The sequence below is a fragment of the Paracoccus sp. SY genome, from assembly GCF_002901215.1.
Lineage (GTDB): Bacteria > Pseudomonadota > Alphaproteobacteria > Rhodobacterales > Rhodobacteraceae > Paracoccus > Paracoccus acridae.
On sequence record NZ_NWMQ01000002.1, the window covers coordinates 111,728 to 222,482 of the forward strand.

At 66.4% G+C, this 110,755-nt stretch carries 111 protein-coding genes, 1 tRNA gene and 1 other RNA gene (2 of these 113 cut by a window edge); 49 read left to right on the plus strand and 64 right to left on the minus strand.

From position 1 onward, the window contains the following. On the plus strand, positions 1-25 hold the final stretch of the coding sequence (locus CK944_RS02350; protein WP_103171429.1) for an SOS response-associated peptidase. Its footprint begins 629 nt before the window's first position; only the last 25 of its 654 coding nucleotides appear in the window; the start codon falls outside the window, past its left edge; it ends in the stop codon at positions 23-25. 29 nt (positions 26-54) lie between these two features. Here CK944_RS02350 and CK944_RS02355 read toward each other — a convergent pair whose 3' ends face one another. Genes CK944_RS02355 through CK944_RS02365 form a run of 3 tightly spaced genes read right to left on the minus strand, consistent with a single transcriptional unit; the run spans position 55 to position 1,896 of the window. Beyond that, positions 55-495, minus strand: a complete 441-nt coding sequence (locus CK944_RS02355; RefSeq protein WP_103171430.1) for a YcgN family cysteine cluster protein — start codon at positions 493-495, stop codon at positions 55-57. Then, positions 495-1,421: a bifunctional riboflavin kinase/FAD synthetase gene (locus CK944_RS02360; protein ID WP_103171431.1), complete on the minus strand. Its 927-nt coding sequence runs from the start codon at positions 1,419-1,421 to the stop codon at positions 495-497. The genes CK944_RS02355 and CK944_RS02360 overlap by 1 nt, the downstream gene beginning before the upstream one ends. A gap of 31 nt (positions 1,422-1,452) precedes the next feature. Next, complete coding sequence (locus CK944_RS02365) at positions 1,453-1,896, minus strand: MaoC family dehydratase (protein ID WP_103171432.1); 444 nt, start codon at positions 1,894-1,896, stop codon at positions 1,453-1,455. A 128-nt stretch (positions 1,897-2,024) separates the two neighbouring features. Here CK944_RS02365 and CK944_RS02370 point away from each other — a divergent pair, with 128 nt between their 5' ends. Then, a complete protein-coding gene (locus CK944_RS02370; protein WP_103171433.1) occupies positions 2,025-2,885 on the plus strand; it encodes a class I SAM-dependent methyltransferase in 861 nt (286 codons plus the stop codon). 3 nt (positions 2,886-2,888) lie between these two features. Here CK944_RS02370 and CK944_RS02375 read toward each other — a convergent pair whose 3' ends face one another. The 3 genes from CK944_RS02375 to CK944_RS02385 all read right to left on the minus strand — a co-directional run bounded on the left by CK944_RS02375 (position 2,889) and on the right by CK944_RS02385 (position 4,822). Beyond that, positions 2,889-3,758, minus strand: coding sequence for a TIGR01459 family HAD-type hydrolase (locus CK944_RS02375; RefSeq protein ID WP_103171434.1), 870 nt, complete (start codon positions 3,756-3,758; stop codon positions 2,889-2,891). Next, a complete protein-coding gene (locus tag CK944_RS02380; RefSeq protein WP_103171689.1) occupies positions 3,758-4,675 on the minus strand; it encodes a manganese-dependent inorganic pyrophosphatase in 918 nt (305 codons plus the stop codon). The genes CK944_RS02375 and CK944_RS02380 overlap by 1 nt, the downstream gene beginning before the upstream one ends. A 72-nt stretch (positions 4,676-4,747) precedes the next feature. After that, positions 4,748-4,822, minus strand: a tRNA-Thr gene (locus CK944_RS02385). Between the two features lie 130 nt (positions 4,823-4,952). On the opposite strand from CK944_RS02385, the gene CK944_RS02390 reads away from it, so the two are divergent. Beyond that, positions 4,953-5,828 carry a hypothetical protein gene (locus tag CK944_RS02390; protein ID WP_103171435.1) on the plus strand — a complete coding sequence of 292 codons (876 nt, stop codon included), beginning with the start codon at positions 4,953-4,955 and terminating at the stop codon, positions 5,826-5,828. 105 nt (positions 5,829-5,933) lie between these two features. Here the strand turns inward: CK944_RS02390 and rpmG are convergent, their stop codons facing one another. The 3 genes from rpmG to acnA all read right to left on the minus strand — a co-directional run bounded on the left by rpmG (position 5,934) and on the right by acnA (position 9,441). Next, complete coding sequence (gene rpmG / locus CK944_RS02395; protein WP_022707377.1) at positions 5,934-6,101, minus strand: 50S ribosomal protein L33; 168 nt, start codon at positions 6,099-6,101, stop codon at positions 5,934-5,936. Positions 6,102-6,229: 128 nt separating this feature from the next. Next, positions 6,230-6,606, minus strand: an RNA gene (rnpB, locus tag CK944_RS02400) — RNase P RNA component class A. A 111-nt stretch (positions 6,607-6,717) separates the two neighbouring features. Next, on the minus strand, positions 6,718-9,441 hold the full coding sequence (gene acnA, locus CK944_RS02405; protein WP_103171436.1) for an aconitate hydratase AcnA: 2,724 nt from the start codon (positions 9,439-9,441) through the stop codon (positions 6,718-6,720). Between the two features lie 239 nt (positions 9,442-9,680). Here acnA and CK944_RS02410 point away from each other — a divergent pair, with 239 nt between their 5' ends. Both CK944_RS02410 and CK944_RS02415 read left to right on the plus strand, forming a co-directional pair. Beyond that, positions 9,681-10,685, plus strand: coding sequence for a thioredoxin family protein (locus CK944_RS02410; RefSeq protein WP_103171437.1), 1,005 nt, complete (start codon positions 9,681-9,683; stop codon positions 10,683-10,685). A gap of 80 nt (positions 10,686-10,765) precedes the next feature. After that, positions 10,766-11,374 (plus strand): inner membrane-spanning protein YciB, encoded by a 609-nt coding sequence (locus CK944_RS02415; protein WP_103171438.1) that lies wholly within the window; start codon positions 10,766-10,768, stop codon positions 11,372-11,374. A 1-nt stretch (position 11,375) separates the two neighbouring features. On the opposite strand, the gene CK944_RS02420 is transcribed toward CK944_RS02415, so the two are convergent. Then, on the minus strand, positions 11,376-12,272 hold the full coding sequence (locus tag CK944_RS02420; RefSeq protein WP_103171439.1) for an alpha/beta hydrolase: 897 nt from the start codon (positions 12,270-12,272) through the stop codon (positions 11,376-11,378). Positions 12,273-12,815: 543 nt separating this feature from the next. Here CK944_RS02420 and CK944_RS02425 point away from each other — a divergent pair. The 15 genes from CK944_RS02425 (at position 12,816) to recN (ending at position 30,702) form a co-directional block, all read left to right on the plus strand. Then, positions 12,816-15,467: a ribonuclease E/G gene (locus CK944_RS02425; RefSeq protein ID WP_103171440.1), complete on the plus strand. Its 2,652-nt coding sequence runs from the start codon at positions 12,816-12,818 to the stop codon at positions 15,465-15,467. Between the two features lie 97 nt (positions 15,468-15,564). After that, positions 15,565-16,308, plus strand: a complete 744-nt coding sequence (locus CK944_RS02430; RefSeq protein WP_103171441.1) for a cytochrome c biogenesis CcdA family protein — start codon at positions 15,565-15,567, stop codon at positions 16,306-16,308. A gap of 105 nt (positions 16,309-16,413) precedes the next feature. Continuing rightward, entirely contained in the window at positions 16,414-17,580 is a 1,167-nt protein-coding gene (ftsW, locus tag CK944_RS02435; RefSeq protein ID WP_103171442.1) for a putative lipid II flippase FtsW, read from the plus strand. Then, complete coding sequence (locus CK944_RS02440; protein WP_103171443.1) at positions 17,577-18,674, plus strand: UDP-N-acetylglucosamine--N-acetylmuramyl-(pentapeptide) pyrophosphoryl-undecaprenol N-acetylglucosamine transferase; 1,098 nt, start codon at positions 17,577-17,579, stop codon at positions 18,672-18,674. Before ftsW ends, CK944_RS02440 begins: the two co-directional genes overlap by 4 nt. Further along, positions 18,671-20,098 (plus strand): UDP-N-acetylmuramate--L-alanine ligase, encoded by a 1,428-nt coding sequence (gene murC, locus CK944_RS02445; RefSeq protein WP_103171444.1) that lies wholly within the window; start codon positions 18,671-18,673, stop codon positions 20,096-20,098. Before CK944_RS02440 ends, murC begins: the two co-directional genes overlap by 4 nt. After that, positions 20,095-20,340, plus strand: a complete 246-nt coding sequence (locus CK944_RS02450; protein ID WP_103171445.1) for a DUF2484 family protein — start codon at positions 20,095-20,097, stop codon at positions 20,338-20,340. Before murC ends, CK944_RS02450 begins: the two co-directional genes overlap by 4 nt. Next, entirely contained in the window at positions 20,337-20,705 is a 369-nt protein-coding gene (locus CK944_RS02455) for a hypothetical protein (protein WP_103171446.1), read from the plus strand. Before CK944_RS02450 ends, CK944_RS02455 begins: the two co-directional genes overlap by 4 nt. 43 nt (positions 20,706-20,748) lie before the next feature. Then, positions 20,749-21,690, plus strand: a complete 942-nt coding sequence (gene murB, locus CK944_RS02460; protein WP_103171447.1) for a UDP-N-acetylmuramate dehydrogenase — start codon at positions 20,749-20,751, stop codon at positions 21,688-21,690. Between the two features lie 203 nt (positions 21,691-21,893). After that, positions 21,894-22,784, plus strand: coding sequence for a D-alanine--D-alanine ligase (locus tag CK944_RS02465; protein WP_229665143.1), 891 nt, complete (start codon positions 21,894-21,896; stop codon positions 22,782-22,784). Then, complete coding sequence (locus CK944_RS02470) at positions 22,772-23,713, plus strand: cell division protein FtsQ/DivIB (RefSeq protein ID WP_229665138.1); 942 nt, start codon at positions 22,772-22,774, stop codon at positions 23,711-23,713. The genes CK944_RS02465 and CK944_RS02470 overlap by 13 nt, the downstream gene beginning before the upstream one ends. Before the next feature lie 4 nt (positions 23,714-23,717). Continuing rightward, the gene (ftsA, locus tag CK944_RS02475) at positions 23,718-25,052 is read left to right on the plus strand and encodes a cell division protein FtsA (RefSeq protein WP_103171449.1); all 1,335 of its coding nucleotides are present in this window, start codon (positions 23,718-23,720) and stop codon (positions 25,050-25,052) included. Positions 25,053-25,275: 223 nt separating this feature from the next. Beyond that, positions 25,276-26,871 carry a cell division protein FtsZ gene (ftsZ, locus tag CK944_RS02480; protein ID WP_103171450.1) on the plus strand — a complete coding sequence of 532 codons (1,596 nt, stop codon included), beginning with the start codon at positions 25,276-25,278 and terminating at the stop codon, positions 26,869-26,871. A gap of 219 nt (positions 26,872-27,090) precedes the next feature. Continuing rightward, positions 27,091-28,020, plus strand: coding sequence for a UDP-3-O-acyl-N-acetylglucosamine deacetylase (gene lpxC, locus CK944_RS02485; protein ID WP_103171451.1), 930 nt, complete (start codon positions 27,091-27,093; stop codon positions 28,018-28,020). Between the two features lie 182 nt (positions 28,021-28,202). Further along, positions 28,203-29,021: an outer membrane protein assembly factor BamD gene (locus tag CK944_RS02490; protein WP_188715173.1), complete on the plus strand. Its 819-nt coding sequence runs from the start codon at positions 28,203-28,205 to the stop codon at positions 29,019-29,021. Positions 29,022-29,055: 34 nt separating this feature from the next. Then, positions 29,056-30,702, plus strand: coding sequence for a DNA repair protein RecN (gene recN / locus CK944_RS02495; protein ID WP_103171453.1), 1,647 nt, complete (start codon positions 29,056-29,058; stop codon positions 30,700-30,702). Between the two features lie 6 nt (positions 30,703-30,708). Here the strand turns inward: recN and CK944_RS02500 are convergent, their stop codons facing one another. The 7 genes from CK944_RS02500 to CK944_RS02530 form a co-directional block, all read right to left on the minus strand. Beyond that, positions 30,709-31,428 (minus strand): sulfate/molybdate ABC transporter ATP-binding protein, encoded by a 720-nt coding sequence (locus tag CK944_RS02500; protein ID WP_103171454.1) that lies wholly within the window; start codon positions 31,426-31,428, stop codon positions 30,709-30,711. 12 nt (positions 31,429-31,440) lie between these two features. Then, positions 31,441-32,310, minus strand: a complete 870-nt coding sequence (cysW, locus tag CK944_RS02505) for a sulfate ABC transporter permease subunit CysW (RefSeq protein WP_103171455.1) — start codon at positions 32,308-32,310, stop codon at positions 31,441-31,443. Then, a complete protein-coding gene (cysT, locus tag CK944_RS02510) occupies positions 32,303-33,142 on the minus strand; it encodes a sulfate ABC transporter permease subunit CysT (protein WP_370463856.1) in 840 nt (279 codons plus the stop codon). The genes cysW and cysT overlap by 8 nt, the downstream gene beginning before the upstream one ends. A 2-nt stretch (positions 33,143-33,144) precedes the next feature. After that, positions 33,145-34,134 carry a sulfate ABC transporter substrate-binding protein gene (locus tag CK944_RS02515; protein ID WP_103171691.1) on the minus strand — a complete coding sequence of 330 codons (990 nt, stop codon included), beginning with the start codon at positions 34,132-34,134 and terminating at the stop codon, positions 33,145-33,147. A gap of 26 nt (positions 34,135-34,160) precedes the next feature. After that, positions 34,161-34,379: a hypothetical protein gene (locus tag CK944_RS02520; RefSeq protein WP_103171457.1), complete on the minus strand. Its 219-nt coding sequence runs from the start codon at positions 34,377-34,379 to the stop codon at positions 34,161-34,163. 177 nt (positions 34,380-34,556) lie between these two features. Beyond that, on the minus strand, positions 34,557-35,687 hold the full coding sequence (locus CK944_RS02525; protein ID WP_103171458.1) for an aminotransferase class V-fold PLP-dependent enzyme: 1,131 nt from the start codon (positions 35,685-35,687) through the stop codon (positions 34,557-34,559). 75 nt (positions 35,688-35,762) lie between these two features. After that, positions 35,763-36,305, minus strand: a complete 543-nt coding sequence (locus tag CK944_RS02530; RefSeq protein ID WP_158247937.1) for a LysE family translocator — start codon at positions 36,303-36,305, stop codon at positions 35,763-35,765. Between the two features lie 220 nt (positions 36,306-36,525). Here CK944_RS02530 and CK944_RS02535 point away from each other — a divergent pair, with 220 nt between their 5' ends. From CK944_RS02535 to CK944_RS02545, 3 genes are read left to right on the plus strand one after another with little or no spacing between them, the layout of a single operon-like run. Beyond that, the gene (locus tag CK944_RS02535; RefSeq protein ID WP_103171460.1) at positions 36,526-37,224 is read left to right on the plus strand and encodes a type 1 glutamine amidotransferase; all 699 of its coding nucleotides are present in this window, start codon (positions 36,526-36,528) and stop codon (positions 37,222-37,224) included. Beyond that, a complete protein-coding gene (locus tag CK944_RS02540; RefSeq protein ID WP_103171461.1) occupies positions 37,221-38,579 on the plus strand; it encodes a glutamine synthetase family protein in 1,359 nt (452 codons plus the stop codon). The genes CK944_RS02535 and CK944_RS02540 overlap by 4 nt, the downstream gene beginning before the upstream one ends. Beyond that, complete coding sequence (locus CK944_RS02545; protein WP_103171462.1) at positions 38,576-39,883, plus strand: FAD-binding oxidoreductase; 1,308 nt, start codon at positions 38,576-38,578, stop codon at positions 39,881-39,883. The genes CK944_RS02540 and CK944_RS02545 overlap by 4 nt, the downstream gene beginning before the upstream one ends. Here CK944_RS02545 and CK944_RS02550 read toward each other — a convergent pair. The 11 genes from CK944_RS02550 to CK944_RS02600 form a co-directional block, all read right to left on the minus strand. Continuing rightward, positions 39,880-40,326 carry a TerB family tellurite resistance protein gene (locus CK944_RS02550; RefSeq protein ID WP_103171463.1) on the minus strand — a complete coding sequence of 149 codons (447 nt, stop codon included), beginning with the start codon at positions 40,324-40,326 and terminating at the stop codon, positions 39,880-39,882. The genes CK944_RS02545 and CK944_RS02550 overlap by 4 nt on opposite strands. Before the next feature lie 93 nt (positions 40,327-40,419). Continuing rightward, positions 40,420-41,325 carry a polyphosphate kinase 2 gene (gene ppk2, locus CK944_RS02555; RefSeq protein WP_103171464.1) on the minus strand — a complete coding sequence of 302 codons (906 nt, stop codon included), beginning with the start codon at positions 41,323-41,325 and terminating at the stop codon, positions 40,420-40,422. A gap of 63 nt (positions 41,326-41,388) precedes the next feature. Next, positions 41,389-41,856: a hypothetical protein gene (locus tag CK944_RS02560; protein WP_103171465.1), complete on the minus strand. Its 468-nt coding sequence runs from the start codon at positions 41,854-41,856 to the stop codon at positions 41,389-41,391. Between the two features lies 1 nt (position 41,857). After that, positions 41,858-42,241, minus strand: coding sequence for a monovalent cation/H(+) antiporter subunit G (gene mnhG, locus CK944_RS02565; protein WP_103171466.1), 384 nt, complete (start codon positions 42,239-42,241; stop codon positions 41,858-41,860). Continuing rightward, positions 42,238-42,519, minus strand: a complete 282-nt coding sequence (locus CK944_RS02570; RefSeq protein WP_103171467.1) for a K+/H+ antiporter subunit F — start codon at positions 42,517-42,519, stop codon at positions 42,238-42,240. The genes mnhG and CK944_RS02570 overlap by 4 nt, the downstream gene beginning before the upstream one ends. Next, positions 42,516-43,001, minus strand: coding sequence for a Na+/H+ antiporter subunit E (locus CK944_RS02575; protein ID WP_103171468.1), 486 nt, complete (start codon positions 42,999-43,001; stop codon positions 42,516-42,518). Before CK944_RS02575 ends, CK944_RS02570 begins: the two co-directional genes overlap by 4 nt. After that, positions 42,998-44,638, minus strand: a complete 1,641-nt coding sequence (locus CK944_RS02580; protein WP_103171469.1) for a monovalent cation/H+ antiporter subunit D — start codon at positions 44,636-44,638, stop codon at positions 42,998-43,000. The genes CK944_RS02575 and CK944_RS02580 overlap by 4 nt, the downstream gene beginning before the upstream one ends. Continuing rightward, positions 44,635-44,979 carry a Na+/H+ antiporter subunit C gene (locus CK944_RS02585; RefSeq protein ID WP_103171470.1) on the minus strand — a complete coding sequence of 115 codons (345 nt, stop codon included), beginning with the start codon at positions 44,977-44,979 and terminating at the stop codon, positions 44,635-44,637. Before CK944_RS02585 ends, CK944_RS02580 begins: the two co-directional genes overlap by 4 nt. Next, positions 44,979-47,864, minus strand: coding sequence for a monovalent cation/H+ antiporter subunit A (locus CK944_RS02590; protein ID WP_103171692.1), 2,886 nt, complete (start codon positions 47,862-47,864; stop codon positions 44,979-44,981). The genes CK944_RS02585 and CK944_RS02590 overlap by 1 nt, the downstream gene beginning before the upstream one ends. Before the next feature lie 275 nt (positions 47,865-48,139). Then, positions 48,140-49,216 carry a hybrid-cluster NAD(P)-dependent oxidoreductase gene (locus tag CK944_RS02595; protein ID WP_103171471.1) on the minus strand — a complete coding sequence of 359 codons (1,077 nt, stop codon included), beginning with the start codon at positions 49,214-49,216 and terminating at the stop codon, positions 48,140-48,142. Positions 49,217-49,223: 7 nt separating this feature from the next. Continuing rightward, positions 49,224-50,456, minus strand: coding sequence for an aromatic ring-hydroxylating dioxygenase subunit alpha (locus CK944_RS02600; RefSeq protein ID WP_103171472.1), 1,233 nt, complete (start codon positions 50,454-50,456; stop codon positions 49,224-49,226). A 474-nt stretch (positions 50,457-50,930) separates the two neighbouring features. Here CK944_RS02600 and nrdH point away from each other — a divergent pair, with 474 nt between their 5' ends. The 4 genes from nrdH (at position 50,931) to nrdF (ending at position 54,751) form a co-directional block, all read left to right on the plus strand. After that, a complete protein-coding gene (gene nrdH / locus CK944_RS02605; protein ID WP_103171473.1) occupies positions 50,931-51,152 on the plus strand; it encodes a glutaredoxin-like protein NrdH in 222 nt (73 codons plus the stop codon). Between the two features lie 6 nt (positions 51,153-51,158). Beyond that, entirely contained in the window at positions 51,159-51,602 is a 444-nt protein-coding gene (gene nrdI, locus CK944_RS02610; protein WP_103171693.1) for a class Ib ribonucleoside-diphosphate reductase assembly flavoprotein NrdI, read from the plus strand. Beyond that, on the plus strand, positions 51,587-53,710 hold the full coding sequence (gene nrdE / locus CK944_RS02615) for a class 1b ribonucleoside-diphosphate reductase subunit alpha (protein WP_103171474.1): 2,124 nt from the start codon (positions 51,587-51,589) through the stop codon (positions 53,708-53,710). The genes nrdI and nrdE overlap by 16 nt, the downstream gene beginning before the upstream one ends. Positions 53,711-53,794: 84 nt before the next feature. After that, a complete protein-coding gene (nrdF, locus tag CK944_RS02620; protein WP_370463858.1) occupies positions 53,795-54,751 on the plus strand; it encodes a class 1b ribonucleoside-diphosphate reductase subunit beta in 957 nt (318 codons plus the stop codon). Positions 54,752-55,116: 365 nt separating this feature from the next. Here the strand turns inward: nrdF and CK944_RS02625 are convergent, their stop codons facing one another. Next, positions 55,117-56,691: an NAD(P)H-hydrate dehydratase gene (locus tag CK944_RS02625; protein ID WP_103171476.1), complete on the minus strand. Its 1,575-nt coding sequence runs from the start codon at positions 56,689-56,691 to the stop codon at positions 55,117-55,119. Between the two features lie 154 nt (positions 56,692-56,845). On the opposite strand from CK944_RS02625, the gene CK944_RS02630 reads away from it, so the two are divergent. Together CK944_RS02630 and glnA are read left to right on the plus strand one after the other, a co-directional pair. After that, positions 56,846-57,184, plus strand: coding sequence for a P-II family nitrogen regulator (locus tag CK944_RS02630; protein WP_103171477.1), 339 nt, complete (start codon positions 56,846-56,848; stop codon positions 57,182-57,184). A gap of 77 nt (positions 57,185-57,261) precedes the next feature. Beyond that, on the plus strand, positions 57,262-58,668 hold the full coding sequence (gene glnA / locus CK944_RS02635) for a type I glutamate--ammonia ligase (protein ID WP_103171478.1): 1,407 nt from the start codon (positions 57,262-57,264) through the stop codon (positions 58,666-58,668). A gap of 32 nt (positions 58,669-58,700) precedes the next feature. Here the strand turns inward: glnA and CK944_RS02640 are convergent, their stop codons facing one another. The 9 genes from CK944_RS02640 to cobD form a co-directional block, all read right to left on the minus strand. Beyond that, entirely contained in the window at positions 58,701-59,582 is an 882-nt protein-coding gene (locus tag CK944_RS02640; RefSeq protein WP_158247938.1) for a LysR family transcriptional regulator, read from the minus strand. 78 nt (positions 59,583-59,660) lie between these two features. Then, complete coding sequence (locus tag CK944_RS02645) at positions 59,661-59,912, minus strand: hypothetical protein (RefSeq protein WP_103171480.1); 252 nt, start codon at positions 59,910-59,912, stop codon at positions 59,661-59,663. A 121-nt stretch (positions 59,913-60,033) separates the two neighbouring features. Continuing rightward, complete coding sequence (locus CK944_RS02650) at positions 60,034-60,552, minus strand: gluconokinase (RefSeq protein WP_229665139.1); 519 nt, start codon at positions 60,550-60,552, stop codon at positions 60,034-60,036. Next, entirely contained in the window at positions 60,540-61,436 is an 897-nt protein-coding gene (locus CK944_RS02655) for a GntP family permease (RefSeq protein ID WP_256388075.1), read from the minus strand. The genes CK944_RS02650 and CK944_RS02655 overlap by 13 nt, the downstream gene beginning before the upstream one ends. Continuing rightward, positions 61,436-61,918 carry a GntP family permease gene (locus CK944_RS24175; protein ID WP_256388070.1) on the minus strand — a complete coding sequence of 161 codons (483 nt, stop codon included), beginning with the start codon at positions 61,916-61,918 and terminating at the stop codon, positions 61,436-61,438. Before CK944_RS24175 ends, CK944_RS02655 begins: the two co-directional genes overlap by 1 nt. Before the next feature lie 88 nt (positions 61,919-62,006). Next, positions 62,007-62,885: a transglutaminase family protein gene (locus CK944_RS02660; RefSeq protein ID WP_103171482.1), complete on the minus strand. Its 879-nt coding sequence runs from the start codon at positions 62,883-62,885 to the stop codon at positions 62,007-62,009. Then, positions 62,885-65,272 carry a circularly permuted type 2 ATP-grasp protein gene (locus tag CK944_RS02665; protein WP_103171483.1) on the minus strand — a complete coding sequence of 796 codons (2,388 nt, stop codon included), beginning with the start codon at positions 65,270-65,272 and terminating at the stop codon, positions 62,885-62,887. Before CK944_RS02665 ends, CK944_RS02660 begins: the two co-directional genes overlap by 1 nt. A gap of 3 nt (positions 65,273-65,275) precedes the next feature. Continuing rightward, the gene (locus CK944_RS02670; RefSeq protein ID WP_103171484.1) at positions 65,276-68,608 is read right to left on the minus strand and encodes a DUF2126 domain-containing protein; all 3,333 of its coding nucleotides are present in this window, start codon (positions 68,606-68,608) and stop codon (positions 65,276-65,278) included. A 102-nt stretch (positions 68,609-68,710) separates the two neighbouring features. Then, positions 68,711-69,676, minus strand: coding sequence for a threonine-phosphate decarboxylase CobD (gene cobD / locus CK944_RS02675; protein ID WP_103171485.1), 966 nt, complete (start codon positions 69,674-69,676; stop codon positions 68,711-68,713). Between the two features lie 204 nt (positions 69,677-69,880). Here cobD and CK944_RS02680 point away from each other — a divergent pair, with 204 nt between their 5' ends. The 7 genes from CK944_RS02680 (at position 69,881) to CK944_RS02710 (ending at position 74,986) form a co-directional block, all read left to right on the plus strand. After that, the gene (locus CK944_RS02680; protein WP_103171486.1) at positions 69,881-70,384 is read left to right on the plus strand and encodes a YbjN domain-containing protein; all 504 of its coding nucleotides are present in this window, start codon (positions 69,881-69,883) and stop codon (positions 70,382-70,384) included. Between the two features lie 35 nt (positions 70,385-70,419). Further along, positions 70,420-71,235: a pyrroline-5-carboxylate reductase gene (proC, locus tag CK944_RS02685; protein WP_103171487.1), complete on the plus strand. Its 816-nt coding sequence runs from the start codon at positions 70,420-70,422 to the stop codon at positions 71,233-71,235. After that, complete coding sequence (locus CK944_RS02690; RefSeq protein ID WP_103171488.1) at positions 71,232-71,564, plus strand: tRNA-binding protein; 333 nt, start codon at positions 71,232-71,234, stop codon at positions 71,562-71,564. The genes proC and CK944_RS02690 overlap by 4 nt, the downstream gene beginning before the upstream one ends. Further along, the gene (locus tag CK944_RS02695) at positions 71,564-72,511 is read left to right on the plus strand and encodes a D-glycerate dehydrogenase (RefSeq protein WP_103171489.1); all 948 of its coding nucleotides are present in this window, start codon (positions 71,564-71,566) and stop codon (positions 72,509-72,511) included. The genes CK944_RS02690 and CK944_RS02695 overlap by 1 nt, the downstream gene beginning before the upstream one ends. A 70-nt stretch (positions 72,512-72,581) precedes the next feature. Continuing rightward, entirely contained in the window at positions 72,582-72,785 is a 204-nt protein-coding gene (locus CK944_RS02700; protein WP_103171490.1) for a CsbD family protein, read from the plus strand. A gap of 100 nt (positions 72,786-72,885) precedes the next feature. Then, the gene (locus CK944_RS02705) at positions 72,886-73,848 is read left to right on the plus strand and encodes a magnesium transporter CorA family protein (RefSeq protein ID WP_103171491.1); all 963 of its coding nucleotides are present in this window, start codon (positions 72,886-72,888) and stop codon (positions 73,846-73,848) included. Between the two features lie 79 nt (positions 73,849-73,927). Next, entirely contained in the window at positions 73,928-74,986 is a 1,059-nt protein-coding gene (locus tag CK944_RS02710; protein ID WP_103171694.1) for a DUF475 domain-containing protein, read from the plus strand. An 87-nt stretch (positions 74,987-75,073) separates the two neighbouring features. On the opposite strand, the gene CK944_RS02715 is transcribed toward CK944_RS02710, so the two are convergent. Together CK944_RS02715 and CK944_RS02720 are read right to left on the minus strand one after the other, a co-directional pair. Further along, the gene (locus CK944_RS02715; RefSeq protein ID WP_103171492.1) at positions 75,074-75,355 is read right to left on the minus strand and encodes a protealysin inhibitor emfourin; all 282 of its coding nucleotides are present in this window, start codon (positions 75,353-75,355) and stop codon (positions 75,074-75,076) included. Between the two features lie 37 nt (positions 75,356-75,392). Continuing rightward, positions 75,393-76,484: a M4 family metallopeptidase gene (locus CK944_RS02720; RefSeq protein WP_103171493.1), complete on the minus strand. Its 1,092-nt coding sequence runs from the start codon at positions 76,482-76,484 to the stop codon at positions 75,393-75,395. A 160-nt stretch (positions 76,485-76,644) separates the two neighbouring features. On the opposite strand from CK944_RS02720, the gene CK944_RS02725 reads away from it, so the two are divergent. Continuing rightward, positions 76,645-76,992: a hypothetical protein gene (locus CK944_RS02725; RefSeq protein ID WP_103171494.1), complete on the plus strand. Its 348-nt coding sequence runs from the start codon at positions 76,645-76,647 to the stop codon at positions 76,990-76,992. Between the two features lie 4 nt (positions 76,993-76,996). Here the strand turns inward: CK944_RS02725 and CK944_RS02730 are convergent, their stop codons facing one another. The 11 genes from CK944_RS02730 to CK944_RS02780 form a co-directional block, all read right to left on the minus strand. Beyond that, positions 76,997-78,004: a sn-glycerol-3-phosphate import ATP-binding protein UgpC gene (locus CK944_RS02730; RefSeq protein ID WP_103171495.1), complete on the minus strand. Its 1,008-nt coding sequence runs from the start codon at positions 78,002-78,004 to the stop codon at positions 76,997-76,999. A 6-nt stretch (positions 78,005-78,010) separates the two neighbouring features. Next, the gene (ugpE, locus tag CK944_RS02735) at positions 78,011-78,859 is read right to left on the minus strand and encodes a sn-glycerol-3-phosphate ABC transporter permease UgpE (RefSeq protein WP_103171496.1); all 849 of its coding nucleotides are present in this window, start codon (positions 78,857-78,859) and stop codon (positions 78,011-78,013) included. Continuing rightward, positions 78,859-79,737 (minus strand): sn-glycerol-3-phosphate ABC transporter permease UgpA, encoded by an 879-nt coding sequence (gene ugpA / locus CK944_RS02740; RefSeq protein WP_103171497.1) that lies wholly within the window; start codon positions 79,735-79,737, stop codon positions 78,859-78,861. Before ugpA ends, ugpE begins: the two co-directional genes overlap by 1 nt. 53 nt (positions 79,738-79,790) lie before the next feature. Continuing rightward, positions 79,791-81,104: a sn-glycerol-3-phosphate ABC transporter substrate-binding protein UgpB gene (gene ugpB / locus CK944_RS02745; protein ID WP_103171498.1), complete on the minus strand. Its 1,314-nt coding sequence runs from the start codon at positions 81,102-81,104 to the stop codon at positions 79,791-79,793. A gap of 167 nt (positions 81,105-81,271) precedes the next feature. Further along, positions 81,272-82,255, minus strand: a complete 984-nt coding sequence (locus CK944_RS02750) for a DUF808 domain-containing protein (protein WP_103171499.1) — start codon at positions 82,253-82,255, stop codon at positions 81,272-81,274. 77 nt (positions 82,256-82,332) lie between these two features. Beyond that, complete coding sequence (locus CK944_RS02755) at positions 82,333-83,295, minus strand: tripartite tricarboxylate transporter substrate binding protein (protein WP_103171500.1); 963 nt, start codon at positions 83,293-83,295, stop codon at positions 82,333-82,335. A gap of 22 nt (positions 83,296-83,317) precedes the next feature. Next, the gene (locus CK944_RS02760) at positions 83,318-84,826 is read right to left on the minus strand and encodes a tripartite tricarboxylate transporter permease (protein WP_103171501.1); all 1,509 of its coding nucleotides are present in this window, start codon (positions 84,824-84,826) and stop codon (positions 83,318-83,320) included. 9 nt (positions 84,827-84,835) lie between these two features. Further along, on the minus strand, positions 84,836-85,300 hold the full coding sequence (locus tag CK944_RS02765) for a tripartite tricarboxylate transporter TctB family protein (RefSeq protein WP_103171502.1): 465 nt from the start codon (positions 85,298-85,300) through the stop codon (positions 84,836-84,838). Positions 85,301-85,354: 54 nt separating this feature from the next. Next, positions 85,355-86,329, minus strand: coding sequence for a tripartite tricarboxylate transporter substrate-binding protein (locus CK944_RS02770; RefSeq protein ID WP_103171503.1), 975 nt, complete (start codon positions 86,327-86,329; stop codon positions 85,355-85,357). A gap of 124 nt (positions 86,330-86,453) precedes the next feature. Further along, positions 86,454-87,905 (minus strand): xylulokinase, encoded by a 1,452-nt coding sequence (xylB, locus tag CK944_RS02775; protein ID WP_103171504.1) that lies wholly within the window; start codon positions 87,903-87,905, stop codon positions 86,454-86,456. 10 nt (positions 87,906-87,915) lie between these two features. Further along, complete coding sequence (locus CK944_RS02780; protein WP_103171505.1) at positions 87,916-88,611, minus strand: HAD family phosphatase; 696 nt, start codon at positions 88,609-88,611, stop codon at positions 87,916-87,918. An 85-nt stretch (positions 88,612-88,696) separates the two neighbouring features. Here CK944_RS02780 and CK944_RS02785 point away from each other — a divergent pair, with 85 nt between their 5' ends. Together CK944_RS02785 and CK944_RS02790 are read left to right on the plus strand one after the other, a co-directional pair. Beyond that, complete coding sequence (locus CK944_RS02785) at positions 88,697-89,437, plus strand: hypothetical protein (protein ID WP_103171506.1); 741 nt, start codon at positions 88,697-88,699, stop codon at positions 89,435-89,437. 39 nt (positions 89,438-89,476) lie between these two features. Beyond that, positions 89,477-90,898: an MFS transporter gene (locus CK944_RS02790; RefSeq protein ID WP_103171507.1), complete on the plus strand. Its 1,422-nt coding sequence runs from the start codon at positions 89,477-89,479 to the stop codon at positions 90,896-90,898. Positions 90,899-90,922: 24 nt separating this feature from the next. Here CK944_RS02790 and CK944_RS02795 read toward each other — a convergent pair whose 3' ends face one another. Together CK944_RS02795 and CK944_RS02800 are read right to left on the minus strand one after the other, a co-directional pair. After that, positions 90,923-91,150, minus strand: a complete 228-nt coding sequence (locus tag CK944_RS02795; RefSeq protein ID WP_103171508.1) for a DUF1150 family protein — start codon at positions 91,148-91,150, stop codon at positions 90,923-90,925. 10 nt (positions 91,151-91,160) lie between these two features. Continuing rightward, positions 91,161-91,571 carry an Hsp20 family protein gene (locus tag CK944_RS02800; RefSeq protein ID WP_103171509.1) on the minus strand — a complete coding sequence of 137 codons (411 nt, stop codon included), beginning with the start codon at positions 91,569-91,571 and terminating at the stop codon, positions 91,161-91,163. A 315-nt stretch (positions 91,572-91,886) separates the two neighbouring features. On the opposite strand from CK944_RS02800, the gene CK944_RS02805 reads away from it, so the two are divergent. From CK944_RS02805 to CK944_RS02820, 4 genes are read left to right on the plus strand one after another with little or no spacing between them, the layout of a single operon-like run. Next, positions 91,887-92,105, plus strand: coding sequence for a YdcH family protein (locus CK944_RS02805; protein ID WP_103171510.1), 219 nt, complete (start codon positions 91,887-91,889; stop codon positions 92,103-92,105). A gap of 55 nt (positions 92,106-92,160) precedes the next feature. After that, complete coding sequence (gene purE, locus CK944_RS02810; protein WP_103171511.1) at positions 92,161-92,646, plus strand: 5-(carboxyamino)imidazole ribonucleotide mutase; 486 nt, start codon at positions 92,161-92,163, stop codon at positions 92,644-92,646. Further along, positions 92,639-93,673, plus strand: a complete 1,035-nt coding sequence (locus CK944_RS02815; RefSeq protein ID WP_103171512.1) for a 5-(carboxyamino)imidazole ribonucleotide synthase — start codon at positions 92,639-92,641, stop codon at positions 93,671-93,673. Before purE ends, CK944_RS02815 begins: the two co-directional genes overlap by 8 nt. Next, on the plus strand, positions 93,670-94,110 hold the full coding sequence (locus CK944_RS02820) for an NUDIX domain-containing protein (RefSeq protein ID WP_103171513.1): 441 nt from the start codon (positions 93,670-93,672) through the stop codon (positions 94,108-94,110). Before CK944_RS02815 ends, CK944_RS02820 begins: the two co-directional genes overlap by 4 nt. 55 nt (positions 94,111-94,165) lie before the next feature. On the opposite strand, the gene purF is transcribed toward CK944_RS02820, so the two are convergent. The 3 genes from purF to radA all read right to left on the minus strand — a co-directional run bounded on the left by purF (position 94,166) and on the right by radA (position 97,791). Beyond that, positions 94,166-95,653, minus strand: a complete 1,488-nt coding sequence (gene purF / locus CK944_RS02825; protein ID WP_103171514.1) for an amidophosphoribosyltransferase — start codon at positions 95,651-95,653, stop codon at positions 94,166-94,168. Between the two features lie 136 nt (positions 95,654-95,789). Then, the gene (locus CK944_RS02830) at positions 95,790-96,383 is read right to left on the minus strand and encodes a CvpA family protein (RefSeq protein ID WP_103171515.1); all 594 of its coding nucleotides are present in this window, start codon (positions 96,381-96,383) and stop codon (positions 95,790-95,792) included. A gap of 43 nt (positions 96,384-96,426) precedes the next feature. After that, positions 96,427-97,791, minus strand: a complete 1,365-nt coding sequence (gene radA, locus CK944_RS02835; protein ID WP_103171516.1) for a DNA repair protein RadA — start codon at positions 97,789-97,791, stop codon at positions 96,427-96,429. A 133-nt stretch (positions 97,792-97,924) separates the two neighbouring features. Between radA and CK944_RS02840 the strand changes: the two genes are divergently transcribed. From CK944_RS02840 to CK944_RS02855, 4 genes are read left to right on the plus strand one after another with little or no spacing between them, the layout of a single operon-like run. Further along, positions 97,925-99,226 (plus strand): lipoprotein-releasing ABC transporter permease subunit, encoded by a 1,302-nt coding sequence (locus CK944_RS02840; RefSeq protein ID WP_103171517.1) that lies wholly within the window; start codon positions 97,925-97,927, stop codon positions 99,224-99,226. Next, complete coding sequence (locus CK944_RS02845; protein ID WP_103171518.1) at positions 99,219-99,890, plus strand: ABC transporter ATP-binding protein; 672 nt, start codon at positions 99,219-99,221, stop codon at positions 99,888-99,890. The genes CK944_RS02840 and CK944_RS02845 overlap by 8 nt, the downstream gene beginning before the upstream one ends. A 48-nt stretch (positions 99,891-99,938) precedes the next feature. After that, positions 99,939-100,349 carry a cytochrome C gene (locus CK944_RS02850; protein WP_103171519.1) on the plus strand — a complete coding sequence of 137 codons (411 nt, stop codon included), beginning with the start codon at positions 99,939-99,941 and terminating at the stop codon, positions 100,347-100,349. A gap of 5 nt (positions 100,350-100,354) precedes the next feature. Continuing rightward, positions 100,355-100,846 carry a phosphatase PAP2 family protein gene (locus CK944_RS02855; RefSeq protein ID WP_229665145.1) on the plus strand — a complete coding sequence of 164 codons (492 nt, stop codon included), beginning with the start codon at positions 100,355-100,357 and terminating at the stop codon, positions 100,844-100,846. On the opposite strand, the gene CK944_RS02860 is transcribed toward CK944_RS02855, so the two are convergent. The 4 genes from CK944_RS02860 to fabA all read right to left on the minus strand — a co-directional run bounded on the left by CK944_RS02860 (position 100,843) and on the right by fabA (position 104,345). Next, a complete protein-coding gene (locus CK944_RS02860; protein WP_103171520.1) occupies positions 100,843-101,673 on the minus strand; it encodes an alpha/beta fold hydrolase in 831 nt (276 codons plus the stop codon). The two genes, CK944_RS02855 and CK944_RS02860, sit on opposite strands and share 4 nt — an antisense overlap. 88 nt (positions 101,674-101,761) lie before the next feature. After that, positions 101,762-102,562, minus strand: a complete 801-nt coding sequence (locus tag CK944_RS02865) for an enoyl-ACP reductase (protein ID WP_103171521.1) — start codon at positions 102,560-102,562, stop codon at positions 101,762-101,764. 13 nt (positions 102,563-102,575) lie between these two features. Continuing rightward, positions 102,576-103,805 carry a beta-ketoacyl-ACP synthase I gene (gene fabB / locus CK944_RS02870; RefSeq protein WP_103171522.1) on the minus strand — a complete coding sequence of 410 codons (1,230 nt, stop codon included), beginning with the start codon at positions 103,803-103,805 and terminating at the stop codon, positions 102,576-102,578. A gap of 30 nt (positions 103,806-103,835) precedes the next feature. Beyond that, positions 103,836-104,345, minus strand: a complete 510-nt coding sequence (gene fabA / locus CK944_RS02875) for a bifunctional 3-hydroxydecanoyl-ACP dehydratase/trans-2-decenoyl-ACP isomerase (RefSeq protein WP_103171523.1) — start codon at positions 104,343-104,345, stop codon at positions 103,836-103,838. Between the two features lie 158 nt (positions 104,346-104,503). Between fabA and gshB the strand changes: the two genes are divergently transcribed. Then, a complete protein-coding gene (gshB, locus tag CK944_RS02880; RefSeq protein ID WP_103171524.1) occupies positions 104,504-105,451 on the plus strand; it encodes a glutathione synthase in 948 nt (315 codons plus the stop codon). A 51-nt stretch (positions 105,452-105,502) separates the two neighbouring features. Here the strand turns inward: gshB and CK944_RS02885 are convergent, their stop codons facing one another. Then, on the minus strand, positions 105,503-106,003 hold the full coding sequence (locus CK944_RS02885; RefSeq protein ID WP_103171525.1) for an Lrp/AsnC family transcriptional regulator: 501 nt from the start codon (positions 106,001-106,003) through the stop codon (positions 105,503-105,505). 118 nt (positions 106,004-106,121) lie between these two features. On the opposite strand from CK944_RS02885, the gene trxB reads away from it, so the two are divergent. Further along, entirely contained in the window at positions 106,122-107,144 is a 1,023-nt protein-coding gene (gene trxB / locus CK944_RS02890; protein WP_239985947.1) for a thioredoxin-disulfide reductase, read from the plus strand. Between the two features lie 66 nt (positions 107,145-107,210). Here the strand turns inward: trxB and CK944_RS02895 are convergent, their stop codons facing one another. The 3 genes from CK944_RS02895 to CK944_RS02905 all read right to left on the minus strand — a co-directional run. Next, positions 107,211-108,158 (minus strand): D-ribose ABC transporter substrate-binding protein, encoded by a 948-nt coding sequence (locus CK944_RS02895; protein WP_103171526.1) that lies wholly within the window; start codon positions 108,156-108,158, stop codon positions 107,211-107,213. A gap of 89 nt (positions 108,159-108,247) precedes the next feature. Continuing rightward, on the minus strand, positions 108,248-109,279 hold the full coding sequence (locus CK944_RS02900; RefSeq protein ID WP_103171527.1) for an ABC transporter permease: 1,032 nt from the start codon (positions 109,277-109,279) through the stop codon (positions 108,248-108,250). Positions 109,280-109,303: 24 nt separating this feature from the next. Continuing rightward, positions 109,304-110,755: the 3' portion of a sugar ABC transporter ATP-binding protein gene (locus CK944_RS02905; RefSeq protein ID WP_103171528.1), read on the minus strand. 81 nt of this gene lie beyond the right edge of the window; only the last 1,452 of its 1,533 coding nucleotides appear in the window; its start codon lies off the right edge, out of view; the stop codon is at positions 109,304-109,306.

Below are 110,755 nucleotides of genomic sequence, written 5' to 3' on the forward strand. Positions count from 1 at the left end.
ACTGGTGGTCCTGGACGGGTCATGACGGCCGATCTTACACCCGGCCCAAGGGCTTCAGGAAAGATCCTCGATGATATAGTCTTCCCAGTCCTCCTCGGTGACCGCGGCTTCGCTGACGGTCCAGCCGCGGACGCTGGCGCCGGCGCGATGCACGCTTTCGCGGTCGCCCGAGATCAGGTGGTGCCACTTATACAGCGGCCGCCCCTCGTGGCGCAGGCGATAGGCGCAGGTGGCGGGCAGCCACCAGGCGATCTCGGCCAGCTTGCGGGGGGTCAGGACGACGCAATCGGGGACATAATCGTGGCGGTTGGCATAGCTGCTGCACTGGCACTTGGCGCCGTCCAGCAGCTTGCAGGCGACACGGGTGAAGGCCAGTTCGTTCGTGTCTTCGTATTCGATCTTGTTCAGGCAGCACTTGCCGCAGCCGTCGCACAGCGCCTCCCATTCGTCGGGCTGCAACTGCGGCAAGGGCAGTTCCCAGAAGCGGTCGCGCATCAGGCGCCCGCCAGCACCGCGCGGGCCTGGCTGGCATCGGCGGCAATCTGATCGATCAATGTCTGCACACTGTCGAATTTGGCCTCGTCGCGCAGGAATTCAACCAGTCCGACCGAAAGATGCTGCCCATACAGGTCGCCGTCGAAGTCGAACAGGTGCACTTCCAGGTTGGGCGCGTTGCGTCCGAACATCGGGCGCACGCCCAGGCTGGCGACGCCCTGGCAGGACAGCTTGTCCGGCCCGGTCAGCACCTCGACCACGACCGCATAGACGCCAAGGCGCGGCAGGTGCAGGTCGTCCATCTGCATGTTGGCGGTGGGCCAGCCGAATTCGCGCCCGCGCTTGTTGCCGTGGACCACCTCGCCCTCGATCCGGTGCAGGTGGCCCAGCATCCGTTCCGCGTCACGGGGGCGTCCTTCCGTCAGGGCGCAGCGGATCGCGGTGGAACTGTAGTCCTGCCCGCCCGCCCCCACCAGCGGCACGACGGTGACGCCGAAGCCAAGCTGGCGGCCCAGATCCTGCAAGGTCGCGACATTGCCCGCGCGGTCCTTGCCGAAGACGAAATCCGCGCCCACGGTCACATGGGTCACGCCCAGTCCGCCCACCAGCACGTCACGGGCGAAAGCCTCGGGCGAGAGGCCCGCCAGGACCGCGCCGAAGGGCAGTTCGTAAAGCTGTTCCACCCCCAGCCGCGCCAAGCGGTTGGCGCGGGATTCCGAATTCATCAGCCGAAAGGGCGGCGCGTCGGGGGCAAAGAACTGGCGGGGATGGGGTTCGAAGGTGACGATGCCCAGGGGCGCGCCAGCTTGGCGCGCGGCTTCGATCACGGCGCGGTGGCCCAGATGAACGCCGTCGAAATTCCCCATGGCGACGGATGCGCCGCGGGCGCCTGCCGGAAGTCCTGTCCAGTCGCGGTGGATTTGCAAAGGGTGCCCCCACTGGGGCGCGGACACCCCGTCAGTCGAACTTGCGGCTTGGCGCCAGAACGACCGCCTCGCCTTTCAGGACGACCGTATCACCCACCAGGCAGCGGGTTGCAAGCGTGACCCGCCGTTTCGCGTGGTCGATCGTGTCCACCGTCACCTCGGCCCGGACGGTGTCGCCGGGGCGGACGGGGGCCATGAACTTCAGCGTCTGGCCCAGATAGACCGTGCCATGCCCCGGCAACTGTTCCCCGATCACGGCCGAGATCAGCCCGGCGGTCAGCATCCCATGCGCGATGCGTCCTTCGAAGATGGTGTCACGGGCATAATTGTCGTCCAGATGAACCGGATTGCGATCCGTCGAGACCTCGGCGAACAGGTCGATGTCGCGGTCGGTCACCTGCTTTTGCAGGTAACGGGTCATCCCGACCTCCAGATCCTCGATGACGATGGTGCCGCGGGGAAGGTTGTCCAGCATGGCATGTTCCCTGTGATGACCGATCCGGTTGACGATGCTGCATAGCAGCGAAGCCGTAGGAAAGCAATAAACTTATACGATTTATGACCAAAGTATAATATTGTTGCTGTGCGAAGGGAAGGTGGAGGATGGGGCAGATCGCGAACCAGCCGCAGGCCGATTTTTGGACCTCGCCCGCCGGGCGGGCCTGGGTGGACCATGAACAGGCCCTGGATGCCACGATGGAAGGACTGCTTCGCCCCCTGCTGGATGCCGTGGATCTGAACGGGTCCGAGGACATGCTGGATGTCGGTTGCGGCACGGGGGCCAGCACGCTGGCCGCCGCCCGGCGGGTGACCAGGGGCACGGTGCTGGGGCTGGACATCGCCGCGCCGATGCTGGACCGGGCGCGACAGCGCGCGCAGGCCGCAGGGGTGGCGAACGTCGCCTTCCACCTGTGCGACGCCCAGGTCGAACGCCTTGCCCCCGACAGCCGCGATGTCATGATCTCGCGCTTCGGGATGAGCTTTTTCGACGACAGTGTGGCGGCCTTTCGCAATCTGTCCCAGGCGCTTCGCGACGGCGGCCGCATGGTCTTCCTGTCCTGGGCGCGACTGGCGGACAATCCCTGGTTCACCATTCCCGAAAAGGCCGCGCGGGACTGGCTGAACGCCCCGCCCGAGCCGCCGACGAACGGACCCGGCCCGCTGGCCTTCGCGGATGCGGATCATGTGCTGGATCTGATGGCGCAGGCGGGGCTTGTCGAAGAGCGGGTCGAAACGCTGCAGATCGACCTGACGCCGCCCGGCGGATCATCCGGGGCGGCACGCCTTGCCACCCATGTCGGACCAGCCGCGCGCCTGCTGCGGATCTGCAATGCCACGGCCCAGGATCGGGAACAGATCGCCGCCCGGATCGAAGGCGAATTCAGCGCCTTCGGCCAAGGCGATGATGTGCGGATCCCATCGGCGGTGCATCTGTTTTCCTGCCGCGCCGGGCGGCAGGAATAGGCGTCAGCGCAGCCGGCCGATGCTGTATTGCGGGGCCATGGCATGGTCCTCTAACCAGCCCAGCAGCAGGGCATTGTCGGGATTTTCCACGTCCGGCCCAAGCGCGTCCGCCGCAAGCCCGCCGGTCACGAACAGCGCGTCGATGCCCTGGTCCAAGGCGCCTTTCACATCGGTGAAGATGCCGTCGCCGATGGCCAGGATGCGTGCGTCCGGCCCCAGGTCCAGCAGCCGCCGCGCCCGGTCATAGATCGGCGGATGCGGCTTGCCGAAGTAAAGCGACGTGCCCCCCAGCCCCTCGTAATATTCCGCCAGGGCACCTGCGCAATAGATGCGCGTCTCGCCCATGTCCACGACGACATCCGGGTTGGCGCACAGCAGCGGCAAGCCGCGGTCGCGCGCCTGCATCAGGCGGTCGTGATAGTCCTGGGGCGTTTCCGTCAGCTCCTCGAAGGGGCCGGTGGCGACGATCCCCTCGGCTTCCTCCAGCGACACGCGCGCGATGGTGGGGGCATCGGCGAATTCTGCCGGAATGTCGTCGAAGAAGCCGTCGTCCTTTTCGGTCCCGATATGCCAGACCTTGCGGCCGACGCGGCCTTCGAACATCGCTTCCTGCGCGGCATCGCCCGAACTGACCACGATGTCCCAGGCGTCGCGCGGCACGCCCATCCGGTCAAGCTGGGCAATCACGAACTGGTTGGGACGCGGCGCATTGGTCATCAGCACGACCCGGCCGCCCCGCTGGCGGAACGCCTGCAAGGCCGCCACGGCGGCGGGATAGGGCTGCTTGCCATTATGCAGGCAGCCCCACAGGTCGCAGAACAGCACGTCGTAATCGGCGCCGATCTGCGACAGGGACTGGATGATCCGGGTCATTACAGCGCCAGGACCGGGATGATCTGCTTCTTGCGGCTCATCACGCCGGGCAGGACCACGGTGTCGCCCGTGACAGACACGCCGAAGCTGCGTTCGGCCAGCCCACGCACGAAGTCGTTGGGGATCAGCAGGGTGGCTTCCTCGCGCAGGATATCGACGATGAAGCACAGCACCTGGTCCGCGCCGTCCTCGGCCGCGACGCGGGGCATGGCGGCGATCAGCGCGTCCTTGCGGGCCAGCAGGACCTGGGGCGCGGTGGTTTCCAGAACCGTGATGCGCAGCTGCTTGCCGCCCAGTTCGTATTCCTTGCTGTCGGTGCGCAGAAGCGCCTCGTCGGAAAAGGCGCTGATGTCGGACTTGGCCGCGAACATCTCGGTCGCATAGTCGGTGATGTCGATGCCCAGATCGGCGGCCAGCTTCTCGGCCACGGCGCGGTCATGGGCGGTGGTGGTCGGGCTGCGGAATTCCAGCGTGTCCGACAGGATGCAGGTCAGCATCGCGCCCTTGATGGCCTCGGGCGCGCGGGCCATGTCGGCGCCGATCAGGTCGTGCATGATGGTGGCGGTGCAGGCCAGCGGACGGATGGTGATGTTGATCGGGGTGCGGGTCTTGATGCCGCCGGCCAGCAGGTGGTGGTCGATGATCTCGATCACGTCGGCCCCGTCCAGGCCGGCGGGCAGTTCGGCGGGGTTGTTGGTGTCCACGATCACGCATTGGTCGCCTGCCGCGACATCGGCGATGATTTCGGGCTTGTCCAGGTTCCAGCGGTTCAGCATCCACAGGGCTTCGGTGTTCGGCTCGCCTTGCAGGACCGCCTTGGCGGGGGTCTTGCGGACCTCGTTCAGATACCAGGCCCAGATGATGGGGGAACCGGTCGAATCCGTGTCGGGGGCGGTGTGGCCGAAGACCTTGATCATGATGCACCTTCGCAGCGTCTGAATGTCGCGCGCGTTATAGGCGGCGCGGCGGGCGATGTCCAACAGGGGGAATGGTGCCGGTTGAGGGGATTGAACCCCCGACCTTCGGTTTACAAAACCGCTGCTCTACCGCTGAGCTAAACCGGCCCGCTGTGCAGTTCCTGCGATAGCCTTTGCCCGCGTGTTTCGCAAGCCGCGAAAGCGGTTTGACTGCGCATCGGGCATCGCTACTGTGCCGCAGCGCCGGCACGGGCGGAAGAAGAAGGATCAGGCCGATATGCAGATGGTGTTTCATCTGGGGGTGCATTGCACGGATGGCGACCGGCTGCTGAAGACGCTGCTGAACAACCGCGACTGGCTGATGCAGCACGGCACCGACGTCATCACCCCCAACCGCCATCGCGGCCTGTTCGAAGAGGCGCTGATGTCGCTGAAGGGCGGGCGGGCCACCGCCGAGATGCAGCAGATCATGCTGGACGCGGTGCTGCACAGCGAATCGCCCGGCCGGGCGATCTTTTCCACGCCCACCTTCATGGGGGCGCCGGGCCGGGTGGTGGGGCAGACGGGGCTTTACCCGCAGATGGGCGCCCGGGCCTCGGCCTTGGCGAACCTGTTCCCCGACCACGAGGTCGAGTTCTTCCTGGCGATCCGCAATCCCGCCGCGCTGATTTCCGAGGTGCTGCCGATCTTTACCGGCGGCGGCTATCACGTCCTGATGCAGGGCCGCCAGCCCACGGACCTGCGCTGGCGCGACCCGATCCAGGCGCTGCTGCGCGCGGTCCCCGGCCGCCGGGTGGTGATCTGGTGCCACGAGGACGTGCCCCTGATCTGGCCCGAGATCGCCCGCCTTGTCGGTGCAATCCCCCCCGACGCACCCCTGCAGGGCGGGTCGATGTATCTGGAGGAGATCCTGGGCGATGCAGGCATGGCCCGCCTGAAAGAGAAGCTGGCCGCGCAGGACCGGCTGACCGTCGCGCAGCGCCGCGCCATCTCGTCCGAGATGATCGAGAGCCATGCGCCGGCCGCCGCCCTGGACCAGGTGGTCGATCTGCCCGGCTGGACGCAAGAGGTCGTGGACCATGTGACCGCGAACTATCGCGCCGACGTGGGCGAGATCGCCGTGCTGCCGGGGGTGGAATTCGTGCTGCCCTGACAGGTGCCTGCCGCTGCGGGGCGCGGACCGTCGGCGCCACAGCGGGCGCCAAAAGGAAAGGGGCGCCCCTGCGGACGCCCCTTTGACCTTTGGTCGGACAGGATCTTACTTGATCTTGCCTTCCTTGTATTCGACGTGCTGACGGACGACCGGGTCGTATTTGCGGACGGTCATCTTTTCGGTCATGGTGCGGGCATTCTTCTTGGTCACATAGAAGTGGCCCGTGCCGGCGGTCGAGTTCAGCCGGATCTTGATGGTGGTCGGCTTCGCCATTGTATCGCTCCTGCTTCGGGGCAATCGCGCGGCGCAGACCCCGTGGAATTCGTTTGAAGCCCGCCTTTTACTGATGGAAAGGCCGAAGTCAACCCGAATCGCCGGGGAAATCGCGGCGAAAGGCCAGATTGCGCGGAGGGCCTGTAAGCCGGATTCTGTCCACCGCCATGGGCGGCTGGATGACCATTCCTCTGGCCCGGCGGTTGCCCGCCGGATCAAGCTGCCTACCCGGACCTGCTGGGGCAAGGCGGCCCTGCGGGGTTGCCCCCGCGCGCGGTCCCTATTCGGCATTGCTCCCGGTGGGGCTTGCCATGCGGGGCCTGTTGCCAGGCCCCCGGTGGGCTCTTACCCCACCGTTTCACCCTTACCCATGCGGACATGGGCGGTCTCGTTCTCTGTGGCGCTTTCCCTGGGGTTGCCCCCGCCGGGCGTTACCCGGCACCGTCGCCTCATGGAGTCCGGACTTTCCTCGACGGCGCACCGCCGCGGTCATCCAGCCCTCCGCGCTAGGCGGATATGGCGGGGAAGGGGACGCGCGTCAACGGAAAACCCCTGCCGCAAGGCGGCAGGGCGAGGGGTAGGGTGCGTGCTTGCACGCACCGTTGCGGGATGCCGATCAGCCCTTGGCCAGGTTGCGCAGCACGTAATGCAGCACGCCGCCGTTCTTGAGGTATTCGATCTCGACCTCGGTATCGACGCGGGCCTTGAGCTGAATTTCCTTCACGGTGCCGTCGGCATAGCGGATGGTGCAGGGGACCAGCGACAGCGGCTTGAAGTCGCCCGCAAGGCCGTGGATCGACACGGTCTCGTCGCCCTTCAGGCCCAGGGTCTTGCGGTTCTCGCCCGGCAGGAATTCCAGCGGCACGACACCCATGCCGACCAGGTTCGACCGGTGGATACGCTCGAAGGATTCCGCGATGACCGCCTTGACGCCCAGCAGGTTGGTGCCCTTGGCCGCCCAGTCGCGGCTGGACCCGGCGCCGTATTCGACCCCGCCGAAGATCACCAGCGGCGTGCCGGCATCCTGATAGGCCATCGAGGCGTCGAAGATCGTCGTCTGCTGCCCGTCCGGCCCCTTGGTAAAGCCGCCCTCGACCCCGTCCAGCATCTCGTTCTTGATGCGGATATTGGCGAAGGTGCCGCGCATCATGATTTCATGGTTGCCCCGGCGAGAGCCGTAGCTGTTGAAATCACGCGGCGCGACCTGCCGTTCGATCAGGTACTGGCCAGCAGGCGTGGTGGGCTTGAACGAGCCGGCGGGGCTGATGTGGTCGGTGGTGATCATGTCGCCCAGGATCGCCAAGACCCGCGCGCCGTCGATGTCGCTGATGACGCCCGCTTCCTTGGCCATGCCGCGGAAATAGGGTGGGTTCTGGATATAGGTCGAGGTCGGCGGCCAGTCATAGGTCTCGCTGTCCGTGACCTCGACCGCCTGCCAGCGTTCGTCGCCCTTGAACACGTCGGCGTATTTCGACTGGAACGCCTCGCGCGTGACGGTGGCGTGGACCAGATCGGCGATTTCCTGGTTGGTGGGCCAGATGTCCTTCAGATAGACGTCGCGGCCTTCCGGGGTCTGGCCGATCGGTTCCTTGGTCAGGTCGATGTTCAGGTCGCCCGCGATGGCATAGGCCACCACCAGCGGCGGCGAGGCCAGGAAGTTCGCGCGCACGTCGGGGCTGATGCGGCCTTCGAAGTTGCGGTTCCCGGACAGCACGGCGGTCGCCACCAGGTCGTTGTCGTGGATCGCCTTGGTGATCGCCGGATCGCCCAGCGGACCCGAGTTGCCGATGCAGGTGGTGCAGCCGTAACCCACCAGGTTGAAGCCCAGGGCGTCCAGATCCTCTTGCAACCCGGCGGCTTCCAGGTATTCGCCCACGACCTGCGAACCGGGCGCCAGCGAGGTCTTGACCCAGGGCTTGCGGTTCAGGCCCAACTGGCGCGCCTTGCGGGCGACCAGTCCGGCCCCGATCATGACATAGGGGTTCGAGGTGTTGGTGCAGCTGGTGATCGCCGCGATGACGACCGAACCGTCGCGGATGCTATAGTCGGTGCCTTCGACAGGGGCGGTGCGCAGCACGTCCCTGACCATCACCTCGCCATCCTCCTGCGCGCCGCCGCGGTAATCGGCGACCACCTTGCGGAAGGTTTGCGCGGAATCGGTCAGCGGCAGGTAATCCTGCGGCCGCTTGGGGCCGGAAATCGCGGGCACGATGCTGCCCATGTCCAGTTCCAGCGTCGAGGAATAGATCGGCGCATAATCCGCGCCGCGCCAGAAGCCGTTTTCCTTGGCATAGGCTTCGACCAGGGCGATGCGATCCTCGTCGCGGCCGGTGTTGCGCAGATAGCGCAGCGTTTCCTCGTCGATGGGGAAGAAGCCGCAGGTGGCGCCGTATTCGGGGGCCATGTTGGCGATGGTCGCGCGGTCGGCCAGGGGCAGGTTGTCCAGGCCCTCGCCATAGAATTCGACGAACTTGCCCACGACGCCATGCTTGCGCAGCATCGCCACGACCTTCAGCACCAGGTCGGTCGCGGTAGTCCCTTCCATCATCTTGCCGGTCAGCTTGAAGCCCACGACTTCCGGGATCAGCATGGACACGGGCTGGCCCAGCATCGCGGCCTCGGCCTCGATCCCGCCGACGCCCCATCCCAGGACGGCCAGGCCGTTGACCATGGTCGTGTGGCTGTCGGTGCCCACCAGCGTGTCGGGATAGGCCACCAGATCGCCGTTCTGGTCGGTGTCGGTCCAGACGGTCTGAGCCAGATATTCCAGGTTCACCTGGTGGCAGATGCCGGTTCCGGGCGGCACCACGCGGAAGTTCTGGAACGCGTTCTGGCCCCATTTCAGGAACTGGTAACGCTCGATGTTGCGTTCGTATTCCAGGTCCACGTTGCGCTGGAAGGCGCGCGGATTGCCGAATTCGTCGATCATCACCGAATGGTCGATGACCAGATCGACCGGGTTCAGCGGGTTGATCTTCTGTGCGTCGCCGCCCAGGCCGATGATGCCGTCGCGCATCGCGGCAAGGTCAACGACCGCCGGGACGCCGGTGAAGTCCTGCATCAGCACGCGGGCGGGGCGATAGTTGATCTCGCGCGGGTTCTTGCCGCCCAGCGTGGCCCATTCGCCGAAGGCCTTGATGTCGTCCACGGACACGGAAAAGCCGCCATCCTCGAAGCGCAGCAGGTTTTCCAGCACGACCTTCAGCGCGGCGGGCAGTTTCGAGAAATCGCCAAGCCCTGCCTCGGTGGCGGCGGCGATGGAGTAATAGGCGTAATCCTTGCCGCCCGCCGAAAGCTTGCGGCGCGTCTTGGCGGTGTCGGTTCCGATCTGGATGGGCATGGGGGCCTCCCTGTCTGCGAAATGGATGGGTCCGGCGTGCGTGGCCTTGCTTTGCCCCATGGGGCGGGGCTGCGCAAGGTGTCTCGCGGGGAATTGTATGCAATCGCATACCATGATTGGCGCTGTTGCTCAAGGGCCACCGGGGATCTTTCACGCGGTGCCTAACAAAGCGTTGATTTGTTCCCCGGTAAGGCGCGGGTCTATGCAAGGGGACACTTGTCAATCATCGGACTTCAGGAATGCTGACCGGACCGGCAGCCAGACAGATCAGATCCCTTGCCGTCGCGGGGTGGTGCGCCATGGCCCTGGGGCTTGGCGGGGGTGCCGCCTGGGCGCAGGGCGCGGATGGTCCGGTTGGCCTTCGCCAGGCGGACACGGCCGCACCCGGCAGCCCGGATCGCGCGGTGCCGGAAGGGCAGGGGGGCGATGCGCCGATCATCGCCGCCCCCAGCGATCCGGGCCGCTGGGCGCCGCCCCCCTCGACCGCCTATGTGCCGTCCGAGATGGGCGGCTTCAACAGCTTCGCCGCCGGAGAGACGGCGCCCCTGCCGATGGACCGCTTCAACCCCGGCGACCTGCCGGTGGTGGTCGAGCTGTTCACCTCGCAGGGATGTTCGTCCTGTCCGCCCGCCGACGCCATGCTGGCGGGCCTGTCGGACGAACCGGATGTCCTGCCGCTGTCCTTTCATGTCGATTACTGGGATTATCTCGGCTGGGCCGACAGCTTCGCCCGGCCCGAATTCACGGCGCGGCAGGAAGCCTATGCCCATGCTGCGGGGGAACGGGCGGTCTATACGCCGCAGATCATCGTGGACGGCCAGGATACCGCAGTGGCCGTCGGTCCCGCGCAACTGATGGGGCTGATCGACGCCAGCCGCGTCGCCCCCGCCATGGTCAGCGTCCAGCGGGAAACCACCCCCAGGGGCGAGGCGATCGAGGTGATGCCCCTGTCCGATCTGGGCGGCGAGGTGGAGATCGTGATGATCCGCTATGCCCCGGAACGCCAGGTGCACATGACGGCGGGGGAAAATCGCGGCAAGGTCGTCACCTATACCAATGTCGTCCTGTCGCTGGAACTGCTGGCCGAATGGGACGGGGCCGCGCCCCTGCGCATGACGGTCAGCCCCGACGGATCGGCAAGCGACAGCTTTCCCACCGATACCCGCCATGCCCTGCTGGTCCAGCAGGAACACGGCGGCGACGGGTTGCCCGGCCCGATCCTGGCGGCGATCCGGCTGGATTGACCGCCGGCCATCGGCCGGGGCTTGCCCGGCGGCCCGCAATGCGGGACAACCCCTGCGGAACAGCACAAGGGACGGATGCGATGAAGGAACCGAAAGCCTGGGTCTTGCAGGTGCTGGAATGGGGGCCGCTGCTGCTGTTCTTCGCGGTCTTCATGCTGAACCGGGGGGATCAGGTCGCGCTGTGGGGACAGGAATACACGGCCCTGGTCTTCGCCACGCTGGTCTTCATTCCCGCGCTGGCGCTTGCCACGGTGATCCGCTGGCGGCTGACCGGCAAGCTGGCGCCGATGCAGATCGCCACGCTGGTGCTGGTCGTGGTCTTTGGCGGCCTGTCGGTCTGGCTGAACGACCCGCGCTTCTTCAAGATCAAGCCGACGATCATCTATCTGCTGTTCGCGGGCCTGCTGGGCTTCAGTCTGATCACCCGGCGCAACTGGCTGGGCGCGATCCTGTCCGAGGCGCTGCCCATGGACGCCCAGGGCTGGCGCAAGCTGACCGGGCGCATGGCGCTGTTGTTCCTGGGCCTGGCCATCGCCAACGAGATCGTCTGGCGCGGCATGTCCGAGACGACCTGGGTTTATTTCAAGACCTTCGGGATGCCCGTGGTGATCTTCGTCTTCCTGATGGCGAATGCGGGGTTGTTCCGCGCCCATTCCATCGAGGTGCCGACCGACGACGCCACCAAATAGGTCAGGCCCTGACGCCGCCGAACTGGGCGGGCGGGGCCAGCAGGCGCGACCACCGGGGTTCGATCCGGCCCGGCAGGCGGGCACGCAGCATGGATAGCGGCAAGGCCCAGGGCTGGGCCATTGCGGTGCGATAGAAATCGAACAGCCCCCGGCGCAGATAGGGTGTCCAGTGCGACAGGCGCAGAAGCGGGCGTTCGGTCGGAAAGCCCAGCCGGTCCAGGGCCGCAAGGGTCGGGTCGTCGTCGATCTGCACGTCCAGCCAGTTGTCGGCCGGGCGATCCAGCCCGAAGCCCAGGGCCTGCCTGCGGCCCCGGTCCAGCCACAGTTCCATCGCGAAATCGAACAGGTCGTTTTCGCGCGACGTGATGTTCAGCACCTCGGCCCGCCGGCCCGCGGGGCTGTCCAGGGCGGCGGCGGCCGTGTCGCGGAACTCCGCCCCCGCCAACAGCACGATCCGGCCGATGCTGCCCGGATCCGCGTGGCGCAGCGCCTGCAAGCCGACCCGCGCGCCCAGGGAATGGCCGATCAGCGCGACCGGCCGCCCTGCCAGGCCAGCCAGATCGGACACAAGGGCCGCCACCGCGCGTCCCGCATCACCTGCCCGGCCGTAAGCCCGGCCCAGCATCCCCCGCGCTTCCCATCCGAAGGCCAGGGCCAGCCCCTCGTCCGGGGCATCCGTGCCAAAGCCCAGGGCACGCGGCCAGGACAGCACCCGCCTGTCCGCGCGGTCGGGTTCCAGCGACAGGATCAGGCGATGGGGATCGCAATGCGGCGCGGCCGGCGAATAGCGGTATCCGTGGATCATCACGATCACCGGCGCATGGGCAGGCAGAAGGCGGACCGTGTCGGCCAGACCGTCCGGCAGCCCGCCATCCGCATCGACCTTGACCACCGGCATGACGGTGCCTCCTGTTCCTGCCCAAGGCATGGGCCAAGGGTGCAACAGCGGCGTGAAAGAAGCGTTAAGGCTGCGTGACGCACGGTGCGCGCAACGCGTTTGCGCAGGCTGGATGCCGCCCATTCCGGGCCATGCCGTTTTCACCATTGAATTTTCCACCCGGCCCCCTCTATGTTGCGGCTATGCGTTTCGCGATCTTCAATTGAGGGTTGTGGCACGCTTCCAGTTTCGCAGCGCGACACCTCTGGCACCGATTCACGGAAGGCGGCATGTGTCACGCGGAAAGCCCGCCCGCGGCGCATGACCATGCGACCGGGCGATACCAGACAGCGGCGCGGCGGGCCTGGCGGCCTTCGCGTCAACCGTAAGGAACAGACGCGATGACGCGCGCAAGGGACGGACAGGATCGGAACGGGGGGGCATCAGGCCTTTCCCGCCGCATCGCCGTTGCCCCAGCCGCGCCCGTGTCCCCATCACAACGCGGCCTTTCGGCGGGGGTGCCCCTGGCACCGCCCGGCACAGGCGCGCGCGAAAGATTTGAACATGGCAAAGAAAATGCTGATCGACGCCACCCATGCCGAGGAAACTCGGGTGGTCGTGGTGGACGGAACCAAGGTCGAAGAATTTGATTTCGAGACCGTAAACAAGCGCCAGATTTCGGGCAACATCTACCTGGCCAAGGTCACACGGGTCGAACCCTCGCTGCAGGCGGCCTTTGTGGATTACGGCGGAAACCGTCACGGTTTCCTGGCCTTCGCGGAAATCCACCCGGATTACTATCAGATCCCGGCGGCCGACCGTGCGGCGCTGATCGCCGAGGAACGCGCCTATGCCGAGGCGCAGGAAGCCGAGGAGGCCGCCCGCAGCAGCCGCCGCAAGCCCCAGGCCGAACGCGCCGAGGCCGGCGACGAGGTTGCCACGGCCGACGCCCCCGAGGCTGACGAAACCGGCGCCGACGAGGATCGGGCCCAAGAGGCCGGCGAGGTTCGGGACACGGACACCGCCGAGGCTGACGGAAACGGCCACGACCACGACCATGACGGCGAAGCCGCCGCCAGCGATGCGTCCGACAAGGACGAGGAGATCGAATCGGTCGCCGAGGAAGACGTGGCCGAGGAAATCCGCGTCCAGAAGAAGCCGCGTCCCCGCCGCTACAAGATCCAGGAAGTGATTAAGGTCCGGCAGATCATGCTGGTCCAGGTCGTCAAGGAGGAACGCGGCAACAAGGGCGCCGCGCTGACCACCTATCTGTCGCTGCCGGGCCGGTACTGCGTCCTGATGCCCAATACGGCGCGCGGCGGCGGCATCAGCCGCAAGATCACCAACGTCGCCGACCGCAAGAAGCTGAAGGACATCGCGGCGGAACTTGACGTGCCCAAGGGCGCCGGCCTGATCATCCGCACGGCGGGCAGCCAGCGGACCCGGACGGAAATCCGGCGCGATTACGAATACCTGCTGCGGCTGTGGGAACAGATCCGCGACCTGACCTTCAAGTCCATCGCCCCCGCCCCGATCTATGAGGAAGGCGACCTGATCAAGCGGGTCATCCGCGACCTGTACAATTCCGAGATCGACGAGGTCCTGGTCGAGGGCGAGCGCGGCTATCGCGTGGCCAAGGACTTCATGAAGATGATCATGCCGACCCATGGCCGGGCCGTGCAGCAATATACCGACCAGATGCCGCTGTTCGCGCGCTATCAGGTGGAAAGCTATCTGGCCGGGATGTTCAATCCGGTCGTGCAGCTGAAATCCGGCGGCTATATCGTCATCGGCGTGACCGAGGCGCTTGTGGCCATCGACGTGAACTCGGGCCGGGCGACCAAGGAAGGCTCGATCGAGGAAACCGCGCTGAAGACCAACCTGGAGGCCGCCGACGAGGTGGCGCGCCAGTTGCGCCTGCGCGACCTTGCCGGCCTGATCGTCATCGACTTCATCGACATGGAGGAACGGCGCAACAACGCCGCGGTCGAGAAGCGGATGAAGGACAAGCTGAAATCGGACCGTGCGCGGATCCAGGTGGGCCGCATCTCGGGCTTCGGCCTGATGGAGATGTCGCGTCAGCGGCTGCGTCCGGGGATGCTGGAATCGACCACGCAGCCCTGCGCGCATTGCCACGGCACGGGCCTGATCCGCAGCGACGACAGCCTGGCGCTGACCATCCTGCGCGCCATCGAGGAAGAAGGCACCCGCAAGCGGTCGCGCGAGGTTCTGGTCCGCGCGCCGGTGACGGTGGTCAACTTCCTGATCAACCAGAAGCGCGAACATATCGCCGGGATCGAGGCGCGCTATGGCCTGTCGGTCCGGCTCGAGGCCGATCCGGCGCTGATCTCGCCCGATTTCGCCATCGAGAAGTTCAAGACCGCGACCCGCAACGTGCCCGAGGTGTCGCCCTCGGTCCTGTCGGTGGATGCCGATCTCATGGCCCAGATCGACGACGAGGACGAGGACCTGCCCGAGGAGATCGAGGCCGAGGCTGAGGTTGAAACCGAGACCGACGAAGGCTCTGAGACCGCGACCGCCGAGGATGAGAACGGGGAGGGCCGGTCCCGCCGCCGTCGTCGGCGTCGCCGCCGCAAGGGCGAACGTCCCGAGGGCGAGAGCGCCGAGGCCGGCGACGAATCCGAGGAAATCTCCGGGGACGCGACCGACAGCGCCGAGGAACCCGAGGCGGAGGAGGCCGAACAGAACGGCCGCCGTCGCCGGTCCCGGTCGCGCAGCCGTCGCCGCGGCGGCGATCTGCCCGAAGCCGGGGGCCTGCCCGAGGTCGTCGATCTGCACGATCAGCCGGATGAACGTGCCGAATCGCTGCCCGGCCTGAACGCCCGGCCGGAACCGCAGGATCCGCTTGCAGGCGCATCGCCCGCGGCAGAGGTGCCCGCAACCGACGCGGCGACCGAGGACGGCGAAATCGTCGCCCTGTCCGAAATCGCCGTCGAACCGCAGGCGGCCGAGGCCGAGGCACCCTCGTCCGAGGAAATGGCCCGCTTGCAGGCCGAGGAAACCGTGATCGCCCGGATCGTGACCGAGGCGTCGGAACAGGACCAGGCCGAGGAGCCTGCGGACGCCGCCCCCGATCCCACCCCGGATCCGGCGCCGGAACTTGCCCCCGAACCCGCCCCGGCGCCCGAGCCCGAAATGGCCGAGGCCGATGCGGATCGGCCCAAGCGGCGCGGCTGGTGGTCCGGCAACCGCTGACGACACGGGGGCGCGGGCACAAGGCACGCGCCCTTCTCGCCAAGGCGTGACGCAATGACCCATGGCTTGCGCCGCCCGAAAGGGTAAGGTGCCGGCCATGCTGGGAATCGAACTTGCCACCGCCGCCTTCCTGCCCGCCGCCCTTGTGGCGATGCTGGCCGGGATCCTGTCCTTTCTGTCGCCCTGCGTGCTGCCTATCGTGCCGCCCTATCTGGCCTATATGACCGGGGTGGGGGTGAACGGCCTTCGGGCGCAGGAACGCAGCGCCGTGTTGCCCGCGCTGTTCTTCGTGATGGGCCTGTCCACGGTGTTCCTGATCATGGGCTTCGCGGCGTCGGCCTTTGGCCGGGCCTTCCTGCAATATCAGGACCTTCTGGCCAAGATCGCAGGCGGCGTGGTGATCGTCATGGGCCTGCATTTCCTGCGGGTGATCCGCATTCCTTTCCTGGACCACGAGGCCCGGATCGACGCCGGCGCCCAGGGCGGCGGGGCGTTCGGCGCCTATCTGCTGGGCCTGGCCTTTGCCTTTGGCTGGACGCCCTGCATCGGCCCGCAACTGGGCATGATCCTGTCCCTGGCCGCGGCCGGGGGCGAACTGTCGCGCGGCACCGCGCTTCTGGCGGTTTATGCGCTTGGCCTGGGGATCCCGTTCCTGCTGGCCGCGATCTTCATCAATCGCGCCATCGGCTTGATGAACCGCATCAAGCCCTGGCTGCATGTGATCGAGCGTGTGATGGGCCTGCTTCTGGTGATCGTGGGGACGATGCTGATCACCGGGGCATTCTCGGCCTTTTCCTATTGGCTGCTGGAAACTTTCCCCGGTCTTGCGATGCTGGGCTGACCGTTGGGGCACAATCCCCAGTGGCGCGGACCCGATTTTCGCGCTATGCTGACCGGCAGACCCGGATAAACGGGCGAAACAAGAGGCAGTGACGGCGGTATCCCCATGACCGAGATGGTCTTTGGCACGACGCCCGTACGGGCGGGCGACCCGATTCTTCCACGCTGGTGGCGCACGCTGGACAAGTGGTCCCTGGCCTGCGTGCTGGGGCTGTTTTCCATCGGCATCCTGCTGGGGCTGGCGGCGTCGGTTCCGCTGGCGGAAAAGAACGACCTGCCGCGGTTCTACTATGTCCAGCGGCAGGCGGTCTTCGGGGCCATGGCGCTTGTGACCATGCTGGTCATCTCGATGATGTCGCCCCGCCAGATCCGGCGCATCGGCGTGATGGGCTTTGCGGCGGCCTTCGTGCTGATCCTGCTTCTGCCCCTGATCGGCGAGGATCACGGCAAGGGCGCGACCCGCTGGCTGTCCATCGCCGGCATCTCGATGCAGCCGTCCGAGTTCCTGAAGCCCGGCTTCGTCGCCATCTGCGCCTGGTTCATGGCCGCCGCGCAAATGGTCGGCGGTCCTCCGGGCAGGCTTTATTCCTTCATCACCGCCATGGTGGTCGTCATCCTGCTGGCCCTGCAGCCCGACTTCGGCCAGGCCTCGCTGGTGCTGTTTTCCTGGCTGGTGATGTTCTTCATCGCCGGTGCGCCGATGCTGTTCCTGTTGTCCGTGGCGGGGCTGGCCCTGGTGGGCGGCGTCTTCGCCTATGGCGCGTCCGAACACTTCGCGCGCCGCATCAACGGCTTCCTGAACCCCGAAATCGACCCGCGCACGCAGATCGGCTATGCCACCAAGGCCATCCAGGACGGCGGCTTCTTCGGCGTCGGCGTGGGCGAGGGAAGCGTGAAATGGTCGCTGCCCGACGCGCATACCGACTTCATCATCGCCGTCGCGGCCGAGGAATACGGCACCGTCATGGTCCTGGCGGTGATCACGCTTTACTGCACCATCGTGGTGCGATCGCTGCTGCGCCTGCTGCGCGAACGCGATCCCTTTGCGCGCATCGCCGGGGCGGGCCTTGCCTGCGCCTTCGGCGTGCAGGCGTTGATCAACATGGGCGTGGCCGTGCGCCTGCTGCCCGCCAAGGGGATGACGCTGCCCTTCGTCAGCTATGGCGGATCCTCGGTGATCGCATCGGGCATCGCCGCCGGGATGCTGCTTGCGCTGACCCGCACCCGCCCCCAGGGCGAACTGGCCGAGATCCTGCGCAGGGGCCGGGGATGAGCGTGGCGGCAGATGCACCCCTGGCCCTGATCGCCGCCGGGGGAACCGGGGGCCACATGTTCCCGGCGCAGGCTTTGGCCGAACTGCTGCTGGCCGAAGGCTGGCGCGTCCGCCTGTCCACCGACGACCGGGGCGCGCGCTATGCGGGCGGCTTTCCCGAAGGGGTCGAACGCAGCATCGTGCGGTCCGCGACCACCGCGCGCGGCGGGCTTGCGGGCAAGCTGACCGCGCCGGTCAAGATCGCCGCCGGCGTGCTGTCCGCGCGGGCGGCGTTTCGCAGGAACCGTCCCGCCGTGGTGATCGGGTTCGGCGGCTATCCGACGATCCCGGCCATGTCGGCGGCCCTGTCGATGGGCGTGCCGCGCATGATCCACGAACAGAACGGCGTGATGGGCCGCGTGAACCGCGTCTTCGCCCCCCGCGTCCACCGCGTCGCCTGCGGCACCTGGCCCACCGACCTGCCCCACGCCATCACCGGCGTCCATACCGGCAATCCGGTTCGCCAAGCCGTGCTGGACCACGCAGCGGCCCCCTATGCCGCGCCGGGGGATGGGCCGCTGCATCTGCTGGTGATCGGCGGCAGCCAGGGCGCCCGCGTCCTGTCCGACGTGGTTCCCGCCGCCATCGCCGCCTTGCCGGGCGACATGCGCGCCCGCCTGCATGTCAGCCACCAGGCCCGCCCCGAGGACGCCGACCGCGTCGCCGCCGCCTATGCCGAGGCGGGCATCGATGCCGAGGTGCAGCCCTTCTTCACCGATGTCCCGGAACGGCTGGCGCGGTCGCAACTGGTGATCAGCCGGTCGGGCGCATCGTCGCTGGCCGACATCACCGTGATCGGCCGCCCCGCGATCCTGATCCCCTATGCCGCCGCCGCCGGCGATCACCAGACCGCCAATGCCCAGGCCTTGGCCGAGGTGGGCGCGGCCTTGATCCATCCCGAATCGGTGCTTGACGCCCCCGGCCTGACGCGCGACATCCGCGCGATCCTGAACGACCCCGCCCGCGCGGCCCAGATGGCCGCCGCCGCGCTGTTTCTTGCCCGCCCCGACGCGGCGCGGCGCCTGTACGACCTTGTCACGGAGATTGCCCGATGAACGCCGCCACCAAACTGCCGCATGAACTGGGGCCGATCCACTTCATCGGCATCGGCGGCATCGGCATGTCGGGCATCGCCGAGGTGCTGCTGACCCTTGGCTATGACGTCCAGGGCAGCGACGCGAAGAAGTCCAAGATCACCGACCGGCTGGAAACCCTGGGCGCCCGCGTCTTCGAAGGCCAGCGGGCCGAGAATATCGGCCAGGCGGGCGTGGTGGTGATCTCGACCGCGATCAAGAAGGGCAACCCCGAGCTTGAGGAAGCGCGCCGCCGCGGCCTGCCCGTTGTCCGCCGGGCCGAGATGCTGGCCGAGCTGATGCGGCTGAAGTCGAACATCGCCATTGCCGGAACCCACGGCAAGACCACGACCACCACGATGGTCGCGACCCTGCTGGATGCGGGCGGGCTGGATCCCACGGTCATCAACGGCGGCGTGATCCATGCCTATGGGTCCAACGCGCGGGCGGGCGCGGGGGAATGGATGGTGGTCGAGGCCGACGAATCCGACGGCAGCTTCAACCGCCTGCCTGCCGATATCGCCATCGTCACCAACATCGACCCCGAGCATATGGAGCATTGGGGCAGCTTCGATTCGCTGCGCAAGGGCTTTTATGACTTTGCCTCCGGCATCCCGTTCTATGGCCTTGCCGTCTGCTGCACCGACCACCCCGAGGTGCAGGCCCTGGTGGGCAAGCTGACCGACCGCCGCGTCGTGACCTTCGGCTTCAACGCCCAGGCCGATGTGCGGGCGATGAACCTGCGCTATGAAAACGGCATCGCGCATTTCGACATCGCGCTGCAGGGCGAGGGCCCGACCGAGACGGGCGATGTCGAGATGATCGAGGGCTGCACCCTGCCCATGCCCGGCGACCACAACGTCTCGAACGCGCTTTCGGCCGTGGCGGTCGCCCGCCATCTGGGCATCAAGAAGGCGGAAATCCGCGAGGCGCTGGCGAAATTCGGCGGGGTGGGGCGGCGCTTTACCCGCGTGGGGGAAATCAACGGCGTCACCATCATCGACGATTACGGCCACCATCCGGTCGAAATCGCCGCCGTGCTGAAGGCCGCGCGCCAGGCCACCAAGGGCCGCGTGATCGCCGTCCACCAGCCGCACCGCTATTCGCGCCTGTCGAACCTGTTCGACGACTTCTGCACCTGCTTCAACGAGGCCGACGTGGTCGCCATCGCCGAAGTCTATGCCGCAGGCGAGGATCCGATCCCCGGCGCCACCCGCGACGACCTGGTGGCGGGCCTGATCGCGCATGGCCACCGCCACGCCCGCGCCATCCTAGACGAGAACGACCTGGAACGTCTGGTCCGCGAACAGGCGCGGCCCGGCGACATGGTGGTCTGCCTGGGGGCGGGCACGATTTCCACATGGGCCAACGGCTTGCCGGAACGGCTGCAAGGACGGGCCGCATGATGCATTCGGCGGTCCTGGCACTGGCTGTGGTGATGGGCTGGCTGCTTCTGGCGCGGCTGGCCCGAACCCTGCGCCCGCGCCAGCGGCAGCGCGCCTTGTGGGCCTTGATCGCCACGGGCGTGCCGATCCTGGGCTGGCTGACCTATACCTGCGGCCCCTTGGCGGGCATCGGCTTCCTGACGCTGGGCGTGCTTGTGCTGGTCCGCCTGCCGCTGAGGACGCGGAGCCGGGCGGCCCCGTGATCCTTTTCTATCTGGGTGTCGCCCTTGTGGTGCTGTGGTCCGTCTGGACCGGAGCCACCCGCATGGCCGCACGATCCTTTCGCCCCTTGCTGCTTGCACTGGCCGCGCTTCTGGCCGGGGCAGGGGTCTGCTGGCTGATCGGTTCGCGGAAATCCGACTACTCCGCGCTGTTCGCCACGATCATCGCCCTGCTGCCGCTGCTGGCCGCGGGTTCCGTGGCTTTCGGCGCGGCCCTGCGATGGGTGCATGATGCGACCCGCCGTCGCATTGCCTCGGATTCCGACTGGCCCCCTGCGCGTCTTTGGGATGTATGGGGCCTTTGCGCGCTGTCCGCCCTTTCGGTGATCGCCGCCCTTCTGGTCTGACCCGCCGGTTGACCCAGGGCGCGCCGCTGGCTACCACACCGCCATGATGACCGACCTTCCCACCCCCCGTGGCACGCTGACCCCCGACCGTCCCCTGGACAGCCTGACCTGGCTGCGCGTCGGCGGCCCGGCCGACTGGCTGTTCCAACCGGCTGACGAAGACGACCTGGCCGATTTCCTGCGCGATCTGGACCCGGCCATGCCGGTCTTTCCCATCGGCGTGGGCAGCAACCTGATCGTGCGCGACGGCGGCATCCGGGGCGTGGTGATCCGGCTGGGGCGCGGCTTCAACGCCATCACGGTCGAAGGCGACTGCGTCACCGCAGGCGCGGCGGCGCTTGACGCGCATGTCGCGCGGCGGGCGGCGGATGGTGGGCTGGACCTGACCTTCCTGCGCACCATTCCCGGCAGCATCGGCGGGGCGGTCTGCATGAACGCGGGCTGCTACGGCAGCTATGTCGCCGACCATCTGGTCCAGGCCCGCGCCGTTACCCGCCAGGGCGAGCGCATCGTGCTGGGCCATGACGAGTTGCGCTTTGCCTATCGTCACGCCGAACTGCCCCCCGGCTGCGTGCTGACCGAGGCCACGTTCCGCGCGGCCCCCGGCGATCCCGATGCGCTGCATCAGAAGATGGCCGACCAACTGGCCCGGCGCGATGAAACCCAGCCCACCCGGGAACGCAGTGCCGGGTCCACCTTCCGCAATCCGGCGGGGTTCAGCTCCACGGGCCGGGCGGACGATGTCCACGACCTCAAGGCCTGGTCGCTGATCGACCGCGCGGGCCTGCGCGGCCACAGCTGGGGTGGGGCGCAGATGTCTGAAAAGCACCCTAATTTCCTGCTGAACACCGGCGGCGCGACCGCAGCCGAGCTTGAGGCCCTGGGCGAACTGGTCCGCCGACGGGTGCTGGAGGACAGCGGCCACGATCTGCAATGGGAAGTGATCCGGATCGGCGATCCCCTGGGCGATTCAACCGAGAATTGATTAACGATTTTCGCAACAATCTTTAGCGGATAGCTAAAATTCTCCTTTTGTGATTTCCGCGCATCAGCTATTCTTTCCCGATAAGCGCAGATCGGGGTCCAACCCGGCAGCGCGGGGACAGAAATCCCGGATCAACCGGGGCGAAAGGCGAAAAAGACGTGGCGGGCAGGTCGAGCAGGACAGCCCATACCGTAGCCGTTCTGATGGGCGGACCCTCGGCCGAGCGCGAGGTGTCGCTGTCATCGGGGCGCGAATGCGCGAATGCGCTGCGGGTGGCGGGCTATGAGGTGATCGAGGTCGAACTGGGGTCCGAACGCGGCGCCGATCTGGTCGCGCGGCTGGCGGGCCTGCGCTGCGACGTGGTATTCAACGCCCTGCACGGCCGCTTTGGCGAGGACGGCTGCGTCCAGGGCATCCTGGAATGGCTGGACCTGCCCTATACCCATTCGGGCGTGCTGGCCTCTGCCCTGGCGATGGACAAGACGCGGGCCAAGGATGCGCTGCGTGCGGCGGGGTTGCCGGTCGTGGACAGCGTGATCGCCGCTGCTGACGAGGTGCGCGCGCGCCACGTCCTGACCCCGCCCTATGTGGTCAAGCCGAATGACGAAGGGTCGTCCGTGGGCGTCTATATCGTCCATGACGGCGCCAACCAGCCGCCGCAATTGGCCGACACGATGCCCGCGCAGGTGATGGTCGAAGCCTATGCGCCGGGGCGCGAATTGACCACGGCGGTGATGGGCGACCGCGCCCTTGGCGTGACCGAGATCGTGACCGAAGGCTGGTACGACTATGCCGCCAAATACTCGGTCGGCGGATCGCGCCATGTGATTCCCGCCGACATCCCCGACGACATCGCCGAAGCCTGCCTGGATTATGCGGTCCGCGCGCACCGGGCGCTTGGCTGCCGGGGCCTGTCGCGCACCGATTTCCGCTGGGACGAGACGCGGGGCCTGGACGGGCTGATCATCCTCGAGGTGAACACCCAGCCCGGCATGACGCCGACCTCGCTTGCGCCCGAACAGGCGGCCCATGCGGGAATAGAATTTCCCGAACTGATGCGCTGGATGGTCGAGGACGCGCTGTGCCCGAAGTGATCGACCACCGCCCGAACCGACAGCCGCCGCCCGTCAAGCGCGATCCCGCGCCCTCGCGCCTGCAATACCGGCTTGAACGCATGTGGCTGCGCCCGATCTGGCGCCGTGCGGTGCGGATCGGCGTGCCCGCCTTCCTGATCGCCATGACGGCAGGGCTGTGGCTGGCGGACGAGGATCGCCGCGCCGTGCTGACGGACGGCGTCCATCAGGTGGTCAGGAAGGTCCAGAGCCGCGAGGAATTCCAGGTCACGACCATGGTGGTCGAGGGCGCGTCCCCGGTGGTGGACAAGGCGCTGCGCGCGATGCTGCCGGTGGATCTGCCCGCCTCCAGCTTCGACATCGACCTGACGGCGCTGCGGTTGCAGGTGATGCAGCTTGACGTGATCGAATCGATCGACCTGCGCATCAAGCCGGGCGGGATCCTGTCGGCCGTCGTCAAGGAACGCGAACCGGCGATCCTGTGGCGCCATGCCCGCGGGATCGAGATCCTGGACCGGAACGGCCACCGCGTCGCATCCGTCACCGCGCGCGACGTGCGCCCCGACCTGCCCCTGATCGCGGGCGAGGGCGCCGATCTTGCGGTCCCCGAGGCCCTGGCCCTAATGGACGCCGCCGGGCCGATCCTGCCGCGCGTGCGGGGCCTGGTGCGCCGGGGGGAACGCCGCTGGGATCTGATGCTGGATCACGGCCAGCGGATCATGCTGCCCGCGACCGGCGCCGTGATCGCGATGGAGGCCGCGATGGCGCTTGACCGTGCCCAGGACATGCTGGGCCGCGACATCACCGCGGTCGATCTGCGCAATCCGTCGCGTCCGGTCCTGCGGCTGGGCATCGACGCGCGCAACACCATCCGCGAAGCGCGGGGCGAGCCGCTGCTGGGACCGGATGGCAAGGTCTTGCAGGAAGAGGAAAAAAAGAAGGGGGGCTGAAGCGATGGCAGAACTTTATCAAACGCAGCGGGCGATGCGGAACATCCGACGGGCCGCCCTGCAGCGCGGGGTGATCGGGATCCTGGACATCGGCACGTCCAAGATCGCCTGCCTGGTCCTGCGCTTCGACGGCACCGGCACGTTCCGCGAGACCGACGGCGTGGGGCCAATGGCGGGCCAGGTCAACTTCCGCGTGATCGGCGCGGCCTCGACCCGGTCGCGGGGGATGCGGCGCGGCGAGATCGAGGTGATGGCCGAAACCGAACGCGCCATCCGCACGGTCGTCGCGGCGGCGCAGAAGGTCGCGGGCGTGCGCGTGGATCACGTCATCGCCTGCCTGTCGGGCGGCCGTCCGGCATCCTATGGCCTTGCGGGGGAAATCACGCTGGACGCGGGCCGGGTCCAGGATCACGACGTGGCCTCGGTGCTGGCGGCCTGCGACGCGCCGGACTTCGGCCGTGGCCGCGAGGTGCTGCACGCCCAGCCGGTCAACTTTGCCGTCGATAACCGCACCGGCCTTGGCGATCCCCGCGATCACGTCGGCAACCGCCTGGCCTGCGACATGCATGTGCTGACCGTCGATGGCGACGTGATCGGCAACCTGGTCCAGTGCATCCGCCGCTGCGACCTGGAACTGGCCGGGATCGCCTCGGCCTCCTATGCCTCGGCCCGCGCGGCCCTGGTCGAGGATGAACAGGAACTGGGCGCGGCCTGCATCGACTTTGGCGGGGGCGGCACGGGCGTGTCGATTTTTGTCAAGAAACACATGATCTTCGCGGACAATGTTAAGATCGGCGGGCAACTGGTCACGCAGGACATCGCCCAGGGTTTGCGGGTTCCCCTGCCCGTGGCCGAGCGCCTCAAGACCCTCAGCGGCGGGGTCGAGGCGACCGGCCGCGATGATCGCGACATGCTGGAAATCGACGGCGGCTCGGATGACTGGGACGGGCGCCGCCGGTCGGTCAGCCGCGCCGACCTGATCGGCATCATGCGCCCCAGGGTCGAGGAAATCCTGGAAGGCGTGCGCGAGGTGCTTGACGCGGCGGGGTTCGATTCGATGCCCAGCCAGCAGATCGTGCTGACCGGCGCAGGCAGCCAGATCCCTGGCCTGGACGGCCTGGCGGCGCGCATCCTGGGTCCGAACATCCGCTGCGGACGGCCCCTGCGCATCGACGGGCTGGCGCATCAGTTCACCGATCCGGGGTTTTCCAGCGCGGTCGGACTGGCCTTGTTCGCCGCGCACCCGCAGGACGAGTGGTGGGATTTCGAGATGCCGGCGAACACCTATCCGGCTCGCAGCCTGCGCCGTGCTTACCGCTGGTTCAAGAACAACTGGTAAGCCATTGACACGGAATGTGTGGCGCCCTTGCGGCGCCACCACATCCAGAGGTATTGGCAAGATACCGCCGAAACAACCTGCGAATAACGCCAGATTTTGCGGATTTCACGCGTTTTTCCAGTGACGCAGGACCACCCGCCCGCTAGGATTGCCTTGGGACGACGAGGGATTCGACGGGCGGCAGGACATGACCCGATCGACATAGCAAAAAACAGGCGGAACCATGAACCTCAATCTGATGATGAACGATGACGACGAACTGAAGCCGCGTATCACCGTCTTCGGTGTCGGCGGCGCGGGCGGCAACGCGGTCAACAACATGATCGAGAAGAACCTCGACGGGGTCGAGTTCGTGGTCGCCAACACCGACGCGCAGGCGCTGTCCAGCTCGCGCGCGACCAATCGCATCCAGATGGGCCCCAAGGTGACCGAGGGTCTGGGCGCGGGCGCCAAGCCCATCATCGGCGCCAAGGCCGCCGAGGAAACGATCGAGGACATCGTCGATCACCTGATGGGCGCGCATATGTGCTTCATCACCGCCGGCATGGGCGGCGGCACCGGCACCGGCGCCGCCCCGATCATCGCCCAGGCCGCGCGCGAGATGGGCATCCTGACCGTCGGCGTCGTCACCAAGCCCTTCCAGTTCGAGGGCACCAAGCGGATGCGCCAGGCCGACGAGGGCATCGAGGCCCTGCACAAGGTCGTCGATACGCTGCTGATCATCCCGAACCAGAACCTGTTCCGCATCGCCAACGAAAAGACCACCTTCACCGAAGCCTTCGCCATGGCCGACGACGTGCTGTACCAGGGCGTCAAGGGCGTGACCGACCTGATGGTCAAGCCGGGCCTGATCAACCTCGACTTCGCCGACGTCCGGTCGGTCATGGACGAGATGGGCAAGGCGATGATGGGCACCGGCGAAGCCTCGGGCGAGAATCGCGCCCAGGAAGCCGCCGAACGCGCCATCGCCAACCCGCTGCTGGACGAGGTCAGCCTGAACGGCGCCAAGGGCGTGCTGATCAACATCACCGGCGGCTATGACATGACCCTGTTCGAACTGGACGAGGCCGCCAACGTCATCCGCGACAAGGTGGACAGCGACGCCAACATCATCGTCGGCTCGACGCTGGATCCCGAGATGGACGGTTCGATCCGCGTGTCCGTCGTGGCGACCGGCATCGACGCCGCCGTCGCGGCCGCCGAAGTTCCCGCCCCCCGCCGCAGCATGGCCGAACCGCTGACCCAGCATCCCTCGCTGGCCCAGAAGCCCGAGGCCGCGCCGCAGCAGGACGATCTGCCCGCCCGCCGCGTCGCCCCGCCGGTCGTGGAAACCCGGTCGGTCGCAGCCTCCGCGCCGGCCCCTGCCGCGCGGATCGAGGATGAGATGCCCGCCCCCGCCTATCAGCGGCGCGAGCCTGCCCAGCCGGCGATGCTGAACGTCAAGGAAGACGCGGGGTTCATCGCGCCCCGTGCGCCGCAGGGTGCCTCGCGCGGCCAGGCCACGCCCGAGACGCTGGAGCGTCTGCGCCGTGCGGTCGAACACAAGGGCGAACGCCAGCCACAGCCCGCGCCGCAGCCTGCCGAACCCGTTCGCACGCAAAGCCGGATGGCGGGCCTGGGCCGGATGCTGGAACGGATGGCCGGCCATTCCGACGCCTCGGCGCCGAAGCCTGCCGCGTCGTCGATTTCCGAACGCGTGAACGAACGCGTGGCCGTTCGTGCGCGTCAGCAGGAAACCGATTTCGACGATCTGGCCAGCCCCGACGCCGCCCAGGACAATGTGGAGATTCCGGCTTTCCTGCGCCGCCAGGCAAACTGACCGCGTCACATGCTTGATGCAGAAAAGGCCGCCTCGTGCGGCCTTTTTTCATGTTGCGATCAATTCTTCCCGCCCGACCTCGCCACCCGGCGCAAGCCTTTCCGGCCGAATGTTTCACGGCGTTACAATTCGTTAATTGAATGCCTGGCGCCCTGGGCCTAGGTCATCCGTTAAAGCGACGGATGATTTCGGCGCGAGACGAGAAGAAGGCAGGTTGTCATGCAGGCGACGTTGAAAACGAAGGTGGCGTTCCAGGGTGTCGGGCTTCATTCCGGTGCCCCGGCCCGGCTGGAAATCCATCCCGCGCCCGCAGGCCACGGCATCGTCTTCCGCCGCGTGGATCTGACGCCTGCCGTGGATATCCCCGCCCTGTGGGATCACGTCACGCCGTCGAAGCTGTGCACCCTGCTGGACGATGGCAAGGGCACCACGCTGTCCACGGTCGAACATGTGATGGCGGCGCTTGCGGGCACCGGCATCCACAACGCCCTGGTGACGGTGGACGGCCCCGAGGTTCCGATCCTGGACGGTTCGGCCGCGCCCTTCGTGCGGGGCATCCTGCGCGCGGGAATCGTGTTGCAGAACGCCGCCTTGCGGGCCATCCGCGTCCTGCGCCCGGTCGAGGTGCGCGAGGGTGATGCCTTTGCCCGCCTGTCCCCCGCCGACCATCTGGAGATCGACTTCGAGATCGACTTCACCGATGCCGCCATCGGCCACCAGGAAAAGCGCCTGGACATGGCCAATGGCGCCTTCCTGCGCGAACTGGCCGACAGCCGCACCTTCTGCCGTCAGGCGGATGTGGACGCGATGCGCAGGAACGGGCTGGCGCTTGGCGGCACCTATCTGAACGCGGTCGTCGTTGACGGCGCGCGCGTCCTGTCGCCGGGCGGCTTGCGCCACTCGGACGAAGCCGTGCGCCACAAGATGCTGGACGCCATGGGCGACCTGGCGCTTGCCGGGGCGCCGCTGCTGGCGCGCTATACCGGGCATCGGGCGGGTCACGCGATGACCAACCGCCTGCTGCGCGCATTGTTCGCCGATCCTGCCGCCTGGACCTGGGAAACCTGTTCGCCGGCCCTGGAAAACCGCCTGCCGGGCGCGGGTGTCGCGGCCTATGACCTGGCGGCGACGACCTGGGCGGCCGCCTGAGCGCGGCCTTCCCCGACGTCAGGCAGCGGCAGAATTCACAGGCAAAATTCAACGGATTGCCATTTTGCGCCCTCTGATGTTCTGTGCTAGAGGGTCCGGGCAGCGTGGCCGGGACGGGGCTGCTGCAAGGAAGAAGTCTTAGGCAGGTGACGATGGCGCGCTCGAAATTCTCGGCTTCCGTGATGGCGGCGATTCTGGCGGGTCTGGTGCTGACGGGGTGCGACAGGGGTGGTGGCTCGGGCGAGCGGCAGAACCTGGACCGCTTCACCGCCGAGGAAATCTACAAGCGCGGCGAATTCGAGCTGGAAAACAGCCGCAAGCCCGAAGACGCCGTCTTCTATTTCAGCGAGGTCGAGCGGCTTTACCCCTATTCCGAATGGGCCAAGCGTGCGCTGATCATGCAGGCCTATTCCAACCACCGCGCCCAGAACTATGAGGAAGCGCGGGGCGCGGCGCAGCGTTTCATCGACACCTATCCGGGTGACGAGGACGCGGCCTATGCGCAATATCTGCTGGCGCTGTCCTATTACGACCAGATCGACGAGGTCGGGCGCGACCAGGGCCTGACGTTCCAGGCGCTGCAATCGCTGCGCAGCGTGATCGAACAGTATCCCGACAGCGAATATGCCCGCAGCGCGATCCTGAAATTCGACTTGGCCTTCGACCATCTGGCGGCCAAGGAAATGGAGATCGGGCGCTATTACCTCAAGCGCGGGCACTATGCCGCATCCATCAACCGCTTCCGCGTCGTGGTCGAGGAGTTCCAGACCACGACCCAGACGCCCGAGGCGCTGCTGCGGCTGGTCGAGGCTTATCTGGCGCTTGGTCTGACGGACGAGGCGCAGACGGCCGGGGCGATTCTGGGCTATAACTTCCAGTCCTCGCCCTTCTACCAGGATGCCTATGGCCAGTTGCGCGGCCGGGGGCTGGCGCCCGAGGCGCGGGGCGACAACTGGCTGACGAATGTCTATCGCCAGATGATCCAGGGCCGGTGGCTTTGAGTTAGGGTGCAAACCGCCCTGCAAGGATAAACCGATGCTGAGATCGCTGGACATCCGCAACATGCTGCTGATCGACCGGCTGGATCTGGCCTTTGGTCCGGGCCTGAACGTGCTGACCGGGGAAACCGGCGCCGGCAAGTCGATCCTGCTGGACTGCCTGGGCTTCGTCCTGGGCTGGCGCGGCCGGGCCGACCTGGTGCGCCAGGGCGCCCAGCAGGGCGAGGTGACGGCGGTCTTCGACCTGCCCGCAGGCCATCCGGCCCGCGCCGTTCTGGCGGATGCGGGGATCGAGCTTGAGGACGACGATCTGATCCTGCGCCGGGTGAACGGGGGTGACGGGCGCAAGACCGGCTATGTCAACGACCGCCGCGTCTCGGGCGAGGTATTGCGGCAGTTGTCGGAAACGCTGGTCGAACTGCACGGGCAGCACGACGACCGGGGCCTGCTGAACCCGCGCGGCCATCGGGCGCTGCTTGACGCTTTCGGCGCCATCGACCTTGCCCCGTTGCGCGATGCCTGGGCCGCACGCCGCACGGCGCGGCGCGACCTGGATGGGGCCGAGGCACGCCTGACCGCCGCCCGCGCCGAGGAGGATTTCCTGCGCCACGCGGTCGCCGAATTGGACGACCTGATGCCCGAGGCGGGCGAGGAGGCGACGCTGGACACCCGCCGCCGCGCCATGCAGGGCGCGATCCGCATCCGCGAGGATGTCGCGCGCGCCTTGAAGATGCTGGGCGGCGAGGGGGCCGAGGGCGCGATGCTGGACGCGACCCGCTGGCTGGAAGGCGCGTCCGACCGCGCCGAGGGGCGGCTGGACGAACCACTGGCCGCGCTGTCCCGCGCGCTTGTCGAACTGGGCGAGGCCCATCGCGGGGTCGAGGATGCCTTGTCCGCGCTTGACGTGGATCCCGCCCAGCTTGAAGCGACCGAGGAACGCCTGTTTGCCCTGCGCGCCCTTGCCCGCAAGCACAATGTCCTGGCAGACGACCTGGCCGGGCTGGCGGATGAATTGCGCGGCCGCCTGGGTCAGATCGACGCCGGAGAGGCCCAGATCGCCGCCCTGCGCCGGCAGGTCGAAGATGCCGAGGCCCGATATGACGCCGAAGCCGAGGAGGTGACGCGCGCGCGCATCGAAGCCGCCATTGCGCTGGATCGTGCCGTCACCGCCGAACTGGCGCCCTTGAAGATGGAACGCGCAGTCTTCCAGACGCTCGTGACGCCGGGCGAACCCGGCCCCGACGGGCGCGACGACGTGGCCTTTACCGTGGCGACCAATCCCGGCGCGCCGGCCGGCGCCTTGGACAAGATCGCCTCGGGCGGGGAATTGTCGCGCTTCCTGCTGGCGCTGAAGGTCTGTCTGGCGCGCGGCAACGACGCGCTTGTACTGATCTTCGACGAGATCGACCGGGGCGTGGGCGGGGCGACCGCCGATGCCGTGGGCCGCCGCCTCAAGCGGCTGTCCGACGATGCGCAGGTTCTGGTCGTCACCCATTCGCCGCAGGTTGCGGCGCTTGGGGCGAACCATTTCCGGGTGTCGAAGTCGGTGCATGACGACATGACGACATCCACCGTGGCGGCGCTGTCGCCGCCCGAACGGGTCGAGGAGATCGCCCGGATGCTGTCGGGCGACCGGATCACCGATGCCGCCACGGGGGCGGCAAAGGCCTTGCTGCAGGGCTGACGCCGATCAGGCGCTGATGAAGTCGCGCACGAATTCGGTGGCGGGCTTGCTGCGGATGTCTTGCGGGCGGCCGATCTGTTCGATCCGGCCCATCGACATCACCACCACCAGGTCGGCCAGTTCCATCGCCTCGTCCTGGTCATGGGTCACGAAAACCGTGGTCAACCCGGTTTCGTCATGGATGTCGCGCAAGCCCTGGCGCAGTTCCTTGCGGACCTTGGCGTCAAGCGCGCCGAAGGGTTCGTCAAGAAGCAGCATCCGGGGTTCGATTGCCAGCGCGCGGGCCAGGGCCACGCGCTGACGCTGCCCGCCCGACAGCTGCGTCGGATAGCGGCCCGCGATGTCGGGCAGTTGGATCAGGTCCAGCAGCTTGGTGACGCGGCGGGTGATCTCGGCCTTGGGGGGACGCTGGCCGCGCGGGCGGGCGCGCAGGCCATAGGCGATGTTGTCGAAGACCGTCATGTGCCGGAACAACGCATAGCTTTGGAAGACAAAGCCCGCGCGGCGTTCCTGCACCGTCATGCCGGTCGCGTCCTGTCCGTTGAAAAGCACCCGCCCCGAGGTCGGGAATTCCAGCCCCCCCAGGATCCGCAACAGCGTGGTCTTGCCCGAACCCGACGGCCCCAGCAGCGCCACAAGCGCGCCCGAGGGAATGTTCAGCGACACGGGGCGCAGCGCGGTGGTGGCGCCGAAGGTCTTGGCGATTTCGTCGATGTCGATATGCATGGACGGTTCCCCTTAATGGCGGCGGGTGGCGGCAAGCTGGTCGGCGTGACGCAGCTCGAGGATGGTTTTCAGAAGCAGGGTGACAAGCGCAAGCGCGGTCAGCAGCGCGGCCATGCTGAAGGCCGCGACGGACAGGTATTCGTTGTACAGCATCTCGATGGTGATCGGCATGGTCGCGGTCTGGCCGCGGATTTTGCCCGACACGACCGCGACCGCGCCGAATTCGCCCATGGCGCGTGCGGTGCACAGCAGTGTGCCGTAAAGCAGCGCCCAGCGGATATTGGGCAGCGTCACCGACCAGAAGGTCCGCCAGCCCGACGCGCCAAGCGTCAGTGAAGCCTCTTCCTCGGCGCGGCCCTGCTCGATCATCACCGGGATCAGTTCGCGGGCGACAAAGGGGAAGGTCACGAAGATCGTCGCCAGCACGATGCCGGGGATGGCGAAGACGATGGGCCAGCCATGGGCGACCAGCCAGCCGCCGATGGCGGAATTGGCGCCGAACAGCAGGACGATGCACAGGCCCGCCACGACCGGGCTGACGCTGAAGGGCAGGTCAATCAGCGTGATCAGGAAGGCCTTGCCGCGAAAGTCGAACTTGGTGATGAACCAGGCGGCCGCGATGCCGAAGGCGGCGTTTGCAGGCACGGCGATGGCGGTGATCAGCAGCGTCAACTGGATCGCGGATCGCGCGTCGCGGTTGCCAAGGGACTGGATCGCGGCGGACCATCCCTGCTTCAGCGCCTCGGCGAAGACCACCGCCAGGGGGGCGAAGACCAGGACGGCCAGGCCCGCGACAGCGATGCCGATCAGGGCGATGCGCAGCAGCGGGGCCTCGTCGGTCGCCGCGCGGAAGGCGGGGCGGGGCAGGGCGGTATCAGACATGGCCCATCTTCCTTCGGCTGACGATCTGGATCAGGTTGATCGCCAGCAGCATCGCGAAAGAGATCACCAGCATGGCGATGCCGATGGCGGCTGCGGCGTCATAGTTGAATTCCTCAAGCTGGATCACGATCAGCAGGGGCGCGATCTCCGTGCGCAGGGGGATGTTGCCCGCGATGAAGATGACCGATCCGTATTCGCCGACAGCGCGGGCCAGCGACAGGGCAAAGCCCGTCAGCGCGGCGGGCATCAGCATCGGCAGGATCACATGGCGCAGCGTATGCAGGCGCGAGGCGCCGAGGGTGGCCGAGGCCTCCTCGACCTCCTGCTCGATCTCCTCGATCACCGGCTGGACGGTGCGTGTCACGAAGGGCAGGCCCACGAAGACCAGGGCGATGAAGATGCCAACTTGGGTATAGGCGATCTTCAGGCCAACTGCCTGCGCAAGGCTGCCGAACGCCCCGTTCGGCGCGTAAAGCGCGGTCAGCGCGATCCCCGCCACGGCGGTCGGCAGGGCGAAGGGCAGGTCCACCGCCGCATCCAGCAGCCGCTTGCCCGGAAAGCGATAGCGCACCAGCACCCAGGCCAGCAGCACGCCGAAGACCAGGTTGAACAGGGCCGCCAGCAGGGACAGCTTGAAGGACAGGTAAAGCGAGGCCGTCACCCGTTCTCGTCCCACGACTTCCAGCACGTTCGTCAGGCCGAAACTGGCGCCCTTCAGAAGAAGGGCGCCGATCGGCAACAGGACGACGATGGACAGCATCGTCAGGGTGATGCCCGCCGACAGGGAAAGGCCGGGCATCGCCGTCTTGTGGACCAGGGGTCGCGCGGTCATGGTCATTTCGCCGTATAGATCTGGTCGAAGATCCCGCCGTCACCGAAATGTTCGGGCTGCACCTTCTTCCAGCCGCCGAAATCCTCGATGCTGACCAAATCCAGCTTGGGGAAGCGGGCCACATCCTCGGGGGCGACGGCGCTGTCGTCCCAGGCGCGGTAGAAGTGCTTGAAGGCAAGCGCCTGGCCTTCGGGGGAATACAGGAAGTCCAGATAGGCCGTAGCCAGTTCCCGCTGTGCGTCATTGGCGATGTTGCCTTCGACGATGGCGACCGGCGGCTCGGCCAGAACGCTGACGGAGGGCACGACGATGTCGAACTGATCCTCGCCGATTTCCTTCAGCGCCAGATAGGCCTCGTTCTCCCAGGCCAGCAGCACGTCGCCGATACCGCGTTGCGCGAAGGTGGTGGTCGAACCGCGCGCGCCGGTGTCCAGCACGGGCACATGGGTGTAAAGATCGCCCACGAAAGCCTGCGGATCCTGGCCGTTCTTTTCGGCCCAGGCCCAGGCGGCAAGATAGTTCCAGCGCGCGCCGCCCGAGGTCTTGGGGTTCGGCGTGATCACCTCGACCCCGTCTTTGACCAGGTCGCCCCAGTCCTGGATGCCCTTGGGGTTCCCCTCGCGCACCAGGAAGACGATGGTCGAGGTATAGGGGCTGGAATTATGCGGCAGTTTCGACTGCCAGTCGGCGGGCAGCTTGCCGGCCTCGGCGATGCGGTCGATGTCGGATGCCAGAGCCAGCGTCACCACCTGGGCGTTCAGCCCGTCGATGACCGCGCGGGCCTGCGCGCCCGACCCGCCGTGGCTGGTCTCAATGGTCGGCGCCTCGTGCCCTTCGGCTGCCCATTTTTCGGCGAATGCCGCGTTCACGTCGCGATACAACTCTCGCGTCGGGTCATAGCTGACGTTCAGCAGCGTTTCGGCATGGGCCGGGGCCGCGATGGCCAGGGCCAGCATCAGGGCGCCAAGGCGGCCCGATTTCGACTTCAACATGAAACCGTCTCCCAGGAATTCTGTCGTCATTGCGTGGCGCGGGTGAAAAGCGGCTCGATCCGCGCTTCCCACAGTTCAGGATCGCGGCCTTCCAGCATGGAGGCGGCCGCGGCATGGGGTTCCTGGCTCAGCGCCAGAAGGGGTGCGCCGTTCAGGCGGTGGACCTGGCCGGTGCGCCGGTCGATCAGCCGGACCGAATAAAGCGGGCGGGCCTTTGCGTCGATGTTCCGACCCTGGATCGTCATGGCCGTCTTCTCCTGTGACTCGCTGCCTTCTATGACACAAATAACGACAGGGAAAGTCGTCTTTAGCAAGAGCAAAGACGTTTCGAAAATGATGGGGGCCAGAGAAGATCATTCTCCGGCCCCCAAAATGCAAAAAGCCCGCCCCGAAGGGGCGGGCCTGTCGTTCTTTCCGCCGGTTCAGGCTGGCATCACCTTGTCCATCACCGCCCGCAGCCGGGCCACGGTGCCGTCCACGTCCTTCAGCTTGTCCAGCCCGAACAGGCCCAGCCGGAAGGTCGAGAAGGCGTCCCCCTCGTTCACGGCCAGGGGAACCCCGGCCGCGATCTGCATCCCCTGGGCCGCGAATTTCTTGCCGGTCTTGATGTCGGGGTCGTCGGTATAGCTGACCACCACCCCCGGCGCGGCAAAGCCGGACGCGGCCACCGACCGGACGCCCCGCTGGGCCAGCATGTCGCGCACCGCGTTGCCCAGCCGCCATTGCGCGTCGCGGGCGGCGTCAAATCCCATGGCGCGCGTTTCCTCCATCGCGTCGCGCAGGCCCAGCAGGGCATCGGTCGGCATGGTCGCGTGATAGGCGTGGCCGCCATTTTCATAGGCGGCCATGATCGCGCGCCATTTCTTCAGGTCCAGCGCGAAGCTGTTGCTGTCGGTCGCCGCCAGCCGTTCCGCCCCGCGTTCCGACAGCATCACCAGACCAGCGGCGGGCGAAGCCGACCACCCCTTCTGCGGGGCCGAGATCAGCACGTCCACGCCGGTTGCCTTCATGTCCACCCAGATGGCGCCGGACGCGATGCAGTCCAGCACCATCAGCGCGCCGACCTCATGCGCGGCGTCCGACAGCGCCCGGATGTAATCGTCGGGCAGGATCAACCCGGCCGAGGTTTCGACATGGGGCGCAAAGACCGCGTCGGGCCGCGCCTCGCGGATCTTCGCCACGACTTCCTCGATCGGCGGGGGCGCATAGGCGGGCTGCGGCTCGTTCCCGGCGGGGCGGGCCATCACCACCGTCGTCTCGCGCGCGAAGCCGCCCATGTCGAAGATCTGGCTCCAGCGAAAGCTGAACCAGCCGTTGCGGACGATCAGCGCGTGGCCGGTGCCGAACTGGCGGGCGACGGCCTCCATCGCATAGGTGCCGCCGCCGGGCACGATGGCGACCTCGGCCGCGCCGTAAACTTCGGCCAGGGTCGCGGACAGGTCGCGCATCACCTGCTGGAACCGCTGCGACATGTGGTTCAGCGACCGGTCGGTGAACACGACCGAGAATTCGTCAAGCCCGTTCGGGTCGATGTCGGGGTGAAGATGGGGCATCGCGCTCTCCTGTCCAAGCCGGGGGCAGCGTAGCCTGTGCCGCCCCGGGCCGCCAGACCGCCAAAGGACGCAGGTTCAGCCGGGGACGATTGCGCTTGTCCCGATCAGGATCAGCGCCCCTGCCGTGACGTAACGCATCAGCCGCGCCGTTCCCAGGGTCCGGCCGCGCATCGCGGTCGAGAACAGGATGGCCAGCGACGAATACCAGATCAGGCTTTGAAGGATAATCAGCCCGAATATGCGGGCATAGAAATGATCCGGCGCGGATGCGGGAACTGCCGCCAGAAATGTTCCGAACCAGAAGGCAATGGCGAAGGGATTGGTCAGCGCCGTCAGAAGCCCGACCAGGAAGGGCTGGCCCTTGATGACCGACGCCTTGGGGATGGCGGGCGCAGTCAGGATCCGCAGGCCGATCCAGATCAGATAAAGCGCCCCCACCACCCGAAGACCCAGGAAAAGGTAGTGATTCCGAGCAATTACCGCCCCTGCGCCAAGGATCGCGATGCCGGCCAGAAGGCCGGTTGCCACGACTACCCCGACCGCCACGGACAGCCCGTCGCGTTGTGATCCGGTACTTGCGACCGAACATATCGCAAGGGTGTTGGGACCGGGCGTCATTGCCACGGCAAGATGCAAACCCACAATGGTAAATATATTGGCAAAAGGGTCCATTTTAATACCCGAAAATAATGCCTCATTATAAATAAAAGCGCCATTATTTTATATTGATATTTATTTCGTCATAATCGGGGGTTGTTTCAAATATGCGAAAGGCCCCCTTGCGGCCCCCCCGTTCCGGCGACTACCTTGCCGCCGACAGCAGCATCGCAGGGACTTCATGCGCATCGGCATTCTTCAATGCGGCCAGGCGCCCGCCGAATTGAAACAGGACATGGGCGATTATCCCGACATGTTCGTCCGGCTTCTGGACGGACGGGGCTTCCAGTTCCGCACCTGGCATGTCGAGGAGATGGAGTTTCCCGAAAGCGTCCTCGACCAGGACGGCTGGCTGCTGACCGGGTCGCGTCACGGCGCCTATGAGGATCATCCCTTCATTGCGCCCCTGGAACGGTTCATCCGCGACGCCTATGACGCCGCCGTTCCCATGGTCGGCATCTGCTTCGGTCACCAGATCATCGCGCAGGCGCTTGGCGGCACGGTGGTCAAGCATCAGGGCGGCTGGTCGGTAGGCACGCAGGATTACGATTTCGGCGGCGAGACGCTGCGGCTGAACGCCTGGCACCAGGATCAGGTGGTGGTGCTGCCCAAGGACGCGCAGGTCGCGGGACGCAGCGAATTCTGCGAAAACGCCGCGCTGATCTATGGCGACCGGGCCTTCACGGTGCAGGCGCATCCCGAGTTTACCGACGACTTCATCAAGGGGCTGATGGACAAGCGCGGCAAGGGCCGCGTGCCCCAGGACCTGATGGACCGCGCGACCGGCCGCATGGGCGAAGCCAAGGGTTCGGACGCCGTCGCCGAACGGATCGAGGCCTTCTTCAAGCAGCCCCGCGCCATCAGCAGGGGTGCCGCATGAGCGACTGGATCGACAGACTGCCGCAGGCCGCCCGCGACTTCGTGGCCGGACGCCGCCTGGACGAGGTTGAATGCATCCTGGCCGACATCGCGGGCGTCGCGCGCGGCAAGGCCATGCCTGCGTCGAAATTCGCGCGGCAGGACAAGTTCTATCTGCCAAATTCCATCTTCCTGCAGACGATCACGGGGGAATGGGCCGACAATCCGGCAGGGGCCTTCACCGAACCCGACATGATCCTGACCCCGGATTTCACCACCGCGACCGCCGCGCCCTGGACGGCCGACTGGACGCTGCAGGTGATCCACGACGCCTATGACCAGCAGGGCAATCCAGTGCCCATCGCGCCGCGCAACGTGCTGAAGCGGGTGGTGAACCTGTACCGCCAGCGGGGCTGGAAGCCGGTTGTCGCGCCCGAGATGGAGTTCTTCCTGGTCGCCCGCAACATCGACCCGAACCAGCCCATCATCCCGCCGATGGGCCGGACAGGCAGGCGGGCTGCGGCCAAGCAGGCCTATTCCATGTCCGCCGTGGACGAATACGGCAAGGTCATCGACGACATCTATGACTTCGCCGAGGCCCAGGGATTCGAGATCGACGGCATCCTTCAGGAAGGCGGCGCGGGGCAGGTGGAAATCAACCTGAACCACGGCGATCCTGTGGCGCTGGCGGACGAGATCTTCTATTTCAAGCGCCTGATCCGAGAGGCCGCGTTGCGCCACGATTGCTTCGCCACCTTCATGGCCAAGCCCATCGAGGGCGAACCGGGCAGCGCCATGCATATCCACCACTCGGTGGTGGATCTGGCGACGGGGCGCAACATCTTCTCGGACCACAAGGGGGGCGAGACGCCCGAGTTCCTGCATTTCATCGCCGGGATGCAGAAGCACCTGCCCGCCGCCGTGGCGTTGCTGGCGCCCTATGTGAACAGCTATCGCCGATACGTCCCGGACTTCGCCGCGCCTATCAACCTGGAATGGGGCCGCGACAACCGCACGACCGGCCTGCGCGTCCCGATCTCGTCGCCCGAGGCGCGGCGGGTGGAAAACCGGCTGGCGGGGATGGACTGCAACCCCTACCTGGGCATCGCGGCCAGCCTGGCCTGCGGATACCTGGGCCTGGTCGAGGCGGAAAATCCGCGCGGGGAATGCCTGGGCGATGCCTACATGTCGTCGCAGGACGAACTGCCCTATAACCTGGGCGATGCCTTGGACATCATGTCCGAGGACGCGCCCATGCGCGGCGTCCTGGGCGAGGATTTCACCGCCGTTTACGAATCCGTCAAGCGCAACGAATACAAGGAGTTCCTGCAGGTCATCAGCCCCTGGGAACGCGAACACCTGCTGCTGAACGTATGAAGCTGCTTTATGCCAACGACCGGCGCGGGGAATATCCGCCAAGCGTCTATGCCGACACCTGCACGGCCCTTGACCGCCAGCCCGCGCTGAAGGGAGAAACGCGCGCCGATGTCGCGGTGGTGGGCGGGGGCTATACCGGGCTGTCGGCGGCGCTGCATCTGGCGCGGGTGGGGCGCGACGTGGTTCTGGTCGATGCGCATCGGGTGGGCTTTGGCGCATCGGGGCGCAATGGCGGCCAGATCGGATCGGGCCAGAGGCAGGAAGTGGACTGGCTGGAAAGCCGGTTTGGCCGCGACACCGCCCGCCGCCTGTGGGTGTTGGCCGAGGATGCCAAGGCCCTGGTCCGGTCCCTGGCTGGGGAAGCGGATGTGCCGATCCGCGACGGCGTGGCCCATGCCTGCCGCAGCGCGGCCGAGGTCGATCATGCCGCCTGGATGGCCGCGCATCTTGCGGCGCATTACGACTATGACAAGGTCCAGCCGCTGGACCGCGACGGCATGGTCGCGCAACTGGGCAGCAAGGCCTATGCCGGCGGGGACGTGGACTGGGGCGCGGGACATGTCCAGCCCCTGAACCTTGCGCTTGGCATGGCGCGACTTGCGATGGCGGCGGGCGTGCGCATCCACGAGGGAACGCATGTCCACCGGATCGAACACGGAACCGCCACCAGCAAAAGCCGCGTGCTGTGCGACACGGGCCGGATCGTCTGCGATCACGTCATCCTGGCGGGCAACGGCTATCAGGGCCGCCTGGACGGGCGTGTGGCCGCGCGGGTCATGCCGATCAACAACTATATCGTTGCGACCGAACCCCTGGACCGCGACTTCCCCGAGATCCTGCCCCGGAACATCGCCGCCGCCGACACCAAGTTCGTGGTCAATTACTGGCGGCTGGACGACGACCGTCGCCTGATCTTCGGCGGGGGCGAGACTGTCCGGTATCGTTTCCCCAAGGACATCGCGGCCCTTGTGCGCCCGCATCTTCTGTCGGTCTATCCGCAACTGCGGCATGTTCGGATCACCCATGCCTGGGGCGGCACGCTGGCGATCACCATGAACCGGATGCCGCATTTCGCCCGGCCCGCGCCGAACTGCCTGTCGGCGGGCGGCTATTCCGGTCATGGGGTTGCCCTGGCGACGCTTGCGGGAAAGCTGATGGCCGATGCCGTGGCGGGACAATCCGACGGTTTCGACGCGATGGCCGCCATCCCGTCCCGACCATTCCCCGGCGGGTCGATGCTGCGCAGCCCGCTTCTGGTGGCAGGGATGGCCTGGTATGGGCTGCGCGACCGGCTGGGGTTCTAGCGCCCGCCCACGACCCTTTGGCGCTGCATGGCGGATTCGCGGTCGGTGACGCCCAGAAGGCTGGCCACCAGCCGGATCGCCGTTTCCTCGTGCGGGGTGCGGTGATTGTCCGCCAGCGAGACGTCCCACATCGCGCCGATGATGGCGACCCTATCCTCCAGCGGCACGCGATCCTTGATCAGCCGCGTGAAGCGCACGGTGTCGGGGGCCTCGGCCTCGATCATCTCGGCTGCGGCGCGGCGTTCGGCAGCCTCGGACGGGCCAAGGCCATGAAGTTGGGCCAGCACCTGGTCGATGCGCTTCCGTTCCGTCGCGTGGTAATGATCGTCCGCACGCGCCACCCTGACCAGAAGGGCAGCCACCGCGATTTCGGCATCGTCCGCAGCCAGGGGGCGCGGATCGATATCTTCCGTGAAAAGGCGGTTCAGCATATTTCGGAACATGCCTTCATCTTACGGGGATATCCGCGCAGTTCAAGAATTAAGGGTAAAAACAATACTAAGTTAAACTCGTCGTTGATTAAATTGCATATTATGTCAATATTTCTGCGGCACATAAAGATCGCGTGACAAGACATCGCGTTCATAATCGGGGTTGAAGACCCTGTCGGGCAAGGTCACCTCCTCATGCGGGACTTCGGCATAGGGGATGATGCTCAGCAGATGGCTCATGCAGTTCAGGCGGGCGCGCTTCTTGTCGTTGGCGGGAACGATATACCAGGGCGCCTCGGGGATGTTGGTATGTTCCAGCATGTCTTCCTTGGCCTTGGTATAGGCTTCCCAGCGGACCCGCGATTCCAGGTCCATGGGCGACAATTTCCACTGTTTCAGCGGGTCGTGGATGCGCATCAGAAAGCGCATCTGCTGTTCCTCGTCGGTGATGGAAAACCAGTATTTCACCAGCCGGATCCCCGACCGGACCAGCATCCGTTCGAATTCGGGCACGTCCTGGAAGAACTGGTCCACCTCGTCCTCGGTGGCAAAGCCCATCACGCGTTCGACGCCCGCGCGGTTGTACCAGCTTCGGTCGAACAGCACGATCTCGCCCCCGGCAGGCAGGTGGGGGACGTAGCGCTGGAAATACCATTGGGTCTTTTCGCGGTCGGATGGGGCGGGCAGGGCCACGGTGCGGACCACGCGCGGGTTCAGCCGCTGGGTGATGCGCTTGATCGCGCCGCCCTTGCCCGCGCTGTCGCGGCCCTCGAAGATGACGACGACCTTTTCCTTGGTATGGGCGACCCAGTCCTGCAGCTTGATCAACTCGGTCTGCAGGCGCAGCAATTCGCGGAAATACAGCTTTCGGTCCATCTGCTCGGGCCGGTTTTCGCGATAGATGCGGCGGATCTCCTCGGACAGGACGGCGTCTTCCAGCTCGATCTCGTAATCCTCGTCCAGGGTTTCCTGAAGCTCGGCTTCCAGCCAGTCCTTGGGTTCGTCGGTCATGGTCCACTCCGGCAATGCTGGGTCGGTCTAAGGGGCGAATGTAACGGTGATGCGGCGGTCCTGTCAGCGGCCGAAGCGGGCGGCGCAGTCGGGCGTCACGGCCAGCACGAAGCTGCGCGTCCCGCCATCGACCGTGCCGCACCACTGCCCGGTTACGGTGAACAGGCTTTTGGTGCCGCGTGCGGGGCGATAGGCGATGCGGCGGCCGTTCACGTCGAACAGGTTCAGCACGCCGCCGGAATTGGTGGCGTAGTATCCCAGAACGCCGCCATCGGCGGTGATGATCAGCCGCTGTTCGTTGTCGGGGTTGGAGGGGCGGTTCTGCCAGGCAGTGGCCGCATTGGCCGTGTTGCCCGACGAATTCCAAGCGCCATTCGGGGAATTGCCGGGGCTTGCCGGATTGTTGGCCGGGTGGCCCGGACCCAGGTCGAAGGGCAGGCGCGTCTGGTCAAGGACGATCAGCGGCGCATCGGCCCGCGCCGCAAAGCCGGAACCCAGCAAAAGGGCGATGATGACGACCGCGCGGCGCATGTCAGGTCTGTGCGGGCGGATCCTGCGGCCGGGGGCGGATATGCATCTCCTCGGGCAGGGCGTCGGATCGTTCCGCGCGGTCGCGCATCAGGGCGGCCCGGCCCAGCATCATCAGCGTGACCGGCGTGGTCAGGATGATACAGGCTCCGATCACGAATTCGTGGATGATGGCCCGACCGTCGATGAAGCTGAACATCAGCGAGGATGCGATCATCACCGAGGCCGTCCCCCAGCTGGTCGCCAGCGTCGGGGCGTGCAGCCGGTCATAGAACGAATTCAGCCGTGCAAAGCCAAGCGCCCCGATCAGCGTCAGCGTGGCGCCCAGGAAGACGAAGAAGGCCACGGGAATGGCCAGGAACAGGGGGATGGAATCCAGCGGGCTCATTCGATCACCTCGCCCCGGAACAGGAACTTGGCAAGCGCGACCGACGACACGAAGCCCATGATGGAAATCACCATCGCCGCCTCGAAGAAGAAGGCGGTGCCAAGCTGCATCCCCGTCACCAGGAACAGCAGCATGACCGAGACATAAAGCGAATCGAGCGCCAGAACCCGGTCCTGGGCGCGCGGCCCGCGCAGGATCCGCGTGCCGACCAGACAGCCCGCAAGGGCCAGGGCGATCTGCGCATAGCCAAGCGCGATGGTCAGGATCATTCCACTCATTCGAAGATCTCCATCAGCATGGGTTCATAGATGTTGCTGATCACCTCGTGGTAATGCTCGGCCTCGGCTCCGTCGAAGATATGCACGATCAGGATGCCCGTGTCGGTCTGGTATTCCACCCAGGCCGTTCCGGGGGTCGCGGTGACGATGATCGACAGAACGGCCAGGGCATTGGCATTGGTGACGGTCAGCGGGATCTGGATGAAGGCCGACTGGCGGCCGTTGCGGCCTTCTGTCAGCAGCAGGCGGGTGGTCGCGATGTTGGACCGGATGATGTCCAGAAACAGCGTCACGCCCAGCCGGGGGATGGTGGACCAGCGGCGGATCCGGGGGCGGGCGGAATGCAGCGCCGAATAGGCCCAGCCCGCCACCAGCGACAGCACCGTTCCCAGGATCAGATAGCCCAGCGAAAAGCGCGTCAGCATCAGCCACATGAAGATCAGCGAGACCGCCAGCACCGGATGGGGGAAAAGGCGGCTCATTGCTGCGCCTCCTCGTCGGCGGGTCGGTCGGCGGCGCGGGGCGTGGCGAAGACGCCATAGGCATAGGCCGCCGTGTCGTGCAGGGCATGGGCGGTCCCGCCGGTATAGCGCAGCATCACCTCGGCCTTGAAGCTGATCGTGCCCAGGATCAGCAGGATCGCGATCACCGGCGCGATTTCCAGCGCCAGGACGCGGGGCAAGGGCACGTCATTGGCCCAGAAGGTCTGGATGCCGATCCGGGCCATGCCGATCAGCGTGGCCAGGCCCGACAGGATCAGCAGCGCCACGAAGCCCCAGGCCAGCCCCGCAGGCAGCGCGGTCTGCGCGATCAGGGGCTGGATCATTGCGATCTTGCCGACAAAGCCCGGCAGCGGCGGCAGGCCCGCCAGCATCAGCACGCACAGCGCGAAGCAGCCCCCCAGCACGGCCATCGTGGCGGGGATGGCCAGGCCCACGTCGGGCTCCTCCTCCATGTCGGCGTCGTCGATGCCGTATGCGTCGGCGGTCAGCGCCAGCATCGCGGCGATGCCGCCGTCCTCCCGGTTCATCGGCTCGATCAGCAGGAACAGGGCGCCGGTCGCCAGGACCGAACCGATCATGTAGTAGAGCGCCCCCGACAGCATCGCCTGCCCGCCCCCTGCCAGGGCGAAGCCGGTGATGCCCAGAACGGTGCCCGACGAGATCAGGACGGAATGCGCGGCCATCCGTCCCAACCCCTGCGAGGCGAGGATCCCCAGCAGCCCGAACAGGACTGTGAACATCCCCAGCATGATCAGGATGCCCGATCCGAACCCGGCCGAGGCGCCGCCGGTTTCCCCGAAGACCAGCATCGACAGCCGCAGGATCGCATAAACGCCGACCTTGGTCATGATCGCGAACATCGCGCCGACCGGGGCCGCAGCCGCCATATAGGCGGTGGGCAGCCAGAAGTTCAGCGGCCAGCTGCCTGCCTTGACCAGGAAGGCCACCGCCAGGATCGCGATGGCCGCGTGCAGCAGCGGCCGGTCCTCTCCGGGCATCGAGGCGACGAGATTGGCCAGATGCGCCATGTTCAGCGTGCCGGTCGTGCCATAGATCAGGCTGACCCCGATCAGGAACAGAAGCGACGCGGCCAGGTTGATCGCGATGTAATGCAATCCGGCCCGGACGCGCAGCTGCCCCGATCCGTGCAGCAGCAAGCCATAGGACGCGGCCAGCAGGATTTCGAAGAACACGAACAGGTTGAACAGGTCGCCGGTCAGGAAGGCGCCGTTCAGCCCGACCAGCAGGAACTGGAACAGCGAATAATAATGCGGACCCTGCCGTCCCCAACCCGCGCGGGCATAGACCAGCGACGGGATCGCCAGAAGCGCGGTCAGGACCAGCATCATCGCCGCCAGGCGGTCCAGCACCAGGACGATCCCGAAGGGCGCGGGCCAGTCGCCCAGCAGGTAGAAGCTCATCCCCTCGGCGTCGCCGATGTCGCCGCCGATCTTGGCGCGGACCACCAGCTCGACCGCGATCAGCAGTTGCGCGGCCGTCGAGGCCAGGCTCAGCCAGAACTTGGCCCCCCGCTGGCGGTCGTCGTAAAGCAGCATCAAGGCACCCACGACGAAGGGGATCAGGATCGGCGCGATAATCAGGTGTTCGCTGATCACTGGCTGCGTTCCTTTCCGTCAACGTGGTCGGTGCCGGTCAGGCCCCGGGAAGCGATCATCACCACAAGAAACAGCGCCGTGGTGGCGAAGCTGATGACGATGGCGGTCAGGACCAGGGCCTGCGGCACCGGGTCGGCGTAAAGCGTGGGATCGACGAAGCCGCCCTTGGGCATGATCGGCGGCGCGCCGGGGGTCAGCCGTCCCATCGAGAAGATGAACAGGTTGACCGCATAGGACAGCAGGCACAGCCCGATGATCACCTGGAAGCTGCGCGGGCGCAGCAGCAACCAGATGCCCGATGCCGACAGGATGCCGATGGCGGCGGAAAGGATGATTTCCATCAGGCGGCCTCCTTCCGGGCGGCTAGTTCCTCCTGCTCTCGCCTTCGGCTGGCGCGCAGCGACTGGTGGGCGATGGCGACCAGCATCAGCACGACGGCGCCCACCACGGTGGCGAAGACGCCGATGTCGAACAGCAGGGCCGTCGCGGCGGGCACCTGGCCGACAAGCGGGATATTGACATAGCGCGCATGGGCCGTCAGGAACGGATAGCCGAAGACCCAGGCCCCCATTCCCGTCGTCACCGCGCCCAGAAGACCGAAGCCCATCCAGCGGATCGGCAGGACGGTGATGCGCGCCTCGACCCAGCGGACGTTGCTGGCGATGTACTGGATCAGGAATCCGATGGCCAGCGTCACCCCCGCGGCAAAGCCCCCGCCCGGCAGGTCATGGCCCCGGAAGAAGAAATAGCCCGACAGCATGATCAGGATCGGGAACATCCAGACCATGATGACCGAGGGCACGAACAGGTAGTCATCCACGGACGGGCTGTCGGCCATGGTCTGCTGGTCCGGCGCCTCGATGCTTTCGGGGGCGGGCCGGAAGCGGCGCAGAAGGGCATAAACGGTCAGCCCGACGATCGCGAGGACGGCGATTTCGCCGAAAGTGTCGAAGGCGCGGAAATCGACCAGGATCACGTTCACCACATTGGTGCCGCCGCCTTCGTAATAGGCGTTGCCCAGGAACCAGTCGCCCACGTTGCTGACCACCGGGCGCGACATCACGGCGAATGCGATGGACGCGATGCCCAAGCCCCCGACGACTGCGATCACCAGATCGCGGCTGCGCCGGATCTTGGCGGGCAACAGCTTGTCCTCGGGGATTTCGGACCGGCGCTTGGGCAGCCAGCGCAGGCCCAGCAGCAGCAGGGCGGTCGTCACCACCTCGACCAGCAGCTGCGTCACAGCCAGGTCGGGGGACGAGAACCACGCGAATGTCAGGCAGGTCACGACCCCTGCGCCGCCCAGCAGGACAAGGGCCGCGAAGCGGTGATACTTGGCCTGCCAGGCCGCGCCGATGGCGCAGGCCGCACCGACGGTCCACAACAGGGCGAAGGCGGGATTGAATGCGTGCAGCCGCAGTTCGGGCGCAAAGCTCAGTCCACCCCACAGCGAGGCCACGGCCACCGCAAGGGCGGTCAGCACCAGCAGTCGCAGTTGCGGCTGCAGGGATTCGGTGGACACCAGGCCAAGCGCCAGGCGCGGCAGGCGCCAGGTCAGCCGGAACAGCAGCCAGTCATAGATGCGCTGGCCCCGGATGCGGTGCAGCAGGAACGGACCTTCCGGCCCGGTGGCGATGGCTTTCGCGCTGAGGGCATAGATCAGGGTGCCCACCGCCAGGGCGATCAGGCTCAGCATCAGGGGCGCGTTCACCCCGTGCCAGATGGCGATCTTGTAATAGGCCAGGTCGGGACCGACCACCGAACGCGCGGCGATGTTGACGATGGCACCCAGGGTCAGCGCGGGCAGGATGCCCACGACAAGGCAGATGAAGACCAGCAGTTCCACCGGGCGGCGCATCCAGGCGGGCGGCTCGTGCGGGGTCTTCGGCAGGTTGGTGGCTTGCGGGCCAAAGAAGACGGTGGCGATGAAGCGCAGCGAATAGGCGACGGACAGGGTGCTGCCGACGATGGCGAGATAGGGCAGGGCGTTGTCCAGCCAGGTGCCGTTGTGCCAGTACACGGCCTCGGCCAGGAACATCTCCTTGGACAGGAACCCGTTCAGCAGCGGCACCCCCGCCATGGCCGCGGCCGCGACGATGGCCAGGGTCGCGGTGATGGGCATCGGCTTGAACAGGCCGGACAGCCGGCGCATGTCCCGCGTGCCGGTCTCGTGGTCGATGATCCCCGCCGCCATGAACAGGGACGCCTTGAAGACCGCATGGTTGCAGATGTGGAAGATCGCGGCCAGGATCGCCACCGGTCCCCCGATCCCCGCAAGCGCGGTGATCAGGCCCAGGTGGCTGATCGTGGAATAGGCCAGCAGCCCCTTGAGGTCGTGGCGATACAGCGCGACCGCCGCCCCCAGGATCAGCGTGACCATGCCGATGCCCGTGACCGTGAAGAACCATGCCTCGGTTCCCCCCAAGGCAGGGGAAAAGCGCACCAGCAGGAAGACCCCGGCCTTCACCATGGTCGCGGAATGCAGGAAGGCCGATACGGGCGTCGGCGCGGCCATGGCGCCGGGCAGCCAGAAATGGAACGGGAACTGCGCCGACTTGGTGAAGGCGCCCAGCAGGAACAGCGCCAGGATCGCGCCATACCAGGGATGCGCGCGGATCGCGTCGCCCGACCGCAGGATCACCCCCAGGTCATGGCTGCCCGCGACATGCCCCAGCATCAGCATCGCCGTCAGCAGGCACAGCCCGCCAAGCGCGGTGATGATCAGCGCCGTCCGCGCCCCGTCGCGCGCCGCCGCCCCCTGGTGCCAGAAGCCGATCAGCAGGAAGGACATGAAGGACGTCAGTTCCCAGAAGACGACCATTCCCAGCACGTTGCCGGAAATCAGGATCCCCTGCATCGCCCCCGTGAAGGCCATCAGCAGCGCATAGAAGCGCGGCAGCGAATCCTTGGCCGACATGTAGTAGCGGGCATAGATCACCACCAGCACGCCGATCGACAGCACCAGCGTGGTGAACAGCCAGGCAAATCCGTCCAGCCGGAAGGCCAGGTTCATCCCCAGCGAGGGCACCCATTCCAGGCTGGCGCGCAGCACGTCGCCTTCGCGGATGCCGGGCAGGAACCCCGCCAGGATCGCCAGGCCGGCAACCAGCGACAGGCCCGACAGCCAGGTCGATGCGCCGCGCGCGTTCGGCGACAGGGTCAACAGGATCAGCGACGTCGCAAAGGGAAGGCAGGCCAGTAACAGGAACAGATTGTGTTCGGCCATCTTCGCGCTGCCCTCACCTCGGATGAATTGTTTCGCCTTTCCCGACACATGCCCACGCAACCTTGTCCATCCTGGCAAGGGGGACAAGCTGCACAAGGCATTCGGGATCAAGACCCGAATGCCTTCCGACCGGGTCGAGTTCAAGTCCAGATTGCCCGCGATTGCAGGATTTATCCAACTTTTCTGTTATCTGAACCGCACATCGGCGCCAGGCCGCGACAGATTGCCCGGCGGGTGAACCAGACGCGGCCCGGCGTCGTTGGGGAACGGTCCCTTCAGACCTCGACCGCGATCGGGCCTAGCGGATGCGAGCAGCAGGCAAGGATGAAGCCTTCGGCGATATCCTCGTCGCTGATGCCGCCGTTGTGGACCATATGCACCTCGCCCGAGGTCTTCCTGATCTTGCAGGTGCCGCACAGACCGAAGGTGCAGCCCGAGGGGATGTTCAGGCCCGACCGCTTGGCGACGGCCAGAACGGTATCGGTTTCGGCACAGGGCACGGTGACGCCGCTGGCGGCAAAGGTGATCTGGGCCTTGGCGCCTTCCTCGGGGGCGACATCCTCGATCACCGGGGCGTCGGCCTCGGTCCTGATGGGGGCGCCGAAGCTTTCCTGGTGGTAATGGTCCATGTCGAAGCCAAGCGCGACCAGCATGTCGCGTACGGACTGCATGAAGGGCTCGGGCCCGCAGCAGAACACTTCTCGTTCCAGGTAATCGGGCGCCATCAGGCCCAGCATGATCTGGTTCAGTCGGCCCAGATAGCCGGTCCAGGCGGTGAAGGGGTCGTTCTCCTCGACCGTGAAGCGCAGTTGCAATCCCGGCACGCGGTCCGCGAACTGTTCCAGCCTGCGGCGGAAGATGATGTCGGACGGGCTTCGCGCGGCATGGACGAAGACGATGTCCGGCATCTCGCCCGAATCCCAGGCCCAGGTAGTCATCGACATCATCGGCGTGACCCCCGACCCGGCCGAGATGAACAGATGCTTCCTGGCCGGATGGCGGTGGGTGGTGAAAATACCGGACGGTCCATAGGCCTTGATCTTCATGCCCGGCCGCAGGTGGTCCAGCATCCAGCGCGTCGCCAGCGACGTGCGCTGCGCCTTGACCGTGACCGAGATCGACAAGGGCCGCGACGGGCTTGAACTGATCGTATAGGTCCGCTGCACGTTGCCGGACGGCAGGGGCAGGTCCAGCGTGATGAACTGCCCCGGCTGGTAATCGAACCACGCCCCCGACGGCGCCCGGAAGGTGAAGGTGGCGGCGTCCGCGGTTTCGGGAACGACCATCGCACATTCCAGCAACTCGTCGTCGGACCACGGCTCGGCGGCCCAGTTCAGGCGTGGCTTCTTCATGCGCGTCTTACTCCGCCGCGACCGCGTTGGGGGACAGGCGGCGGGACATCAGCCCGCAATACCAGTCGATCAGGTGGATGACGCCCGCTTCCTGCGTCGGCGAGTAAGGTCCGGGCTGATAGGCGGGGGACAGGATGCCCTTCTGGTTCTCCTCGACCACCTGGCGATCCTCGTCATTGGTGTTCAGCCACACCTCGGTCAACTTCTGGAGGTCATAGTCCACGCCCTCGACCGCGTCCTTGTGGACCAGCCACTTGGTCGTGACCTCGGTTTCGGTGGGGCTGATCGGCAGGATGCGGAAGACGATGGCGTGGTCGGGCAGGAAGTGGTTCCAGGACGACGGGAAGTGATAGAACATCAGGCTGCCCGCGTCGTTCCAGGGGATGGTCCCCATGCGCCGCGACACGGCGGCCTTGCCCGACATGGTGAAGCTTTCCTGGTTGTCCATCAGCGGCACGCGGGCCATGCGCCACTGCATGTCGGGCGCATTGGTGAAGCGCGCGGGCAGGTTGGCCGCGTCGCAGCGCCCCCAGTGGTCCAGGATCTCGGGGGATGCGGAATTCGGCCCCTCCATCACCGTCATCAGCGGATCGTCGGAATAGGTCCGGCACAGCGAGGGATGCGAGCCGCCGCAATGATAGCATTCGCGATTGTTTTCCATCACCAGCTTCCAGTTGCCCTTTTCGATGATGGTCGAGGTGAAGGCGATCTTGCTGTCGGCGATGGCGCTTGGCGCGACGAAGCGCGTCAGGTTCGCGGCCAGTTCGTTGATCGCGGGCGGGATCTGGGCCAGGCAGATGAAGACCATGCCGCCCAGGTCGATGCAATGGACCGGCTTCAGCCCGTATTTGCTGGCGTCGAAACCCTCGCCCATGTCGCGGGCATACAGAAGCTTGCCGTCCAGGTCATAGGTCCATTGGTGATAGGGGCAGACCAGCTTGGGGTTGGTCCCGTTGGTCTTGGGGCACAGCCGCTGGCCGCGGTGGCGGCAGACGTTGTGAAAGGCGCGGATGCGCCCGTCGGCGCCGCGCACCACGATGACGGGATAGGCGCCCACGTTCAGCGTGACGAAGTTGCCGGTTTTGGGGATCTCGCAGGACGGCAGCGCGAACAGCCATTCGCGGTACCAGATATGTTCCAGGTCGTCCTGGAAGGCCTGCTGTCCGCAATAAAGATCACGAGGCAGGGAAAAGCCGGGGACGCGTTCTGCGATCAGGCTGGCGGTCGAGGGCGTATTCATGTCTGGACCCATGGAGGTGCTGGCTGCTATGGGGTGCAACTTAGCCCGATTGCGACGCCGTGCTGGACAAATTGCGACCTTGTGTCGCGTGATTGAGACATCGCCCGCACGGTCCTGCGGAAGTCCCGGCCTCCAGAAATGTTCGGTGCGGCAATTTGGCGACAGATTGCGGAAAGGCGGAACCGAATCGCCTGTCAAGCGATAACCACATGTTGACGATTTAGAAGTGTTCGTGTCTATATCCTGTGGTCGAGACGCGGTTTGACGATTTCCATTGCGGCAGGGCGGGTTACCGCCTTTCCGGTCTGGAAAGTCCCTGATTGCGACCGACTGGCGGGCCCGGCAAGCTATCGGCAAGGGGCCAGAGCAGGCCAAGACAGAAATGACACCGGGCAAGGGTCCGGCGCCGTGGCCTGCGGGGTGCCCCCTGCGGCCATGATGCCCCCTTTTGTCCAGAACGAAGGAGCAGTGGGCATGACCATCATCGTTTATTCCAAACCCGCCTGCGTGCAATGCACCGCAACGACTCGCGCCCTGGATGCGCGTGGCTTGACCTATGACGTCATCGACCTGACCGAGGATGCGGCGGCGATGGAACGTGTGACCGCGCTTGGCTATCGCCAGGCCCCGGTGGTGATCGCCGGTGACGCGCATTGGGCGGGCTTTCGGCCCGACATGATCGGCCGGCTGGGCTGACCCTCGATGGGCGGGGGCCGGTGGGGTGAAGCCCCGCCTTGCGGGCTGGTCTATTATTCCTCGGCCTCGGGGAATACGGCGCGGTTCGTCGCGCGGCTGGGCCTTCCGGCGCAGCGGATCCCGATCAGGCCTTCGGACCCGATGCCGCAGGTCGGCGCGCCCTTCGTGCTGATCTGCCCGACCTATGCGGACGGGCAGGGGCGCGGCGCGGTCCCCAAGGCGGTGATCCACTTCCTGAACGATCCCCGCCGCCGCAGCCACCTGCGCGGCGTCATTGGCGCGGGCAACCGCAATTTCGGCGCGACCTTCGCCCTTGCGGGCCGCGTCATCGCAGACAAATGCAAGGTCCCCGTGCTGTGGCGGTTCGAGCTGGCGGGGACGGACACCGACATTCAAAAGGTCCGCGCGGGCCTTCATCAATTCCGGGGGTTGGAATGCTTGACGGCCTGAAGCCTGAACTCGATTACCACGCGCTGAACGCGATGCTGAACCTGTATGACGCCGACGGGCGCATCCGGTTCGACGCTGACCGCATGGCCGCGCGGCAGTATTTCCTGCAGCATGTGAACCAGAACACCGTCTTCTTCCATTCGCTGGACGAGAAACTGGATTACCTGGTCGAGGAAGGCTATTACGAGCCCGAGGTCCTGGACCAGTATTCCAAGAACTTCCAGCGGGCGATCTGGGACGCCGCCTTCAAGCGCAAGTTCCGTTTCCCGACCTTCCTGGGCGCCTTCAAGTATTACACCAGCTATACGCTGAAGACCCGCGACGGGCAGCGCTATCTTGAACGCTATGAGGACCGCGTGGTGATGGTCGCCCTGGCGCTGGCGCGCGGGGACGAGGCGCTGGCGATGCGCTTCATGGAGGAGATGCTGTCGGGCCGCTTCCAGCCGGCCACGCCCACCTTCCTCAACGCCGGCAAGAAGTCGCGGGGCGAGCTGATCTCCTGCTTCCTGCTACGGGTCGAGGACAACATGGAGTCCATCGGCCGGTCCATCAACTCCGCCCTGCAACTGTCCAAGCGCGGCGGCGGCGTGGCCTTGATGCTGACCAACCTGCGCGAGGCCGGTGCCCCCATCAAGGGGATCGAGAACCAGTCGTCCGGCGTCATCCCGGTGATGAAGCTGCTGGAAGACAGCTTCAGCTATGCCAACCAGCTTGGCGCGCGGCAGGGGGCGGGGGCGGTCTACCTCAACGCCCACCACCCCGACATCATGCGCTTCCTGGACACCAAGCGCGAGAATGCGGACGAGAAGATCCGCATCAAGACGCTGTCCCTGGGCGTGGTGATCCCCGACATCACCTTCGAGTTGGCGAAAAAGAACGCCGACATGTACCTGTTCTCGCCCCATGACGTGCAGAAGGTCTATGGGGTGCCGTTTTCCGAGATCTCGGTCACCGAGAAATACGCCGAGATGGTGGACGACAAGCGCATCAAGAAGCGCAAGATCAACGCGCGCGAGTTCTTCCAGACCATTGCCGAGATCCAGTTCGAAAGCGGCTATCCCTATATCATGTTCGAGGACACGGTGAACCGCATGAACCCGGTTCATGGCCGCATCACCATGTCGAACCTGTGCAGCGAGATCCTGCAGGTGAACGAGGCGTCCGAGTTCAACGAGGATCTGAGCTATTCGCACCTGGGCACTGATATCTCGTGCAACCTGGGTTCGCTGAACATCGCGGCGACCATGGACGGCCCGGACTTCGGCGCCACCATCGAGGCCGCGATCCGCGCCCTGACCGCTGTGTCGGAAATGTCCGCGATCGAGGCCGTGCCATCCATCCGGCGCGGCAATGACGAGGCCCATGCCGTGGGCCTTGGCCAGATGAACCTGCACGGCTTCCTTGCGCGCGAGCGGATCCATTACGGATCGCCCGAGGGGGTCGAGTTCACGTCGGTCTATTTCGCGGCCGTGGCCTTTCACGCGATCCGCGCATCGAACCTGCTGGCGCAGGAGAAGGGCCAGACCTTCAAGGATTTCGAGAAGTCGAAATATGCCGACGGGTCGTTCTTCGACAAATACACCACCCGCGACTGGCTGCCGACGCTGCCCGACGTGGCGCGCGTCTTCGGGAACGTGACCCTGCCCACGCGTGACGACTGGGCCGCGCTGAAAGCGGACGTGATGAAGCACGGGCTCTATAACCGCAACCTGCAGGCGGTGCCGCCGACCGGGTCGATCAGCTATATCAACAATTCGACCAGTTCGATCCACCCGATCGTGTCCAAGATCGAGATCCGCAAGGAAGGCAAGATCGGCCGGGTCTATTACCCCGCCGCCTTCATGTCGAACGAGAACCTGGAATACTATCGCGACGCCTATGAGATTGGCCCCGAGGCGATCATCGACACCTATGCCGCCGCGACCGAGCATGTGGACCAGGGCCTGAGCCTCACGCTGTTCTTCCCGGCCGAGGCCACGACGCGGGACATCAACCGTGCCCAGATCTATGCGTGGAAGAAGGGCATCAAGACGATCTATTACATCCGCCTGCGCCAGACCGCGCTGGAGGGGACCGAGGTCCAGGGCTGCGTGTCCTGCACTCTTTGAGCCAAGCCGGGGGCCAGCCCCCGGACCCCCGGGATATTTAAGCCAAAGCAAAGAGAGGGGTTCTTCGGGATGAAGGATCATGTGATGCAGATGGTCGCCCGCGCGATCAACTGGAACCGCCTGGACGACGAGAAGGACCTTGAGGTCTGGAACCGGTTGACGGTGAACTTCTGGCTGCCGGAAAAGGTGCCGCTGTCCAATGACGTGCAAAGCTGGGCCACGCTGCGCCCGGCGGAACGGGAGTTGACGATCCGTGTGTTCACCGGGCTGACGCTGCTGGACACGGTGCAGAACACCATCGGCGCGCCCTCGATGATGCCCGACGCGATCACCCCGCACGAGGAAGCGGTTTTGTCCAACATCGCCTTCATGGAGGCGGTCCATGCGCGGTCCTATTCCTCGATCTTCTCGACCCTGTGCCTGACCAAGGAAGTGGACGAGGCCTTCCGCTGGGCCGAGGAAAACCCGCATCTGCAGGGCAAGGCACGTCTGATCCTGGAAGAATACAAGGCTGGCTCCGACCCGCTGAAGCGCAAGATCGCATCGGTCTTCCTGGAAAGCTTCCTGTTCTATTCGGGCTTCTACCTGCCGATGTATTGGTCAAGCCGCGCCAAGCTGACCAATACCGCCGACCTGATCCGCCTGATCATCCGCGACGAGGCGGTGCATGGCTATTACATCGGCTACAAGTTCCAGCGGGCGCTTGAGCGCGAGAGCGAGGAACGCCGGGCCGAGTTGAAGGATTTCGCCTTCTCGCTGATGTTCGAGTTGTACGACATCGAGCAGCGCTATACCGCGGAACTCTATGACGGGATCGGGCTGACCGAAGATGTGAAGGCGTTCCTTCATTATAACGCCAACAAGGCGCTGCAGAACCTGGGCTACGAGGCGCTGTTCCCGCCCCAGGTCTGCGAGGTGAACCCGGCGATCCTGGCGGCTCTGTCGCCCGACAGCGAGAACCACGATTTCTTCAGCGGGTCCGGGTCGTCCTATGTGATCGGCAAGGCGGTCGCGACCGAGGACGAGGACTGGGATTTCTAATAAAAACAAAGGCTCGAGAAAAACTCGAGCCTTTGTTCGAAATCGGCGTCTGGTCAAGAAGGCCCACCAGCGCAGACCAATCCCTTCCAGCTTACCCGATTCACGGCAATTTTGAAGGTAGCTTGGGAATACTGGATTGGCAACAAGAGGCCTTCGAATTGAAGGAGGTCACTTTGACCCACTCTAATGGCTCTCTACCCCCACCGCCGCCCGGATACCGATATATCTTCAGAGCATGGAAGATGTGCCCGACAACCGGGCAGCGTCTCTATGCAAAGGCGTTTGGCAAGCGAGGATGGCCCATTCTGGTCCTTAAGGATCAGAGCTAGTCACTCAATATGTGGGCGCCTTTAGGCGCCCACATTCTACCTAATCGATCTACAAGTGAGTTGACGAAGGACCTGCGGGATCATGTCCGGCAGGTCGTCCGCGATCAGTCCGGGACCGAAGGCGCGGGCGGCCTTGGCGTGGATCAGCGCGCCCAGGCTGGCGGCGTCCAGCGGCTGAAAACCCCGCGCCAGAAGACCGGTGATGATCCCCGCCAGCACGTCGCCCGCCCCTGCTGTGGCCAGCCAGGGCACGTCGAAGGCGGAGTGGATGCGGGCCTGTCCATCGGGGGCGGCGATGATGGTGTCGGGGCCCTTCAGCAGCACGACCGCGCCGCAGCGGGCCGCGGCATCCCTTGCGGCATCCAGCCGGGAATAGGCCGGACCCTTCGCGGGCAGACCATCCAGATGCCCAGCCAGGTCAGGAAACAGGCGCGCGAATTCGCCCCCGTGCGGCGTCAGGACGCAGGCCGGATGCAGCGCGCCCATCAGGTCGGCCGCCTGCGACAGCGCGGTCAGCGCATCCGCGTCAAGCACCGTGGCACGGCGGGCGGGCAGGGCTGCGCGCAGCAGCATCTCCGCCCGGTTGACGCCGCTGCCCGGCCCGATGCACAGCGCGTTGATGCGTGCATCGCCGAGTGCATCATGCAGGGCCGCGTCGTCGTCGATGCCGCGCCGCATCAGGGCATCGGGCTGGCCCACATGGTCGGGCAGCGCGTCCAAGGGCGGGGCGATGGTGACCAGGCCCGCGCCGATCCGCAGCGCCGCACGCGCCGAAAGCCGCGCGGCGCCGCCCTTGCCCCGCCCACCCGCCAGCACAAGCGCATGGCCGTGGCTGAACTTGTGGGGGTGAGAGGACGACTGCTTGCCCAGACGATTGTCCTGGATGCACCGGGCGTCCGGAATGGCAAAGCGCGGCCATATGGCGGTCAGCACGGGTTGTTGGGTGCGGGCCTCTCGCCACGGACGTAGGCCGATGTCGGCGATGACCAGTTCGCCGCAGCATTCGGGGCCGCGTTCCAGAAGGTGGCCGGGCTTGGGACTGTCGAAGGCGACGGTCAGCCGCGCGCGGAGGTCCCGATCCGAAACCTGCCTTGGCCTGCCCAGGAACGCGCCGCTGTCCAGGCAGAGACCGCTGGGGCAATCCACGGCGACGACCGGAGCGGGGTGGGTGGCAAGGCTTTCCAGCACCTCGGCCAAGGGGCCAGACGGTGGCCGCGCCAGCCCGGTCCCGAAGATCGCGTCCACCACGATGTCGGCGGGTTGCGCGTGCAGCACCGCCGCGTCCAGCGGTTCCAGCCCGCCCATTGCCAGCCATTGCCGTTTCATGTGATCCGCATCGGGGCCGGGCCTGTTGTCCATCCCCAGGACCCTGACGCGCCATCCCGCCCGGCGCAGCAGACGGGCCACCACAAAGCCGTCGCTACCATTGTTCCCCGGCCCGCACAACACCGTGGCGCGCCCAGCCTTGGGCCAGCGCAGGCGCACCTGATCGGCCACCGCCCGGCCCGCGCGTTCCATCAACTGCAGGCCCGTGACGCTGCCGCTGTTCATGGCGGTGGTTTCGATGGCGCGCATTTGGGCGGTGGTCAGGATTTCGCAGCCAGCTGACATGGCATCTGCCTTTTAATTCATCGAATCGCACAAAAAACAGGCACAATCCCGGATGCCGCCTGATTGCTGGCGCAATCGGCATCGACGCCCGTTTACCCAAGCCATGAAACCCGCCAATCAGTCCTCAGGCAAGCCGCGAGGAAGGATCATTGCGATGAAGAAGGTCGAGGCGATCATCAAGCCGTTCAAGCTGGACGACGTGAAAGAGGCGCTGCAAGAGGTGGGCGTGCAGGGTCTTTCCGTCACCGAGGTCAAGGGCTTCGGTCGCCAGAAAGGCCATACCGAGCTTTATCGCGGCGCGGAATACGTGGTCGATTTCCTGCCCAAGGTGAAGATCGAGATGGTGCTGCCCGACGACCAGGTCGAGGCCGCCATCGACGCCATCGTCAGCGCGGCCCGCACGGAAAAGATTGGCGACGGCAAGATTTTCGTATCGCCTGTCGAGCAGGCAATCCGCATCCGCACGGGTGAAACCGGCGACGACGCGGTCTGAGACAGAAGAACAACATACCAACAGGATTATCGCGCCGGGCAGGACAGCCGGGGCGCATCGACGCAGAAAGGGAAGAGATGACGGTCAATGACGTTTTGACGCTGCTGAAGGACGAGGAGGTCGCCTATGTGGACGTCCGCTTCACCGATCCCAAGGGCAAGCTTCAGCATGTGACGCTGGATGTCGATCTGATCGACGAGGACTTCTTCGAGGAAGGCTTCATGTTCGACGGTTCCTCGATCGCCGGATGGAAGTCGATCGACCAGTCCGACATGAAGCTGATGCCGGACCCCTCGTCGGCCTATCTGGACCCGTTCTATGCCGAAAAGACGCTTTGCGTGCATTGCAACGTGGTCGAGCCCGACACGGGAGAGGCCTATGCCCGCGACCCGCGCGGCACCGCCGTCAAGGCCGAGGCCTATCTGAAATCCACCGGCATCGGCGACGCCTTCTATTGCGGCCCCGAGGCCGAGTTCTTCATCTTCGACGACGTGCGTTACCAGGTCTCGCCGCAGAAGGTGTCCTATCAGATCGATTCGGTGGATGCCGCCTGGAACACCGACACCGAATACGAGATGGGCAACCAGGGCCACCGCGCGCCCCTGAAGGGCGGGTATTTCCCGGTCAACCCCATCGACGCGGGCCAGGACATCCGGGGCGAGATGCTGTCCACCATGAAGCGGATGGGCATGAAGGTGGACAAGCACCACCACGAGGTCGCCACCGGCCAGCACGAACTGGGCCTGATCTTCGGCGGCCTGGTCGAACAGGCCGACAACATCCAGAAATACAAGTATGTCATCCACAACGTGGCCCACGCCTATGGCAAGTCGGTGACCTTCATGCCCAAGCCCATGAAGGGCGACAACGGGTCGGGGATGCATGTGAACATGTCGATCTGGAAGGACGGCAAGCCGCTGTTCGCCGGCGACAAATATGCCGACCTGAGCCAGGAGGCCCTGTATTTCATCGGCGGCATCCTCAAGCACGCCAAGGCGCTGAACGCGCTGACCAACCCGTCCACCAACAGCTACAAGCGCCTGATCCCCGGCTTCGAGGCCCCGGTGCTGCGCGCCTACTCGGCCCGCAACCGGTCGGGCTGTGTCCGCATTCCGTGGACCGAATCGCCGAAAGCCAAGCGCGTCGAGGCTCGCTTCCCCGATCCGGCGGCCAACCCCTATCTGGCCTTTGCGGCGCTGCTGATGGCGGGCTTGGACGGGATCAAGAACCGGATCGACCCCGGCCCCGCCTCGGACAAGGACCTGTACGACCTGCCGCCCGAGGAACTGGCCGAAATCCCGACCGTCTGCGGGTCCCTGCGCGAGGCGCTGGAGGAACTGGAAAAGGACATGGACTTCCTGCTGCAGGGCGACGTCTTCACCCGCGACCAGTTGGAAGCCTATATCAAGCTGAAGTGGGAGGAGGTTTATGCCTATGAGCATACGCCCCACCCGATCGAATACGCGATGTATTACAGCTGCTGAGACTTGAAAGGCGCCCTTCGGGGCGCCTTTCTTCAGTCAAGCTGCAGCTTGACCGCGAAATCCAGGAAGCTGCGCATCGCGCCGGTCATCAGCTTGCCGGATGGATAGACCAGGTTCACCGGCAGGTCGGGCAGGGCGTATTCGCACATCACCACATCCAGCCTGCCGGCCTTGACATCGTCGCGCACGACGAATTCCGGCAGCAGCGCCAGGCCCCTGCCGTTCAGCGCCATGGAATGCAGCATCTCGGTGTTGTTGCTGAAGAAGACCGGCCGGACCGGCTGGCGGATCGTGCGGCTGCCCCGGCGCAGCGGCCAGGTCAGGTTGCCGGGCAGGTTGGTATAGTGAAGGCAATCGTGGCGCAGAAGGTCGGCGGGCTTTTCCGGGCGGCCCATCCGCGCCAGGTAATCGGGCGAGGCCACCAGCATGATGCGCACCGCGTGCAGCCGCCGCGCGTGCAGGGTCGAATCCTGCAGGTTGCCGATGCGGATCACCGCGTCGAAGCCGTCGCCCACGATGTCGCTGGTCCCATCGTCCAGGACGATCTGCAACTGCACATCGCGGTATTGTTCCATGAAGTCCAGCAGATGCGGCTGAAGCACCTTCAGCGTATAGAAGATCGGGCTGCCGATCTTCAGCGTGCCCGACTGGCTTGTCGTGGTCGCCTTGACGGCTTCGGTCGCCGCATCCAGCCGCGCCAGGATCTCGCGCAGGTCCCGGCTGTAGGCCAGGCCCGCGGCGGTCGGCGTCACCTTGCGCGTGGTGCGCACCAGAAGACGGACGCCAAGGCGGGCTTCAAGATCGGCGATGTGCTTGCTGCACAGGCTGCGGGAAATGCCCATGCGCGACGCTGCGGCGGCAAAGCTGCCCTCGTCGATGACGCTGACAAAGGTGCGGAAGACGCTGGTATCCATGCGCGCCACCATGCACCGGGCCGCAAAAAAGGAAAACCGCCCCGATCAGGGGCGGTTGCAATCCTGCCTTGCGACGGCTTAGCGGATATAGGTCGAACGGGGGCCGGGCGCGGTGAAGTCGCTGACCGACAGGGTCGCGTCGGCGTCGATGCCTGCGCGTTCCAGGTCTTTCTTGTTCATCAGGTCGGCTGCCTTGACCTCGACCGTCTGCGCCGCGACGACCGGGGCGGTCGGCATGTCGGCGTCGGAATTGCCCGAATTGTAGCTGGCGGCTTGCGCGGTTCCGGTGGCAAGGATAACGGCGCCAAGGATGGCTGCGATGTTTTTCATGATATGTCTCAACTGTCTGTCGTTTCTATGACATGGATATAACCCCCTGATTTGTCGTTAATTAGACCGGATCTGCTGGTTTCAGTGTTCAATGATGCTGCACAATCCCGCCCGTTTCCTGTCAGGACAGGCCCAGCAGGCGCACCGCCTGGGCGACCTGCTGCTGGGGCGTCAGCATCATGTCGAGGACGGCGCCGTCCTCGTCCGGGGCCAGTGGCTCAAGCGTGGCCAGTTGGGAATCCAGAAGCCTGGGCGGAAAGAAATGCCCCGCGCGATGGTTCAGCCGATCCGACAGCAATTCGCGCGTGCCGTGGACATGCAGGAACCGCACGCGCGGCGCCCCGCTGCGCAGGATGTCGCGATAGCTGCGCTTCAGCGACGAACAACCCAGGACCGAGCTTTCGCCCCGCGCTTCGGCCCCGGCGATCTGGTCGGCCAGGGCGTGCAGCCAGGGCGCGCGGTCCGCGTCCGTCAGGGGCGTGCCCTGGGCCATCTTGTCCACGTTGGACTGGGGGTGGAAGGCGTCTCCTTCCACGAAGGGCCAGCCAAGATGGGCGGCCAGGGCTTCCCCGGTGGTGGTCTTGCCGGCGCCGGAAACCCCCATCACGACGATGTGCTGCGGCCCCGTCACAGCAGCCACCAGCCCAGCAGGGCAAAGGCGAAGGCGGTCAGGCCGATGGTCGTCTCCATCACGGTCCAGGTCTTCAGCGTGGTCGTCTCATCCATCTTGAGGAACCGCCCCACCAGCCAGAACCCTGAATCGTTGAAATGGCTGAGAACCGTGGCGCCGCCCGCGATGGCGATGACCAGGAAGCACAGGTCCAGTTCCGACAAGCCGGGCGTCGCGGCGACGGTGGGGGCGATCAGGCTGGCCGTCGTGGTCAGCGCCACCGTGGCCGACCCCTGGGCCACGCGCAGGGCGGTGGCGATGACGAAGGCCGCCACGATCAGCGGCAGGCCCACCGATTCCAGGCTGCCCGACAGGGCCTCGCCGATGCCGCTGGCGCGCAGGACGCCGCCGAACATGCCGCCCGCGCCGGTCACCAGGATGATGGCGCAGATCGGGCCAAGCGCGCCGTCCACGATCTTTTCCATCCGCGCCGGATCGTTGCCGCGCCCCAGCAGATACAGCGCGATCAGCAGCGTGATCAGCAGCGCGACGGGCGTCTGGCCCAGCATCCGCAGCAGGTTCACCCAGGCCGCGTCTCCGTCGATGGCGCCGATCGTCGCCAGCGTGTTCAGGCCGGTGTTGAAGAAGATCAGGATCAGCGGCAGCAGCAGGATCAGCAGCACCGTTCCGAAGGCCGGCGGTTCGCCGGTCAGGCGGTGTTCGTCGTTCGCGCCCAGCAGTTCCGGCACCGGGACGGTGAAGCGCCGGCCCAGGAACAGCGACACCAGATAGCTGCCGACATACCAGGTGGGCAGCGCCACGATGGTGCCGACGATCAGCAACAGCCCGATATCCGCCCCTACCAGATCGCCCGAGGCGACGGGACCGGGATGGGGCGGCACCAGGGCGTGCATCACCGCAAAGGCTCCGGCGGCCGGCAGCGCGCGTAAAGCAGCACCGACCCGCCAAAGCGCAGCGCCACGCTGAAGATGATGGGCAGCATCACCATCAGCCCCGCGTCGAAGAAGATCGGAAACCCGAACAGCAGCGATGCCACGCCAAGCGCGAAGGGCGCGCGCCGTTCCCCGAACTTGTTGATCAGCCGGTCCGCCAGGATCTGCGCGCCGCCCGATACCTCCAGCAGGCGGCCGATCATGGCGCCGAAGCCCACCAGCAGCGCGACGGTGGCCAGGGTGTTGCCGAAGCCCGTCAGCAGGGTCGGCACCACCTCGGCCAGGGGGATGCCGGTGACAAGGGCCGTCAGCAGGCTGACCAGGACCAGGGCGATGAAGGCATGCAGCTTGAAGCGCATGATCAGCACCAGCAACAGCCCGACCGAGGCTGCCGCGACGCTCAGCAGGAACAGCGTGCTGTGGACGGTTTCGGTGTTTTCCATGGGTTCCTTCCTGCCTTGGTGCGCTGGATGGCCTTGCGAATGGTGCATCCATATCCGCCAACGCCTTGGTGGCGGTTTTGGTGCCTGCCTAATCCTCGGCCAGGATATCGACGCTGTGGCTGGTCGTCTGGCCGCCCGCCAGGCGCATGGATCCGGTGACGGGCGCCACGTCGGCATAGTCGCGGCCATAGCCGATGGTGACATGATTGGCGGCCACGAAGCAGTCGTTCGTCGGGTCGTATTCGCACCACCCGGCCTCGGCCCCGATCCAGGCGCGGACCCAGGCGTGCATGGCATCCGCGCCTTCCAGCCGGGGCTTTCCCGGCGGCGGGTTCGTGCGCAGGAAGCCCGAGACATAGGCCGCCGGGATGCCAAGGCTGCGCAGCCCCGAGATCATGATCTGCGAGAAATCCTGGCAAACCCCGTGGCGGCCCGCGAAGGCCTGGGCGATGGGGGTGTCCACCTCGGTCGCCTGGGCGTCGAAGCGCATGTGGCCGTGGATCGCACGGCCCAGGCATTCCACCGCCTCGCGCGCGGTCGCGGCCTTGCCGCAGGCCTTCCGGGCGAAATCGGCGATCGGCGCCACTGCCGGGATCCGGTGCGAAGGGCGCAGAAAGTGATGCGGCGAATGGGGGCCAAGGTCGGTGATCTCATGCAGGTCGTCGGGAAGGCGGTCCAGGCTGGCGGACAGATCCAGTTCGGATTCCTCGCCCAGCCGGCGCACCCGGCCGGTCATGTCGATGCGCACCTGCGTCAGCCCGGCAGGCATGACAAGCTGCGTCACCTCGTTTCCGAAGAAATCGGTGAACTGGCTCCGCTCGGCCGGAGGGGGGGTGATGACGATGCTGCTGTGATGCACGTCCTGCATCCCCGGCAGGTCTGCGGGGCTGATCCGCAGCAATTGCCGCCCCACGCCGGTGGGACGGGCGAAGTCGTATCGGATGGACAGGCGCAGGCGATACAGCATCAGTGGAAATAGGTCGTGGTCAGGATGTCGGACAGCATGGCGATGCGCGCGCGCAGGCCCCACAAAGCCTCGGTCGTCAGGCTGGCGGGTTCGGCGGTGGCCAGGTCGGTGTGCAGGCGCAGGGCTTCGCGGGCAAGGGGCGACAAGGCGCCGTGGTCATTGGCAGCGGGCAGCATGTCCACCTGTTCGCGCAACCCGTCGATCTGATGGCGCAGCGCGCGCGGGTTCAGCGGGTCCAGCGCCAGCAGGTCGATCACGGTGGCGCGGGACGCGTTCAGGGTGAAGCGGCGGCGATGGGTCAGGATGCTGTCGCCCACCTCGATCGCCAGATCCAGCGCGCCTTCGGGCGCCTTGGGATCGCACAGCACGGCCAGCAGCGCCGCCGTGCCCATGGCCCGTTCGTGCAGCCTGCCGATGGTCAGGAAGCGCCAGCCGACGAAGCGGTACATGTTTTCATGAACCAGCCCGGAAATCCCCGCCAGCTTGCGCAGCAACGCGGACAGCGCGCGGGCCGCGTCGTCGCCGGCCGAGACCTTGGGGGCCAGCTTTCGTGCGCTGCGGTCGATGTCGTGCAGCGCGGACCAGGCGTCGGGGGAAAAGCGGTCGCGCACGCTGCCCGCGCTGCCGATGGCGGCGGACAGGTTGTCCAGAAGCTTCTGGGGGATGGCCGCAGCGGGGTCGATGCCCATCTGGCGGAACAGGGGGTCGAACCCCGCCAGCAAGGGCGCGCCCGTTCCGCCGGATTCGGCAAGGCGCGTGTGATAGGCGCGCATCAGCCGCACGATCCCTTCGGCCCGTTCGGCATAGCGGCCCAGCCAGAACAGGTTGTCGGCGGATCGCGCGGGCAGGCCGCCAGCGGCCATGCGTGTGTCTGCGGCGCTTACCTGGCGGGCCATGGTGATGGCGGGCACGGGCAAGGGGCTGACGACCCAGACATCGGCGGCGGCACCGCCTTCCTGCATGGCCAGGGCGGACACGTCGGCGCCCGTGCCGATCCGCGCGAAGCCGCCCGGCATGACGGCCCAGCCCCGCGCCGTCCGGGCCAGATAGACGCGCAGCGTCATGGGGCGCGGCACCAGGGCGCCGTCCACAAGGGCCGGGGTGGTGGACAGGGTCACGGCCTCTTGTGCGACCAGATCGCCGCCGCCCTCCGTCAGCCGGCGGTCAAGCACCTCGGCGGGCAGGCCAACGGCGCGCGTCAGGTCGTCCGTGGGGTCGAAGGGCAGGCGCGTGGTCAGCGCATCCGCAAGCACCATCCGGCGCGGGCTGGCGCGCACCGCGGCGCGGGCGGCGGGATCGCCGCACCACCAGGTCGCGATATTGGGCATGGCCAGCGGCGCGCCGACCAGATCCGGCGCAAGCTTCGGCAGAAAGGCCATCAGCGCGCGGGTTTCCAGAACGCCCGAGCCCAAGGCGTTCACCATCGTCACCGCGCCCGCCCGCAGCGCCGCGACCATGCCGGGCGTGCCGATGCGGGACGCGGGATCCAGTTCCAGGGGATCGGCATATTGCGCGTCAAGCCTGCGCCACAGCACATCGACCTGCCGCATTCCCTGGACGGTGCGCACCATCAGCCGGTCGCCCGACACGCACAGGTCGTCGCCTTCCAGCAGGGTGAAGCCCAGGTAACGGGCGATATAGGCGTGTTCGAAATAGGTCTCGTTCATGGGGCCGGGCGTCAGGATCGCCACGCGGCTGTCCTTGTCGGTGGCCTGGGCCTGCAAGGCATCGCGGAAATTGCGAAAGAATCCCGCCAGCCGATGCACGTTGCCGTCCGGGTAAAGCTCGGAAAACGCACGGGACGTGGCGACCCGGTTTTCCAGCGCATAGCCCGCCCCTGAAGGCGCCTGCGCGCGATCCGCCAGCACCCACCATTCGCCGTCCGGGCCGCGCCCCAGTTCGAAGGCCAGGAAATGCAGGAAATGCCCGCCGCGCGGCTTGACCCCCACCATCGGACGCAGCCATTCGGGATTGCCCGCCACCAGGGCTGCGGGCAGGCGGCCGGTCTCGACAAGCTCGTTCGGGCCATAAAGATCGGCCATCACCGCTTCCAGAAGGTCGGCGCGCTGGCGCAGGGCCGCGCCGATGTCCTTCCATTCCTTCTCGGCCAGAAGGACGGGGATATGGCTCAGCGGCCAGGGGCGTTCGACGGATTCGCCGCCGCCGTACTGGCGATAGAAGACGCCGCTATCCAGCAGGTAGCGGTCGGCACGCGCCAGATCGCGCGCCAGGCCGTCGTCGGGCAAGGCGTCCAGATGCGCGACCAGCTTGCGCCACAGCGGGCGGACCTTGCCGTCGGGGGCGACCATCTCGTCCGGCACGCCGGGCAGCGGGCGATAGGCCGCGCTGCGCGGCTGTTCCAGGCTGTCTGCCCGGTCGCCCGCCATGCGTCACACCCCGGCCGCGCGGCGAAGGTCCAGGGTCAACGGAAATTCCCGGTGGATCCGTTCCGGCGGAACCGTGTGTCCATGTCCGGGGCGGTGCCCATGGGGGCTGAAGCGCGCCAGCCTGCGAGCCTCGGCCTCGTTCCCGTTGACGGGGAAGGTGTCATAGTTGCGCCCGCCCGGATGGGCGACGTGATAGACGCAGCCGCCAAGGGCGCGGCCCGACCAACTGTCGAAGATGTCGAAGGTCAGCGGCGCATCGACGGGCAGAACGGGATGCATCGCCGATGCGGGCTGCCAGGCCTTGAAGCGCACCCCCGCCACGGCTTCGCCCGCGCCCACATCGGCCAGCGGCACCGCGCGACCGTTGCACAGCACCCGATAGCGGGACGGATCGGCCGAGGACAGCTTGACCTGCAACCGTTCGGTCGAGCTGTCGGTATAGCGCACGGTTCCGCCGATCGCCCCGGTTTCGCCCAGGACGTGCCAGGGTTCCAGCGCCTGGCGCAGTTCCAGGTGGACGCCCTCGACCTCGACCTCTCCGCAGAAGGGGAAGCGGAACTCGGCCTGGGCCTTGAACCACTCCTCCTGCATCGGGAAGCCGTGGTCGGTCAGGTCGCGCAACACATCCTGGAAATCGGTCCAGACGAAATGCGGCAGCATGAAGCGGTCGTGCAGCGCGGTGCCCCAGCGGGTCAGGTCGCCCGTGGCCGGTTCGCGCCAGAACCGCGCGATCAGCGCGCGCAGCAGCAGTTGCTGCGCCAGGCTCATCCGCGCGTCGGGCGGCATCTCGAAGCCCCGGAACTCGACCAACCCCAGGCGGCCGGTGGGGCCGTCGGGGGAATACAGCTTGTCGATGCAGATTTCCGCGCGGTGCGTGTTGCCGGTCACGTCGGTCAGGATGTTGCGCAGCAGCCGGTCGGTCAGCCAGGGCAGGGGCGGCGTGCCCCGGTCGGGCGCGGGGATCTGGGCCAGCGCAATTTCCAGTTCGTAAAGCGCATCGTGCCGTGCCTCGTCGATCCGGGGGGCCTGCGACGTGGGACCGATGAACAGGCCCGAGAACAGATAGGACAGCGAGGGATGCCGGTTCCAGTGAAGGATCAGGCTGGCCAGCAGGTCGGGGCGGCGCAGGAAGGGGCTGTCGTTGGTGGTGGCGCCCCCCACGACGACATGGTTGCCCCCGCCCGTGCCGGTATGCTTGCCGTCGATCATGAACTTTTCCGCGCCAAGGCGGGACTGGCGCGCGTCCTCATAGACGCCTTGGGTGATGGCCACGCAGTCGTCCCATGACGCGGCAGGATGGATGTTCACCTCGATCACGCCGGGATCGGGGGCCACGCGGATCATGTTCAGACGCGGGTCCTGCGGGGGCGCATAGCCTTCGACATGGACGCGCAGGTCCAGGCGCAGGGCCGCGGCCTCGACCGCGCGCAGCAGATCCAGGTATTCCTCCAGCGTCGCCACCGGCGGCATGAAGACGCAGAGCCGCCCGTTCTTGGGTTCCACCGACAGGGCCGTGCGGACCATGCCCTGCAATTCCGGCACGCCGACGCCGGGCACCTGCTGCACCACGTCCTGGATCGGCTGGTTGGCGACGAAGCTGGCCATCGGCTGGGACTTGCGATCCGGCGCGATCTCCCCCGGTTCGGCCAGCGGCGCGCGTTCGACCGTCGGGTCGGTCGGGTTGATATAGGGATAAACCGAAGCCGGCAGATGCGGCAGCGAGGACAGCGGAAGGCGGTATCCGACCGGGCTGTCGCCGGGCACCAGGAAGACATGCCCGCGCCGCAGCCGCCAGCGTTCGGAATACCAGGTGATGCCGGATTTCGATTGCCAGCTTTGGATCGGCAGCACGAAGCCCGTGGGCGTGGTCAGGCCGCGATTGAAGACGGCGGCGATGCGATGGCGGGCCTCGGGGTCTTCCAGCTTGCTGTTCTCGGGGCTGACATTGGCGGGCAGGTTCGCCTCGCGCACCAGCCATTCGGCGGGGTCTTCATAGGCGGGCAGGACGTTGTCGTCGGACACGCCCAGTTCGGCCGCCATCTCCCGCAGCAGTTCCTGCGCCTGAAGGGGCGTCACCGTGGCGTCGTCGGCCTCATTCGCGATCAGGTCGGGGTTCTGCCAGATGGGCTGGCCGTCCTTGCGCCAGTACAGCGAGAAGGTCCAGCGCGGCAGCGTCTCGCCCGGATACCACTTGCCCTGACCGTAATGCAGGAAACCGTTGGGTGCGAAACGCTGGCGAAGCTTGCGGATCAGCACGTCGGCGCGGTGGCGTTTCGTCGGGCCCACGGCATCGGTGTTCCATTCGGCGGATTCGAAATCGTCGATGGACACGAAAGTGGGTTCCCCGCCCATGGTCAGCCGCACGTCGCCTTCGCGCAACGCCGCATCGACCCGGTGGCCCAGGCGGTTCAGGTCCGCCCAGGCATCATCGCTGAAGGGCTTGGTGATGCGCGGGTGTTCGGCCACGCGGCGGATCTGCATGTCGAAGTCGAAATCGACCTCGGCAAAGCTGGCCATGCCGCTGATGGGGGCACAGGACCGGTAATGGGGCGCGGCGGCCAGCGGGATATGGCTTTCGCCGGTCAGCAGGCCCGATGTCGGATCCAGCCCGATCCAGCCCGCGCCGGGGATATAGACCTCGGCCCAGGCGTGAAGGTCGGTGAAGTCATGGGCGGTGCCGGACGGGCCATCCAGAGCCTGCAGGTCCGGCTTCAACTGGATCAGGTATCCCGACACGAAGCGCGCGGCAAAGCCCAGGTGGCGCAGCGCATTGACCAGCAGCCAGGTGGAATCGCGGCACGATCCGCTGCGCAGGTCCAGCGTCTCCTCGGGCGTCTGGACGCCGGGTTCCATGCGGATGGTATAGGCGGTCTCGCCCGCGATGCGCGCGTTCAGGGCGACCAGGAAATCGACCGTGCGGGTCCTTTCGCGCGGGATCCCGGCCAGCATCGCGGCCAGCAGCGGACCGGCGGGTTCGGCCTGGCGATAGGGGACCAGTTCCTCGGCCAGGTCGGGGGCATAGTCGAAGGGCCAGTATTCGGCCGCATCCTCGACGAAGAAGTCGAAGGGGTTATAGACGGTCATGTCCGCGACCAGATCGACCTCGATCTTCAGCTCGCGTACGGGTTCGGGAAAGACATACCGCGCCAGCCAGTTTCCGAAGGGATCCTGCTGGTGGTTCACGAAGTGGTCTTCGGGCGTGACCTTCAGCGAATGGGATATGACGCGGGTCCGTGAATGCGGCGCGGGGCGCAGCCGGATCACCTGGGGGGCAAGGATCACCGGACGGTCATATTTGTAATGCGTCAGGTGATAGATGCTGGCCTTGATCGACATGCCGTTCCCCTGCTGTCCCTGCCGTCAGCTTACACGATGTGAAGGCAGGTGCGAGAAGGAAAGCCGGAACGGCCCAGCCGCAGCAAGGCGCGGACGCCTTGCCTAGATCTTGCGCAGGGCGTCGGTCAGCCGGTCCCATTCCTCATGCCCGCCGGGAATGCCCATCCGCAGCCATGTTCGCGAAAAGGAGAAACGACGCGTCCAGACATGCGCCCGCGCCAGCCGTTCCTGTGCTGCGGCGGCGTCGCCCGTATCGTAAAGCCGGAACAGATGCGTGCCGCCCGCCGGACGCCAGCCTGCACGGATCGCAAGGCGGTCCAGCCGCAGCGCGGCCTCGGCATGATAAAGAACCGTGGCGTCGGCCCAGGCACGGTCCGCCATGGCCTGCGCGCCGACATGCAGCGCGGGTCCGTTGACGGCCCAGGGTCCGGCGGCGTCCGACAGGCGGCCCAGCAGGTCGGGCCGTGCCAGCACGAAGCCCAGCCGCAGCCCGGCCAGGCCCCAGAACGGGCTGAAGCTTCGCAACACCAGCACGTTCGGGGGCAGGGCAGGGGCCAGCGACAGATCCGGGCAGACATCGGCGAAGCTTTCGTCCACGACCAGATGGCCCACGCGGCGGGCCAGCCGGGCCAGAACCTCGGGCGGCCATTCCCGGCCGTCGGGATTGTTGGGATTGACCACCACCGCCAGGTCGGCCCCCTCCATCGCCTCGGGGCGGGCGAATTGGGACACCTGCCAGCCCGCCGCCCCCAGGCTGGCCGCATGGTCGTCATGGCTGGGCGCGATCACCGCCGCCCGCCCCGTGGGCAGAAGGCGCGGGATCATCCTGATGGCGGCAGATGCGCCCGCGACCGGCAGAACCTGCGCGGCGGGACAGCCGAACCAGGCGGCGGCGGTCGCGATCAGCCGGTCGCGCGCGGCTGCCGTCGGCAGCGCGCGCCACACCTGCGGCGGCAGGTCGCCCAGGGGCCAGGGGCGGCGGTTTATCGCCGTGGACAGGTCGATCCAGGCGCCCTGTCCGAAGCGCGCCGCAGACCCGCCGGTATCGCTGCCATGATCGGGCTTCATGCCTTGACCGCACCTGCTGGACATTTGTGTCCCGCTTACCCAAGCCGACAGTTTTCCACAATCTTTCCAGGAATTCCGCTTTACAGACCGGCAAAAGCCGACCACGATATCTGGTAAGGACAACCGGGCGAAAACGCCCGGTCTTGTTCTGCAAACAAGGGGCAGCGGCACGAAATCGCGTCCCGTCCGAGGCAGGATGCTGACATGGCGCTAACGGAAGCAGTGATTCCGACCGATGAGATTCATCCCATCGACATCGTCGAGGCGGTGGCCCTGCATCACGACTGGGATTTCGACCGGCTGGCCGACGACCAGATCGCCATGGTGGTCCAGGGCCAGTGGCGCAGCTATTCGCTGACGCTGGCCTGGTCCGCGCGCGAATCCGTGCTGCGCCTGATCTGCACCTTCGATCTGGACCCGCCTGCCGACCGCCTGCCCCCCGTCTATGAGACGATGAACCTGGCCAACGACCAGGTCTGGGACGGCGGCTTCACCTTCTGGTCCAAGCAGCGGCTGATGGTCTGGCGCTATGGCCTGGTACTGGCGGGCGACGCGGTGGCGTCGGCCGAACAGGTGGACCGGATGATCAGCAACGCGCTGCTGGGTTGCGAACGCTTCTATCCATCCTTCCAACTGGTTGCCTGGGGCAACAGCAGCCCCGCCGCCGCACTGGACATCGCATTGGGCGAGGCCTACGGACGGGCATGAGGGGCGCTTGGCCCCGCCGGGACAAGGGGGGCCGGATGGGCGATTTCGACGATCTCAACACGCGCGGGCTGGTGCTGGTGGGCTGCGGCCGGATGGGCGGGGCGATGCTGCGCGGCTGGCTGGCGCGCGGGCTGGAACCCGGCGCCGTCACGGTGATCGACCCGCATCTTGCGCCCGAATGGCTGGACAAGGGGCTGCGCGTGAACACCGGCCTGCCCGCCGATCCCGCCGTTCTGGTGCTGGCCGTCAAGCCGCAGATGATGGCGCAGGCCCTGGGCGGCGTGCCCCGCCTGTCTGACACGCTGGTCCTGTCGGTCGCGGCGGGCACCACCATCGCCACGTTCGAGGCGGTCTTTCCCGGCGCGCCGATCGTCCGCGTGATGCCCAACACCCCTGCCGCCATCGGTCAGGGCATCAGCGCCATGATCGGCAACGGTCTGGCGACGCCCGCCCATCTGGATCTGGCCCAGACGCTGATGGGGGCCGTCGGCCGCGTGGTCCGGCTGGACCACGAGGATCAGATGGACGCGGTGACGGGCCTGTCGGGCAGCGGCCCGGCCTATGTCTTCCACCTGATCGAGGCGATGGCCAAGGCGGGCGAGGCTCAGGGCCTGCCCGCCGCGCTGTCGCTGGAACTGGCGCGCATGACGGTTGCCGGGGCGGGGGCGCTTGCCGTCGATGCCGACGAGGATCCGGCGGTCTTGCGCGAAAACGTCACCTCGCCGGGCGGAACCACGGCGGCGGGACTGCGGGTGCTGATGGATCCCGATACCGGTCTGCCGCCCCTGATGGCGCGCACGATCGCCGCCGCCACCGAACGCGGGCGCGAATTGGGAAAGGCCGCGCAATGACCATCAGCTTCGACGATTTCCTGAAGGTCGATATCCGCGTGGCGACCATCACCCGCGCCGAACCCTTCCCCGAGGCGCGAAAGCCCGCGATCAAGCTGTGGCTGGATGTGGGGGATCTGGGGGAACGCAAATCCTCGGCCCAGATCACGCGGCATTACGAACCCGCGCAACTGGTCGGCAAGCAGGTGCTTTGCGTGGTGAACTTTCCGCCCCGCCAGATCGGTCCCGTCCGGTCCGAGGTTCTGGTCCTGGGCGTTCCCGACCCCGATGGGGAAGTGGTGCTGATCCGTCCCGACCTTGATGTCCCGAATGGAGGAAGGCTTTACTGATGCGGCTGCTTGTCACAAGGCCCATGACCGCGCGCGCCACCCAGGCGATCCGCGACCGTTTCGACGCGACCTTCCGCGACAACACCCCCCTGTCCGAGTCAGAGGCCGCCGCCGCCCTGCGCGATTACGACGCAATCATGCCGACGCTGGGCGACGCCTTCACCGCCACCGCCTTCGCGGACCAGCCGCGCTGCCGCATCCTGGCGAATTTCGGGGCGGGCTATAACCATATCGACACCGCTGCGGCAAAGGCGGCGGGGGTGGTCGTCACCAACACGCCCGACGTGGTGACGGATGCCACCGCCGACATCGCGGTGATGCTGATCCTGATGACCCTGCGCCGCGCCAGCGAAGGCGAACGGATCCTGCGCGCCGGCCAGTGGACCGGGTGGAACCCGACGCAGCTTCTGGGCGGGCACGCGACGAGCCGGACCTTGGGCATCGTCGGCATGGGCCGCATCGGCCAGGCCATCGCCCGCCGCTGCCACTACGGCTTCGGGATGGATGTGATGTTCTTCAACCGCTCGACCGTCGCCGGCCTGGATTTCCCCGCCCGCCAGATCGGCGGGCTGGAAGCCATGCTGGAACAGGCGGACGTTGCCGTCCTGGCGGTGCCGGGCGGGGCCGGCACGCGGCATCTGATCGGCGCCGCGCAATTGGCCGCGCTTGGCCCGCGGGGCTATCTGGTCAACATCGCCCGCGGCGACGTGGTGGACGAGGCCGCGTTGATCCAGGCCCTGCAGGACGGCGTTATCGCCGGCGCGGGCCTTGACGTCTACGAACGCGAACCGCTGGTTCCCCAAGGCCTGCTCGACGCCCCGAACGCCACGCTGCTGCCGCATCTGGGCACCGCGACCGACGATACCAGAACGGCGATGGCCCTGCGTGCGCTGGACAACCTGATCGCCTTTGCCGAGGGCCGCGACCCTCACGATCCGGTGAATTGAACCCCCCTCGGGAACCCCGTCGGACTGCCAAATGTTAATTCACCAGATCGATGCTTCGAAGGAGATAGGCATGAACTGGGATATCATCCAGGGCAAATGGAAACAGGTCAAAGGTTCGCTCAAGGAACAATGGGGCGACCTGACGGACGACGATCTGGACCGGATGGACGGCAGCAAGGACCAGCTTGCCGGCAAGCTGCAGGAAAAATACGGCTGGACCAAGAACGAGGCCGAACGCAACATCGACGACTATTTCCGCGACCGCACATACTAAGCGGCGGGTCCTGGAACGGATGGAAAGGGTGCCTTCGTGGCACCCTTTTTCTTTGCCGATGGGCAGGCTACCAAGGCTGCGACCGGGGCCGGAGGCTGCCATGATGTATTCCTATGTCATCCACCAGGGCCGCATTGTCCGGCAGGACAGGGACGCCCCCTTGTCCGACGCCATCTGGATCGACCTGATCGCGCCGGGGAAAGAGGAAACGGCCCTGCTCAAGGAACTGGGCGTGGATGTTCCCACCCTGGCGGACATGGAGGAGATCGAGATTTCCAACCGGCTTTACCGGGAAGCGGGGATCGACACCATGACGGCCGTGCTGCCGGGCGAACGGGGCGACGGCAACCGCGTGACGATGCCCGTCAGCTTCATCCTGTCGCCCCGGCGGCTGGTGACGGTGCGCCATCATTCGCCCCGGCCCTTCCTGACATTCCCTGAACGTGCCGAACGGTCCACCCTGGGCTGCGCCACCGCGCACCGCCTGTTCATCGGCCTGGCCGAGGAGATCATCGCCCGCCTGGCCGACATCCTGGAAGGGTCGGGCCGCCTGCTGGACGATGCCACCATCTCGATCTTCGAGACCCGGCCCGCGCGGGGCCAGGGGGACCGGCTGCAAACGGCGCTGCGCCAGGTGGGACGCGAAGCCGAAGCCCTGGCCCGCCTCCGCCTGTCCCTGCTGACCATCGAACGGATGCTGGCCTTCTATATGGCCACCGTTGACGAACAGCCCGAGGCCAAGCGGCTGCGCCCGGTGGTCCAGGGACAGTTGCGCGACGTCCAGGCGCTGGAGGTTCATGCCGACTTCCTGGGTTCGCGCGTCAGCCTGGCCGTGGACACGACGCTGGGCATGATCAATCTGGAACAGAACAACACCGTGCGCATTCTATCTGTCGTGGCGGCACTGTTCCTGCCGCCGACGCTGATCGCCAGCATCTACGGCATGAACTTCGAGGTGATGCCGGAACTGGACGAACGCTGGGGCTATCCCATGGCCCTGGGACTGATGGCCGCGACGGCGGCGGCGACCTGGCTGGTGCTGCGCTGGAAGCACTGGCTATAGACAGGGGGCGGCGGGGATGGCCTTGCCGCGCCGGATCCAGCCGCTTATCGGTCGGTCACAGACGGAAGGAGAAATGTCCATGCGCTCGTCCCTGTCCTATCTGCGGTGGCCGCTGATCGTCACGGTCGTGGGCATCGCCCTGGCGGCCTGGCTTGGCTTGCGCTTTACCGGCAGCACGACCGGGGCGGTGTCCTTCTTCATGATCGCCTTGGTGCTGGCGATCCTGGAAATCTCGCTGTCCTTCGACAACGCCATCGTCAATGCCAACAAGCTGAAGGAAATGACGCCCAAATGGCAGCGGCGCTTCCTGACCTGGGGCATCCTGATCGCGGTCTTCGGGATGCGGATCATCTTTCCGCTGCTGATCGTGGTGATCGCCGCCCATGTCGGCCCCCTGGCCGCGATCCGGCTGGCCGCAACCGACCCCGAAGAATATTCGCGCCTGATCCACGAGGCGCATCTGCCCATCGCGGCCTTCGGCGGCGCCTTCCTGATGCTGGTCGCGCTGAGCTTCTTCTTCGACCAGTCCAAGGACGTGGACTGGATCGGCAAGATCGAACGTGCCCTGCGCCGCGCCGGGTCGGTGCGCGGGATGGAGGTGGGCTTCGTCCTGGTGATCATCCTGCTGTTCGTCTGGCTGCTGCCTGTCCGGGACGAGCAGATCTTCATGTACAGCGCCATGTGGGGGATCGTCACCTTCCTGGCCGTGGACGCCTTGGGCCATGTGCTGGACCGCTGGGGACAGGCGCAGGATGCCGCGCGGGGGACGGCCCAGGTCGGCCTGGGCGGGTTCCTGTATCTGGAGGTTCTGGACGCATCCTTCAGCTTCGATGGGGTGATCGGCGCATTTGCCCTGACCCAGAACCTGTTCCTGATCGCCATCGGTCTGGGGATCGGCGCCATGTATGTGCGGTCCATGACCGTGATGCTGGTCGAACGCGGCACGCTGGCGGAGTTCCGGTATCTGGAACACGGCGCCTTCTGGTCGATCCTGATCCTGTCGATCATCATGTTCGGCCAGACCATGTGGCACCTGCCCGAGGTCGTCACCGGGATGCTGGGCGCGATCTTCATCGGCGCCGCCTTCGTGAACTCGGTCATGTGGAACCGCCGGCACAAGGGTCACGCGCAGGGCTGATTTCAGGTGTCGCACCGGGGGTTTCACACCCCCGGACCCCCGTGGGATATTTGGATCAAGGCAAAGGGCGGGGTGGTGTCGCCTGTCCTACATCTGGTCGATCAAATCCAGCATCTCGGGCGGGATCTGGGCTTCGCGCAGGGTAAATCGGTGGGTCTCGCTGTTCTCGGTCACGGTGATCAGATAGGTCATCCGGTCGGCGCAGTCGCCGCAGGGCTGGCGGGCCAGGCGGGCCAGCTCATCCGGCTCGAAGGCGTCGCACAGTTCCTGGCGCATCTGTTCGGGCTGGTCTTCCACGTCGATGGTCTTGCGCATCTGCGCGGCGCTGATGCCGCCAAAGCCGCCCTGCGCCGCGATGTCGATGATCATGGCCGAAGATCCCCCGCTGGTTTGGGGGAATCTAGGCCTAGATCGCGATTCCGACAAGTTTCCAGGCGCGGCGCAGCATGATCGTCTCGTAACTGCCGCGCCCGGTCAGTTCGATCGCGGCGTCCATGGTCTGGTCCGCCCAGTCGGCAAAGCTGGCCATGGGGTTGTTCAGCGTCTGCAGCGCGCGATACCAGACCCGGCCCGGCAGTTCCCAGGCCCGCCCGCCCAGATAGGCGCAGAACAGGTAGAAGGCGTGGTTCGGGATCCCGGAATTGATATGCACCCCGCCATTGTCGTCGGTCGTCGTCACGAAATGGTCCATGTGCCAGGGCTGGGGATCCTGGCCCAGCAGGTCGTCGGAATAGGCCGTGCCCGGCGCCTTCATGCTGCGCAGGGCCGCGCCGTTGATGCCGGGCCCCAGGATGCCGCGCCCGACCAGCCAGTCGGCCTGGTGAACCTCTTGCCCCAGGGCGCGCTGCAGGGACAGGCTGCCGAAGACATCGGCGATGCTTTCGTTCAGCGCGCCCGACTGGTTTTCATAGATCAACCCGCCGGAATGCTGGATGACGCCATGCGCCATTTCGTGCCCGATCACCGACAGTTCCAGGAAGGTGCGGAAGATCTTGCCGTCGCCGGTGCCATAGGCCATCTGCGTGCCGTTCCAGAAGGAGTTGTTGTAGTCGCGGCGGTGATGGACGGTGGCGACCAGCGGCATCCCTTGGCCGTCCAGGGAATTGCGGCCATATTCCTCGGCGAAGAGGGAAAAGACCTGGCCTGCCGCCTCATAGGCGGTGTCGGCATCGGGAATGCCGGTCGGGCCGTCGCCTTCGGACCGGACCAGCTTGCCCGGAAGCGCGGCCTTGTGCTGGCCGTCATGGATGCGGCGGTCCGGGCAGCACAGATCCTGGACGGGTGCGACCGCGGTGGTGCCCAGGGGCTGCGCCGGGGGCAGGCCGGCCTCCATCAGTTCGGCCCGTTCGTCGCGCAGCCTTTCGGTCTGCTTCAGCAGCGTCCGCGCCATTTCAGCCGTCCTGGGATCGCCGCGCAGGGCCAGCACCCGCAGCATATAGGGGGGAACGATGCAGGTGATGGGATGATGCGCACCATGGCCGCAGCAAAACAGACTCATCTTGATTCCTCTCTGGGTAGAGCGATTCTAGCACATGTTCCCGACAGAACAAACACAGAACAAATTTTAGACGTTGTAATAGATTAAATATTTTCTATTTTAATGATATAGGATTTATATTAGGTATATATAACTATAAACTTTTCAGGGAGTATTATAAATGCCGGCAAGATTTTGCCTGACGACCAATGATGGAAAAGAAATTTGCATCCCGCTTTTCGTCGAGGTGCAGCGCAATCCCTTTGATCCCGACCCGTGGCAGGGCGGGATCGACATCGGCGATCTTCGCGAACCGATCCGCTGGCTCAAGGCGGCAGGCATCGACCACGACCAGCAACGGCAGGTGGCGGCCATGGTCCAGATCGCCGATGCCTCTGCCGCCCTGCCGGGCAGGATCGGATCGCAGGTGAACGCCATGATGCAGGAACAATTGTCGGCCATGAAGCTGGGCGACGGCATGTCCCTGCATCTGGACTCCGCGCCCCAGCCGAGGGCAATGCGCGCCTGACGCGTCAGTCGATGCGCCGCCCCGTATCCGCCTCGAACAGGTGCAGCGATCCGGGGCGGTAGGCCAGGCGCAGGTATTCGGGCAAGGGTTCGCCCGACGGCATGGTCACGGTCAGCCGTTCTCCTCCGGTCTGGCCGTGAACCAGGCGTTGCGCGCCCAGTTCCTCGACCGCCAGAACCTCCATCTCGATGGGACCGTCGGGGGCGACCGCCAGATCCTCGGGGCGGATGCCGATGGTTCCGGCATGGGCCGTGCCGGGCAGGTGCGGGACCGCGTGGCGGCTGATCAGGTTCATGGCCGGGCTGCCGATGAAGCTGGCGACAAAGGTGGACGCGGGCCTGCGATAAACCTCCAGCGGGGTGCCGATCTGTTCGATCCGGCCCGCGTTCAGCACCACAAGGCGGTCGGCCAGCGTCATCGCCTCGAGTTGGTCATGGGTGACATAGATCGAGGTCGTGCGCAGGCGGCGCTGCAATTCCTTGATCTCCAGCCGCATGGTGACGCGCAGCTTGGCGTCCAGGTTCGACAGCGGTTCGTCGAACAGGAAGGCGGCCGGTTCGCGGACGATGGCGCGGCCCATGGCGACGCGCTGACGCTGGCCGCCGGACAGGGCGCGGGGCTTGCGGTCCAGGAAGGGGCCGATCTGCAGGATCTCGGCCGCCTGGGCCACGCGCTTGTCGATTTCCGCCTTGGGCGTGCGGCGGTTCTTCAGCCCGTATGCCAGGTTCTGGCGCACCGACATATGCGGATAAAGCGCATAGTTCTGGAACACCATGGCGATGTCGCGGTCGGCGGGTTCGATGTCGTTGACCACGCGGTCGCCGATGCGGACCGTGCCTTCGCTGATCGATTCTAGCCCCGCGACCATGCGCAGCAGGGTGGACTTGCCGCAGCCGGACGGCCCGACAAGCACGATGAATTCGCCATCCGCGATATCGATGCTGACGTCGCCCACGGCGCGGGTGCCGCCCGCATAGATCTTGCCGACCTTGTCGAGGGTGATTGATGCCATTTTTTCTTACTTCTCCGTCTCGACAAGACCTTTGACGAACAGGCGCTGCATCCCGATCACCACGGCAACGGGGGGCAGCATCGCCAGCATGGCGGTCGCCATCACCAGATGCCATTGCGGCAGCCCGTCCACCGCATCCGCCATGCGCTTGATGCCCGCGACGATGGTGTAATAATCGCTGCTGGTCGTGATCAGCAGCGGCCACAGATACTGGTTCCAGCCATAGATGAACAGGATCACGAACAGCGCCGCGATATTGGTCCGCGACAGGGGCAGCAGGATGTCGCGGAAGAACTTCATGGGCCCGGCGCCGTCGATGCGCGCGGCCTCGGTCAGCTCATCGGGGATGGTCAGGAAGACCTGGCGGAACAGGAAGGTCGCGGTGGCGGATGCGATCAGCGGGATCGACAGCCCGGCATAGCTGTTCAGCATCCCCAGGTCGGCCACCACCTGGAAGGTCGGCACGATCCGCACCTCGACTGGCAGCATCATGGTGATGAAGATGCACCAAAAGGCCATGTTGCGCAGCGGAAAGCGGAAATAGACGATGGCGAAGGCCGAGGTGATGGAGATCGCAATCTTGCCGCAGGCGATCAGCAGCGCCATGACCAGGCTGTTCCACATCATCGTGCCGACGGGGGGCGTGCCGCTGGTGGACACGCCCGCGTCCAGCATCCGGGCATAGTTTTCGACCAGATGCGGGCCGGGCCACAGCGGGATGGTGCCCGACATGAAGTCGGTCGCGGTATGGGTGGATGCGACAAAGGCCACCCAGACGGGCAGGGCGACGATGGCCACCCCCAGCATCAGGGTCAGATGCGCCAGAAGGTTCAGGCCGGGACGGTTCTCGATCATCAATAGGCCACCTTCTTTTCAACATAGCGGAACTGGACCACCGTCAGTGCGATCACGATCAGCATCAGGATCACCGATTGCGCGGCGGAAGACCCCATGTTCTGCCCCACGAAGCCGTCGAAATAAACCTTGTAGACCAGGATGTTGGTAGCCTGCGCCGGCCCGCCCTCGGTCGTGGCGTCGATCACGCCGAAGGTGTCGAACATGGCATAGACGATGTTGACGACCAGCAGGAAGAAGGTGGTGGGCGACAGCAGCGGCACGGTGATGTCGAAGAAGCGGCGCACCGGACCCGCGCCGTCGATGGCGGCAGCCTCGCGCAAGGACGCCGGCACGGATTGCAGCCCCGCCACGAAGAACAGGAAATTATAGCTGATCTGCTTCCAGGCCGAGGCGATCACCACCAGCGTCATGGCGTCGGACTTGGAACTGATATGGTTCCAGTCATAGCCGATCACGTCCAGGAAATAGGGCATCACGCCGATGGTGGGATTGAAGATGAACCACCACAGGATCCCCGCAACCGCCGGGGCCACCGCATAGGGCCAGACCAGCAGCGTGGTATAGACGCTGGTCGAACGGATCATCCGGTCCACGGCCACCGCCAGCAGCAGCGCGAAGCCCATCGACAGCACCGTGACCAGCACCGCGAAGATCGCCGTCACCTGCAAGGAATTCAGATATTCCGGGCTGTTCCACAGCGCCTTGAAATTCGACAGGCCCACGAAGGTGGTGTTGATGCCGAAGGCGTCCTGGCGAAGGAAGCTTTGCCGCACGGCCTGGGCTGCGGGCCACAGGAAGAAGATGAAGGTGATCGCCAGTTGCGGGGCCAGCAGCAGCCAGGGCAGCAACTGGTTGCGGAACAGGGTGCGCTTCATCGTCTTGCCTTTTCGGAGGGAAGGGGCCGCGATGGCGCGGCCCCGCCGGTGCGTTACTGGTTCTGCGTCTCGAACTCGGCGATCAGCGCGTTGCCGCGTTCGACCACGGCGTCAAGCGCGCCCTGGGCGTCCTTGGACCCCGACAGAAGCTGCTCGAACTCCTCGTCGATGATGCCGCGGATCTGGACATAGTTGCCAAAGCGCAGGCCCTTGGAATTCTCGGTCGGCTCGTTCAGCGTGATCTGCTTGATGCCCGTGTCGGCGCCGGGGTTTTCACCATAGAAGCCGGACAGCTGGTCCATCGCCGCCTGCGTGATCGGCAGATAGCCCGAGAACGAGGCCCAGTCCGCCTGAACCTCGGGGGTGGAGAGGTATTCGAAGAACTTCGCGACGCCGGCATATTCCTCGTCCGGCTTGCCCGCCAGCACCCAGAGCGAGGCCCCCCCGATGATCGAGTTCTGCGGCGCGCCCTCGACATCGTCGTAATAGGGCAGCATCCCGTATCCGACCTCGAAGTCCTTGGCATTGGCGATCACGCCCGCCCGGCTGGCCGAGCTTGCCATGTACATCGCGCATTCCTGCGAATAGAACATCGGCGCCGCGTTGTCGCCGCCCACCGGGCCGCCATATTTGAAGATGCCTTCGTCGGACAGGCGCTTGAGGTTTTCCCAATGCTTGACCTGGACCGGCCCGTTCAGGGTCAGGCGCGCGCTTGTGCCGCCAAAGCCGTTCTGTTCGGTGCCGATCGGCTGGTTGTGCCAGGCCGACAGGTTCTCGGTCTGGATCCAGCTGATCCACTGGGTCGTGAATCCGCAGGTGGCCGCGCCCGAATCGCGGATCTTGGTGCTGAATTCCTCAAGCTCGGCCCAGGTCTTGGGCGGGGTGTTCGGATCCAGGCCCGCCTTCTCGAAGACCGTCTTGTTGTAATAGACGATCGGGGTCGAGCTGTTGAAGGGCAGCGACAGCATGTTGCCATCAGTGTCGGTGTAATAGCCGACGACGGCGGGCAGATAGGCCTGCGGGTCGAAATTGGCGCCCTGTTCTTGCATCAGTTGGTGGACCGGGACGATGGCGCCCTGGGCGGCCATCATGGTGCCGGTGCCGACCTCGAAGACCTGGACGATGGCGGGCTGCTGCTGCGCGCGGAAGGCGGCGATCGCGGCGGTCATGGTTTCGGGATAGGTGCCCTTGTAGGACGGCACGACCCGGTATTCCTGCTGGCTGTCGTTGAAGCCCTTGGTGATTTCCTCAAGCTTGGCGCCCAGTTCGCCGCCCATGGCATGCCACCACTGGATTTCGGTCTGCGCATTCGCGGCCGACAAGGACGCGATCAGCGCCACGCCGGACGCTGCGAAAAGTTTGTTCATGATTTCCTCCCCTTATGGAGTTGCGGTTCGCGCCGACCTAACGGGCCAAGGTGACGCGAACGCAACATCCGCATGACAGGAAGGTGACACCCTTTGACCACATGGTCAATCTTTCCGGGCCCAAAGCCAGAAGCAGATATTTCATGCCGTTGCGTCAGCCCGCCGGATCACGCCCCGCGCAGCCGCGCCATCAGCGGGGCCACGGTGGCCTGCAACAGCGGGTTGATGACATAGTGTGCGATGGGGATCAGGATCATGCCCAGGATCAGCCCGAAGATGCCGTCGAAGAACGCCGTGACGGCCCAGGCCACAAGGCCGGGCGCCTGGGGGACGGCATGGGCCGCAGCCTCGGCCTGGTGGTGGATCCAGTCATAGGGTCCGGCCCAGCCCAGTTCGGCGAATCCGTGCAGCACGATCTGGCCGCCCACCCAGATCATCGCGGCGGTGCCCACGACCGTAAGGGTCTTCATGAACCCCGGCATCACCTTGACGATGCCGCGCCCCATGGCGGCGCGCAACCCCGTGCGGTGGGTCGCCAGATAGACGCCCACGTCGTCGGCCTTCACGATCAGCGCGACGAAGCCATAGACGGCGGCGGTGATGCCCACGGCGACCACCGCCAGGATCAGCCCCTTCATCCAGACCGTGTCGGTGCCGGGGATCGTGGACAGGGCAAGAACCATGATTTCCGCCGACAGGATGAAGTCGGTCTTGATCGCGCCAGCCACGCGCTGTTCTTCCAACGCAGCGCCGCCGGTTTCGGGGTGGGTATGCTGTTCGCTGTCGTGCTTGTCGCCATGGCCAAAGGCATGGGCGACCTTTTCCGCGCCTTCATAACACAGATAGGCGCCCCCCAGCATCAGCAGGGGCGATATCGCCCAGGGGGCAAAGGCCGACAACAGCAGCGCCACGGGCAGCAGGATCACCAGCTTGTTGAACAGCGATCCGCGCGCGATCTTCCAGACGATGGGGATTTCGCGGCTGGCATCGAAGCCGTGAACGTATTTCGGCGTCACTGCGGCATCGTCGATCACCGCGCCCGCCGCCTTGGCCCCGGCCTTGACCGCCTGGCCCGCCACGTCGTCGATGGATGCCGCCGCGACTTTGGAAATGGCCGCCACATCGTCCAGAAGTGCCAGAAGTCCGCTCATCCATCCCTCGCCGGCTGTATCGTGCGCGGCCCGTCAGGCGGGCCGCGCACAATCAAACACCGATATCCGGGGATGGTTCAATCCATGCTGACATTGGCGTCGCGGACCACGGGTTCCCATTTCGCCATCTCGGCCGTCACATGGTCGCCCAGTTCGGCCGGGGTCGAGGCGACGACCGTGGCCGAAAACTCGCCCATGCGCGCCACCACGGCAGGGTCGGCCATGGTGGCCTGGGCGGCGGCCGCCAGGGCCTCGATCGCCTCGGGCGGCGTGCCCGCCGGGGCGAACAGGGCGTTCCAGCTATAGGTCTCGTATCCCGGCAGGGTTTCCGCGATGGCGGGCACGTCGGGGAAGCTGGGGGCGCGTTCGGCCGTGGTGACGCCAAGCGCGCGCAGCTTGCCGCTGCTGATATGGCCCGAGGCCGAGGGCAGGTTGTCGAAGATGATCGGCACCTGGTTGCCCAGCACGTCCGTCAGCGCCGGGCCCGAGCCCTTGTAGGGGATGTGGTCGATCTCGACCCCCGCCATGGCCTTGAACAATTCGCCCGACAGGTGCAGCGGCGTGCCGTTGCCCGAGGAGGCATAGGCCAGCGGTTCCGCCTTGGCGAGGTCGATCAGTTCCTGCACGGTCTGGGCGGGCACGTCGGGATGGACCGCCAGCACGTTCGGCACCAGAACCAAGAGCGACACCGGCGCGAAATCCGTCACCGGGTCATAGGGCTTCTGCTTCAGGATCAGCGGGTTCAGCGCATGGGTCGCGACCGTGCCCATCAGGATCGTATATCCGTCGGGATCGGCCTGCGCCACCTGCTGCGCGCCTAGGGAACCGCCCGCGCCGCCGACATTCTGGACGACGATCTGCTGGCCCAGTTCCTGCGACATCCGTTCCGCGACGATGCGGCCCACGACATCGGTGGACCCTCCGGCGGCGAAGGGGATCACCAGCGTGATCTGGCGTTCGGGGAACTGGGCGGCCGCAGCCCCGGCAAGGCCAAGGGCCAGGGCCGATCCCAGCAGGATCCGGCGGGTGATGGACGTCATGGTGATCTCCGTTCGTTGGGGTTCAGGCGTCGCTTTCGGTAAAGACCTCGTCCCGGCGCTTGCGGATCTGGGGCAGGAAGACCAGCACCAGGATCGCCAGCGACATCAGCAGCAGCGTGGCGCTGATCGGGCGGGTGACGAAGGTGGTGGGATCGCCCCGCGACAGGATCATCGCCCGGCGCAGGTTCTCCTCAAGCAGGGGGCCAAGGACGAAGCCCAGCAGCAGCGGCGCGGGTTCGCAGCGCAGCTTGGACATGACGTATCCCAGAAGCCCGAAGAAGGCGACCGCGAACAGGTCATAGGGGTTCGAGTTCACCGAATAGACCCCGATGGAACACATCGCCATGATGATCGGGAACAGCACATAGTATGGCACGGTCAGCAGCTTCACCCACAGCCCGATCAGCGGCAGGTTCAGCACCACCAGCATCAGGTTGCCGATCCACATCGACGCGATGATGCCCCAGAACAGCGCAGGCTGTTCGGTCACGACATTCGGCCCCGGCACGATGCCCTGGATGATCATCGCCCCGATCATCAGCGCCATCACCGGGTTCGCCGGAATACCCAGCGTCAGCAGCGGGATGAAGCTGGTCTGCGCCCCCGCGTTGTTGGCCGATTCGGGACCGGCCACGCCCGCCAGGGCGCCCTTGCCGAATTCGCCGGGGTTCTTCGAGACCTTCTTCTCGATCGTGTAGGAGGCGAAGGAGGCCAGGATCGCCCCGCCGCCGGGCAGGATGCCCAGGACCGATCCGATGCCGGTGCCGCGCAGGACGGGGCCGACCATCTGGCGGAATTCCTCGCGGTTGGGGAACAGGCGGGTGATGTTCTTGGTCATCACCTGGCGGTCGTGTTCGTCTTCCAGGTTGCGCAGGATTTCCGCGATGCCGAAGACGCCCACGGCCACGGCCACGAAGTTCAGCCCGTCCGCGAACTGGTTCATGCCCATCGTGAAACGCGGCGCGCCGGTATAGACATCGGTGCCGACCATGCCCAGCAGCAGGCCCAGCACCACCATCGCAAGCGCCTTCAGCACCGATCCGTGGGCAAGCGCCACCGACATGACCAGCCCCATGACCATCAGGCTGAAATATTCCGCCGCGCCGAATTTCAGCGCGATGGTGGTCAGGGGCGGCGCGAAGATCGCCACCAGGAAGGTCGCCACGCTGCCCGCGAAGAACGACCCCAGGGCGGCGGTCGCAAGCGCCGTTCCCGCGCGGCCCTTGCGCGCCATCTGGTATCCGTCGATGGCCGTCACGGCGGAGGAGCTTTCGCCCGGCATGTTGATCAGGATCGCCGTGGTCGATCCGCCGTATTGCGCGCCGTAATAGATCCCCGCCAGCATGATCAGCGAGGACACGGGTTCAAGCTGGAAGGTGATGGGCAGCAGCATGGCGATGGTCGCCGTGGCGCCGATGCCCGGCAGCACGCCGATCAGCGTGCCCAGCAGCACCCCGATCAGGCAGAAGGCAAGGTTGGCCAGCGAGGACGCGACGCCGAATCCCAGGGCTAGGTTGGAAAGCAGGTCCATGATCGCCCCTTACAGCGGCAGCCAGGGACCGAAGCGCCGGAAGGGCAGCCCCAGGCCATAGCTGAAGATCAGCGTGGACATGATCGTGACCACGATCGCCAGGATCAGCGCGGGCAGCGGGCGCATCCGCACCGATGCCTGGCTGGCGATCAGCGTGGTGAAGAACAGCGCGGGCACGAAGCCCAGGCCCCGGACCGTCAGGCCGAAGAAGATCGGCGCGGGCAGGATGAACAGGATGCCCCGCCAGGCGAAGCGGCCGATGGGTTCGTCGTCGGGCCGCCCGAAGGCCTTGAACAGGATCACCGCGCCCAGCAGGAACAGGATGGCCGACAGGACCATCGGGAAATAGCCCGGTCCCATGCGGATCGAGGTGCCCATCTCCAGCCCCAGTCCCTGCCAGGCAAAGAACGCGGCAATGGCCATGAACAGCAGGCCCGCCGCGATGTCGGTGCCGTCCTTCGGTTTCGTGGACATGGTTCCCCCCCCTTGTCGGAAAGCCCGCCGCCGGAAGGGCGGCGGGCGCGTGGATCAGTCGGCGTAAACGCCCGCGGCCTCGATGACGGGCTGCCAGCGGGCGATCTCCTCCTCCAGCTTGGTCTTCAGCGCCTCGGGGGTGGCGTCCTCGGCAGGCGAGGGGGCGGTGCCCAGGTCGGCCATGGCCTTCGCCACGTCTTCGTCGGCCAGGGCCTTTTGCAGCGATTCCGACAAACGCTGGTTGATCTCGGGCGCGGTGCCTTTCGGGGTATAGATGCCGTGCCAGATGCCGAACTGCATCGCCTCGAGCCCGGATTCGGCGGCGGTGGGCAGGTCGGGGAACAGGTCCAGCCGTTCCGGCGTGGTCACGGCATAGGCCTTGATCGTGCCCGCCTTGATCTGCTGGGTGGTGTTGGTGGTCTGGTCGCACATGATGTCCACCTGTCCGCCCAGAAGATCGGTCATCGCCGGGCCGGTGCCCTTGTAGGGAACGGTGACCAACGGCGCCTCAAGCGCCTGCATCAGCAGCATCCCGCACAGGTGGCTGGCCGCGCCGATGCCCGCATTGGCCAGCGTCAGGCTGTCGGCATTGGCCTTGACGTATTCGATGAAGGCCGGGAAATCGGCCGGCTCGAAATCCTGCCGGGCGGTGACGACCATCGGCACCTCGGTCACGAGGCCCACATATTCGAAGGCGTCCAGCGTTTCATAGGGCAGGTTGCGATACAGGGTGTCGGACGTCGCCATGCCGATATGGTGCAGCAGCACCGTGTATCCGTCGGCCTCGGCCTTGGCGACCTGGGACGCGCCCAGCGTGCCGCCCGCGCCGCCGACGTTCTGGATCACGATCTGCTGGCCCAGGTCTTCGGACATGCGTTCGGCCACAAGGCGCGCGACCGTGTCGGTCGGCCCCCCGGCCGAGAAGGGCACGACCATGGTGATCTGGCGTTCGGGATAGCTCTGCGCGAAGGCGGGCGCGGTCAGGATCGTTGCGGCGAACAGGGCGCCCAGCAGTTTCGAAGCGGTCATGTGTCCTCCCAGACTGGTGATGCGGCGGTTACGCGGCCGTCATGCTGGGGCCAGATTGCGACAGCAAACTGACATGGCACAATGCTTTTTTTCATCCCCTTGGAATCGCGGCGTCCGGGCGGGACTATTGCACCGCCCGGATCCCCGGATAGGCTGCGCGGAACATGCCGTAGGCCTCGTCGAAGCGGTCCCGCAGGGTGGCGTCGGGGGCGATTTCCTCGACCACGTCGGGGGCGGTCATCACATCGGCCACGCTGCCCGCGCCCGCCGCGACCATGCCCAGCCGCGCCGCACCCAAGGCCGCGCCGAATTCGCCGTCGGCAGGCAGGGTCAGGGTCACGTCCAGCGTCGTCGCGATCACGCGCAGCCAGTAACGCGACCGCGCGCCGCCGCCGATGGCCATCATCCGGTCCAGCCGCGCGCCGGTTTCCCGCAAGGCCTGATGGCTGTCGCGCAGGCCGAAGGCCACGCCTTCCAGCACGGCGCGGGTCAGGTCGTCGCGCGTGGTCCCCGATCCAAGCCCCGTGAAGGCGCCCCGGATCACCGCGTCGTTGTGCGGCGTCCGTTCGCCCGACAGATAGGGCAGGAACCGCACCCCGCCCGGTGCCCGCAAATCATCACCCAAGGGCGCGGTCAGGTCGGCGGGCGAGGCCCCGGTAATCTGCGACAGCCAGTTGAGGCTGTCGGTCGCCGACAGCATCACCCCCATCTGATACCAGGTATCCGGCACCGCGTGGCAGAAGGTGTGCAGCGCGGTTTCCGGCGCGGGGTGATAGCCGTCCCGCGCCGCCACCAGCACGCCCGAGGTGCCCAGCGACACGAAGCCTTGGCCCTCGGCCATCGCGCCGATCCCGCAGGCGGCGGCGGCGTTGTCGCCCGCGCCGCCCGCCACCACCACCGGATGCGACAGGCCCCAGGCCTGCGCCAGATCGCCGCGCAACTGCCCGGCGGCGGCCGACCCTTCGACCAGCCGGGGCATCTGGTCGCGGCGCATGTGCCCGGCCGCCAGCAGCGCGTCCGACCAGTCGCGCGCCCCCATATCCAGCCAGGACGTGCCCGCCGCGTCCGACATGTCGGTGACGTGATCGCCGGTCAGATACAGGTTCAGGAAGGCTGCGGGCAGCAGGACGCGGGCGATGCGCGCGTGGTTTTCGGGTTCGTGTTCGCGCACCCATTCCAGCTTGGGCGCGGTGAAGCCGGGAAAGACGATGTTGCCCGACAGGTCGCGCAGGCCGGGGGTGGCGTCCAGGCGCGCGGCCTCGGCATGGCTGCGTGTGTCGTTCCACAGGATGCAGGGGCGGATCACCCGATCGTCGGCATCCAGCAGCGTGGCGCCATGCATGTGACCGGCCACGCCGATGCCGCGCAGGGCGGCAAATTCCGGGTGGCGGTCGCGCAGCTCCGCCACGGCGCCGTCCAGAGCCGCGATCCAGTGGGCCGGGTCCTGTTCGGACCAGCCGGAATGCGGATGGCTGACCGGATAATGCCGTTCCGTCGCGCCGATGGGCCTGCCGCCGCTGTCCACCAGCAAGGCGCGCAGGCCCGAAGTGCCAAGGTCGATCCCCAGAAAACTCATGCGTCCCCCCTCAGGCGCTTGTCGATTGATGATCCAGCAGCACATCCGCCATGCCGGACAGATCCGGCAGCACGGCCACTGCCCCGGCTTCCGCCAGGCGTCGGGCATGATCGTCGCGCATCCCCTCCAGATGCGTGCCGCCGGTAAAGCCCACCGCGCGCATCCCGGCCATGCGGGCGCCGACGATGCCGTGGGGCGAATCCTCCATCACCGCGCAGGCGGCGGGCGGGATGCCCAGCCGGCTTGCGGCCAGCAGGAACAGGTCGGGCGCGGGCTTGCCATGTTTGACCTGATCGGCGCTGAAGACGGCGGCGCCGAACCGTTCGGCCAGTCCCGCGACCTGCAGCGTGATCCCCAGCCTGCGGATCGAACTGCCCGTGGCGATCGCCACCATGATCCCGCGCGCCGCCAGATCGTCTAGCAGGGCGGGGATGCCGGGGATCACCCGCAATTCGGCAGGATAGCGCGCCAGCAGGCTTTCCTCGAAATCGCGGGCAAAGTCGGGCAGGTCGTCGCGGTCCAGGGCCTCGGCGATGTGGCTGACGATGGACTGGATCGACACGCCCAGGAATTTGCGGCGCAATTCGTCGGTGGTGGTGGGCAGCCCCTCGGCCGCCATCAGATCCGCCAGGGTTTGCAGCGACATGGGTTCGCTGTCCACAAGACAGCCGTCCATGTCGAAGATCACGGCGCGGATATTGGTCATGCAACCCCCCGTTGGCGATAACAGCCGATCCCTACACCGAACGGGCAAGGATGACAAACGGCCGGGCCTGCGCTAGCCATGGCCCATGATGATCCGAGAGCTTTACGTTTCCCCCGAGGCCGCAGCCGCCCTGCTGGCAGATTCCGCCCGGCTGCCTGCCTGGACGCTGGACGCGCAACAGGCGGGCGACCTGGCCCTGCTGATGAACGGGGCATATGCCCCCTTGCGCGGCTACATGACCCGGGCCGACCACGACGCTGTTCAGGGCGGCGCGGTGTCGCCCTGGCCGGTGCCGCTGGCCTTGCAGGTCGATGCGGATTTCGCGGCACGGGTGCAGCCCGGCGACGATATCGCCCTGCGCGACGAAGGGGGCGTGGTCGCGGTGATGTCCGTGACCGACGCTTGGGGCGATCCGGTCCTGCTGGGCGGCAGGGTCAAGGGCCTGCGCCGCCCTGCGACAGGGGGCATGACGCCGACCGGCCTGCGCGCCTTGATCGCCGACCGGGGCAAGGCCCGCGTGCTGGCGGTCCAGCCCGACCGTCCCGAACAACTCGCCCCCGCCTTGCGCGCTGCACGGGATCTGGACGCGCTGCTGCTGGTCCAGCCGCTGCCGGGCGTGGCACTCGATGCGCCCGACGACGCGATCCTGTCGCCCTTGCCCGTTGCGCCGCCGAAAGGTCCCCGCGCCGCGCTGTGGCAGGCCCTGGTGGCGCGCAACCACGGCGCCACGCATCTGATGCTGTTCGAGGCCGCCGCGAGGGAACTTTATCGCCCCCACGAAGTCAGCATCGGAGTGCGGATGGTCGAACCCGGGACAATGCCCTAGACCGTCCGGAAATTCCACGATCTGCAAGAAGGCGGCATCATGACCCCGACAAGTCCAGGCATTGCCGGCTACAACCCGTGGCTGGCAACGGTGCTGCTGTTGCTGGGCAACTTCATGAACCTGATCGACGTCAGCATCGTGAACGTCGCGCTGCCCTCGATCAGGGACAACCTGAACGCCACCGCGGCGCAGATCGAATGGGTCTCGGCGGCCTATGTGCTGGCCTTCGCGGCGGGGCTGCTGCCCTTCGGGCGCTTCGGCGACAAGTTCGGGCGCAAGCGGCTGTTCCTGTGGGGGGTGGCGCTGTTCACGCTGGCCTCGGCGCTGTGCGGGTTCGCGCTGTCCATGCCGATGCTGATCTGGTCGCGCGCCCTGCAAGGGATCGGCGGGGCCATGATGGTGCCGCAGGTGATGGCGATCATGCATGTGATGTTTCCGCCCGAACAGAAGGCCCGCGCGTTCGCGCTTGCCGGGGTGGTGGCAAGCCTGGGGGCCGTCACCGGGCCGCTGCTGGGCGGCGCGCTGATCATCGGCGACATCTGGGGGCTGGACTGGCGGCCGATCTTCCTGGTCAACCTGCCGGTGGGGATCTTCGTGATCGCGGCGGGGCTTCGCTGGATCCCCGCGCTGTCATCCGATTCCCGGATGCGGATCGACTGGATCGGCATCGCGATCTTTTCGCTGGCCGTGATCATGGTCGTCCTGCCGGTGATCGAGGGCGCGCTGCTGGGCTGGCCCTGGTGGTGCGTGGCGATGCTGGCGGCGGCGGTGCCGCTGGGGGCGCTGTTCGTCTGGCGCCAGGTCAGGCTTGCGCGCCGCGGCCGGGGGCAATTGCTGCCCGTGGCGCTGATGCGGAACGGCGGCTATCTGTCGGGGGTCGCGATGGTGATGCTGCATTTCTCGGCCATCCCCGGAATGTTCCTGGTGTTGGCGATCTATCTGCAAACCGGGTTCGGGCTGGATCCGCTGCATTCCGGCATGGCCACGGCGCCCTTTCCGCTGGGGATCATGCTGGGCAGCTATGTCACCGGGCGCTTCGGCACCAGGGCGATGTCCCGGCGCATGGCGGTCGGGGTGGCGATCATGCTGGCGGGGATGGCCTATCTGCGCCATCTGACCGGCCATCCGCCCCAGCCCTTCGGGGTGATGTCGCTGGCGGCGCCCCTGGCGATCTGCGGGCTGGGGATGGGGCTGACGATCTCTCCGCTGTTCCAGACGGTGCTGCAATCGGTGCCCGGCCGCGACGCGGGCGCGGGGTCCGGGGCGATGCAGGCCTTCCAGCAGGTCGGCGCGGCCATCGGCATCGCGGTCGTGTCCAGCCTGTTCTTCGTCCGGCTGAACGGGCAGGGGGGCGGCGACTATACCGGGGCGATGTCGCACGCTCTGATCTATCAGCTTGGCGTCTTCAGCGCGATCCTGGCGATCCTGGCCTGGCGCGGCATCCTGCGCGGCAGGGCGTGACCGCCCCGCCGCCAGACAAGGCGGTCAGTGGACGCTGACGGGCGTCAGTTCGTTCTGGCGCGCCAGCATGAAGGCCAGCGGGCGTTCCTTGACCAGGGCCAGCCGTTCGCCATCGGTGTCGTGGACGGCATACATCGTCTCGATCCCCGGCAGTTGCTGCTGGATTTCCTGGGGCAGGGTGCGGGTCTCGACCTGCCGGATATAGACGGTCTTTTCGGCGTCGATGCCGCCGAAATCGAATTTGGTATCCATGATGATCCCCTTACTTGCGGCTGATCGGAATGGTCTGGACGACCTGCTGGGGCTGCTGCCGGCGCAGGTCGATGTGCAAAAGCCCGTTCTCCATCTGGGCGCCCTCGACCTCGACCCCATCGGCCAAAACGAAGCTGCGCTGGAAGGCACGGGCGGCGATGCCCCGGTGCAGGAAGACGCGGTCCCCTTCGGGATCGGCCATCCGGCCGCGGATCACAAGCTGCCGGTCCTCGGTCGTGACCGACAGATCCTGTTCCGCGAAACCCGCGACGGCCAGCGTGATTCGGAACCCGTCCGGGGCGATGTGTTCGATGTTATAGGGCGGATAGCCTTCGGCGCCTTTCGCGGCCCGTTCGGCCAGTCGTTCAAGCTGGTCGAACCCCAGCAGATACGGATGCGCACCCAGCGAAATCTTGGTCATCGTCAGCCCTCTTTCCGTCAAGCGACTGGTTTGCGGACCCCTTTGGCGGCGATCCGCTTGCCATCAATATGTGGGCGCGCGACGGGCCATGCAAGGCCGGTCGGGACGGGATCGCACAGGCCCGCGCGATCCGGCGTCGGCGGCGGCACAAGGGATGCCATTGCGCGCAACCCCTTGTGAGGCAACGGGTCCAATCCTGGAAGGGCGGGCAAAAATGCAAGCCCGATCCACGCACTGCGAAGCATTCTGTTAACATGTGCCGTGCTACGGATTATAGTGACAAAGCGGTTTCACGCGTCAGCCAGGCCAAGCAAGATGAACATGCACCACGAGATGTCCCATGACGAAATCATCCGCGCCAAGCTGGCCGCGCTGCGCTGCGAACACCGCGACCTGGACGAGGCGATCGCGGCCCTGTCGGCGCAGCAACTGACATCCTCGCTGGCGCTTCAACGGCTGAAGAAGCAGAAGCTGATGCTCAAGGACCAGATCTCGCGCCTGGAAGACGAGATCACCCCCGACATCATCGCCTGATTGCGGCCTGCGCCCCTGCGCGCTAGGACGGGCGGGCAGATGCGGGGGACGACGAATGGACAAACCTGTGGGCATCATCATGGGCAGCCAGTCGGACTGGCCTACGATGAAGGAAGCCGCGACGATTCTGGATGAACTGGGCGTGGGATACGAGGCCCGGATCGTCAGCGCGCACCGTACCCCCGACCGGCTGTGGGACTATGGCAAGACGGCGGTGGAACGCGGGCTGCGCGTCATTATCGCGGGCGCGGGCGGCGCGGCGCACCTGCCGGGCATGATGGCGTCGAAGACCCGCGTGCCGGTGATCGGCGTGCCGGTCCAGACCAAGGCCCTGTCCGGGGTCGATTCGCTTTATTCCATCCTGCAGATGCCCAAGGGCTATCCGGTGGCGACCATGGCCATCGGGTCGGCGGGCGCGGCTAATGCGGGGTTGATGGCGGCGGGGATCCTCGCCCTGTCCGACCCCGACCTGGCGCAGCGCCTGGACGAATGGCGGCAGGCGCTGTCCGATTCCATCCCCAAGGAGCCGCGCGATGAGTGACGTCCAGACCATCGGCATCCTGGGCGGCGGGCAATTGGGCCGGATGCTGTCCGTCGCGGCCAGCCGCCTTGGCCTGCGCTGCCACATCTTCGAACCCGGTGCCGCCCCTGCGGGCGACGTCGCCTGGCGCGTGACCACCGCGCCCTATGAGGATGAGGCCGCCCTGCGCGCCTTCGCCGAAAGCGTCGATGTCATCACCTATGAATTCGAGAATGTGCCGACCACGACCCTGGATCTGCTGGAATCGATCCGTCCGATCCGGCCCAACCGCCGCGCCTTGGCGGTGTCCCAGGACCGGCTGACCGAGAAGACCTTCCTGAACGACATCGGCCTGGCGACCGCACCCTTCGCCGACGTCCCGGCCGAGACTGACCTTGACGCGGCCGTTGCGCGGATCGGCCGCCCCTCGATCCTCAAGACCCGCCGCATGGGCTATGACGGCAAGGGTCAGGTGCGGATCGGCGGCGGTCCCGCCGAATGGACCGGCGCGCCATCCGTGCTGGAAGGCTTTGTTGATTTCTCGGCCGAAATCAGCGTCATCATCGCGCGCGGCGCTGACGGGCAGGTCGCGGCCTTTGACCCTGGCCTGAATGTCCATGAAGGGGGCATCCTGCGCACCACCACCGTGCCCTGCGGATTGCCCGGCAAGATCACGACCGATGCGGTGCTGATCGCCGCCCGCATCGCCAATGCGCTTGATTATGTCGGCGTCATGGGGGTCGAGCTGTTCGTGACCCCCCAGGGCCTGATCGTGAACGAGATCGCGCCCCGCGTCCACAACTCGGGCCACTGGACCCAGGCCGGCTGCGCGGTCGATCAGTTCGAACAGCATGTCCGTGCGGTGGCGGGCCTGCCGCTGGGCGACGGCAAGCGCCATGCGGATGTGGTGATGGAAAACCTGATCGGCGACGACCTGGACCGCGTGCCCGACCTGCTGAAATCGCCGAAGACGCAGGTCCACCTTTACGGCAAGGGCACGCCGCGCCCGGGGCGCAAGATGGGGCACGTCAACCGGATCACCGGATGAAGCCGCTCCGGCTGGCGGTCCGCGCGGCGATCCTGCGCGACGACCGGCTGCTGCTGGTCAACGCCTATCCCGGCCAGCAGTCCGACCTGTGGTGCCTGCCCGGCGGCGGGGTCGAACCCGGCCAGTCGCTGCCCGAAAACCTGATCCGCGAAGTGGCCGAGGAAACCGGCCTTGCGATCACCGTCAGCGCCCCGATCCTGGTCAACGAATTCCACGACCCCGAACGCGGCTTCCATCAGGTCGAGATCATCTTCCGCGCCAGGCTGACCGGCAATGCCGGGATTGTCCTGGAAGATCCCGAAAAGGTGGTGAACCGCTTCACCTGGGCCACGCGCGCCGACCTTGCCCGCCTGCGCCACAAGCCCGGAATGCTGGCCCGCGCCGTTTGGGGCCAGCACGCTGCCTGGTACGACCCGCTGGAACGGATCGTCCGCTGAGCATCTTCTGTGCGCAAATATCCCACAGGGGGTGCGGGGGACGTGAAGTCCCCCGTTACTCCGCCGCCTCGTTCATCGCGGTTTCCGATCCCGACTTCATGCGGAACCCACGCTCAAGCTGGTCGAAGGGCGCCACCGGATAATCGCCCGAAAAGCAGGCGTCGCAATATTGCGGGCAGGCCTTGTTGCGGCCCTCGGCCTCGCCCACGGCGCGGTAAAGCCCGTCCAGCGACACGAAGGCCAGCGAATCGACGCCGATCCAGTCGCGCATCTCCTCGGGCGTCATGTTCGCGGCCAGCAGCTTGTCGCGGTCGGGCGTGTCCACGCCATAGAAGCAGGGCCATGCGGTCGGGGGCGAGGCGATGCGGAAATGCACCTCGGCCGCGCCCGCGTCCAGGATCATGTCCTTGATCTTGCGCGACGTGGTGCCGCGCACCACGCTGTCATCGACCAGAACCACCCGCTTGCCCGCGATCAGCGACCGGTTGACGTTCAGCTTCAACCGCACGCCCATGTTGCGGATCTGCTCGGTCGGCTCGATGAAGGTGCGGCCCATGTACTGGTTGCGGATGATCCCCAACCCGTAAGGGATGCCCGATTCCTGCGCAAAGCCGATGGCCGCGGGCGTGCCGCTGTCGGGCACCCCGCAGACCAGATCGGCCTCGATGGGCGCCTCGCGCGCCAGTTCCACGCCGATCTGGCGGCGGGTCTCATAGACCGAACGCCCGCCGATGATCGAATCGGGACGCGAGAAATAGACATGCTCGAAGATGCAGAACCGCCCCGTGGACGGCCCGAAGGGGCGGGACGTTTCGACCTCTCCGCGCGAGATCACGACCATTTCGCCCGGCTCGATCTCGCGGATGAACTCGGCCCCGATGATGTCCAGCGCGCAGGTTTCCGACGCCAGCACGAAGCCCTCGCCCACCTTGCCCATGACCAGCGGGCGCACGCCCAGGGGATCGCGCACGCCAATCAGCTTGGTCCGCGTCATGGCGATGACGGAAAACGCGCCCTCGACCCGGCGCAAGGCGTCCTTCATCCGTTCGGGGATGTTGCGCTGGATCGACCGCGCCATCAGGTGGATGATGCATTCGCTGTCGCTGGAGGACTGGAAGATCGAGCCGCGCTCGATCAACTCGCGGCGCAGGGCGGCGGCGTTGGTGATGTTGCCGTTATGGGCGATGGCGCAGCCGCCCATGTGGAATTCGCCGAAGAAGGGCTGCACGTCGCGGATCGCCGTCGCGGCCTTGGTGCCGGCGGTGGAATAGCGCACATGGCCGATGGCCAGCGGCCCCGGCAGGGTCCCCATCACGTCGGCCTTGGTGAAGTTGTCGCGGACATAGCCGAAGCGGTGGGCGCTGTTGAAGCCGCTTTCGGGGTCATGGGCGACGATGCCGCCCGCTTCCTGGCCGCGATGCTGCAGCGCGTGCAGGCCAAGGGCCACGAAGCTCGAGGCATCGGCGACGCCGATGACCCCGAAGATGCCGCATTCTTCATGGAGGCGGTCCGAATCGAACGGATGGGCCAGGAATGGTTGCATCGCGGCATCCTGAATGGCTTTGGGCTGTCCCGCCCCATGTAGTGCGGGTGCGACCCAAAGTCACGCCCCCGCAAGCCGACGGGGGCGGTTTTTCGTCACCAAACCGTCATGGCAGGGCAGGCATGCGCCCGGCGCATCAGTTGGCGGGCGGTGTTTCCTGCGCCGAGGGCGTTGCGGTCGCGGTGCAGCCCGCCACCATCTGTTCATAGCGGCTGACGATCCAGCCCGGCGCGTCGTCGGGGATCTGCTGGTTCATCTGGCCGCGCATCCGCTCGAACACCTGGGCGCTGCGGCTGTTTTCCACCACCGCGACCTGCTGGCTGGTCATCACGCGGTCATAGACGATGAAGGCGATCGCGACCAAAAGGATGCCGCGGGCCACGCCGAACAGGAAGCCCATGCCCTGATCCACCCCGCCAAGCGCCGAGCGTTGCACGACCGAGGAGAACAGCGGGGTGATGATGGAAAAGACTACAAGCGCCAGCGCGAAGACCACGGCAAAGCCCGCGATGGTCGCCAGTTCGCAGCTGTCGCCGAGAAAGCGGTCCAGGACCGGCAGTTGCGCGATCAGCGGGCGCATGGCGGCGGCGAAGATGAAGGCCAGCACCGCCGCGCCGATCCATCCCAGGATCGCCAGCGATTCGCGCACGAATCCGCGCGACCAGGCCAGGATGGCCGAAAGGATGATGACCGCAGCCACCACCGCGTCGATGATCGTGAATCCGTCCATGGTTCTTGCCCCTCGCGCCGGTTATGTTTTCAAGTCAAGCACTTCAGCCGGCGCCGAAGACCTCGCCCACGAATCTCGTCAGGTCGGCGATGCGGTTGATCCTCATGCCCCCTGCGCCCTCGACCTTCTGGCTGTCGGGCAAAATCGCCTGTGAAAAACCAAGTTTCTGCGCTTCTTTCAACCTGTTTTCCGCCTGCGCGACGGGACGGAGCGCGCCCGACAGGCTGATTTCGCCGAACAGCACCGCCTCGGGGGGCAGGGCGCTGTCCTCGCGCGCCGACAGAAGCGCGCCGGCGATCGCCAAGTCGGCGGCGGGTTCGTTGACGCGCATCCCGCCCGCCACGTTCAGGAACACGTCCAACCCCGCGAAGGGAATGCCGCAGCGCGCCTCGAGCACGGCCAGGATGGTGCTGACCCGGCCCGAGTCCAGGCCCACGACCGTCCGGCGCGGGGATGCCAGGGTGGATGGGGCGACAAGCGCCTGCACCTCGGTCAGAACGGGCCGCGTGCCCTCGATCCCGGCGAAGACGGCGCTGCCGGGCACCGGCTGGCCGCGTTCGGACAGAAACAGGGCCGAGGGGTTGGCGACCTCGGCCAGGCCGCTGCCGGTCATCTCGAAGACGCCGATCTCGTCCGCGGGGCCGAAGCGGTTCTTGACGGACCGAAGGATGCGGAACTGGTGGCCGCGCTCGCCCTCGAAATAGATGACGGTATCGACCATGTGTTCGACCACGCGGGGGCCCGCGATCTGGCCCTCCTTGGTGACATGGCCCACTAGGAAGATCGCCACGCCCTTGCGCTTGGCGAATGTCACCAGTTCATGCGCCGCCGCCCGCACCTGAGCCACGCTGCCCGGCGCAGCCTCGACCTGGTCGGACCAGAGCGTCTGGACGGAATCGATGATGGCAAGGTCGGGGCGTTCATTGTCCAGCGTGGTCAGGATGTCGCGCAGGTTGGTTTCCGCCCCCAGCCGCACCGGCGCATCCGCCAGGCCCAGCCGCTGCGCGCGCATCCTGACCTGGGCGCTTGCTTCCTCGCCGCTGATATAGACCGCGTTCGCACCGCGCCGGGCAAAGGCCGCGGCGCCTTGCAGCAGCAGCGTGGACTTGCCGATGCCGGGATCGCCGCCGACCAGGATCGCGCTGCCGGGCACAAGGCCGCCGCCCAGCACGCGGTCCAGTTCCTCCATCCCCGACAGGCTGCGCGGGGGCGGGGCCTCGGTCGTCATCAGGCTGGACAGGGAAACGGCGCGGCCCTTGTGGGCGCCAAGGCCCCGGCCCGGACCCTGGGACAGGGGCGCTTCCTCGACAATGGTGTTCCAGGCCCCGCAGGCATCGCAGCGCCCGGCCCATTTCTTGTGGGACGCACCGCAGGCGGTGCAGGTGAAAGCATTGGTGGATTTTGCCATGCCCCTCATGTGGCATCTGGGGGCTGCCGTCGCAATATGGGTATTTGAGCAACGAAGAAGCCCTCACGCCTTTGTCGGCTTGATCTTTGGGGGCGTCCCGGTCAGGTTCCCCGCGCAAAATCAAGGCGTCCCGATGGCCACACCCCGACCGTTTTCCCGATACGAATTCACCATCGCCTGGCGATACCTGCGCGCCCGCCGGGCCGAGGGCGGGGTCAGCGTGATGACCTGGATCAGCCTGATCGGCATCGCCCTGGGCGTCATGGCGCTGATCGCCACCCTGGCCGTGCGCGCGGGTTTCCGGGCCGAGTTCGTGGACACGATCCTGGGGGCCAATGCCCATACGACGGTCTACATGGCGCCGCAGCGCATCACCAACGAATTCACCGAGGATGTCTATGTCGTCCCCGGCCGGATCGCGGATTACGACGCCATGGCCGCGAAGCTGGCGCAGGTGCCGGGTGTCAAGCGGACGGCTCCCGTGGTTCGCGGCCAGGTCATGGCGACCGCCAACGACAGCTCGAACGTGGCCGAAGTGTTTGGCGTAACCCTCGATGATCTCAAGGCAATGCCGCGGATCGTGGATCCCCAGACCTCGGTCGGCAGCCTTGAGGATTTCGACCGCGGCATCGCCATCGGCTCGGGCATCGCGCGCGAACTGGCGGTGGGCCTGGGCGACCGGATCCGCCTGATCGCCCCCGAAGGCGCGCGCACGGCCATCGGCACCACGCCGCGCGTCAAGGCCTATGAGGTCACATACATCTTCAGCGCCGGGCGATACGACATCGACCGCACCCGCATCTACATGCCCATGGCCGAGGCGCAGTCATATTTCAACCGCGAGGGCGTCGCCGACGAGATCGAGGTCTTCGTCGCCGACCCCGAACGGGTGGACGACTGGACCCTGCCGCTGATTCAGGCGGCGGGCGATGGCGCGCAGGTCTGGAACTGGCGCGACTCCTCGGGGTCGTTCCTGGCCGCGCTCGACATGGAGGATGATGTGATGTTCGTCATCCTGTCGGTGCTGGTGCTGATCGCATCCATGAACATCACCAGCGGGTTGATCATGCTGGTCAAGAACAAGGGCCGCGACATCGGCATCCTGCGCACCATGGGCCTGACCGAGGGCGCGGTGCTGCGGGTCTTCTTTCTGTGCGGGGCCTTCACGGGCGTCATCGGCACCATCGCCGGGGTGGTCCTGGGCGTGCTTCTGGCGCTGAACGTGGACAATATCATGGCCGCGCTGAACGCCCTGACCGGCGGGGGCGCCTGGCAGCCCGAGGTGCGGGGCATTTATCGCCTGCCCGCCGAATTGCGTGCCTGGGACATCTTCCGCGCGGTGGCGCTGTCGCTGTTCCTGTCCTTCGTCGTTACGATCTTTCCCGCGCGCCGCGCCGCGCGCATGAACCCGGTCGAGGCCCTGCGCTATGAATGACGTGTTGCGGCTGGAAGGGGTCGGCAAGACCTATGGCAAGGACGGTCCCGCCCCGGTGCCGGTCCTGCGCGGCCTGGATCTGTCCGTCGCGCGCGGAGAGGTGGTGGCCCTGGTCGCGCCGTCGGGCGCGGGCAAATCGACGCTGCTGCATATCGCGGGGCTGCTGGACACGCCCGACGCGGGGCGCGTGATCCTCAACGGGCGTGACATGACCGGGCTGCCCGACAAGCCCCGGACCGAGGCGCGGCGGGCCGAGCTGGGCTTCGTCTACCAGTTCCACCACCTGCTGCCGGAATTCAGCGCGGCGGAAAACATCATCCTGCCGCAGCTTGCCAACGGCGTTCCCCAACGCGACGCCGCCGCCCGCGCCGCCGATCTTCTGGCACGCGTGGGCCTGTCGGCGCGCGCGGATCACCGCCCGGCGGCGCTGTCGGGGGGCGAACAGCAGCGGGTGGCCTTCTGCCGCGCCCTTGCCAATGCGCCCGCGCTGCTCTTGGCGGATGAACCCACCGGGAACCTCGACCCCGAGACTTCGGACCGGGTCTTCGACATGCTGATGGCGCTTGTCCGCGACACGGGCCTGTCGGCGCTGATCGCCACGCATAACCACGACCTGGCCCGGCGCATGGACCGGGTGATCCGTCTCAACCAGACGGTTGCGTGACCCGTGCCGCCGGGGCAAAGTCGGGAAAACGATGCGAAAGGGGCAGCGATGAAGGCAACATATGGGGCGGGTCTGGCCGGACTGGCGATGGCGGGCCTGATCGCCGCCTGCGCGCCGCAGGCATCCGACCGCGTGCAGGCGCGCAACGATTTCAATGCGCTTTGCGTCGATTGCCATGGCGCGGACGGTCGTGGCGGCGGCCCGGCGACCGAGGGGATGGTCCCCCATCCGGTCGATCTGACGCAGGTCGCGGCCAAGAATGGCGGCGTCTTCCCGCGCCTGCAGGTGATGGGCCATATCTATGGCTTCACGCCCGGCCGCAGCGAATCGCCGATGCCGCAATTCGGCGACCTGCTGGACGGGCCGACCATTCCCTATGACGCGGGCGACGGCAATCCGACGCCCACGCCCGTGCGCCTGGTCGCCTTGATGGAATATGTCGAGGCGATGCAGCGTTGAAGCTGGTGGCAGCCGCCGCCCTTGCGGCGACCCTGGCCCAACCCGCCACGGCCGACCCGTTCGGGGATTTCGGCACGGCGATGAAATACGGCCTGCCGCTTGCCGCCGCCGTCTGCGCCGCCCGCGACGACCGGCTGGAGGACTTCGCCCTTCGCGGCGCCTTGCAGGCGGCGGTGGTCCTGGGCCTCAAGACCTGGCTGGACGGTACCCCTGTATCGATCCGGCCCAATGGCGAGGGGAAGGGTTTTCCGTCCGGCCATTCCGCCGCGGCGGCCTTTGGCGCGGCGGATCTGGCGGGCAAGTGCTTTCCTGACGACCGCGCGGCGGGCATCGGCCTTTACGGCGCGGCGGGGCTGACGGCGGCAAGCCGGGTCCATGCGGTCGAACATACCGCGCAACAGGCCCTGACAGGCGCCCTCATCGGCTTTTCCTTCGGCGCCGCCGATTTCGGCATCGGGACCGAGGGCGCCAGCTTCAGCGTGGGGATGCGCTTCTAGCGCCCGCAGCGATCCAGCCAGGCATTGATCGCATCCAGCGACTCCGGCTCGTCCAGCCAGGGGACATGGGCGCGGCCCGGCACCGTGGCCATGATCGCGTCGGGGCGGCGGCGCAGCATCTCGGCCGCGACACCCTCCGACAGCAGGTCGGAATTGGCCCCCCGGATCAGCGCGACGGGCAGCCCCGCCGTTGCATCCCACAGCGGCCACAGGTCAGGGGACTCGCCCTCGAACGCCGCCAAGAAGGCCTCGCGCAGGGCAGGGTCATACTGGATGCGCAGCCCTTCCGGCGTTTCCTCGTAATGGCGCCGCGCATCCTCCAGCCAGCGGCCATCGGGGACATTGGCAAAGCCCGGCATGGCGGCAGGCAGCCGTTCCGCCAGCGCCGCATGCGTCCGCGCCGCCGGATTGCGGCCGACATAGTCGAAGATCCGCTCCAGCCCCGCGCGCTCGATCACCGGGCCGACATCGTTCAGGCACAGCCCCAGCAGCCGGTCACGCGCCACGGCGGCCAGCAGCATCCCGATCAGCCCGCCGCGAGACGTGCCCAGGATCGCGGCCCTGTCCACCCCTAGGTGATCCAGCAGCGCCAGCGCATCCTTGCCTTCCTGCGGAACGGTATAGGTGGCGGCGCCGGTGCGGTCGGACTGCCCCCGCCCGCGATAATCCATGCGGATCAGCCGCACGCCCGACAGATGCGGCGCGAGGTAATCGAAATCGCCCATGTTCCGCGTCAGCCCGGCCAGGCACAGGACCGGCAGCCCCTCGCCCTGGTCCGAATAGGCCAGCCGCGCCCCGTCATCCGCCGTGAAGAACATGCCGCCCATCTTCTGTGCCCAAATATCCCGGGGGTCGCCGGTCGGTGCGCCATCGGTTCGAGAACCGATCGGCGACGGGCTGGCCCCCGGCCTGTCCTCACAAATTCTCGCTCTGCGGCATTCCCAGGACGTGATAGCCGCCATCGACCAGCACGATTTCCCCGGTGGTGCAGGCGCCCCAGTCCGACAGCAGCCAGACCGCCGTGCCGCCGATCGCCTCCAGCGTGGCGTTTTTGCGCAGGGGGGCATTGGCCTCGGTATGGCGGAAGGTCTTGCGCGCCCCGCCGATGGCCGCGCCCGCCAGGGTCTTCATCGGGCCGGGGCTGATCGCGTTCACGCGGATACCGTCGGGGCCCAGGTCGTTCGCCAGATAGCGCACCGTCGATTCCAGCGCGGCCTTGGCAACCCCCATCACGTTGTAGAAGGGCGTCACCCGGTTCGACCCGCCATAGGTCAGCGTGATCAGCGACCCGCCCCCCGATTCACTGGCCGCCATCAGCGGATGGGCGCGCCGCGCCACCTCGATCAGGGAATAGCAGGAAATTTCCAGGCTGTGCTTGAAGTTCGCCCGGCTGGTGTTCACGAAGCGGCCGGTCAGTTCGTTCTTGCTGGAAAAGGCGATGGCATGGATCACGAAGTCCAGCTTGCCCCAGCGTTCGGTGATCGCCCCGAAGGCCGCGTCCAGCGATGCGTCGTCGGTCACGTCCACGTCCAGCAGGAAATCCGACCCGACCGATGCCGCCAGGGGCTGCACCCGCTTGCCGAAGGCCTCGCCCTGATAGGAAAAGGCCAGTTCCGCCCCCTGGTCCGACACCGCCTTCGCGATGCCCCAGGCGATGGAATGGTCGTTGGCGACCCCCATCACAAGCCCGCGCTTGCCTTGAAGAAGATCGCCCATGTACCGGCCCTACCTATTCCTGGTATTTCGACATCAGCAGGGTGGCGTTCGTTCCCCCGAACCCGAAGCTGTTCGACAGCACGGAATCAAGACCGGCATTGTCCACCCGGCTTGTCGCAATCTCGCTTGGCGAAAGGTCGGGGTCCAGAGTGGTCACGTTTGCAGAGGCTGCAATGAAGTCATTTTGCAACATCAGCAGGCTGTAGATCGCCTCGTGCACCCCGGTCGCGCCCAGCGAATGCCCGGTCAGCGACTTGGTCGAGCTGATCGGCGGCGTGTTGCCCTCGCCAAAGATGCGACGGACGGCCTTGACCTCGCCCACGTCGCCTACAGGGGTCGAGGTGCCGTGCGCGTTGATATAGCTGACCTTGCGCCCTTCGGGCAGGGTTGCCAGCGCCACGCGCATCGCCCGCTCGCCACCCTCGCCGGACGGAGCCACCATGTCGTATCCGTCGCTGGTCGCGCCATAGCCGGTGACTTCGGCATAGATCTTCGCGCCGCGCGCCAGGGCGTGGGACAGTTCCTCCAGCACGACCACGCCGCCGCCGCCCGCGATCACGAAGCCGTCGCGGGTCGCGTCATAGGCGCGCGAGGCGGTTTCGGGCGTGTCGTTGTATTTCGACGACATGGCGCCCATGGCGTCGAACAGGCAGGACAGCGTCCAGTCCAGTTCCTCGCCGCCGCCGGCGAAGACGATGTCCTGCTTGCCCATCTGGATCTGCTCGACCCCGTTGCCGATGCAATGCGCGGATGTCGCGCAGGCCGAGGTGATGGAATAGTTCACGCCCTTGATCTTGAAGGGCGTGGCCAGCGTGGCCGAATTGGTGGACGACATGCAGCGCGTCACCATGAACGGCCCCATGCGCTTGGGGCTGCCCTTTTCGATGACGGTCTGGTGCGCCAGGAAGAAGTTCGACGTGGACGGCCCGCCCGATCCCATGATCAGGCCGGTGCGCTCGTTCGAGACGTCGCTTTCCTCAAGCCCTGAATCCTTGATCGCCTGTTCCATGGCCAGGAAATTATAGGCCGCGCCCGGACCCATGAAGCGCAGGTTGCGCTTGTCGATATGGTCTTCCAGCACGATCTGCGGCATGCCGTGGACCTGGCTGCGGAAGCCGTGTTCGGCATATTCCGGGGCGAAGACGATGCCCGAACGGCCCGCCTTCAGGCTTTCGGTGACCTCGTCGGCGTTGTTGCCGATGGGCGATACGATGCCAAGGCCGGTGATGACGACGCGCCGCATGGGCCTTCTCCTTTGGTTGATGGGCCGCCGTCAGTTGGACGACAGCGCGACCTTCATGTCCTTGACCTGGTAGATGGTTTCGCCATCCGCCTCGACGCGGCCGTCGGCCACGCCCATGGTCAGGCGCCGCGTCTGCACGGCCTTGGTGAAATCGACGTGATAGCGCAGCAGCTTGCGGTCGGGGCGGACCATGCCGGTCAGCTTCACCTCGCCCACGCCCAGGGCATAGCCGCGCCCCTGCCAGCCGCGCCAGCCAAGATTGAAGCCGGTCAGCTGCCACAGCCCGTCCAGGCCCAGGCAGCCCGGCATGATCGGGTTGCCGGGGAAATGGCAGGCGAAGAACCACAGGTCGGGGGTGATGTCGAATTCGGCCACCACATGGCCCTTGCCATGTTCGCCGCCGTCTTCCGAAATCTCCGTGATGCGGTCCATCATCAGCATGGGCGGCTCGGGCAGCTGCGCATTGCCGGGGCCGAACAGCTCGCCCCGTGCGCAGGCCAGCAGGTCGCCCTTGTCGAAGCTGGTCTTGTCCATCGCCATGCGGTTTTTGCCTTTCCTGCGGGCCAGCGGCCAGCTTTTCTCAAAATCGACGCCCGTCTATCACTTGGGGCAGCGCGCGTGCAAGTCAATGCAGCGGCGGCTTGCATCCAGCAGGACGCCGGGCGACAAGCGGAGCCAAGCCGCCCAAGGAGGACAAGATGAGCCTGTATGTCGCCCTGCAGATGGACCCGATCGAACATGTCTCGATCACCGGGGACAGCACCTTCCGCATCGGGCTCGAGGCTCAGGCGCGCGGCCACAGGCTGTTCCAGTACACGGTGGACCAGCTGCGCTATGACGAGGGGCGGGTGATCGCCCGCGGCCGCCCCGTCACCCTGCGCCGCGAGGAAGGCAACCACGTCACCTTCGGCGAATGGGCCGAGGTGGACCTGTCCGATTTCGACGTGGTCTGGCTGCGCCAGGATCCGCCCTTCGACATGGCCTATGTCACCTCGACCCATCTGCTGGACCGGGTGCATCCGGGGACGCTGGTGGTGAACGATCCCTTCTGGGTCAGGAACTGCCCGGAAAAGCTGATGGTGCTGGATTTTCCCGACCTGACGCCGCCCACCATGATCGCCCGCGACCCCGCCGCCATCCGGGCCTTCCGCGACCGGCACGGCGACATCATCGTCAAGCCCCTCTACGGCAACGGCGGGGCAGGGGTCTTCCACCTGGACCCCGAGGACCGCAACCTGTCGGCCCTGCTGGAGCTTTTCGCGGGCATCAACCGCGAACCCATGATCGCGCAGAAATACATCCACGCCGTCAGCAAGGGCGACAAGCGCATCATCCTGGTCGATGGCGAACCCGTCGGCGCGATCAACCGCGTCCCCCAGACAGGCGAGGCCCGGTCGAACATGCATGTGGGCGGCCGCGCCGAGAAGATCGGCCTGACCGACCGCGAATACGAAATCTGCAAGCGCATCGGCCCCACCTTGCGCGAAAAGGGCCTGATCTTCACCGGCATCGACGTGATCGACGGCTGGCTGACCGAAATCAACGTGACCTCGCCCACCGGCATCCAGGAACTGGAACGCTTCGACGGGATCAACGCGGCCGAGGCGATCTGGCAGGCGATCGAACGGCGCCACGCCGCGCGCTGATCTTCATTCTGGCTGAAATATCCCGGGGGTGCGGGGGCTGGCCCCCGCCCTTCACCCCGCCTCGCGCACCCGTTCCTCGACCACCTCGAAGGGCACGCCCGGCTGATCCTTCGCCGCCCGGATCACCAGCGATGTCTTGACGCTGGCGACATTGGGCGCCGCCGTCAGCGACTGCGTCAGGAAACGCTGGAAGGTGGACAGGTCGGGCGAGACGCATTTCAGGATAAAGTCGATCTCTCCGTTCAGCATGTGGCATTCCCGGACCAGGGGCCAGCCCTGCACCAGGGCCTCGAAGGCCGACAGGTCGCGTTCGGACTGGCTGGCAAGGCGCACCATGGCAAAGACCTGCACCTCGAATCCCAATTCGCGGGCGTCGATGTCGGCGTGATATCCGCGGATGAAGCCGGTTTCCTCAAGCGCGCGGACGCGGCGCAGGCAGGGGGGCGCCGAGATGCCGACGCGGCGGGCCAGTTCGACATTGGTCATCCGGCCATCGGCCTGCAATTCGGCCAGGATCTTGCGGTCGATGTCGTCCAGTTTCGCGCCAGCCATGGAGGTCTTTCTTGATCGGGTCTTGAGCGTTTCCGGAAACTACAGCGCAGGCCGAATGCGCGCAACATTCTTTCGGCACGCGTCCCGCGTTGCGATTTCCGGTGGGAAGGACTACCTCATGCACAAACACCGGATGGGGCGCAAGATGACCGATAGCACGCATGTCAAACTTCTGATCATTGGCTCTGGCCCGGCGGGCTATACCGCCGCCGTCTATGCCGCGCGCGCCATGCTGAACCCGATGCTGATCCAGGGGATGCAGCCCGGCGGACAGCTGACCATCACCACCGAAGTGGAAAACTGGCCGGGCGAGACGGAAATCCAGGGCCCCGAGCTGATGGTCAAGATGGAGGAACATGCCCGCGCCATGGGCACCGAGATCGTGGTGGACATGGTGACGGCGCTGGACCTGCAGAAGCGTCCCTTCACCGCCACCTGCGACAGCGGGCGCGTGGTCACGGCGGATGCGGTGATCCTGGCGACCGGTGCGCAGGCCCGCTGGCTGGGCCTGCCGTCCGAGGAGAAGTTCAAGGGCTTCGGCGTTTCCGCCTGCGCGACCTGCGACGGCTTCTTCTATCGCAACCGCGAGGTCGTGGTGATCGGCGGCGGCAACACCGCGGTCGAGGAAGCGCTGTTCCTGACCAAGTTCGCCAGCAAGGTGACGCTGGTCCACCGTCGCGACAGCCTGCGGGCCGAAAAGATCTTGCAGCAGCGCCTGTTCAACCACCCGAAGGTCGAGGTGATCTGGAACCACGCCCTGACCGAAGTGCAGGGCGTGGATACGCCGCTGGGCGTGACGGGCGCGGTCCTGACCTCGACCGTGGACGGCAGCACGCGCACGGTTCCGGCGGACGGCGTTTTCGTGGCGATCGGCCATGCGCCCGCCAACGAACTGGTCAAGGACCAGCTTGAACTGCACAACGGCGGCTATGTGAAGGTCGAACCGGGCAGCACCCGCACCTCGATCCCCGGCGTCTTCGCGGCGGGCGACCTGACCGACCACGTCTATCGCCAGGCGGTCACAAGCGCGGGCATGGGCTGCATGGCGGCGCTGGATGCGGAAAACTGGCTGGCCGAACATGACGACGCGGGCCAGCCCGACCCCGACCATGCTTGGCGGGAAGACGAAATGGCCGAATGAACGCAAAAAGGGGCGCGGTGATCCGCGCCCCTTCTTCCTGAAAGCCGTTCTTCCTGAAAGCTTGTCTTATTGCGACAGCGTGAACGGCTCGGTCATCTGATCGACATTGTCGGCCGTCACCAGGATGCAGTCGAACAACTGCTTTTCGGTATCCACGCCGGTCGAGCCGTTCTTGATGAAGTTGTCGGCCTGGCGGACGGCTTCCTCGGCGAAGACGGCGACAGGTTGCAGGACGGTGTATTGCAGCTCGCCCGCCTTCACGGCCTCGACCGCGTCTGGCGATCCGTCGAAGCCGCCGACCTTGACCTGTTCCAGCTTGCCGGCTTCCTTCAGGGCGGCGATGGCGCCAAGCGCCATTTCATCGTTGCCCGAGATCACGCCGACGATGTCGGGATTGGCCTGCAGCAGCGACTGCATCTTCTGATAGCCCTGGGTGCGGTCCCAGTTGGCGACTTCCTGGCCGACCTTCACCAGGTCGGGATACTGGGTCAGCACGGTCTCGAAGCCGTTGGACCGGGTCTGGGCGTTGTTGTCGGACGGCGCGCCGAACAGTTCGACATAGTTGCCGGCATCGCCCACGGCCTCGACCCAGGCCTGCGCGCCAAGGGCTGCGCCCTGGGCGTTGTTCGACACCAGCTGCGCCTTGGCCAAGCCTTCCTGGTTGATCTCGGCATTGACCAGGAAGACGGGGATGCCCGCGTCCACGGCCTTCTGCACCGCGCCCACGGAACCGTCGGCATTGGCCGGGTCAAGGATCAGCGCGACCGACTTGTTGGTGATCGCGGTATCGACCAGGGTGCTTTCGGTGTTGGTGTCGCCCCGGTGCGCGGCGACGTTGGCGGTATAGCCCAGTTCCTCGGCGGTCTTCTTGGCGACCTCGCCTTCCGTGAACCAATAGGGGTTCGCGGGGTCGTTGACGATGATGGTGATCAGCCCCTCGGCCGAGGCGGCGCCTGCCATCATCGGCATGGCGACGGCAGCGGCAAGCAGCGCGCGGCGGGTCATGGTGAACATACTCTCTCTCCCTCTGGGTTGGTAAAACTGCCGCCTGCGGCAGGGTTGCCGCCCGGACCCTTTCGGCCCGGACGGGAAGGCTTGGCCGGTCAGGACTTGCGCCCGCCGCGCCCATATTGGATCGAGTTCATCAGCACGGCCAGCACGATCACCGCGCCGGTGAAGACCGTCTGCCAGTATGAACTGACGCCGATGATCACCAGGCCCGCCGACAGGAAGCCGATCACGAAGGCGCCCAGCATCGTGCCGCGCACGCCGCCGCGCCCGCCGGTCAGCGCCGCGCCCCCGATCACCACCGCCGCGATGGCCGTCAGTTCATAGGTGGTCCCCGCCGTTGGCCCCGCCGAGGTCAGCTGCGACGCCAGCACAAGCCCCGCCACCGCAGACAGCGCCCCCGAGATGGTATAGACCGTGATCTTGACCAGCCGCACCGGCACGCCCGACAGTTCGGCGGCCCGTTCGTTCCCGCCCGAGGCATAAAGCCACCGGCCGAAGGCCGACCGCGACAGCATCAGCCCCGCCAGCACCGCCACCACGGCCAGCACGATCACGCTGATGGGGATCCCCCACAGCCGGTTGAAGCCCAGCCAGTTGAAGCCGGTATTGCCCAGGGCTTCCTGGCCGCGCAGGTTGTTGTAGGTCAGCCCGTTCGTCATCAGAAGCGCGACCCCGCGCGCCACATACATCACGCCCAGGGTGGCGACGAAGGGCGGCACCTTGAAGAAGGCAACCAGCACGCCGTTCAGCGCCCCAACGGCCGCGCCGATGGCGATGGTCAGCACGACCACCGCCCAGACCGGCGGATAAAGGATCACCCCTGCCCATTCCAGCGTGACGCCCTGCATCATCGCGCCCGCGCAGACCCCGCAGAGCGCCAGGATGGACCCGACCGACAGGTCGATCCCGCCGTTCAGGATCACCAGCAGCATGCCCACCGACAGGATGCCATAGATCGCCACCTGCGACGACATGATCAGGAAGTTCGACACCGTGAAATAGTTCGGCGACAGGAAGGAAAAGACCGCGATGATCGCGATCAGGGCGAAAAAGGCGCGGCCTTCCAGCAGCAGGCGGCCGATGCTGAAGCCGTCCTGTTTGGGCGCGGTGGTGGTGGCAGACATAGGTTTTCCTCGCTCAACGGCCCATCAGGCAGCCACGGACTCGCCCGAGGCGGCCATGATCTTTTCCTTGGAAACGGTGGAATCGAATTCGGCCGAGATCCGGCCCTTGTGCATGACGATGATCCGATGCGCGATGGACAGGCATTCGCTGACCTCGGATGTGGAATAGATGACGGCAAGGCCCCGGCGCGCGCCTTCGGCCAGCAGGCGGAAGACCTCGGCCTTGGCGCCGATGTCGATGCCGCGCGAAGGTTCGTCCAGCATGATGACCTTGGGGTTGGTGGCCAGCATCTTGCCGATCACGACCTTCTGCTGGTTGCCCCCCGACAGCGATCCGATGGGCGCGCCCCCGCCGGACGTCTTGACCGTGACGCTGCGGATGCTGTCGTCGATCAGCCTGCGTTCCGTGCGGCTGCTGGTGAACAGCCCCCGCGTGAAGTTGCGGATGGATGCCAGCGACAGGTTCTGGCCCACGCTCATGGTCTGGACCAGGCCGTCGCGCTGGCGATCCTCGGGGACCAGGGCCAAGCCGCGGGCGATGCGTTCGCCGATGGGCAGGTGAGAAATCTCCTGCCCTTCCAGCACGATCTCTCCGCCGCTGGCGCGCAGCCGTCCCGCGCAGGTTTCCAGCAGTTCGGTGCGCCCCGCGCCCATCAGGCCATAGATGCAGACGATCTCGCCCGCCTTCACGTCCAGCGACAGGTTGCGCACCAGATCCTGCCCGGTCTGGTCGGGCACCGACAGGTTGCGGATCGACAGGGCGACCTGGCCCCTGGCGCTGTCGGGCGGGCTGCCCAGGTCGTAATTCTCGCCCACCATGTTGCGGACGATCCATTCCAGGTCGATGTCCGCGCGGGGCGCATAGGCCGTCATGGTCCCGTCGCGCAGCACCACGGCATGGTCGGTGATCGTCAGCGCTTCTTCCAGGTGGTGAGAGATATAGACGATGCTGACGCCGCGTGCGGTCAGGTCGCGGATGACCTTGAACAGCACCTCGACCTCTGATGCCGAAAGCGCACTGGTGGGTTCGTCCATGATCAGGATGCGGCTGTCCACCGACAGGGCGCGGGCGATTTCCACGATCTGCTGCTGGCCCAGGCGCAGTTCCTCGACCGGGGTCAGGGGGTCGATCTCCTCCTCCAGTTCCTCCATCAACCGGCGGACCTGGCGTTCCTCCTCGGCGAAATCGACGCCCATGGGGCCGCGCAGCTCGCGGCCCATGAAGATGTTGTCGCGGACCGACAGGTTCGGGGCCAGCGACAGTTCCTGGTGGATGATGGAAATGCCCCGGTCGCGGGCCTCGTTCGCGTTGGCGAAGCTGACCGGCTGGCCGTCCAGGATGATCTGCCCGGTGGTGGGCTGGATCACGCCCGACAGGATCTTCATCAGCGTGGACTTGCCTGCGCCGTTCTCGCCGAACAGGGTGGTGACCTGGCCGCGATGGATGTCGAAGTTCACGCCCTTCAGCGCATGGAC

What these genes read in the sequence shown, in the direction of transcription:
- CK944_RS02850 (WP_103171519.1), top strand. Translation starts at nt 99,939, where the DNA reads ATGAAGGCAACATATGGGGCGGGTCTGGCCGGACTGGCGATGGCGGGC.
- CK944_RS02365 (WP_103171432.1), bottom strand. Translation starts at nt 1,896, where the DNA reads ATGCTGGACAACCTTCCCCGCGGCACCATCGTCATCGAGGATCTGGAG.
- murB (WP_103171447.1), top strand. Translation starts at nt 20,749, where the DNA reads ATGATGACCGACCTTCCCACCCCCCGTGGCACGCTGACCCCCGACCGT.
- CK944_RS02895 (WP_103171526.1), bottom strand. Translation starts at nt 108,158, where the DNA reads ATGTTCACCATGACCCGCCGCGCGCTGCTTGCCGCTGCCGTCGCCATG.
- lpxC (WP_103171451.1), top strand. Translation starts at nt 27,091, where the DNA reads ATGCAGGCGACGTTGAAAACGAAGGTGGCGTTCCAGGGTGTCGGGCTT.
- CK944_RS02560 (WP_103171465.1), bottom strand. Translation starts at nt 41,856, where the DNA reads ATGCGCCGCGCGGTCGTCATCATCGCCCTTTTGCTGGGTTCCGGCTTT.
- radA (WP_103171516.1), bottom strand. Translation starts at nt 97,791, where the DNA reads ATGGCAAAATCCACCAATGCTTTCACCTGCACCGCCTGCGGTGCGTCC.
- CK944_RS02750 (WP_103171499.1), bottom strand. Translation starts at nt 82,255, where the DNA reads ATGAGCGGACTTCTGGCACTTCTGGACGATGTGGCGGCCATTTCCAAA.
- nrdE (WP_103171474.1), top strand. Translation starts at nt 51,587, where the DNA reads ATGCTTGACGGCCTGAAGCCTGAACTCGATTACCACGCGCTGAACGCG.
- CK944_RS02730 (WP_103171495.1), bottom strand. Translation starts at nt 78,004, where the DNA reads ATGGCATCAATCACCCTCGACAAGGTCGGCAAGATCTATGCGGGCGGC.
- CK944_RS02865 (WP_103171521.1), bottom strand. Translation starts at nt 102,562, where the DNA reads ATGGGCGATCTTCTTCAAGGCAAGCGCGGGCTTGTGATGGGGGTCGCC.
- gshB (WP_103171524.1), top strand. Translation starts at nt 104,504, where the DNA reads ATGAGCCTGTATGTCGCCCTGCAGATGGACCCGATCGAACATGTCTCG.
- CK944_RS02640 (WP_158247938.1), bottom strand. Translation starts at nt 59,582, where the DNA reads ATGGATACCAGCGTCTTCCGCACCTTTGTCAGCGTCATCGACGAGGGC.
- CK944_RS02690 (WP_103171488.1), top strand. Translation starts at nt 71,232, where the DNA reads ATGACCATCAGCTTCGACGATTTCCTGAAGGTCGATATCCGCGTGGCG.
- CK944_RS02520 (WP_103171457.1), bottom strand. Translation starts at nt 34,379, where the DNA reads ATGACGATCCAGGGTCGGAACATCGACGCAAAGGCCCGCCCGCTTTAT.
- fabA (WP_103171523.1), bottom strand. Translation starts at nt 104,345, where the DNA reads ATGGCGATGGACAAGACCAGCTTCGACAAGGGCGACCTGCTGGCCTGC.
- cysT (WP_370463856.1), bottom strand. Translation starts at nt 33,142, where the DNA reads ATGACCGCGCGACCCCTGGTCCACAAGACGGCGATGCCCGGCCTTTCC.
- CK944_RS02525 (WP_103171458.1), bottom strand. Translation starts at nt 35,687, where the DNA reads ATGCCCCATCTTCACCCCGACATCGACCCGAACGGGCTTGACGAATTC.
- CK944_RS02590 (WP_103171692.1), bottom strand. Translation starts at nt 47,864, where the DNA reads ATGGCCGAACACAATCTGTTCCTGTTACTGGCCTGCCTTCCCTTTGCG.
- CK944_RS02530 (WP_158247937.1), bottom strand. Translation starts at nt 36,305, where the DNA reads ATGACGCCCGGTCCCAACACCCTTGCGATATGTTCGGTCGCAAGTACC.
- CK944_RS02900 (WP_103171527.1), bottom strand. Translation starts at nt 109,279, where the DNA reads ATGTCTGCCACCACCACCGCGCCCAAACAGGACGGCTTCAGCATCGGC.
- acnA (WP_103171436.1), bottom strand. Translation starts at nt 9,441, where the DNA reads ATGCCCATCCAGATCGGAACCGACACCGCCAAGACGCGCCGCAAGCTT.
- CK944_RS02800 (WP_103171509.1), bottom strand. Translation starts at nt 91,571, where the DNA reads ATGACCAAGATTTCGCTGGGTGCGCATCCGTATCTGCTGGGGTTCGAC.
- CK944_RS24175 (WP_256388070.1), bottom strand. Translation starts at nt 61,918, where the DNA reads ATGGAAAACACCGAAACCGTCCACAGCACGCTGTTCCTGCTGAGCGTC.
- CK944_RS02440 (WP_103171443.1), top strand. Translation starts at nt 17,577, where the DNA reads ATGAGCGTGGCGGCAGATGCACCCCTGGCCCTGATCGCCGCCGGGGGA.
- ppk2 (WP_103171464.1), bottom strand. Translation starts at nt 41,325, where the DNA reads ATGACCGACGAACCCAAGGACTGGCTGGAAGCCGAGCTTCAGGAAACC.
- CK944_RS02570 (WP_103171467.1), bottom strand. Translation starts at nt 42,519, where the DNA reads ATGAGTGGAATGATCCTGACCATCGCGCTTGGCTATGCGCAGATCGCC.
- ftsW (WP_103171442.1), top strand. Translation starts at nt 16,414, where the DNA reads ATGACCGAGATGGTCTTTGGCACGACGCCCGTACGGGCGGGCGACCCG.
- purE (WP_103171511.1), top strand. Translation starts at nt 92,161, where the DNA reads ATGGACAAACCTGTGGGCATCATCATGGGCAGCCAGTCGGACTGGCCT.
- CK944_RS02670 (WP_103171484.1), bottom strand. Translation starts at nt 68,608, where the DNA reads ATGTCGATCAAGGCCAGCATCTATCACCTGACGCATTACAAATATGAC.
- proC (WP_103171487.1), top strand. Translation starts at nt 70,420, where the DNA reads ATGGGCGATTTCGACGATCTCAACACGCGCGGGCTGGTGCTGGTGGGC.
- ugpA (WP_103171497.1), bottom strand. Translation starts at nt 79,737, where the DNA reads ATGAAGCGCACCCTGTTCCGCAACCAGTTGCTGCCCTGGCTGCTGCTG.
- CK944_RS02625 (WP_103171476.1), bottom strand. Translation starts at nt 56,691, where the DNA reads ATGTCAGCTGGCTGCGAAATCCTGACCACCGCCCAAATGCGCGCCATC.
- CK944_RS02515 (WP_103171691.1), bottom strand. Translation starts at nt 34,134, where the DNA reads ATGTTGAAGTCGAAATCGGGCCGCCTTGGCGCCCTGATGCTGGCCCTG.
- CK944_RS02415 (WP_103171438.1), top strand. Translation starts at nt 10,766, where the DNA reads ATGAAGGAACCGAAAGCCTGGGTCTTGCAGGTGCTGGAATGGGGGCCG.
- CK944_RS02420 (WP_103171439.1), bottom strand. Translation starts at nt 12,272, where the DNA reads ATGCCGGTGGTCAAGGTCGATGCGGATGGCGGGCTGCCGGACGGTCTG.
- CK944_RS02845 (WP_103171518.1), top strand. Translation starts at nt 99,219, where the DNA reads ATGAATGACGTGTTGCGGCTGGAAGGGGTCGGCAAGACCTATGGCAAG.
- CK944_RS02780 (WP_103171505.1), bottom strand. Translation starts at nt 88,611, where the DNA reads ATGACCAATATCCGCGCCGTGATCTTCGACATGGACGGCTGTCTTGTG.
- xylB (WP_103171504.1), bottom strand. Translation starts at nt 87,905, where the DNA reads ATGAGTTTTCTGGGGATCGACCTTGGCACTTCGGGCCTGCGCGCCTTG.
- CK944_RS02760 (WP_103171501.1), bottom strand. Translation starts at nt 84,826, where the DNA reads ATGGACCTGCTTTCCAACCTAGCCCTGGGATTCGGCGTCGCGTCCTCG.
- CK944_RS02630 (WP_103171477.1), top strand. Translation starts at nt 56,846, where the DNA reads ATGAAGAAGGTCGAGGCGATCATCAAGCCGTTCAAGCTGGACGACGTG.
- CK944_RS02595 (WP_103171471.1), bottom strand. Translation starts at nt 49,216, where the DNA reads ATGAAGAAGCCACGCCTGAACTGGGCCGCCGAGCCGTGGTCCGACGAC.
- CK944_RS02885 (WP_103171525.1), bottom strand. Translation starts at nt 106,003, where the DNA reads ATGGCTGGCGCGAAACTGGACGACATCGACCGCAAGATCCTGGCCGAA.
- CK944_RS02655 (WP_256388075.1), bottom strand. Translation starts at nt 61,436, where the DNA reads ATGCACGCCCTGGTGCCGCCCCATCCCGGTCCCGTCGCCTCGGGCGAT.
- CK944_RS02390 (WP_103171435.1), top strand. Translation starts at nt 4,953, where the DNA reads ATGCAGATGGTGTTTCATCTGGGGGTGCATTGCACGGATGGCGACCGG.
- CK944_RS02645 (WP_103171480.1), bottom strand. Translation starts at nt 59,912, where the DNA reads ATGAAAAACATCGCAGCCATCCTTGGCGCCGTTATCCTTGCCACCGGA.
- CK944_RS02660 (WP_103171482.1), bottom strand. Translation starts at nt 62,885, where the DNA reads ATGCTGTATCGCCTGCGCCTGTCCATCCGATACGACTTCGCCCGTCCC.
- CK944_RS02755 (WP_103171500.1), bottom strand. Translation starts at nt 83,295, where the DNA reads ATGACGTCCATCACCCGCCGGATCCTGCTGGGATCGGCCCTGGCCCTT.
- CK944_RS02355 (WP_103171430.1), bottom strand. Translation starts at nt 495, where the DNA reads ATGCGCGACCGCTTCTGGGAACTGCCCTTGCCGCAGTTGCAGCCCGAC.
- CK944_RS02830 (WP_103171515.1), bottom strand. Translation starts at nt 96,383, where the DNA reads ATGGACGGATTCACGATCATCGACGCGGTGGTGGCTGCGGTCATCATC.
- CK944_RS02425 (WP_103171440.1), top strand. Translation starts at nt 12,816, where the DNA reads ATGGCAAAGAAAATGCTGATCGACGCCACCCATGCCGAGGAAACTCGG.
- trxB (WP_239985947.1), top strand. Translation starts at nt 106,122, where the DNA reads ATGCACAAACACCGGATGGGGCGCAAGATGACCGATAGCACGCATGTC.
- CK944_RS02575 (WP_103171468.1), bottom strand. Translation starts at nt 43,001, where the DNA reads ATGAGCCGCCTTTTCCCCCATCCGGTGCTGGCGGTCTCGCTGATCTTC.
- nrdF (WP_370463858.1), top strand. Translation starts at nt 53,795, where the DNA reads ATGCAGATGGTCGCCCGCGCGATCAACTGGAACCGCCTGGACGACGAG.
- CK944_RS02860 (WP_103171520.1), bottom strand. Translation starts at nt 101,673, where the DNA reads ATGGGCGGCATGTTCTTCACGGCGGATGACGGGGCGCGGCTGGCCTAT.
- CK944_RS02600 (WP_103171472.1), bottom strand. Translation starts at nt 50,456, where the DNA reads ATGAATACGCCCTCGACCGCCAGCCTGATCGCAGAACGCGTCCCCGGC.
- murC (WP_103171444.1), top strand. Translation starts at nt 18,671, where the DNA reads ATGAACGCCGCCACCAAACTGCCGCATGAACTGGGGCCGATCCACTTC.
- CK944_RS02500 (WP_103171454.1), bottom strand. Translation starts at nt 31,428, where the DNA reads ATGCATATCGACATCGACGAAATCGCCAAGACCTTCGGCGCCACCACC.
- CK944_RS02665 (WP_103171483.1), bottom strand. Translation starts at nt 65,272, where the DNA reads ATGGCGGGCGACCGGGCAGACAGCCTGGAACAGCCGCGCAGCGCGGCC.
- purF (WP_103171514.1), bottom strand. Translation starts at nt 95,653, where the DNA reads ATGCAACCATTCCTGGCCCATCCGTTCGATTCGGACCGCCTCCATGAA.
- nrdI (WP_103171693.1), top strand. Translation starts at nt 51,159, where the DNA reads ATGGGCGGGGGCCGGTGGGGTGAAGCCCCGCCTTGCGGGCTGGTCTAT.
- fabB (WP_103171522.1), bottom strand. Translation starts at nt 103,805, where the DNA reads ATGCGGCGCGTCGTCATCACCGGCCTTGGCATCGTATCGCCCATCGGC.
- CK944_RS02545 (WP_103171462.1), top strand. Translation starts at nt 38,576, where the DNA reads ATGAAGCTGCTTTATGCCAACGACCGGCGCGGGGAATATCCGCCAAGC.
- ftsA (WP_103171449.1), top strand. Translation starts at nt 23,718, where the DNA reads ATGGCAGAACTTTATCAAACGCAGCGGGCGATGCGGAACATCCGACGG.
- CK944_RS02680 (WP_103171486.1), top strand. Translation starts at nt 69,881, where the DNA reads ATGGCGCTAACGGAAGCAGTGATTCCGACCGATGAGATTCATCCCATC.
- mnhG (WP_103171466.1), bottom strand. Translation starts at nt 42,241, where the DNA reads ATGAGCCCGCTGGATTCCATCCCCCTGTTCCTGGCCATTCCCGTGGCC.
- CK944_RS02725 (WP_103171494.1), top strand. Translation starts at nt 76,645, where the DNA reads ATGCCGGCAAGATTTTGCCTGACGACCAATGATGGAAAAGAAATTTGC.
- CK944_RS02450 (WP_103171445.1), top strand. Translation starts at nt 20,095, where the DNA reads ATGATGCATTCGGCGGTCCTGGCACTGGCTGTGGTGATGGGCTGGCTG.
- CK944_RS02490 (WP_188715173.1), top strand. Translation starts at nt 28,203, where the DNA reads ATGGCGGCGATTCTGGCGGGTCTGGTGCTGACGGGGTGCGACAGGGGT.
- CK944_RS02790 (WP_103171507.1), top strand. Translation starts at nt 89,477, where the DNA reads ATGACCCCGACAAGTCCAGGCATTGCCGGCTACAACCCGTGGCTGGCA.
- CK944_RS02465 (WP_229665143.1), top strand. Translation starts at nt 21,894, where the DNA reads ATGGGCGGACCCTCGGCCGAGCGCGAGGTGTCGCTGTCATCGGGGCGC.
- CK944_RS02815 (WP_103171512.1), top strand. Translation starts at nt 92,639, where the DNA reads ATGAGTGACGTCCAGACCATCGGCATCCTGGGCGGCGGGCAATTGGGC.
- CK944_RS02795 (WP_103171508.1), bottom strand. Translation starts at nt 91,150, where the DNA reads ATGGATACCAAATTCGATTTCGGCGGCATCGACGCCGAAAAGACCGTC.
- CK944_RS02840 (WP_103171517.1), top strand. Translation starts at nt 97,925, where the DNA reads ATGGCCACACCCCGACCGTTTTCCCGATACGAATTCACCATCGCCTGG.
- glnA (WP_103171478.1), top strand. Translation starts at nt 57,262, where the DNA reads ATGACGGTCAATGACGTTTTGACGCTGCTGAAGGACGAGGAGGTCGCC.
- CK944_RS02770 (WP_103171503.1), bottom strand. Translation starts at nt 86,329, where the DNA reads ATGACCGCTTCGAAACTGCTGGGCGCCCTGTTCGCCGCAACGATCCTG.
- ftsZ (WP_103171450.1), top strand. Translation starts at nt 25,276, where the DNA reads ATGAACCTCAATCTGATGATGAACGATGACGACGAACTGAAGCCGCGT.
- CK944_RS02820 (WP_103171513.1), top strand. Translation starts at nt 93,670, where the DNA reads ATGAAGCCGCTCCGGCTGGCGGTCCGCGCGGCGATCCTGCGCGACGAC.
- CK944_RS02695 (WP_103171489.1), top strand. Translation starts at nt 71,564, where the DNA reads ATGCGGCTGCTTGTCACAAGGCCCATGACCGCGCGCGCCACCCAGGCG.
- CK944_RS02785 (WP_103171506.1), top strand. Translation starts at nt 88,697, where the DNA reads ATGATGATCCGAGAGCTTTACGTTTCCCCCGAGGCCGCAGCCGCCCTG.
- CK944_RS02585 (WP_103171470.1), bottom strand. Translation starts at nt 44,979, where the DNA reads ATGGAAATCATCCTTTCCGCCGCCATCGGCATCCTGTCGGCATCGGGC.
- CK944_RS02430 (WP_103171441.1), top strand. Translation starts at nt 15,565, where the DNA reads ATGCTGGGAATCGAACTTGCCACCGCCGCCTTCCTGCCCGCCGCCCTT.
- CK944_RS02540 (WP_103171461.1), top strand. Translation starts at nt 37,221, where the DNA reads ATGAGCGACTGGATCGACAGACTGCCGCAGGCCGCCCGCGACTTCGTG.
- CK944_RS02720 (WP_103171493.1), bottom strand. Translation starts at nt 76,484, where the DNA reads ATGAGTCTGTTTTGCTGCGGCCATGGTGCGCATCATCCCATCACCTGC.
- CK944_RS02410 (WP_103171437.1), top strand. Translation starts at nt 9,681, where the DNA reads ATGCTGACCGGACCGGCAGCCAGACAGATCAGATCCCTTGCCGTCGCG.
- ugpB (WP_103171498.1), bottom strand. Translation starts at nt 81,104, where the DNA reads ATGAACAAACTTTTCGCAGCGTCCGGCGTGGCGCTGATCGCGTCCTTG.
- CK944_RS02715 (WP_103171492.1), bottom strand. Translation starts at nt 75,355, where the DNA reads ATGATCATCGACATCGCGGCGCAGGGCGGCTTTGGCGGCATCAGCGCC.
- CK944_RS02765 (WP_103171502.1), bottom strand. Translation starts at nt 85,300, where the DNA reads ATGTCCACGAAACCGAAGGACGGCACCGACATCGCGGCGGGCCTGCTG.
- cysW (WP_103171455.1), bottom strand. Translation starts at nt 32,310, where the DNA reads ATGTCTGATACCGCCCTGCCCCGCCCCGCCTTCCGCGCGGCGACCGAC.
- CK944_RS02375 (WP_103171434.1), bottom strand. Translation starts at nt 3,758, where the DNA reads ATGACCCGGATCATCCAGTCCCTGTCGCAGATCGGCGCCGATTACGAC.
- cobD (WP_103171485.1), bottom strand. Translation starts at nt 69,676, where the DNA reads ATGAAGCCCGATCATGGCAGCGATACCGGCGGGTCTGCGGCGCGCTTC.
- rpmG (WP_022707377.1), bottom strand. Translation starts at nt 6,101, where the DNA reads ATGGCGAAGCCGACCACCATCAAGATCCGGCTGAACTCGACCGCCGGC.
- CK944_RS02705 (WP_103171491.1), top strand. Translation starts at nt 72,886, where the DNA reads ATGATGTATTCCTATGTCATCCACCAGGGCCGCATTGTCCGGCAGGAC.
- CK944_RS02535 (WP_103171460.1), top strand. Translation starts at nt 36,526, where the DNA reads ATGCGCATCGGCATTCTTCAATGCGGCCAGGCGCCCGCCGAATTGAAA.
- ugpE (WP_103171496.1), bottom strand. Translation starts at nt 78,859, where the DNA reads ATGATCGAGAACCGTCCCGGCCTGAACCTTCTGGCGCATCTGACCCTG.
- nrdH (WP_103171473.1), top strand. Translation starts at nt 50,931, where the DNA reads ATGACCATCATCGTTTATTCCAAACCCGCCTGCGTGCAATGCACCGCA.
- CK944_RS02380 (WP_103171689.1), bottom strand. Translation starts at nt 4,675, where the DNA reads ATGATCAAGGTCTTCGGCCACACCGCCCCCGACACGGATTCGACCGGT.
- recN (WP_103171453.1), top strand. Translation starts at nt 29,056, where the DNA reads ATGCTGAGATCGCTGGACATCCGCAACATGCTGCTGATCGACCGGCTG.
- CK944_RS02805 (WP_103171510.1), top strand. Translation starts at nt 91,887, where the DNA reads ATGAACATGCACCACGAGATGTCCCATGACGAAATCATCCGCGCCAAG.
- CK944_RS02370 (WP_103171433.1), top strand. Translation starts at nt 2,025, where the DNA reads ATGGGGCAGATCGCGAACCAGCCGCAGGCCGATTTTTGGACCTCGCCC.
- CK944_RS02700 (WP_103171490.1), top strand. Translation starts at nt 72,582, where the DNA reads ATGAACTGGGATATCATCCAGGGCAAATGGAAACAGGTCAAAGGTTCG.
- CK944_RS02710 (WP_103171694.1), top strand. Translation starts at nt 73,928, where the DNA reads ATGCGCTCGTCCCTGTCCTATCTGCGGTGGCCGCTGATCGTCACGGTC.
- CK944_RS02550 (WP_103171463.1), bottom strand. Translation starts at nt 40,326, where the DNA reads ATGTTCCGAAATATGCTGAACCGCCTTTTCACGGAAGATATCGATCCG.